The 110,787-nt window shown below is 64.9% G+C and carries 107 protein-coding genes, 1 other RNA gene and 1 riboswitch (2 of these 109 running past the window's edge); of the genes, 57 read left to right on the top strand and 51 right to left on the bottom strand.

Going from position 1 to position 110,787, the window contains the following annotated elements; genetic code table 11:
• The 6 genes from polA to AC6H0N_RS02170 all read left to right on the top strand — a co-directional run.
• A protein-coding gene (polA, locus tag AC6H0N_RS02195) for a DNA polymerase I (RefSeq protein WP_497572413.1) crosses the window boundary here: on the top strand, positions 1–1,389 show its 3' portion. Its footprint begins 1,320 nt before the window's first position; the window shows 1,389 of its 2,709 coding nt (coding positions 1,321–2,709); its start codon lies beyond the left edge, outside the window; the stop codon is at positions 1,387–1,389.
• Positions 1,390–1,486: 97 nt separating this feature from the next.
• Entirely contained in the window at positions 1,487–3,223 is a 1,737-nt protein-coding gene (locus tag AC6H0N_RS02190) for a carbamoyltransferase family protein (RefSeq protein WP_497572412.1), read from the top strand.
• 127 nt (positions 3,224–3,350) lie between these two features.
• Positions 3,351–4,346, top strand: a complete 996-nt coding sequence (locus tag AC6H0N_RS02185) for a hypothetical protein (protein WP_497572411.1) — start codon at positions 3,351–3,353, stop codon at positions 4,344–4,346.
• Positions 4,347–4,394: 48 nt separating this feature from the next.
• Positions 4,395–5,081: a hypothetical protein gene (locus tag AC6H0N_RS02180; protein WP_497572410.1), complete on the top strand. Its 687-nt coding sequence runs from the start codon at positions 4,395–4,397 to the stop codon at positions 5,079–5,081.
• Positions 5,074–6,168 (top strand): glycosyltransferase family 9 protein, encoded by a 1,095-nt coding sequence (locus AC6H0N_RS02175; protein ID WP_497572409.1) that lies wholly within the window; start codon positions 5,074–5,076, stop codon positions 6,166–6,168. The genes AC6H0N_RS02180 and AC6H0N_RS02175 overlap by 8 nt, the downstream gene beginning before the upstream one ends.
• Before the next feature lie 46 nt (positions 6,169–6,214).
• Entirely contained in the window at positions 6,215–7,249 is a 1,035-nt protein-coding gene (locus AC6H0N_RS02170) for an ATP-grasp fold amidoligase family protein (RefSeq protein WP_497572408.1), read from the top strand.
• Here AC6H0N_RS02170 and AC6H0N_RS02165 read toward each other — a convergent pair.
• Together AC6H0N_RS02165 and AC6H0N_RS02160 are read right to left on the bottom strand one after the other, a co-directional pair.
• Positions 7,208–8,188, bottom strand: coding sequence for a glycosyltransferase family protein (locus tag AC6H0N_RS02165; RefSeq protein WP_497572407.1), 981 nt, complete (start codon positions 8,186–8,188; stop codon positions 7,208–7,210). The two genes, AC6H0N_RS02170 and AC6H0N_RS02165, sit on opposite strands and share 42 nt — an antisense overlap.
• A 246-nt stretch (positions 8,189–8,434) precedes the next feature.
• On the bottom strand, positions 8,435–9,313 hold the full coding sequence (locus AC6H0N_RS02160) for a capsular polysaccharide synthesis protein (protein WP_497572406.1): 879 nt from the start codon (positions 9,311–9,313) through the stop codon (positions 8,435–8,437).
• A gap of 363 nt (positions 9,314–9,676) precedes the next feature.
• Here AC6H0N_RS02160 and AC6H0N_RS02155 point away from each other — a divergent pair, with 363 nt between their 5' ends.
• Both AC6H0N_RS02155 and AC6H0N_RS02150 read left to right on the top strand, forming a co-directional pair.
• On the top strand, positions 9,677–10,339 hold the full coding sequence (locus tag AC6H0N_RS02155) for a sulfotransferase (protein ID WP_497572405.1): 663 nt from the start codon (positions 9,677–9,679) through the stop codon (positions 10,337–10,339).
• A gap of 61 nt (positions 10,340–10,400) precedes the next feature.
• On the top strand, positions 10,401–11,336 hold the full coding sequence (locus AC6H0N_RS02150) for a glycosyltransferase family 2 protein (protein WP_497572404.1): 936 nt from the start codon (positions 10,401–10,403) through the stop codon (positions 11,334–11,336).
• A 202-nt stretch (positions 11,337–11,538) separates the two neighbouring features.
• Here AC6H0N_RS02150 and AC6H0N_RS02145 read toward each other — a convergent pair whose 3' ends face one another.
• The 4 genes from AC6H0N_RS02145 to AC6H0N_RS02130 all read right to left on the bottom strand — a co-directional run bounded on the left by AC6H0N_RS02145 (position 11,539) and on the right by AC6H0N_RS02130 (position 16,219).
• Positions 11,539–12,189, bottom strand: coding sequence for an acetyltransferase (locus AC6H0N_RS02145; RefSeq protein ID WP_497572403.1), 651 nt, complete (start codon positions 12,187–12,189; stop codon positions 11,539–11,541).
• Complete coding sequence (locus AC6H0N_RS02140; protein WP_497572402.1) at positions 12,186–13,328, bottom strand: DegT/DnrJ/EryC1/StrS family aminotransferase; 1,143 nt, start codon at positions 13,326–13,328, stop codon at positions 12,186–12,188. Before AC6H0N_RS02140 ends, AC6H0N_RS02145 begins: the two co-directional genes overlap by 4 nt.
• Positions 13,329–13,454: 126 nt before the next feature.
• On the bottom strand, positions 13,455–15,656 hold the full coding sequence (locus AC6H0N_RS02135; RefSeq protein ID WP_497572401.1) for a lipopolysaccharide kinase InaA family protein: 2,202 nt from the start codon (positions 15,654–15,656) through the stop codon (positions 13,455–13,457).
• A complete protein-coding gene (locus AC6H0N_RS02130) occupies positions 15,653–16,219 on the bottom strand; it encodes a lipopolysaccharide kinase InaA family protein (protein WP_497572400.1) in 567 nt (188 codons plus the stop codon). The genes AC6H0N_RS02135 and AC6H0N_RS02130 overlap by 4 nt, the downstream gene beginning before the upstream one ends.
• Before the next feature lie 195 nt (positions 16,220–16,414).
• Here AC6H0N_RS02130 and rpoH point away from each other — a divergent pair, with 195 nt between their 5' ends.
• The 3 genes from rpoH (at position 16,415) to AC6H0N_RS02115 (ending at position 20,184) form a co-directional block, all read left to right on the top strand.
• Positions 16,415–17,260 (top strand): RNA polymerase sigma factor RpoH, encoded by an 846-nt coding sequence (rpoH, locus tag AC6H0N_RS02125; RefSeq protein WP_497572399.1) that lies wholly within the window; start codon positions 16,415–16,417, stop codon positions 17,258–17,260.
• 59 nt (positions 17,261–17,319) lie between these two features.
• Positions 17,320–19,152 carry a lipid A export permease/ATP-binding protein MsbA gene (msbA, locus tag AC6H0N_RS02120; RefSeq protein ID WP_497572398.1) on the top strand — a complete coding sequence of 611 codons (1,833 nt, stop codon included), beginning with the start codon at positions 17,320–17,322 and terminating at the stop codon, positions 19,150–19,152.
• Between the two features lie 111 nt (positions 19,153–19,263).
• On the top strand, positions 19,264–20,184 hold the full coding sequence (locus tag AC6H0N_RS02115; RefSeq protein ID WP_497572397.1) for a glycosyltransferase family 2 protein: 921 nt from the start codon (positions 19,264–19,266) through the stop codon (positions 20,182–20,184).
• A 9-nt stretch (positions 20,185–20,193) separates the two neighbouring features.
• Here the strand turns inward: AC6H0N_RS02115 and AC6H0N_RS02110 are convergent, their stop codons facing one another.
• From AC6H0N_RS02110 to cobT, 16 genes are all read right to left on the bottom strand, one after another.
• The gene (locus tag AC6H0N_RS02110; protein WP_497572396.1) at positions 20,194–21,681 is read right to left on the bottom strand and encodes a hypothetical protein; all 1,488 of its coding nucleotides are present in this window, start codon (positions 21,679–21,681) and stop codon (positions 20,194–20,196) included.
• Positions 21,678–23,588, bottom strand: a complete 1,911-nt coding sequence (locus AC6H0N_RS02105) for a polysaccharide biosynthesis protein (protein WP_497572395.1) — start codon at positions 23,586–23,588, stop codon at positions 21,678–21,680. Before AC6H0N_RS02105 ends, AC6H0N_RS02110 begins: the two co-directional genes overlap by 4 nt.
• 76 nt (positions 23,589–23,664) lie before the next feature.
• On the bottom strand, positions 23,665–24,675 hold the full coding sequence (locus AC6H0N_RS02100; protein WP_497572394.1) for an MraY family glycosyltransferase: 1,011 nt from the start codon (positions 24,673–24,675) through the stop codon (positions 23,665–23,667).
• 31 nt (positions 24,676–24,706) lie between these two features.
• A complete protein-coding gene (locus AC6H0N_RS02095; protein ID WP_497572393.1) occupies positions 24,707–26,137 on the bottom strand; it encodes a lipopolysaccharide kinase InaA family protein in 1,431 nt (476 codons plus the stop codon).
• On the bottom strand, positions 26,134–26,883 hold the full coding sequence (locus AC6H0N_RS02090) for a lipopolysaccharide kinase InaA family protein (protein ID WP_497572392.1): 750 nt from the start codon (positions 26,881–26,883) through the stop codon (positions 26,134–26,136). The genes AC6H0N_RS02095 and AC6H0N_RS02090 overlap by 4 nt, the downstream gene beginning before the upstream one ends.
• Positions 26,880–27,698, bottom strand: a complete 819-nt coding sequence (gene rfaP / locus AC6H0N_RS02085; RefSeq protein WP_497572391.1) for a lipopolysaccharide core heptose(I) kinase RfaP — start codon at positions 27,696–27,698, stop codon at positions 26,880–26,882. Before rfaP ends, AC6H0N_RS02090 begins: the two co-directional genes overlap by 4 nt.
• Positions 27,695–28,822 (bottom strand): glycosyltransferase family 4 protein, encoded by a 1,128-nt coding sequence (locus AC6H0N_RS02080; protein ID WP_497572390.1) that lies wholly within the window; start codon positions 28,820–28,822, stop codon positions 27,695–27,697. Before AC6H0N_RS02080 ends, rfaP begins: the two co-directional genes overlap by 4 nt.
• Positions 28,819–29,904: a lipopolysaccharide heptosyltransferase I gene (gene waaC, locus AC6H0N_RS02075; protein ID WP_497572389.1), complete on the bottom strand. Its 1,086-nt coding sequence runs from the start codon at positions 29,902–29,904 to the stop codon at positions 28,819–28,821. The genes AC6H0N_RS02080 and waaC overlap by 4 nt, the downstream gene beginning before the upstream one ends.
• Positions 29,904–30,986, bottom strand: coding sequence for a lipopolysaccharide heptosyltransferase II (gene waaF / locus AC6H0N_RS02070; protein ID WP_497572388.1), 1,083 nt, complete (start codon positions 30,984–30,986; stop codon positions 29,904–29,906). Before waaF ends, waaC begins: the two co-directional genes overlap by 1 nt.
• Positions 30,983–31,933 (bottom strand): ADP-glyceromanno-heptose 6-epimerase, encoded by a 951-nt coding sequence (gene rfaD, locus AC6H0N_RS02065; protein ID WP_497572387.1) that lies wholly within the window; start codon positions 31,931–31,933, stop codon positions 30,983–30,985. The genes waaF and rfaD overlap by 4 nt, the downstream gene beginning before the upstream one ends.
• A complete protein-coding gene (gene rfaE1 / locus AC6H0N_RS02060) occupies positions 31,930–32,895 on the bottom strand; it encodes a D-glycero-beta-D-manno-heptose-7-phosphate kinase (protein ID WP_497572386.1) in 966 nt (321 codons plus the stop codon). Before rfaE1 ends, rfaD begins: the two co-directional genes overlap by 4 nt.
• An 81-nt stretch (positions 32,896–32,976) precedes the next feature.
• The gene (locus AC6H0N_RS02055; RefSeq protein ID WP_497572385.1) at positions 32,977–33,705 is read right to left on the bottom strand and encodes a diguanylate cyclase domain-containing protein; all 729 of its coding nucleotides are present in this window, start codon (positions 33,703–33,705) and stop codon (positions 32,977–32,979) included.
• Positions 33,706–33,771: 66 nt separating this feature from the next.
• Positions 33,772–34,791, bottom strand: coding sequence for a nicotinate-nucleotide--dimethylbenzimidazole phosphoribosyltransferase (locus AC6H0N_RS02050; protein ID WP_497572384.1), 1,020 nt, complete (start codon positions 34,789–34,791; stop codon positions 33,772–33,774).
• Between the two features lie 55 nt (positions 34,792–34,846).
• Positions 34,847–35,398 carry a histidine phosphatase family protein gene (locus AC6H0N_RS02045; protein WP_497572383.1) on the bottom strand — a complete coding sequence of 184 codons (552 nt, stop codon included), beginning with the start codon at positions 35,396–35,398 and terminating at the stop codon, positions 34,847–34,849.
• Positions 35,383–36,153 (bottom strand): adenosylcobinamide-GDP ribazoletransferase, encoded by a 771-nt coding sequence (locus AC6H0N_RS02040; protein WP_497573232.1) that lies wholly within the window; start codon positions 36,151–36,153, stop codon positions 35,383–35,385. Before AC6H0N_RS02040 ends, AC6H0N_RS02045 begins: the two co-directional genes overlap by 16 nt.
• Positions 36,154–36,167: 14 nt before the next feature.
• Positions 36,168–37,208: a nicotinate-nucleotide--dimethylbenzimidazole phosphoribosyltransferase gene (gene cobT / locus AC6H0N_RS02035; protein ID WP_497572382.1), complete on the bottom strand. Its 1,041-nt coding sequence runs from the start codon at positions 37,206–37,208 to the stop codon at positions 36,168–36,170.
• 136 nt (positions 37,209–37,344) lie between these two features.
• Here cobT and bluB point away from each other — a divergent pair, with 136 nt between their 5' ends.
• Positions 37,345–38,058 carry a 5,6-dimethylbenzimidazole synthase gene (gene bluB, locus AC6H0N_RS02030; RefSeq protein WP_497572381.1) on the top strand — a complete coding sequence of 238 codons (714 nt, stop codon included), beginning with the start codon at positions 37,345–37,347 and terminating at the stop codon, positions 38,056–38,058.
• Between the two features lie 3 nt (positions 38,059–38,061).
• On the opposite strand, the gene cobU is transcribed toward bluB, so the two are convergent.
• Positions 38,062–38,586, bottom strand: coding sequence for a bifunctional adenosylcobinamide kinase/adenosylcobinamide-phosphate guanylyltransferase (gene cobU, locus AC6H0N_RS02025; RefSeq protein ID WP_497572380.1), 525 nt, complete (start codon positions 38,584–38,586; stop codon positions 38,062–38,064).
• A 53-nt stretch (positions 38,587–38,639) separates the two neighbouring features.
• A riboswitch (cobalamin riboswitch) is annotated at positions 38,640–38,868 on the top strand.
• 114 nt (positions 38,869–38,982) lie between these two features.
• Between cobU and AC6H0N_RS02020 the strand changes: the two genes are divergently transcribed.
• The 4 genes from AC6H0N_RS02020 (at position 38,983) to cobO (ending at position 43,326) form a co-directional block, all read left to right on the top strand.
• Positions 38,983–40,821, top strand: a complete 1,839-nt coding sequence (locus tag AC6H0N_RS02020; protein WP_497572379.1) for a TonB-dependent receptor domain-containing protein — start codon at positions 38,983–38,985, stop codon at positions 40,819–40,821.
• A 111-nt stretch (positions 40,822–40,932) separates the two neighbouring features.
• Complete coding sequence (locus AC6H0N_RS02015; protein WP_497572378.1) at positions 40,933–41,913, top strand: FecCD family ABC transporter permease; 981 nt, start codon at positions 40,933–40,935, stop codon at positions 41,911–41,913.
• Positions 41,913–42,689 carry an ABC transporter ATP-binding protein gene (locus tag AC6H0N_RS02010; RefSeq protein ID WP_497572377.1) on the top strand — a complete coding sequence of 259 codons (777 nt, stop codon included), beginning with the start codon at positions 41,913–41,915 and terminating at the stop codon, positions 42,687–42,689. The genes AC6H0N_RS02015 and AC6H0N_RS02010 overlap by 1 nt, the downstream gene beginning before the upstream one ends.
• Before the next feature lie 28 nt (positions 42,690–42,717).
• Positions 42,718–43,326: a cob(I)yrinic acid a,c-diamide adenosyltransferase gene (gene cobO, locus AC6H0N_RS02005; protein WP_497572376.1), complete on the top strand. Its 609-nt coding sequence runs from the start codon at positions 42,718–42,720 to the stop codon at positions 43,324–43,326.
• Between the two features lie 16 nt (positions 43,327–43,342).
• Here the strand turns inward: cobO and AC6H0N_RS02000 are convergent, their stop codons facing one another.
• Genes AC6H0N_RS02000 through cbiB form a run of 4 tightly spaced genes read right to left on the bottom strand, consistent with a single transcriptional unit; the run spans position 43,343 to position 46,506 of the window.
• The gene (locus AC6H0N_RS02000; RefSeq protein ID WP_497572375.1) at positions 43,343–43,657 is read right to left on the bottom strand and encodes a hypothetical protein; all 315 of its coding nucleotides are present in this window, start codon (positions 43,655–43,657) and stop codon (positions 43,343–43,345) included.
• Between the two features lie 52 nt (positions 43,658–43,709).
• On the bottom strand, positions 43,710–44,591 hold the full coding sequence (locus AC6H0N_RS01995; protein ID WP_497572374.1) for a cobalamin-binding protein: 882 nt from the start codon (positions 44,589–44,591) through the stop codon (positions 43,710–43,712).
• On the bottom strand, positions 44,588–45,583 hold the full coding sequence (gene cobD, locus AC6H0N_RS01990; RefSeq protein WP_497572373.1) for a threonine-phosphate decarboxylase CobD: 996 nt from the start codon (positions 45,581–45,583) through the stop codon (positions 44,588–44,590). Before cobD ends, AC6H0N_RS01995 begins: the two co-directional genes overlap by 4 nt.
• The gene (gene cbiB / locus AC6H0N_RS01985; RefSeq protein WP_497572372.1) at positions 45,580–46,506 is read right to left on the bottom strand and encodes an adenosylcobinamide-phosphate synthase CbiB; all 927 of its coding nucleotides are present in this window, start codon (positions 46,504–46,506) and stop codon (positions 45,580–45,582) included. The genes cobD and cbiB overlap by 4 nt, the downstream gene beginning before the upstream one ends.
• A 54-nt stretch (positions 46,507–46,560) precedes the next feature.
• On the opposite strand from cbiB, the gene AC6H0N_RS01980 reads away from it, so the two are divergent.
• Positions 46,561–48,015: a cobyric acid synthase gene (locus tag AC6H0N_RS01980; RefSeq protein ID WP_497573231.1), complete on the top strand. Its 1,455-nt coding sequence runs from the start codon at positions 46,561–46,563 to the stop codon at positions 48,013–48,015.
• A gap of 169 nt (positions 48,016–48,184) precedes the next feature.
• Here the strand turns inward: AC6H0N_RS01980 and AC6H0N_RS01975 are convergent, their stop codons facing one another.
• Complete coding sequence (locus tag AC6H0N_RS01975; protein ID WP_497572371.1) at positions 48,185–48,553, bottom strand: endonuclease domain-containing protein; 369 nt, start codon at positions 48,551–48,553, stop codon at positions 48,185–48,187.
• 96 nt (positions 48,554–48,649) lie between these two features.
• Here AC6H0N_RS01975 and cobA point away from each other — a divergent pair, with 96 nt between their 5' ends.
• Entirely contained in the window at positions 48,650–49,501 is an 852-nt protein-coding gene (gene cobA, locus AC6H0N_RS01970) for a uroporphyrinogen-III C-methyltransferase (RefSeq protein WP_497572370.1), read from the top strand.
• A gap of 16 nt (positions 49,502–49,517) precedes the next feature.
• Here the strand turns inward: cobA and AC6H0N_RS01965 are convergent, their stop codons facing one another.
• The gene (locus tag AC6H0N_RS01965; RefSeq protein ID WP_497572369.1) at positions 49,518–49,787 is read right to left on the bottom strand and encodes a ComEA family DNA-binding protein; all 270 of its coding nucleotides are present in this window, start codon (positions 49,785–49,787) and stop codon (positions 49,518–49,520) included.
• A 385-nt stretch (positions 49,788–50,172) separates the two neighbouring features.
• Here AC6H0N_RS01965 and AC6H0N_RS01960 point away from each other — a divergent pair, with 385 nt between their 5' ends.
• Positions 50,173–51,309 carry a M48 family metallopeptidase gene (locus AC6H0N_RS01960; RefSeq protein WP_497572368.1) on the top strand — a complete coding sequence of 379 codons (1,137 nt, stop codon included), beginning with the start codon at positions 50,173–50,175 and terminating at the stop codon, positions 51,307–51,309.
• On the opposite strand, the gene AC6H0N_RS01955 is transcribed toward AC6H0N_RS01960, so the two are convergent.
• The 3 genes from AC6H0N_RS01955 to AC6H0N_RS01945 form a co-directional block, all read right to left on the bottom strand.
• Positions 51,298–52,182 carry a cobalamin-binding protein gene (locus tag AC6H0N_RS01955; protein ID WP_497572367.1) on the bottom strand — a complete coding sequence of 295 codons (885 nt, stop codon included), beginning with the start codon at positions 52,180–52,182 and terminating at the stop codon, positions 51,298–51,300. The two genes, AC6H0N_RS01960 and AC6H0N_RS01955, sit on opposite strands and share 12 nt — an antisense overlap.
• On the bottom strand, positions 52,179–53,336 hold the full coding sequence (gene dinB / locus AC6H0N_RS01950; RefSeq protein WP_497572366.1) for a DNA polymerase IV: 1,158 nt from the start codon (positions 53,334–53,336) through the stop codon (positions 52,179–52,181). Before dinB ends, AC6H0N_RS01955 begins: the two co-directional genes overlap by 4 nt.
• 97 nt (positions 53,337–53,433) lie before the next feature.
• Positions 53,434–54,942, bottom strand: coding sequence for a sensor domain-containing diguanylate cyclase (locus AC6H0N_RS01945; RefSeq protein WP_497572365.1), 1,509 nt, complete (start codon positions 54,940–54,942; stop codon positions 53,434–53,436).
• 231 nt (positions 54,943–55,173) lie between these two features.
• Here AC6H0N_RS01945 and AC6H0N_RS01940 point away from each other — a divergent pair, with 231 nt between their 5' ends.
• The 6 genes from AC6H0N_RS01940 (at position 55,174) to AC6H0N_RS01915 (ending at position 61,003) form a co-directional block, all read left to right on the top strand.
• Positions 55,174–55,578 (top strand): FKBP-type peptidyl-prolyl cis-trans isomerase, encoded by a 405-nt coding sequence (locus AC6H0N_RS01940; protein ID WP_497572364.1) that lies wholly within the window; start codon positions 55,174–55,176, stop codon positions 55,576–55,578.
• Between the two features lie 30 nt (positions 55,579–55,608).
• Positions 55,609–56,274, top strand: coding sequence for an alpha/beta hydrolase (locus AC6H0N_RS01935; protein ID WP_497572363.1), 666 nt, complete (start codon positions 55,609–55,611; stop codon positions 56,272–56,274).
• Complete coding sequence (locus AC6H0N_RS01930) at positions 56,271–57,416, top strand: methyltransferase (protein WP_497572362.1); 1,146 nt, start codon at positions 56,271–56,273, stop codon at positions 57,414–57,416. The genes AC6H0N_RS01935 and AC6H0N_RS01930 overlap by 4 nt, the downstream gene beginning before the upstream one ends.
• Before the next feature lie 45 nt (positions 57,417–57,461).
• A complete protein-coding gene (locus AC6H0N_RS01925; protein WP_497572361.1) occupies positions 57,462–59,300 on the top strand; it encodes an EAL domain-containing protein in 1,839 nt (612 codons plus the stop codon).
• 71 nt (positions 59,301–59,371) lie between these two features.
• Positions 59,372–59,695: a rhodanese-like domain-containing protein gene (locus AC6H0N_RS01920; protein ID WP_497572360.1), complete on the top strand. Its 324-nt coding sequence runs from the start codon at positions 59,372–59,374 to the stop codon at positions 59,693–59,695.
• 12 nt (positions 59,696–59,707) lie between these two features.
• Positions 59,708–61,003, top strand: coding sequence for a TolC family outer membrane protein (locus tag AC6H0N_RS01915; RefSeq protein WP_497572359.1), 1,296 nt, complete (start codon positions 59,708–59,710; stop codon positions 61,001–61,003).
• 118 nt (positions 61,004–61,121) lie between these two features.
• Here AC6H0N_RS01915 and waaA read toward each other — a convergent pair whose 3' ends face one another.
• Positions 61,122–62,393: a lipid IV(A) 3-deoxy-D-manno-octulosonic acid transferase gene (gene waaA, locus AC6H0N_RS01910; protein WP_497573230.1), complete on the bottom strand. Its 1,272-nt coding sequence runs from the start codon at positions 62,391–62,393 to the stop codon at positions 61,122–61,124.
• Between the two features lie 88 nt (positions 62,394–62,481).
• Between waaA and AC6H0N_RS01905 the strand changes: the two genes are divergently transcribed.
• Together AC6H0N_RS01905 and AC6H0N_RS01900 are read left to right on the top strand one after the other, a co-directional pair.
• Positions 62,482–63,489 carry an NAD-dependent epimerase gene (locus tag AC6H0N_RS01905; protein WP_497572358.1) on the top strand — a complete coding sequence of 336 codons (1,008 nt, stop codon included), beginning with the start codon at positions 62,482–62,484 and terminating at the stop codon, positions 63,487–63,489.
• A complete protein-coding gene (locus AC6H0N_RS01900; protein ID WP_497572357.1) occupies positions 63,489–64,286 on the top strand; it encodes a symmetrical bis(5'-nucleosyl)-tetraphosphatase in 798 nt (265 codons plus the stop codon). The genes AC6H0N_RS01905 and AC6H0N_RS01900 overlap by 1 nt, the downstream gene beginning before the upstream one ends.
• Before the next feature lie 10 nt (positions 64,287–64,296).
• Here AC6H0N_RS01900 and AC6H0N_RS01895 read toward each other — a convergent pair whose 3' ends face one another.
• A complete protein-coding gene (locus AC6H0N_RS01895) occupies positions 64,297–65,121 on the bottom strand; it encodes a lysophospholipid acyltransferase family protein (RefSeq protein WP_497572356.1) in 825 nt (274 codons plus the stop codon).
• Positions 65,022–65,780, bottom strand: a complete 759-nt coding sequence (locus AC6H0N_RS01890; protein WP_497573229.1) for a GNAT family N-acetyltransferase — start codon at positions 65,778–65,780, stop codon at positions 65,022–65,024. The genes AC6H0N_RS01895 and AC6H0N_RS01890 overlap by 100 nt, the downstream gene beginning before the upstream one ends.
• 140 nt (positions 65,781–65,920) lie before the next feature.
• Here AC6H0N_RS01890 and AC6H0N_RS01885 point away from each other — a divergent pair, with 140 nt between their 5' ends.
• The 4 genes from AC6H0N_RS01885 to AC6H0N_RS01870 all read left to right on the top strand — a co-directional run bounded on the left by AC6H0N_RS01885 (position 65,921) and on the right by AC6H0N_RS01870 (position 69,017).
• Positions 65,921–66,859, top strand: a complete 939-nt coding sequence (locus AC6H0N_RS01885) for a carbohydrate kinase family protein (protein WP_497572355.1) — start codon at positions 65,921–65,923, stop codon at positions 66,857–66,859.
• Entirely contained in the window at positions 66,856–67,323 is a 468-nt protein-coding gene (locus tag AC6H0N_RS01880; RefSeq protein WP_497572354.1) for an outer membrane lipoprotein, read from the top strand. Before AC6H0N_RS01885 ends, AC6H0N_RS01880 begins: the two co-directional genes overlap by 4 nt.
• Before the next feature lie 767 nt (positions 67,324–68,090).
• Positions 68,091–68,375 (top strand): hypothetical protein, encoded by a 285-nt coding sequence (locus AC6H0N_RS01875; protein WP_497572353.1) that lies wholly within the window; start codon positions 68,091–68,093, stop codon positions 68,373–68,375.
• A gap of 174 nt (positions 68,376–68,549) precedes the next feature.
• Positions 68,550–69,017: a hypothetical protein gene (locus tag AC6H0N_RS01870; protein ID WP_497572352.1), complete on the top strand. Its 468-nt coding sequence runs from the start codon at positions 68,550–68,552 to the stop codon at positions 69,015–69,017.
• Positions 69,018–69,032: 15 nt separating this feature from the next.
• Here AC6H0N_RS01870 and AC6H0N_RS01865 read toward each other — a convergent pair whose 3' ends face one another.
• The 7 genes from AC6H0N_RS01865 to AC6H0N_RS01835 all read right to left on the bottom strand — a co-directional run bounded on the left by AC6H0N_RS01865 (position 69,033) and on the right by AC6H0N_RS01835 (position 74,685).
• Positions 69,033–70,208, bottom strand: coding sequence for a zinc-ribbon and DUF3426 domain-containing protein (locus tag AC6H0N_RS01865; protein ID WP_497572351.1), 1,176 nt, complete (start codon positions 70,206–70,208; stop codon positions 69,033–69,035).
• Entirely contained in the window at positions 70,205–71,101 is an 897-nt protein-coding gene (prmA, locus tag AC6H0N_RS01860) for a 50S ribosomal protein L11 methyltransferase (RefSeq protein WP_497572350.1), read from the bottom strand. The genes AC6H0N_RS01865 and prmA overlap by 4 nt, the downstream gene beginning before the upstream one ends.
• A gap of 17 nt (positions 71,102–71,118) precedes the next feature.
• A complete protein-coding gene (gene accC, locus AC6H0N_RS01855) occupies positions 71,119–72,480 on the bottom strand; it encodes an acetyl-CoA carboxylase biotin carboxylase subunit (RefSeq protein WP_497572349.1) in 1,362 nt (453 codons plus the stop codon).
• An 8-nt stretch (positions 72,481–72,488) separates the two neighbouring features.
• The gene (gene accB / locus AC6H0N_RS01850) at positions 72,489–72,938 is read right to left on the bottom strand and encodes an acetyl-CoA carboxylase biotin carboxyl carrier protein (RefSeq protein ID WP_497572348.1); all 450 of its coding nucleotides are present in this window, start codon (positions 72,936–72,938) and stop codon (positions 72,489–72,491) included.
• A gap of 49 nt (positions 72,939–72,987) precedes the next feature.
• On the bottom strand, positions 72,988–73,476 hold the full coding sequence (aroQ, locus tag AC6H0N_RS01845; RefSeq protein ID WP_497572347.1) for a type II 3-dehydroquinate dehydratase: 489 nt from the start codon (positions 73,474–73,476) through the stop codon (positions 72,988–72,990).
• Positions 73,477–73,537: 61 nt separating this feature from the next.
• A complete protein-coding gene (locus AC6H0N_RS01840; RefSeq protein WP_497572346.1) occupies positions 73,538–74,083 on the bottom strand; it encodes a TlpA family protein disulfide reductase in 546 nt (181 codons plus the stop codon).
• Positions 74,080–74,685, bottom strand: coding sequence for a hypothetical protein (locus tag AC6H0N_RS01835; protein WP_497572345.1), 606 nt, complete (start codon positions 74,683–74,685; stop codon positions 74,080–74,082). Before AC6H0N_RS01835 ends, AC6H0N_RS01840 begins: the two co-directional genes overlap by 4 nt.
• Before the next feature lie 88 nt (positions 74,686–74,773).
• On the opposite strand from AC6H0N_RS01835, the gene mpl reads away from it, so the two are divergent.
• Entirely contained in the window at positions 74,774–76,120 is a 1,347-nt protein-coding gene (mpl, locus tag AC6H0N_RS01830; protein WP_497572344.1) for a UDP-N-acetylmuramate:L-alanyl-gamma-D-glutamyl-meso-diaminopimelate ligase, read from the top strand.
• 13 nt (positions 76,121–76,133) lie between these two features.
• Here mpl and AC6H0N_RS01825 read toward each other — a convergent pair whose 3' ends face one another.
• The 3 genes from AC6H0N_RS01825 to AC6H0N_RS01815 form a co-directional block, all read right to left on the bottom strand.
• Positions 76,134–76,781 carry a BON domain-containing protein gene (locus AC6H0N_RS01825; protein ID WP_497572343.1) on the bottom strand — a complete coding sequence of 216 codons (648 nt, stop codon included), beginning with the start codon at positions 76,779–76,781 and terminating at the stop codon, positions 76,134–76,136.
• The gene (locus tag AC6H0N_RS01820) at positions 76,778–77,371 is read right to left on the bottom strand and encodes a phosphoheptose isomerase (RefSeq protein ID WP_497572342.1); all 594 of its coding nucleotides are present in this window, start codon (positions 77,369–77,371) and stop codon (positions 76,778–76,780) included. Before AC6H0N_RS01820 ends, AC6H0N_RS01825 begins: the two co-directional genes overlap by 4 nt.
• Positions 77,372–77,496: 125 nt before the next feature.
• A complete protein-coding gene (locus AC6H0N_RS01815; protein WP_497572341.1) occupies positions 77,497–77,916 on the bottom strand; it encodes a YraN family protein in 420 nt (139 codons plus the stop codon).
• Between AC6H0N_RS01815 and rsmI the strand changes: the two genes are divergently transcribed.
• From rsmI to AC6H0N_RS01710, 21 genes are all read left to right on the top strand, one after another.
• A complete protein-coding gene (gene rsmI, locus AC6H0N_RS01810) occupies positions 77,915–78,781 on the top strand; it encodes a 16S rRNA (cytidine(1402)-2'-O)-methyltransferase (protein ID WP_497572340.1) in 867 nt (288 codons plus the stop codon). The genes AC6H0N_RS01815 and rsmI overlap by 2 nt on opposite strands.
• A gap of 26 nt (positions 78,782–78,807) precedes the next feature.
• Positions 78,808–79,848: a dihydroorotase gene (pyrC, locus tag AC6H0N_RS01805; RefSeq protein ID WP_497572339.1), complete on the top strand. Its 1,041-nt coding sequence runs from the start codon at positions 78,808–78,810 to the stop codon at positions 79,846–79,848.
• The gene (locus tag AC6H0N_RS01800) at positions 79,845–80,261 is read left to right on the top strand and encodes a hypothetical protein (RefSeq protein ID WP_497572338.1); all 417 of its coding nucleotides are present in this window, start codon (positions 79,845–79,847) and stop codon (positions 80,259–80,261) included. Before pyrC ends, AC6H0N_RS01800 begins: the two co-directional genes overlap by 4 nt.
• 22 nt (positions 80,262–80,283) lie before the next feature.
• An RNA gene (gene rnpB / locus AC6H0N_RS01795) (RNase P RNA component class A) lies at positions 80,284–80,800 on the top strand.
• Between the two features lie 302 nt (positions 80,801–81,102).
• The gene (gene mraZ, locus AC6H0N_RS01790; protein ID WP_497572337.1) at positions 81,103–81,546 is read left to right on the top strand and encodes a division/cell wall cluster transcriptional repressor MraZ; all 444 of its coding nucleotides are present in this window, start codon (positions 81,103–81,105) and stop codon (positions 81,544–81,546) included.
• Complete coding sequence (gene rsmH / locus AC6H0N_RS01785) at positions 81,543–82,481, top strand: 16S rRNA (cytosine(1402)-N(4))-methyltransferase RsmH (protein WP_497572336.1); 939 nt, start codon at positions 81,543–81,545, stop codon at positions 82,479–82,481. Before mraZ ends, rsmH begins: the two co-directional genes overlap by 4 nt.
• Positions 82,481–82,744, top strand: a complete 264-nt coding sequence (ftsL, locus tag AC6H0N_RS01780; protein WP_497573228.1) for a cell division protein FtsL — start codon at positions 82,481–82,483, stop codon at positions 82,742–82,744. Before rsmH ends, ftsL begins: the two co-directional genes overlap by 1 nt.
• Positions 82,741–84,480, top strand: a complete 1,740-nt coding sequence (locus AC6H0N_RS01775; protein WP_497572335.1) for a peptidoglycan D,D-transpeptidase FtsI family protein — start codon at positions 82,741–82,743, stop codon at positions 84,478–84,480. The genes ftsL and AC6H0N_RS01775 overlap by 4 nt, the downstream gene beginning before the upstream one ends.
• Positions 84,477–85,979 carry a UDP-N-acetylmuramoyl-L-alanyl-D-glutamate--2,6-diaminopimelate ligase gene (locus AC6H0N_RS01770; RefSeq protein ID WP_497572334.1) on the top strand — a complete coding sequence of 501 codons (1,503 nt, stop codon included), beginning with the start codon at positions 84,477–84,479 and terminating at the stop codon, positions 85,977–85,979. Before AC6H0N_RS01775 ends, AC6H0N_RS01770 begins: the two co-directional genes overlap by 4 nt.
• Positions 85,976–87,361: a UDP-N-acetylmuramoyl-tripeptide--D-alanyl-D-alanine ligase gene (locus tag AC6H0N_RS01765; protein WP_497572333.1), complete on the top strand. Its 1,386-nt coding sequence runs from the start codon at positions 85,976–85,978 to the stop codon at positions 87,359–87,361. The genes AC6H0N_RS01770 and AC6H0N_RS01765 overlap by 4 nt, the downstream gene beginning before the upstream one ends.
• Positions 87,351–88,439 carry a phospho-N-acetylmuramoyl-pentapeptide-transferase gene (mraY, locus tag AC6H0N_RS01760; protein WP_497572332.1) on the top strand — a complete coding sequence of 363 codons (1,089 nt, stop codon included), beginning with the start codon at positions 87,351–87,353 and terminating at the stop codon, positions 88,437–88,439. The genes AC6H0N_RS01765 and mraY overlap by 11 nt, the downstream gene beginning before the upstream one ends.
• Entirely contained in the window at positions 88,436–89,830 is a 1,395-nt protein-coding gene (murD, locus tag AC6H0N_RS01755) for a UDP-N-acetylmuramoyl-L-alanine--D-glutamate ligase (protein WP_497572331.1), read from the top strand. Before mraY ends, murD begins: the two co-directional genes overlap by 4 nt.
• Positions 89,831–89,886: 56 nt before the next feature.
• Positions 89,887–91,053, top strand: coding sequence for a putative lipid II flippase FtsW (gene ftsW / locus AC6H0N_RS01750; protein ID WP_497573227.1), 1,167 nt, complete (start codon positions 89,887–89,889; stop codon positions 91,051–91,053).
• A complete protein-coding gene (murG, locus tag AC6H0N_RS01745) occupies positions 91,050–92,129 on the top strand; it encodes an undecaprenyldiphospho-muramoylpentapeptide beta-N-acetylglucosaminyltransferase (protein WP_497572330.1) in 1,080 nt (359 codons plus the stop codon). The genes ftsW and murG overlap by 4 nt, the downstream gene beginning before the upstream one ends.
• Complete coding sequence (murC, locus tag AC6H0N_RS01740; RefSeq protein ID WP_497572329.1) at positions 92,126–93,529, top strand: UDP-N-acetylmuramate--L-alanine ligase; 1,404 nt, start codon at positions 92,126–92,128, stop codon at positions 93,527–93,529. The genes murG and murC overlap by 4 nt, the downstream gene beginning before the upstream one ends.
• Positions 93,526–94,440, top strand: coding sequence for a D-alanine--D-alanine ligase (locus AC6H0N_RS01735; RefSeq protein ID WP_497572328.1), 915 nt, complete (start codon positions 93,526–93,528; stop codon positions 94,438–94,440). Before murC ends, AC6H0N_RS01735 begins: the two co-directional genes overlap by 4 nt.
• Complete coding sequence (locus AC6H0N_RS01730; RefSeq protein ID WP_497572327.1) at positions 94,433–95,236, top strand: cell division protein FtsQ/DivIB; 804 nt, start codon at positions 94,433–94,435, stop codon at positions 95,234–95,236. Before AC6H0N_RS01735 ends, AC6H0N_RS01730 begins: the two co-directional genes overlap by 8 nt.
• Positions 95,233–96,462 (top strand): cell division protein FtsA, encoded by a 1,230-nt coding sequence (gene ftsA / locus AC6H0N_RS01725; protein WP_497572326.1) that lies wholly within the window; start codon positions 95,233–95,235, stop codon positions 96,460–96,462. The genes AC6H0N_RS01730 and ftsA overlap by 4 nt, the downstream gene beginning before the upstream one ends.
• A gap of 127 nt (positions 96,463–96,589) precedes the next feature.
• Entirely contained in the window at positions 96,590–97,726 is a 1,137-nt protein-coding gene (gene ftsZ, locus AC6H0N_RS01720; RefSeq protein ID WP_497572325.1) for a cell division protein FtsZ, read from the top strand.
• Positions 97,727–97,869: 143 nt separating this feature from the next.
• Complete coding sequence (lpxC, locus tag AC6H0N_RS01715; protein ID WP_497572324.1) at positions 97,870–98,793, top strand: UDP-3-O-acyl-N-acetylglucosamine deacetylase; 924 nt, start codon at positions 97,870–97,872, stop codon at positions 98,791–98,793.
• Between the two features lie 6 nt (positions 98,794–98,799).
• Positions 98,800–98,985: a hypothetical protein gene (locus tag AC6H0N_RS01710; RefSeq protein ID WP_497572323.1), complete on the top strand. Its 186-nt coding sequence runs from the start codon at positions 98,800–98,802 to the stop codon at positions 98,983–98,985.
• A 2-nt stretch (positions 98,986–98,987) separates the two neighbouring features.
• On the opposite strand, the gene AC6H0N_RS01705 is transcribed toward AC6H0N_RS01710, so the two are convergent.
• Complete coding sequence (locus AC6H0N_RS01705) at positions 98,988–99,422, bottom strand: DciA family protein (protein WP_497572322.1); 435 nt, start codon at positions 99,420–99,422, stop codon at positions 98,988–98,990.
• Between the two features lie 98 nt (positions 99,423–99,520).
• Here AC6H0N_RS01705 and secA point away from each other — a divergent pair, with 98 nt between their 5' ends.
• Both secA and argJ read left to right on the top strand, forming a co-directional pair.
• Positions 99,521–102,229, top strand: coding sequence for a preprotein translocase subunit SecA (secA, locus tag AC6H0N_RS01700; RefSeq protein ID WP_497572321.1), 2,709 nt, complete (start codon positions 99,521–99,523; stop codon positions 102,227–102,229).
• A gap of 140 nt (positions 102,230–102,369) precedes the next feature.
• Positions 102,370–103,608: a bifunctional glutamate N-acetyltransferase/amino-acid acetyltransferase ArgJ gene (gene argJ, locus AC6H0N_RS01695; RefSeq protein ID WP_497572320.1), complete on the top strand. Its 1,239-nt coding sequence runs from the start codon at positions 102,370–102,372 to the stop codon at positions 103,606–103,608.
• 66 nt (positions 103,609–103,674) lie between these two features.
• Here the strand turns inward: argJ and AC6H0N_RS01690 are convergent, their stop codons facing one another.
• The 5 genes from AC6H0N_RS01690 to AC6H0N_RS01670 form a co-directional block, all read right to left on the bottom strand.
• On the bottom strand, positions 103,675–104,202 hold the full coding sequence (locus tag AC6H0N_RS01690; protein ID WP_497572319.1) for a BPSL1445 family SYLF domain-containing lipoprotein: 528 nt from the start codon (positions 104,200–104,202) through the stop codon (positions 103,675–103,677).
• 117 nt (positions 104,203–104,319) lie between these two features.
• The gene (folE2, locus tag AC6H0N_RS01685) at positions 104,320–105,129 is read right to left on the bottom strand and encodes a GTP cyclohydrolase FolE2 (protein WP_497572318.1); all 810 of its coding nucleotides are present in this window, start codon (positions 105,127–105,129) and stop codon (positions 104,320–104,322) included.
• Positions 105,130–105,185: 56 nt separating this feature from the next.
• On the bottom strand, positions 105,186–107,048 hold the full coding sequence (gene dxs / locus AC6H0N_RS01680) for a 1-deoxy-D-xylulose-5-phosphate synthase (protein ID WP_497572317.1): 1,863 nt from the start codon (positions 107,046–107,048) through the stop codon (positions 105,186–105,188).
• Positions 107,049–107,068: 20 nt separating this feature from the next.
• Positions 107,069–107,935, bottom strand: a complete 867-nt coding sequence (locus AC6H0N_RS01675) for a polyprenyl synthetase family protein (RefSeq protein ID WP_497573226.1) — start codon at positions 107,933–107,935, stop codon at positions 107,069–107,071.
• Positions 107,936–107,958: 23 nt separating this feature from the next.
• Entirely contained in the window at positions 107,959–108,192 is a 234-nt protein-coding gene (locus tag AC6H0N_RS01670; RefSeq protein ID WP_497572316.1) for an exodeoxyribonuclease VII small subunit, read from the bottom strand.
• A 129-nt stretch (positions 108,193–108,321) separates the two neighbouring features.
• Here AC6H0N_RS01670 and AC6H0N_RS01665 point away from each other — a divergent pair, with 129 nt between their 5' ends.
• Positions 108,322–109,422, top strand: a complete 1,101-nt coding sequence (locus tag AC6H0N_RS01665) for an aromatic ring-hydroxylating oxygenase subunit alpha (RefSeq protein WP_497572315.1) — start codon at positions 108,322–108,324, stop codon at positions 109,420–109,422.
• 125 nt (positions 109,423–109,547) lie between these two features.
• Positions 109,548–110,787: the 5' portion of a DUF4153 domain-containing protein gene (locus AC6H0N_RS01660; protein ID WP_497572314.1), read on the top strand. The gene runs 542 nt beyond the window's last position; only the first 1,240 of its 1,782 coding nucleotides appear in the window; it begins with the start codon at positions 109,548–109,550; its stop codon lies beyond the right edge, outside the window.

The following is a 110,787-nucleotide window of genomic DNA, read 5'->3' as shown; positions in this document are numbered from 1 at the left end:
GGCATTACCACCATTCCCTATACCGACGTGTGCGGCAAAGGCGCCAAGCAGATCTGCTTTGATGAGGTGGCCATCGACCGCGCCACTGAGTACGCGGCAGAGGACGCCGACATCACGCTGCGCCTGCACCGCCGCCTTGGCGGTCAGCTTGCACGCGAAGCGCAGCTCGCCGCGCTGTACCGCGACATCGAACTGCCGACCATGCAGGTGCTGTTCGAAATGGAGCGCACCGGCGTGCTGATCGACCCGTTCCTGCTGTCGCAGCACTCGGAAGAACTCGGCCGCCGCCTGCACGATCTCGAGCTGGAAGCCCAGTCACTCGCCGGTCAGCCATTCAACCTCGGATCGCCCAAACAGCTCGGCGAAATCCTGTTTGGCAAGCTCGGCCTGCCGGTGGTCAAGAAGACCGCCACCGGCCAGCCCTCGACCGACGAAGACGTGCTCACGCAACTGGCCGAAGACTACCCGCTGCCCAAGCTGCTGCTCGAGCACCGCGGGTTCGCCAAACTCAAGAGCACCTATGCCGACAAGCTGCCGCGCATGGTCAACCCGAAAACCGGCCGCGTGCACACCAGCTTCGCGCAGGCGGTCGCCGTCACCGGCCGGCTGTCGAGCTCGGATCCCAACCTGCAGAACATCCCCATCCGCACGCCCGAAGGCCGCCGCATCCGCGCTGCTTTCATCGCGCCGCGCGATCACGTCATCGTGTCGGCCGACTACTCACAGATTGAGCTGCGCATCATGGCTCACCTGTCGAGCGACGAGCGTCTGCTCGAAGCCTTCGCCCAGGGCGAAGATGTGCACCGCGCCACCGCGTCCGAGGTGTTCGGCGCGCCCGCCGCCGAAGTCACCAACGAACAGCGCCGCTACGCCAAGGTCATCAACTTCGGCCTGATCTACGGCATGAGCGCGCACGGTCTGGCGAAGAACCTCGGCATCGAGCGCGGCGCCGCACAGGGCTGGATCGACCGTTACTTCGCCCGCTATCCCGGCGTCGCCGACTACATGGAGCGCACCAAGGCCGAGGCCAAGGACAAGGGCTACGTCGAAACCATCTTCGGCCGCCGCCTCTACCTGCCCGACATCCGTGCCCAGCAGGTCGGCCGTCGCCAGGGCGCCGAGCGCGCCGCCATCAACGCGCCGATGCAGGGTACGGCAGCCGATCTCATCAAGAAAGCCATGATCGCCACGCAGGGCTGGCTGCTGGCCGAGAAGCTGAAGTCGCGCCTGGTGCTGCAGGTGCACGACGAACTGGTGCTGGAAGTGCCCAGTTCCGAACTGGATGTCATTCGCGCCGAACTGCCGAAGCTGATGGGCGGTGTGGCGGAGTTGTCGGTGCCGCTGCTGGTTGAGGTTGGGGCGGGCGACAATTGGGATGAGGCGCACTGAGTCGCTCGCCGCGCTGCCCCCTGTATAATTCCGGCTGGTTTTTCATACATGTAGCCGGCCTCGCCTCGCGGCGATGCGGCGAAGAAAAGGATTGCCCTTGTCTCTGACCATTCTCGGCCTGTCCGGCGCGCTCAATCACGACCCGTCGGCGGCGCTGTACATCGACGGCAAGCTCATTGCAGCAGCCGAAGAAGAGCGCTTCGTACGCGATAAGCATGCGAAAGGGCGCATGCCATACGAATCCGCGAAGTTCTGCCTGGAATTCGCCGGCATCAAGCCATCGGACGTCGATGTGGTGGCTATTCCGTTTGCTCCGATCAGCCTGTTCGGCCCCGCACGCTGGCGCTACGCCCAGCGTTATTGGTATGCGCCGGATCGCGCGCTCGATGCCATTCTGATGGGCAATCGCCGCTTTCACCGCTACCGCCGGCGCATCGAATGGTGTCTGCAGCAGCTCGGCTTCGACCTGAAGAAGGTCGAACTGGTGCCGGTGGAACATCATCTCGCGCACGCCTCCAGCGCCTATCACTGCTCCGGCTTCCAGCAGAAGACGGCGATCATGGGCATCGACGGCAAGGGTGAGTACGCCACCACCTTTTTCGGCTGGGGCGAGAACGGCAAGATCCACAAGATCAAGGAATTCTTCGACCCGGATTCGCTCGGCGGCCTGTATGGCGCGATCACCGAATATCTCGGCTTCGAGATGCTCGACGGCGAGTACAAGGTGATGGGCATGGCGCCGTATGGCGATGCCGCACGCCACGATTTCTCGCGTCTGGCGAAGTTCGAGAACGGCGAGCTGGTGATCAATACCGAATACGCCAATGTGATCGGCTTCCGCCGCTACAAGGAAAAGGGCAAGGGCTTCTACTTCTCGCCCAAACTGATCGAGTGGCTCGGCCCGATGCGCCACGGCGACATCGCCGATGACCCCTACATCCATTACGCCGCGAGCATGCAGAAGCTGTTCGAAGACCTTGCGCTGCAGATGATGGAGTACTACCTCGGGGACATCCTGCGCGAGACCGGCCGCATCGCTTTCGCTGGAGGGTGCGCGCTCAACGTCAAGCTCAACCAGAAGATCATCTCCCGCCCCGAAGTGCGCGAGCTGTTCGTGCAGCCTGCCTCGGGCGACTCCGGTACGGCGGTGGGCGCAGCGTCCTACGTGTCGGTTGCGCGCGGCGTGCCGGTCGAGAAGATGGAGCACGTCTATCTCGGCCCGGCCTACAGCAACGAAGACGTCATCGCCGCCTGCGCTCGGCACCCGTCCAATCCGCAGTGGAAGCTGATCGACAAGGTGCCCGAGCGCATCGCACAGTTGCTGGCCGACGGTCACCCGGTGGCCTGGTTCCAGGGGCGCATGGAGTTTGGCCCGCGCGCCCTTGGCGGCCGTTCAATCATCGGTTGCCCCAGCGCCCCCGGCGTTGCCGACCGCATCAACGAACAGATCAAGTTCCGCGAACGCTGGCGCCCGTTCTGCCCGAGCATGCTCGACACCGTCGGCCCGCGCATGTTCGGCTCCGACCACCCCGCGCCCTTCATGACCTTCACCTTCGAGGTTGAGGAAGAATGGAAGACGCGCGTGCCCGAAGTCGTGCACGAAGACGGTACCGCCCGCGCTCAGGTCCTCAAGCGCGACTACAACCCGCGTTACTACGATCTGATGGTCGAGATGGAGAAACTCACCGGCAACGGCGTGGTGCTCAACACCTCGCTCAACCGCCGCGGCGAACCGATGATCTGCTCGCCAACCGATGCGCTGAACATGTTCTTCGGATCGGATCTGCAGTATCTGATCATGCAGGACGTGTTGGTGGTGAAAGTGCCGGCCTGATAGATCTGGCGCAAAAGCGATGCGCGATCGCTGTCTTGGGCAGGGGCTCTGATCGAGAACGGAGCTCCTGATCCTTACGACGTTAGCGCGCCGGCAGGGTAAAGCGTGACGGCATATGGATTAATGAATGCTCAACTTATTCTTTTGCAGGACGGAATTCGAGGCGATGGTCTGCGTCCAGATCATGGCGACCATTCCAGAGTCGGAGCCTTGCATTCTATACGCCAAGAAAAATGGCGCGTTCAACCTCGCATCCACATTGTCCAGGGCTCAGGTCAGATTTGTCGATGACGAGGGCGAGTACGCGACGTCCCTGATGACCACGCGAAAACTTGCGCGGCTCGTTTGTGATGACGCGCGAGAAATGTTGTCTATTACTATATTCGCAGCGGATTACAGCGCTAGTGTTTGCAGTGTGATCGGAGCGCTGCAGGCGCGAGGCGCAGCCGTGGCTGTCCGTCTCTATCCTCACGGCGTCGGTAGCGTTCGCTATCGCCCGTTCAGCTCGGCAGAGAAGCTGTTGATCAGGCTTAAGGCCGGTGCTCGCCGCCTGCTGGGTGATCGTCGTTACACGAATCTTGACGACGCAAGGGGTTATGGCGCGCCATTGACGACCGCCGTTTACGCTCTGTCCGGCCAAGAGACTGAAGTGGGGCGACTGCACGCAACGGTGCTTCAGGTGCCTGATGCTCCGTTGCCCTGCGCTGCCTGTGACCAGCTGAATCGTGCGTTGGTTGTCGGGCAATCAACCATTAGAAGCCACTTTGAAACGCCGGAAGTGGAGCGACGCATCGTTGAAAGGATCAAAAGTTTGGCCGAGAGCGCCGGCTTGGAAGGAATTGATTATCTTGAGCATCCTCGCCGGAAGCTCAACCGCTGTCTGTACGATGCGGACTTTGAAAATGTTCAGACGGACTTGAGCGCAGAAGTTCTTGCGATCACCAAGGGATATCGGATGATCATTTCGTTTTCAAGCTCAGCACTTATCTATTCTAGAGTCCTGATCAAAAATGCTGACGTGAGAGTGATTTCAGTGGGAATGAACGCGGTTGAATTGGTGCCAAAACTTGATGCGATCAAACGCACTTATACTCAGGTCGGCGTGGAGTTTCAGGATGTGTGATGTGTTTCGGGAGAATTTTATGAGGCTGTGCAGATGAGTTCAAGATTGGTGAAGGTCTTCATCGGCTACGATCCGGTTGAAAGCATTGCGTGGCATGCGATGGCCCATTCAATCATGGAGTTGTCTTCAGCGCCTGTCTCAATCGTGCCATTGAATATCCGGAACTTGCAGGGCATATACACGCGCGACCGCGATCCAAAGCAGTCAAACGAGTTCTCCTTTACACGCTTTCTCGTTCCCTACCTCTGCGAATATCAAGGATACGCCGTATTCTTTGACTGCGACATGATGCTGCGGTGCGATATTTCCGGGATATTCGAAGGATTGAGCGCCGATCCTGAGCTCGCTGTTTCGGTGGTGAAGCATGACTACACGCCACGCGACAGCATCAAGTTTCTCGATACGGTCCAATATCAATATCCGAGAAAGAACTGGTCTTCGGTTGTGGCATGGAATTGCGAGCATCCCGCCAACCGCATCGTGACTCCCCAGTTCGTGAACACCGCTTCGCCGATGGATCTGCATCGATTCACGTGGTTGCAGGATGAGCAAATCGGTGAGCTAGATGTCCGTTGGAACTGGCTGGTTGGAGAGTACGACGAGCCCCCTAGCGATGTCCGCAATGTGCACTGGACGATTGGTGGGCCGTATTTCACCGAGTATGCTTCCGCAGATTTTTCGGATGAATGGTTCGCCTTGCGCGAACGAATGACATTCTGCAAGCAACGTGGCTGAGTCTGACGTTTTTCCTGTTGCGGGCGTGCGCAAGCTTCCGCGTCTTGCTGTGGTCTTTCCCGACAAGATCGGGGATGCCCTGGTGTTTCTTCTGCTTGCCCAGAATATGCGCCTCAATGGCTTTGAAGTGGATTGCTATGGACATCTTCCGACGGCCATTGCGCCTTGGCTCATCGACCTAAATGCCTATCCCTTCAGGCTCGACAGCCTCGATTCGGTAGAAGGAGGGGTAGATATCTGCCTTCTCGATGACATGCTTGATCGTCTCGAAGCGTACGATTTCGTCATTAGCTACTGGGATGTACGACTCTGTAGAGGATTGCCTGAGGATCGCCTTGCATACTTGAGGTCTCGGTGGTTCCTGCTCAATTTCTCACCGGTGCCTCAGCAGGAGTTTGATTTCAAGGGATGGCGCACCAGAGCCCGTGGGCGCGAGTTGGCAGAATGGTGCGAAGCGATGGCATCGGGAGCCTCTGGGCTTGAGTATCGCAGTTTCAAAGGCTCAACATTTGCGGAGATTGTCGCGTCATACGTGTTGAACTCGATGAACTTTCCACGCTCGTCGAGCGTTATTCCGATACGGGCGCCTGAGGGTTTGATCAGGGGGCGCCATAAGAACCGAATTGTTTTCAGCCCCGATTCGGGAGGGGGGGTAGATCACTCTAAGAACTGGTCGGAACGGGGTTTCATTGCCGCTATGCGTCGATTGCAGGGGGCGGGGGCGCAGCCGGTTGTGGTTGTCCATCCGGATTTTCGCGGTCATTGGGAGTTTCTGCTGAATGGGGAGTTTCCAGTCGCGAAAACCGACAGCATCGCCGCGCTCGCGGCGTTCATCTACGAGTCTGGCGGAGTGATTGCCAACGATTCCGGCAACGGCCACATGGCATCGTTTCTTGGGGTTCCTGTGGTGACTATTACCAAGCGGCGCAAACCGAATTTTCGCTGGCGCCCATCGTGGGGTCCGCGCGCGGTAGTCTGCCCGCTTTTTTCCTTTCGCTTTTTCGGGCAGACCGTATGGAGACCTTTTGTTGGCGTAAGGCGCGTCTGCAGGGTCGCTCAAAAGTTGTTCGGTCAGGGCTCACTGTAGCTGAGTTATTGGGCACTTTGAGGCCTAGGGCGATGTTGAGGTTGCCATGTTGAAAAGGTTTATTCGCCGATTGAGGACCTTCCCCGCCTTCGCGGAGGTTGCGAGACAGCTTCGCGCGCTTAAGAATGCCGGGGCTTTTTTTGACTATCCGCGTTCCTTTCCAGGCTTCATGCGCGGAGTTGATTTCTATTCAAGATCAGATCTCTTCTTTGCCATTGCGAAGTCTTTCAGTGACTACAGGATTCGGTTCGGTGCCTACCCGTCTCTTTTGAACCCGCGCTCGTTTAACGAGAAGATTATTTGGCGCAAGTTCTTGTGGGGCTTCAAGGTTCCAGAGTCGGGGGATAAACTTCAAATCAACAGGATCGTAGGCGAAGCTGTGCTGCGCCGGGTCGGTGCTCCTCAAGTAGTGTGGTCGTCAGAAGAGCCACGGCTTCCAAGGAATGATCAGGTCCCTGCTGGGAATTATTATTTGAAGGCTAGTCATGGAAGTGACATGTATCGCCGGGTGTCTTTTCCGATGGCTGACACTGAAAGGGAGTGTTTAGAACGACTTGTCGGTGTATGGCTGGGTAAGCGCTACGGCATCGAGCACGGAGAGTGGTGGTACAACGCCTTTCAGGCTAGGGTGTTTCTGGAAGTCGACGTTTGCGGTGAGGAGAGGTCTGTCACCTACAATCTTTTTGTATTTCGCGGTCAGTTAGCGCTTGCAGCCGCAATCCGGAAGGGAGTTCCAGGTGTCAGGGGCGGGCTTGTACGGGTCATGTTGGACGGAGATTTCCAGGCGCTGTCAGGCTATGAGGAAGCTCTTGGCGGCCTTGACGGTGCGCAGTGCTCCATTGATCAGCAGCGGATCATGCGTGAGGCTGCGTGTGCTATTGGTAAGGGCTATGACTTTATCCGGGTTGATTTTCTGATCGGGTCCGATGGCGTGGTCTATCTAGGTGAGCTAACGTTTACTCCGGGAAACGGGCGCACGGTGCGCCCAGAGCATATCGAGAGAATGCTGAGCGATGGCTGGGTGCTCACGCCCAGTGATTCAATTTATGGCGTTTCTCAAGCGCTCGAAAAGCGAGGATAGCAACCTTGGGTGTTTTCCTGTAGACGGGAGAGCGCGCATTGGGGAGCGGATCGATTCTGCGATATCAATTCCCAACTTTGAGAAACCGTGATTGTTGTGTGCAAGGATAGTGCCGGCTTTAGAGATTCTGGTTGCTAGTTCCGGGTTAGATAGAAGCGTTTGATATTTGCTTACGGCTTCTTCCGCGTTTCGATAGAGCACGACGTTCTCCATATCTCTAAAACCGATTGCGCTGTTCTCGGTCGTCCCTTGATCTTGAACAAGCAGCAGGCAGCCTGCTGCCATGGCCTCGAAGTTCTTCAGCATGTATTCGCCCATGCCGGAATCAGCGCTAAGAAACACTTTTATCCTGTTCAAGGTAGATACATATTCTTCCCCGGATTCGGTGCGCCCAACGTGCAGGGGGATACTCTGCCCAATGCGCTCCAGCATTTCGACGCGACGTTTGTAGTCCCCATGAGTTGTGCTACCAAGGAAAGCAATGGGGATATCGCGCTCAATCATTCTGTCTGTGATGGCTCGATCGTCGAACCCTTTCGGAACGAAAGCACAGTCCACTCCCTCGCTACATAGCTTTTGAGTGGTCTGATAGCCAGAGGAAATGACGCGACACGCCGGGGTGGCCGCGTAGAGGGTCGAGTACGCGCCCTTGTACTCGCTGTCTTCTGCGTAATTCTGCCAAGCGTCGTACTCAAGAAAAACGACGCCCGGGATTTCTGCCAGCCAGCGTTTTTGGGGTGCCAAGCGCTTGATGCGCGAGGCGATGATGATTCGGTCGAAGCTTTCAAGGGGATATGCTTTGAGTGATCCGCGAAGGCGTGTCTGTTCATCTGATGACAGGCGCAAAATTTCAAAGTCTTCGAAGCGGCTTCCGATCGCCTCATAAAGGGTGTCGAGGATCGCTCGGCGCTCCTTCATTACTATCATTAATGATTTCATTCATACCTCTTTGCGTCGGGCTCTTTCGGTGAGGCCAATGTGGCTCAGCAACTTGTTGCTCGCATCCGGGCGGCCGGACCACAAAGGGACAAGTGTTGGATGTCGCGAAATACTGAAGGCCGGGCGCCGACCTTACGCTCGTGCGGACTGCAGACCGTAAGACAGTTAAAGTCATTGCTTGGACATCCGCTACAGAGTGAGAGCTATTGGTGCTTCCCCTGAGGCTCCCCAGCGCTATTGTAAAGACTAAGTTGGCGTTGCGTGCTCAAAGTAGCGGCCCGTCTTCAGTGCTGGAGTGCCGTAAGTTCGAATCATGAAGCTTAGAACAGATCCCGGGTCGCCGAGCGCTTGGCTATGGCGCCAGTTGAGCTTATGCATCCTGTGCGGGATTCCGCTCAGGGCCCGCTCAGATATATAGGAGAGTTTGTTGGAGAGCCCTTGTCGGCAGGCCTCAGAGTGAGGGTGGCAGAGGATGCCTGGTGTGCTATCCCAGATGGATCGCAGGTCACTGCGACTATGAACCAGGGCTGAGAACATGTAATGGAAGATAAAGTACGGGTATCCCTTAAGTATTTTTGTTACCGGCCGGTAAAGCCAAAAAACAGTAGTGTGGGTTGATCGGTTGAATAGCTTCGAGAGGCGCTGGACTGTTTTTCTTGATCTTTCAGAAATTTTCCCTATCTCTGGGCGCCCGAAAAACTCATAGTGATGCTCGAGCAGCGCAGCGACAAGGGGATTTCCGGGGCAGGCTACCAAAAACCAGTTTGCGAGCAACCGATCTGCGTGTGAATTTCGAAATGCGAAGAAGCCAGAGCTTGATAGGTCAGGTAACCACGCGTCTAGTGAGTCGCAGCAAAGCGTGGTGGCATCTGCCCACACTCCGCCATACTTTGTGAGTAACGCAAGCCGAATCAGGTTGGACTTCTTTGTGCGCCCCATCTCTTCAATCGCCCGGATGGGGAGCTCTATGGTGACAAAGTCGCCCACTGTTTCCGCGTCGAGTGTGATCAGCTCCCAGCTTGGGTTGTGTTCGCGCCACGATGCAATGCAAAGGCGCACTAGAGCGGGTGCATTGGCTTCCCCTTGATCCCAGTAAATCCAGATTTTACGTGGGATATCGGGCATCTTTCCACCTCTTTGTAATGTTTGGAGCCCGCCCCGTCCGGTGGGGAGTTGCTGGCAAACAGTGGGCGAAGTCACTAGGAGGGGCGGCACGAGGGAGGCTGTTGTGCGGCACCAGCTTTATGTTGGGCCGCCGATCAGTGTCGATTTTCGCTGCGGCATGTTTTCGGGGCGTACCAACTATGCGGATATAGTATCCTGGGGCTTCTTTGCAAAGGCAACTGTGATGCGCTCAGGGCGACGCCAAGCTTACATTATTGGGTGAGACGATGTCCTTCTGTTCCGAAGCCGCTTCAAATGGGGTTGTGCGGTTAGAGGCGGGGCTCAAGTTATTGGTATGGTGATCGTATGGGATTTTTAAAGTCAGTGCGCCGTCGCTACCGTTCAGCGTACGAGTCGATCCGAGTGAAAGGGCGGACAAAAATTTTCTGTATTGGCTGTAACAAGACCGGTACGACTTCACTTGGACTGGCTTTCCGTGATCACGGTTTCGTTGTTGGTCGGCAGCGTACGGCTGAATGGATTTGCGCACGCCACTACCGCCAAGGTAATTTCGACGCGCTCATATCGTATTGCGAAAGCGCGCAGGTTTTCCAGGATATCCCATTTAGCTTGCCCGGAACCTTCAAGTATTTGGATTTAGCCTATCCCGGGAGCAAGTTCATTTTGACCGTGCGCGACTCCCCAGAGCAGTGGTGCGACTCGGTCGTGCGCTTCCAGTCGAAGATGTTTGGTCAGAACGGGCGGGAGCCGACCGCTGAAGATCTGCGTGGCGCCACTTATTTGTTCCCCGGATGGGCATACGAGCGACACAAAATGTATGGGGTCAATGATGACAATCTGTTCGATCGTAGCACGCTCATTGCCCATTATGAACGGCACAACGCGGATGTCATTGATTATTTTCGTGAGCGTCCGGACGATTTGCTTGTTCTGAACCTTGCCAAAGCTGATGCGTTCGAGTCTTTCATTCGATTTGTTTCTGTCCCCCCTCGGTATAGCTGTTTTCCGTGGGAAAACCGCACTTGAGAGCGCGGAAGCAAGCGAATGGGTCGTGCGGAAGTGTCAACTTGGAAGTGACGGAAGGACTATGAGCGAATCGGATCGCGTGCTGGAAGTGCTCGTTGGCGATGCGGCCTTGTCGCCGCGGCGGACGTCTCCGGTGGTGAGCATTTGCTGTGTCAGCTACAACCATGCCCCGTATATCGCGGATGCGATTGAGGGCTTTCTCGCGCAGCGGACAGAGTTCCCTATTGAAGTTTTGATCTATGATGATGCGTCTAATGACGGCACCGCGAGTATTATTCGGAGCTATGCAGACCGTCATCCCGAGGTTATTTTTCCAATCTTTGCTCAGGTCAATCAGTACAGTTTGGGGGTTCGCACCTATCGCTTCAATCTAGAGCGTGTGCGAGGCGAGTTCGTCGCATTCTGTGACGGCGATGACTACTGGAGTTGCCCTGACAAGCTCGCTAGGCAGGTGGCGCTAGCTCGGGTTAGCGGTTGCGGATTGGTGTTTCACGCTGCCCGTAAGGTGCGCGACGGGGCCGACGATGGGCTGGTTGGAGTCTATGGTCAAGATACTCAGCGTGTGCCAGTCGAGACAGTGATTGCTCGTGATCGAGGAATGATTCCTACCGCTGCGTGCCTGATTTCGCGCCGTGCCGCACAACAGCTTGTCGAATTTATGGCATCTCGAAGCTATCTGGCTATGACGGATGTCTATCTGCAGATTTTTGGCGCGCTGAATGGCGGGGCACTCTACCAAAACGACACCATGTCGGTATATCGCTATCGTGTTCCTGGGTCCTGGAGTGCAAGAGTCAAGCAATCGGATGCGGCAGTCTTCAGTCATGCCAGTGCGCGAGTGCGCTCATTCGAGGAGCTGGACGTTCTGACCGGTCGTCGTTATCGAAGGCCGATCGTTCGCGCCAACAACAAGTGGATCTTCAAAGTTTGGAGGCGCGGTGAGGTGCGTTTTTCTGATCGCATACGACTGTTGCGTAAGCTGCGCTGGCCGTATTGAGCAGTGTCTTTTGCTGACGTGATGCATCACTGACTGGATCATCGAAAACTGCCGATTCTGTCTTGGTGGAGTCGACGCCCTCTCGGATTTAACGAATTGATCGTGCGGCTACTGCGGTGCGAGAAGTGCTGACCTCAGTCGTGCTAGGGCTTAAATGGGTTGCCCAGGGCCGACGAATGGATCGCTCGCGTGGCCACCGGTTCTAATTCTCAATTGACGAAGAGTTGGCTGGATGTCCGACATACGTCAGTCCGGCCGCGGCGTTTGATAACAATACGGAGCCAGCACCAAGTGTCACATCTGCGCCGATATGGAGATTGTCGCGGATAACGGCGCCAAGTCCCACGAACGATCCGTCGCAAATCGTTACGTTCCCCCCCGTCACGGCACTAGACGCAATGAAAACATGGTCTCCGATGTGGTTGTGATGGCCCACATTAGCGCCGGCGCGGATGATGGTGTTGTGTCCAACATGCGTGAACGCCTGGATGGTCACATTCTCGAAGACGAGGCAGTTCTCGCCGACTTCGGCTCCGCTCCAAAGTTTCGCACTGCTTGAGACGTAGCGGGCAAATGTGTACCCCCGGTCACGTGCCTGCTTGAATCTTTCTCGCCTCAAGGCGTTAAGTCTGGCCCCCCCGATTGGAAGTAGCAGTTCAACCCGATCCGGCGGAAGCACCGTGGCAAGGTCTTCAAAGGCGACAATTGGGAGCCCATCGCATTGCTGATCGTTCATGAAGCGGCGGTCCACGGTAAACGCCGAAATGCGACGTCCGGCGTCGTGCTCAAGGCAATGACGGACGAGCTTCGCAAAGGAGCCGGTGCCGAAGACCACGATAGGCAAGGCGGTCATGGGGTCACCGTACGCTCCGCACCGGCGTGTGAACGGATAGCGAGAAGCACTCGATCCACGTCGTCACTGGCCATGGTCGGGAAGATCGGAAGGCATAGAATTTGGTCCGCAGCTTTAGATGCGTGTGGGAGATTTTCGGCGCTGGCTGAGGGCAGTCCGCTGTACATCGGAAAGGTGCTTAGCAGCGGATAGAAGTAGCGTCTGGTGAAAATGTTCGCGGCACGTAGGCGCGAGTGGAGATCATCGCGCGTGAGCGGAAAATGCTCGGTCACCAGAACTGGAAAGTAGCCAGCATTGTTCTCGGCTGCGGTGTTCCAGTCGGGAACTTCAATTCCTCCAATGCCCTTGAGCGCCTCCGCATAACATTTAGCGATGCGACGGCGCGCTCCCAGTGCGGCGTCGATATGCTCTAGCTGCAGCAATCCGAAGGCAGCTGATATTTCGCACATCTTGCCGTTGATGCCGAGAGACGTTACCGATACTTCGTCCTCGATTCCGAAATTTTTAAGGTTGTTCAGGTGTTGGTACATCTTGTCTGAAGCGCAGATGATGGCTCCGCCCTCAAAGGTGCTGAACACCTTAGTGGCGTGAAAGCTAAGGACGCTCATGTCTCCATGGCGTAGTACGCTACCGCCGGCGTCTGTAATGTCGAAAGCGTGAGCTGCATCGTAGATGACCCGAAGGTTGTATCGATCAGCGATCGCTTGGATAGCGGCAGTGTCGCACGGTCTTCCATAGCAATGCACCGGTACGATCGCGGTAGTGCGCGGCGTTATAGCAGCCTCAATGCGCTTCGGGTCGATGTTGAAAGTGTGCGGGTCGATGTCAACGAAAACCGGTTTGATCCCATTCCAGAGCAGAGAGTGCGAAGTGGCTACGAATGAGTAGGGTGTCGTTATGACTTCGCCCGTGACCCGAAGCGCTTGTAAGGCAGTTACGAGCGCCAACGTCCCGTTCGCGAAAAGCGCCAGGCGGCCGATGCCGAGTCGGTCGCAGAGAGCAGCTTCCAGCCCCGCGTGCATGGGGCCGCAATTGGTCAGTGCGCCGCTTTGCCAGATTCGTTCGATGTAGGGGAGGAACTGCTCCAGTGGAGGTAGCAGTGGGCGTGTTACGAAGAGCGGGCGGGGGTCGGAAGTCATGCGCTCACAAAGCCGGAATGATGCGCTCGCCTCCAGCCCTTGAGTAGGTCCGGCGCGCGCGGGTCGAGTTGCGAGATTACTTGAGTTTTGATTGCTGCGGTATAAGCGAGGGGGTAGAAGGCATGCTTAGAACTTGAGCCGCTTATAAAGCGCGCTCTTGCGCAGTCTTCGCTTGAGCGAGGACTTGCGGTCATAGAGGAAAATGCCGGTCCGCAGACGCCAGCCGGGCTCGCCGCTACTGACCGAGAAATAATGGGATATGAAGCTCTCTCGTCCCCGTTCGTGCAATTTGTGGCAAACGCGGATCAGGTCCTGCAGGCGTTCGTGCTGAGGAGTGCGCCCTGGATGCAAGGTAATCCGGCCTGTATCGATGAGGTTGAAGCGCAATGTCTCGCCGTCCTGCTGGATCAGGATGTTGCCGCCGGATAGGTCGCGGAAGTACACGCCCCGGTCATGCATGTTGCACACAAAGCGGGCGAGTGCTGCGAACAGGAGTTCGGGCGCGATATCCAGAGCGGGCTTGCCACGTTTGATCGAGGCGAAGGCAAGGCTGACCGGGATGGAGCTTTCGACGTGCTCACAGATGTAACTGTTGCCGGTAAGACTTTGCAGTGGCCGCTGCTCAAACCAAGCCACGGGTGGTGCGGCGCGGATTCCGCGCCGCTGCAGTTCGATCGTGCCGTTCCAGCTGCGTAGCGCCTTGGACGGCTTGAGGCGGTCGAGCAGTTTCTTATGCAGATGATGCTTTACTGGCTGTTTGAGAACCAGTTTTCGTTCAGGCGAGCGGGGGTCCGGTACGCTCCAGATCACGTTGCGCGCAAAGCGCATTGCGCCCTGTTGGCGTCCGGCTGGAGGATGCGTTCGGGTGGGGTGCAGCGCTTCGATCAGGTGCTCAGCGTCGCTTGTGGAGTCGGCAAGCACCATGCCGTGCCACGCCGCATCACGCACATAGTGCAAGACCCTTGAGTCGTGTCGGTGGATGCGCACGTTTGGCAATGGAGCAGCCGAGGCGAGTATTGACACGTGGCGCGTTGCTGGCCAAGCAAGGTAGACCAGCTTTTCAGAGATCAGTGAAGGAGGGCGTAGCTGGGGTTCTCCGTCACGCGTGAGGGCACTTGCTGCGTCGAGGTCGTCAGCTGAGTACAGGTCGCAAGCCGCGGCGGCGAGGCCATTCGTTGTCCATGCTACGTGGATCAGCTTTTCCGAGTTGCGGAAGGCATGGACTTCGAGGCCGTCACTATTGCTCAAGCGGCCTTCATAGTGACAGCCGGGAATGGTGCGCGAGAACGTTGCAAAGGCTGCAAGAGCGGGCCGTGCCCGGAAGGCGTCAGGTTGGCCGTCGACGCTGGCGTAGTGCGTGATGCGTTCGAGCTTCGGGTACGCAAACTCTCCGTCATCTACCAGCCCCTCGCGATGGCATACCAACGGCCCCCACCAGGCGGCTTCGAGTGCGCCCGAGGCGGCGCACAGCACCATGTAGCGCGACAGGTAATCAGCCTGCTTTTGTTCGCTGTCGGGCAAGAAGCGTTCGATGCGCGGCAGGGTCCAGAACGCGGCGGGCGACATCAGGCGCGGCACGCCGAAGTCCGCGCCGATACGCTGCAGCAGGCGGGCCTTGCGGATCAGGTTGAAACGTATCAGCGGGGCGAGCGTGTGGCCGAGGATCTTGTGATCCCAGCGCTCGGGCTCGGTGCAGCGCTCGGAGAACAGGTTGTCGGTGTGGATGTCGGGTAGCAGCTTGCGGTCGCGCAGCAGGCGCAGCAGCCCGACGTTCCAGACCGGTTCGAAATCGGTCACGCTTGGGCCAGCCAGCGTGATGCCGCGCTTGCGCGTTTCCTCGTGGGCGACCTGCCAGGTCGCGAGGAAGCCTTCCAGCGAATAGCCGGCCCAGCGTCTGCGGTTGACCGTCGAGCAGGCTTCGAGCATCCCGATGCGAGAACCGAAGCGCTCCAGCGTTTCGGAAACGAAATTTCGCCATGCTTCGGCAGCGTCCGCCGCCGGCATGGCCCGCGCGGCCTCGGCAGGCTGCACCAGATGCAGCATTACATCGAAATCGGCGGCGATCAGCGCTTCGAGAAAGCGCGCGACGTAGTTGTCGCCATCTCCGTAGGTGAAGTCCAGCCGCACGCGGCGGATGCCGGCTTCACGCAGGATGCGGATGACGGCCTCATCGGTAGCCGGGTCGGCGTTGGTAGCGACGCCGACACCGGCGAAACCGTCTGGCACGCGATGTCCGGTCGGCGGCAGATGCCCCTTGCGCATGAAGAAGCGACCGCGCAGCAGGGCCGATAGGTTGGCCAGCAGAAAGTGTTTGAGCGTGGGTTTCACTTGAGGCGGCCGATCGGTGGCTTGTGGCTGGGGTCGAGAATGACGTTGCGGTCGAGCCATTCACGCTCTTCGGGCAAGCCTTCCATGCGGTTGAGGTTGCGCTTACGCCAGAACATGCTGAGTGGACGCCGATGCACGCGCAGGTCTGAGATGTCGATCAGGCCGAGTTCGCCGCTGGGCATCATCACGATGTTTCCTAGATGCAGCGAGCGGAAATAAATGCCCAGATCGTGCAGCCGGCGCACGAACAGATTGAGCGCGATGCGCAGATAAGCGCGATCGATGGCTTCCATCGGCTTCTGCAGCAGCTCGCGCAGCGTCTCGCCGGGCAGCGGGTGGTAATGCACGGCATCGCGAGCGATCTCGCCGATGCGATAAATTTCGATCACCTGGGGGCAGGGAATGTCCCGCCGTTGCAGCGCCCCCGAATTGTCGGCAAAGCGCTGCGCATAAGGGTTCCATGCGGCCGAGGAGAGCAGGCGCTTCCGACGGAAGAGCTTGATGTACGTGCCATCGGGCTGCAGCAGGACTTTTTCGCCGTGGCCGTCTTTTTCCACGGACACTGCGCCGCAGCGCAATTCCATCCATGCGTCTTGAGAGATATGTTTCAAGCTATTTTTCGAAGAGGTGTCGAAGCAGCGAGCAGTCTACCGTCTCGCGCGAACGGATGTGTGTCCGCAGAGGACGGGAACCTGACGGGGTCTTAGCACTCCTAAGTATCGAGTGCTAAAATGCCCCGCACAGGAGGTTGGACAAACATGACTCACGCCTTGTCTTTTCCCGTTCCGGCTGCCGCTGGCAGCATCGACCAGTACATTCAGTCGGTCAATCGCATTCCGCTGCTGAGCGAGCAGGAAGAGCGCGCGCTGGCGACCCGGTTGCGTGATGAGGGTGATGTGGATGCGGCGCGTCAGCTGGTGATGTCGCACCTGCGGCTGGTGGTGTCGATTGCGCGTGGCTATCTCGGTTACGGCCTGCCGCACGCGGATTTGATTCAGGAGGGCAGCATTGGCCTGATGAAGGCCGTCAAGCGCTTCGATCCAACGCGCGGCGTGCGGCTGGTGTCGTTTGCGATCCACTGGATCAAGGCCGAGATACACGAGTACATCATTCGCAACTGGCGTCTGGTCAAGATCGCGACGACCAAGGCGCAGCGCAAGCTGTTCTTCAACCTGCGCAGCATGAAGGCCGACAGCAATACCTTGAGCCGTGACGATGTGGATGCCATGGCGGCAAAGCTCGGCGTCAAGCCCGAGGAGGTGGTCGAGATGGAAACCCGTCTGACCGGGCGCGACATGCCGCTGGAGGGCTCCGGGGACGAAGATGATGCCTTTGCCCCGATCGCCTATTTGCCCGATCCGCATGCCGAGCCTTCCGAAGTGCTCGAGCAGGCCGAACAGGCACGCTTGTGCGACGAGGGCCTGCACGATGCGCTCGGCAGTCTGGATGAGCGCAGCCGCGACATCGTGCGCCGTCGCTGGCTGGTCGAGGACGGCGGCGCCACGCTGCATGAACTGGCCGCCGAGTACGGCGTTTCGGCCGAGCGTATCCGCCAGATCGAAGCCAAGGCCATGCAGAAGATGCGCGGTCTGATCGCGGCCTGACAGACCGTACGGACCTCCGCCCGCGCGCGACGGAGGTCCGTGTTAACATCCGGCGCACGATGAAATCCCTCAACGCGCCCAAGGCGCGCTCCGAATCTCCCCCGAACGCATCCTCCCTCAGGATCTACCTGCGGCTGCTTGGCTACGTGAAGCCCTTCATTGGGTGGTTCGCGCTGAGCTTGTTTGGTTTCCTGATCTTCGCTTCGTCGCAGCCCATGATGGCGGCGGTGCTGAAGTTCTTCGTGGACGGCCTGATGGACCCGGATGCCGCGGTGATGCCCGGCATTCCGCTGTTCTCCGGCATGCAGTTCCTGCATGCCGTGCCGCTGTTCCTGGTATTCATCGCGCTGTGGCAGGGCGTCGGTTCCTTTCTTGGTAGCTACTACATCGCGCGGGTCTCGCTGGGGCTGGTCGATTCATTGCGTCGTACGCTGTTCGACAACCTGCTGCGCTTGCCCAACGGGTATTTCGACCAGCACAACTCCGGCCACCTGATCTCGCGCATCACCTACAACGTGACGATGGTCACCGGTGCAGCCACCGACGCCATCAAGACGGTTGTTCGTGAAGGGCTGTCGGTGATTTTTCTGTTCGGCTTCCTGCTCTGGATGAACTGGAAGCTGACCCTTGTGATGGTGGCCATCCTGCCGCTGATCGGCGTCATGGTGACCAGCGCCAGCCGCAAGTTCCGCAAGCAGAGCCGCAAGATTCAGGAAGCCATGGGTGACGTTACGCATGTCGCCTCCGAAACGATTCAGGGCTACCGCGTGGTGCGCAGCTTCGGTGGCGAGGACTATGAGTCCGCGCGTTTCCGCGATGCCAGTGCCGACAACATGAAGAAGCAGCTGAAGATGGTGAAGCTCGGCGCCACCTTCACCCCTTCTTTGCAGTTCGTGACCTATAGCGCGATGGCGGTGCTGCTGTTTCTCGTGCTGCTGCTGCGCGGCGACTCATCGGCTGGCGATCTGGTCGCTTACATCACCGCGGCCGGCCTGCTGCCAAAGCCGATCCGTCAGCTGTCGGAAGTCAGCGCCACGATCCAGAAAGGGTTGGCCGGCGCCGAGAGTATCTTCGAGCAGCTCGACGAGCCGGTGGAGCCCGATACCGGCACGGTCGAGCGCGAGCGCGTCGAGGGTCGCGTCGAGGTACGCAAGCTGAGTTTCCGCTATCCAGGCCACGATACGCAGGTGCTCGACGATGTCAGCTTCACCATCGAGCCGGGCCAGATGGTCGCACTGGTCGGGCGTTCGGGCAGTGGCAAGACCACGCTGGCGAGCCTCATCCCGCGCTTCTATCACCACGATCAGGGCGAGATTCTGCTCGATGGCGTGGATGTGGAGGACTACACCTTGCAGAATCTGCGCCGTCACATCGCGCTGGTAACGCAACACGTCACCCTGTTCAACGACACCGTGACCAACAACATCGCTTACGGTGATCTCGATGACGAGCCGCGTGAAGCGGTCGAGCATGCCGCCGAAATGGCCTATGCGCGTGAATTCATCGACCGGCTGCCGCAGGGTTTCGATACGCTGGTTGGCGAGAACGGCGTCTTGCTCTCCGGCGGACAGCGTCAGCGTTTGGCCATTGCGCGCGCCATGCTCAAGGACGCTCCGGTGCTGATTCTCGACGAGGCGACTTCCGCGCTGGATACCGAGTCCGAGCGCCATATTCAGGCTGCGCTGGATCAGGTCATGCGCGGCCGCAGCACGCTGGTGATCGCGCACCGTCTATCGACCATCGAGAAGGCTGACCAGATCCTGGTGATGGACCAGGGGCGCATCGTTGAGCGCGGTACGCATGCCGAGCTGCTGGAGCGCGACGGCCACTACGCGCGGCTGCATGCGGTGCAGTTCCGCGAAGATGGGGAAGGCGGGCTGAGGGCGCAGTGATGGCGATGTGTCTTCGTGTAAAAATCGACATCCTACTGCGCAGCCCGTTTAGGCTCGGCTGAGCCGGACGCCCGTCCGCACCCCCGTTCACCTTCATTCAGCCGCCCTTAGATGCCGACAGACGTCCTGGTCCCCGAGCCACTCTTCAGCGTAGTCATTGCGACGTACAACTACGGGCGCTTCGTGCCCAGAGCGATTGATTCCGTGCTCGGCCAGACCCTGGACGACTACGAGATTGTCGTCGTCGATGACGGCTCGACTGACGATACGCCTGAGCGCTTGCGCGCCTATGCTGGACGCATCACCAGCATTCGCCGGGAGAACGGCGGGCAGGCAAGTGCCTATAACGATGGAATCGCACGCGCACGTGGGCGCTTCGTCTGCATCCTCGACGCCGATGACGAGTTGTTGCCCGGTGCGCTGGAAGCATTCGCACGTCACATCGACGCCGCCGGGCCTGAAGCTGAGTCGTGCATTTTTTATGGCGGATATGTGTCGGTCGGCCAGGATGACAGCGAACGGCGTCGCTTGGCGGTCGCTGCGCCGGCGGATGCCGAAGCGCGTCTGCGCTTGTTCCTGCTGCGCAAGCTGACCGGCCTGCAGCACTGCAGCAGCGTCATTCCGCGCGAGCTGCTGCAGCGTTTCCGCTACCCCGATGGGCTGCGCAACAACACCGATATCGTGATGATCGGAAAGGTCATCGCCCAGCACTGCGCGATCGCCATCGATGACCTCGTGTGCCGCATCCATGATCATGCTGCGCGCGTGCGCGAGCAGGCCGACAAGGTGCTCGCAACGGGCCTCAGGCCGGTCGACCTGCTGTTCGATGCGCAGCACATGCCGGAAGCCTTGCGGCACCTCGAACCCTTGTACCGCGCCGAGCGCTTGCGTTCGATTGCCGGCGTGCTGTTCAAGAGCGGGCGCTACCGCGAAAGTCGCCAGTACTACGCCGCAGCCTTCCACAGCCGCGCCGGCAGCGTACTCGACGCCAACACCCTCAAGCGCGTGGTTCTCACCTTCGTGCGCGGCTGACGGGGGCGTTTAGCCTCCCGTGCGGCGGTAGATACGGATCGCGCGGCCCCGCCGGTCCGGAAACTCCTTCATCAGCGTCAGTCCCTGCGAGGCGGCCCATTGCTGCTCGGCCACGTCGTCGGCTTTGCCGGACAACACCAGATGGTCCACGCGCCCTCGCGCAGCGGCCGCCCGGTCGCGATCGGCCAGGCCGGCGTTGGGTCGCTGGCTATAACCCATGCCGGCCAGGTAGGCCACGGTCGGCTGTTCAAAGTAGATCCGCTCGGCCGGCAGGGCCTGCGCGCGAATCCACTGAGCGCTGTCGGTGTAACGCGTCTTCGGAGGGCTGAGCGATACGACGTGGGAAATGGCGAACAGCGCGATGAGCGTGATGATGATCCGGCGCGTCCACCTACCTCGCGCCATCAGCGCGTGCAGGCCCAGCGCGGCGATCGGTAAGCTCAGCAAGCTCAGCAGGGCAACGTAGCGCGATGTCAGGAAGAAGCTGTTGAACAGAAAGACCAGCAGCACCAACGCATACAGCGCGAAGGCCCACGCAAAAAGCGCGGTCTGGCGCAGCAGCGCACGGGGCGGCTCGACGCGCAGGGTGTAGGCCACAGGAATGCAGAACAGGCCGAGATTGCCGATGAACTTCATCGGCAGGATCGACAGCAGCCCGAAGAACAGGATGGTGCCTGCCTCGTCCGCCGAATACTTGTTGAGCGTCGAACCCGCGAGGGCTTCGGCTCCCGCGCGAAGGTCCTGCAGGATGTGGGCGGGGTTGGCCGAAGCAATCTGTACTGCCAGGCGGCTGCCCGGCGCCAGTTCGCCCGCCACCCACAGCGCGATCAGCCCCGCTGCGCCCGCTGCCAGGCCTGCTGAAGACACTATTACGCGCATTGCCACGCGGCTTCCGCGGACGCGGGTCAACTCGAACAATGGCAGTGCGAGCAGGAAGATCAGGCATTCCGGTCGGAACAGCGCCGCCACGCAGATGGCTGCTTGCGCGCCGATCAGCGGCAGCAACGAGCTGCTGCGCGCCGCTCGCAAGACCAGCCAGAGCCCCAGCAGCACAAAGCACCATGCCCCCGGCTCGCGCATGATGTAGTCGCGGTAGGCATTGAGCGAGGGCAAGGCGATGGCGATGGCGAAAGCAGCCCAGCCCGCTTGCGGAAAGTGTTCCCGCGCGCACAGCACGACCATTGCGCAGGTGCCGGCCAGCAGCAGCGAGGACAGCACGTGGGCCGCTGCCTGGGCCTCCAGACCGCTCAACGAAGACAGCGTGGCGATCAGCACCGGCAGAGCCAGCCAATCGAAGATCGAGCGCGCGGCGGCCAGCCCGTCTTGCTGGAAGGCCACCGCAGCCTCGACGTACAGCATGCCGTCGTTGTTCGGTGCGACGCTGCCCGAGATTGCAATCACAGAAAGCAGCAGGCTGGCGCAGAACGCCATCCATGCCGGGTCCAGCCTGCTGGCCAGTGCGCGAAGACGAGTCGGGAGAGGTTTGTGTTCGTTCATGCGGTCTGGGCCGTCGCCGGAGTGTATTCGGGCACGAGCGCACGCAAGGCCTCGCGGACCTGTGCGGCGTCGCCGTTGAGGGCTGTCGCGGCGACTTCATCGAGCGCAATTTCGAGCTGCGCGAGTTGCGGGTGAGCTTCGTGCGCACGCAGGATGCGCGGGTGAGCGGTGGCTTCGGTGTCGTTGCCCAGCAGTAATTCCTCGAATAGCTTTTCGCCGGGGCGCAGGCCGGTATAGGTGATCTCGATGTCGCCGTCCGGATGCGCCGTGTCGCGCACGATCAGGCCGGACAGTTCGATCATGCGGCGGGCCAGGTCGGTGATGCGCACCGGCGTACCCATGTCGAGCACGAAGACGTCGCCACCGCGCGCCATCGCGCCGGCCTGGATCACCAGCTGGGCGGCTTCGTCGATGGTCATGAAATAGCGGGTTACGTCCGGGTGCGTGACGGTGACCGGGCCGCCGCCGTGAATCTGCCGACGGAACAGCGGAACAACCGAGCCGGATGAGTCGAGTACGTTGCCGAAACGCACCATGCTGAAGCGGGTGGAGGACTGCCCCTGGGCCAAGGCGTCGGCGGTGAACGCTTGCAGGATCATCTCGGCCAGCCGCTTGGACGCGCCCATCACGCTGCTCGGGCGGACGGCCTTATCGCTGCTGATCAGCACGAAGTCGGCAACACCATGGCGCATCGCGCTGCGCGCCAGCACCTGAGTGCCCAGGGCGTTGTTGCGCACTCCCTCGCCCGGGTTGTTCTCGACCAGCGGCACGTGTTTGTAGGCCGCGGCGTGGTAGATCGTGTCCGGTTGCCACGCCGCCAGCACTTCGTTGATGCGCATGGCGTCTGCGACATCGGCGAGCACCGGCACCAGCCTGGCGTGGCCGGCGAGTGCCGACAACGATTGCTCGACGCTGTACAGCGCGAACTCGGAGCGTTCGAGCAGTACCAGCGTGTGCGGCTCTGCGGCGAGAATCTGGCGGCACAGCTCGCTGCCGATCGATCCGCCGGCGCCGGTTACCAGCACCACCTTGGCGCGCGTATTGCGCTCCATCAGGGCCGGGTCAGGCGCGACCGGGTCGCGGCCGAGCAGATCCGCCACATCCGGTTCGCGCAGATCGCTGACGTGCACGCTGCCGTGCATGAGCTGATCCAGCGACGGCAGGGTGCGCACCGAGACCTGCGCGGCCAGCATGGCGTCGAGAATCTCGTTGCGCCGCTTGCGACTGATCGAGGGCAATGCCAGCAGGACGTCGCTGATCTCAAGTTTGCGCACCCGTGCCGCCAGTTCCTCCGGGCCATGGATGGGTTGGCCGTTGAGTACCTGGCCGTGCAGTCGCGGGTCGTCGTCGATGAACCCCAGCAACTGCATGTCGCGGTCGCTGGACAGCGCAGCGGCCAGTTGCCGGCCGGCCGAGCCTGCGCCGTAGATCAGCACCCGGCGGGCGGGCGCTGCGCGCAAGCGTGCGTGATACATGCCGCCGAGCCAGGCATAGGCAAGGCTGCGCGAGGCCGCGACGGCCAGGATCAGCAGTACAGGCTGGAGCACGCCGATCGAGCGAGGGATGCCGGGCACGCCGATGGCCGTAAACGTCGCGGCGTAGAGCAGTGCATAGACCGCACCGGCACGCAGCACCGTGAGCAGTGAGGCCGGGCCGGAATGGCGGAAGATTGCGCGATACAGGCCGAACACGATGAACACCGGCAGCGCCAGCGCCACCGAGCACAGGGCGGCGACAAGCGGGCGGAAGGCCGAGTGATCCGATAGTGCGATCCACTGGTCGAGTCGCAGATAGAACGCCAGCCAGACGGTGAGCACGCACAGGCTTGCGTCAACGGCCAGCACGATGATGCGTTTGAGCGCGCGGGGCAGGGTCAGTGTGCGTTCGGCGAGTTGTTGAAGGGCCATGAGTCAGTTGAGGAAGATTGGATGTCGCGAGAGTGTCGGTTGTCGATGTGCTGGCGCTTGCGGCTAGGCGCGGTGACTACGCTGCGCCGGCGTCAAAGCGCCTTGCCAGCAGCAACAGCGGAGCATAGGCGATGAGCAGCGCAACGCCACCGTCAAGCTTCGCCATCGCGACCAACAGTGCCAGTGGCAGCAGCCACAGCAGGTTGATCGCCGCCACGCCGGCGGTCACCGGAAGATGCGCCCCGAAGTGGCGCGCAGCGCGCTGATAGGCATGCGTTCGGTGCGCCTCGTGCACCGCCTCGCCGCGCAACAGGCGCCGCAGGAGTGTGCAACTGGCGTCTGTCACGAATACCCCGAGCAGGATCAGCCAGGCCCACAGCAACTGAGGGTCGAAGTGTGCCGCGTACAGCGACAGACCGCCCGCCACGATACCGATAAAGCCGCTGCCGACATCGCCCATGAAGATGCGTGCAGGGGGCAGATTCCAGGCCAGGAAACCGGCGGCAGCGGCGGCCAGGCACAGGGCCGCGATTGCAGCGCCAGGCTGGCCAGCGAGCAGGAGCAGCGCCGAGCCGCCAACGCCAATGCACACCGCTTCGACCCCGGCCAAGCCGTCGATACCGTCCATGAAGTTGTACAGGTTGAGCAGCCACACCAGATACAGCGTGAAGACAGCGGTGCTGATCAGCCCGGGCCCAAGTTCAAAGCCGAACAGGTCCACGGGCGGCGCGCCGTCAAGCCAGTACAGGGCCCAGGCGGCCGCCGCAAAATGCACCAGCAGACGCCAGCGCGCCGCAACGGGACGATGGTCGTCGGCGAAACCGATCAACGCAACCATCAGGCCGGCGCCGGCAAGCGCGACGAATGCGGCCGGCTCAAGCAAGTCCATGCCGTTCAGTACGCTCAGCGCAGCGACAAGGCTGGCGACCATCGCGACGCCGCCTCCGCGCGGCGTGGGCTGCGTATGGGAACTGCGCTCCCCCGGCATATCGAGCAGGCGGCGCGCCAAGGCATAGCGGCGCACCAGCCCGGTCAGCCCGAGCGCGGCCAGCAGCGTAGCGAGCGGAAGCCACAACAGCGTGCTCATGATTGGCCGGGCGTCCGGAACATGCACGCCCTCATTGCGCGGCGGGCGGCAGGTTGGCATCGAGCCAGCGCACGAGCGTGCTGTCCAGCGGCCAGTTGCGCAGCAACCGGGCCCGGTCGCGTGCCCACCCGCGGTTGAATGCCTCTGACGTGCGGTAGGCGGTCGTGGAATCCAGGTCGATCAGACTCAGGCGCCCGGCGTGCCACAACAGGTTGGTGGCCTTCAGGTCACCGTGCTGGATGCGTTCGCGCACCAGCGTCCCGAAGGTCGCGCGCAACGCCATCGCCAGATCGTCATCGGGCAGCTGATCCGCCTCCAGCACATGGTTCAGTTCAACACCGGGATTCCACTCCGTCACCAGCCAGGCCCTGCGCCGCAGCGGGCCGAAGCGCTCCTCGATCATGGCCAGAGCACGCGGCGTATCGATGCCGAAAAAGCGCAGCCGGATGGCTGCCAGCCACGATTGCCATGCCCGGCTCGGCCGCAACATGCGCGACAGGCCGTGCGTCGTTCCCTTGATGTTGTAGCGTTTGATGACCAGGTGGCGCTCACCGAGCTGCACTCGGGCAACCGTAACCGTCCGCCCGTCCTTGAGCAGCGCTCCGCGCTCCATTACACCGTCCAGATCAGCCAGCAGCGGTGACAGCGCAGCCGCCTCAGTGCGCACCACGGACGAAAACCGGGTGAAGCGCCGGGTCACGGAAAACAGCGTGCAGTCGCGCAGACCCTTGTCGAGCAGATCGTCGAGACGGCGTTGCCGTACGTCTTCGATTTGTGCCGTGAGTTGCACGACGCTGGGGAGGGCGCCGCCGCCACTCACATAGGGGCGCAGCAACTCGTCCACACAGCCATCCCACGCCGGCGGCAGCTGCGCCAGCAGGATGGCCAGATTGGCGCTTGCCAGCTCGGGGGCCAGCGGCGCGCTGTGGCGTTCGACCGTGTCGCCGTCGATGACCCAGGTGCGCCCCGCCTCGAACAGGAAGTTGCCGTAATGCAGATCGCTCTGCGTCAGGCCGCTGGCGTGCATGCGGCCGATCTGCGTGAAGATGGGGGCCAGCAGTGCAAGGCTGGCGGCGTCACCAGGCGGGCGCGCGGCAGTTTGCCAGAGGTCGGCGAGGCTGGTGGCGTCGGGCAGGAAGCGCGTCAGCAGCGCTTGGCCGGCGCTGGCGAGCGCGCCGCTCCAGAGCAGGGAGGGTGTGTCGATGCCGGCGGCGGCCAGGGCTTCAATGCCCTCGCGCTCGCGTTGCGCATGACGTTCCGCCGCGTCGGCGATGAACACTTTGGCGAGCACGCGCTCACCGTCGAGTACGGCTTCTGCCACAACGCGTTTGCCGGGCAGCACGCGCAAGGCGCGCTGCAACTCGAGCTCGCGCCCGTCGGCGAGCCGCAAGCGGCATGGCAGGGCCGGGTCGCGGCCTGCGGCGCGCAGCGTGGCGGCGTCGACCAAGGCGACGGTGCTCATTCGCGGCCCTCGAAGAAGCGCAGGATGTGACGGATGCGCTTGCGGTCGGCTGCGTTGAGCAGCGGCCGGCCGGTGTAATGGTGATAGAAGCGCAGCCGCTGGGTGCGCGTGAGCTGGTACTTGGCGACCTTGTCGAGGCAGGCCAGGTCCTTGACGATGCGATAGCCAAGAAACGGTTCGATCCAGCGCATGCCGCTCGGGCAGTCGATCAGATATACGGTGGGGGTTTCGCCCGAGGTCACCAGCAGGTTGCGCCACTTCAGGTCGTTATGCGTGAAGTGGTGGTCGTGCATGGTGCGCGTGATGTCGGCGATCTGGCGGGACACGGCATCTACCCACGCCGCATCGCGCAGCCTCGAATCCCGGTTGTTTGCCAGACGTGCCATGTCCATGGTGTCGCGAATTTCTTCGGTGATCAGGGCGCCGCGCACGAAACCGGCGTTGCGGCGCTCCAGACCATAGCCGACCAGCTTTGCCGTGGGAATGCCCCAGGCTGCGAAGGCGCGCAGGTTCTTCCATTCCAGTCGTACGCGCGGTCGCGCGAACCAGCGCCGCAGGGGGTTCTTTCCGGCACCGGTATAGCGCTTGATGTAGTAGCGGGTGCCAGCCACCTCGACGCGCGTGACGTCCGACAGCGGGTCGGAGGTGATGTGTTCGCCGTGCAACGCAAACACCGCATCGAGGCCCGGAAAGGCCTGTGCTGCCGGGGTGTCGGCGTAGGCGGCGGTGACCGTCCAGGTTCTCACTGGCCTGCCCCCGGCGCGAACTTGCGCTCCCAGCGCTCCATCAGGCGCTCGCCCTCACGCTGCAGGAAGCTCAGTGTGCTCGCCTCGTCGCGCGCGACCTGACGCAGCGGCTTGCCGAAATAGGCGCGCGCGAAGCGAAGGCGATCGCGGTTCGTGAGCCCGGCTTCGAGCGAGGCGAAGTACAGTGCCGCCAGATCCTTGTCGCGCCAGCGACGCGGCGTGGCCGCGCGGAGCTGGGCGCGGTGCAGGTCGATCAGCGAAAGGCGGAAATCGTCCGGTGTCGGCGCCGGGCCCAGATGCAGCAGGAAATGCACGAGGTAGAAATCCCGGTGGTTCACGCCGCCGGCGTGCATGCGGTGCGCCATGTCGGCGACACGCTCGATTACGGCGCGTCGCCAGCGTGGGTTGGGTGGGTTGTCGCGCCAGCTGCGGCAGTGCTCATCGAGCGCAATGGTCGGCGCCAGCGCCTCGGTGATGATGAAAGAGCGGCGCGTGGCCGGGTTGGCGCCGCGCTGGCCGAAGGCCACCGGCGTCATGGTGGCTACACCAAGCTCTTCCAGCCGGCGGATGGCCGAATATTCGTTTTCGGCGCCGAGCACCGGAATGCGTCCGCGTACGAGATTTTCGACGATCTCGAACCAGCCCACGCCCCGGTGCAGCTTGGCGAAATAGGCGCGGCCCTCGACCTCGAAGCGCAGTGTGCGGCGGGCTTCCAGTTCGCGAAAGGTCTCGCCCTGCAGGGCCTCGACGGCCTCGAAGGGGTCGCGATCCGCCCACAGGCGGTCGAAGGGCGGGGCGAGCCACAGCCAGTTCATGAGCGCCCCTCGTCGTCGAGGATGATGTCGGCCGCGCGCTCGGGCAGGCTGTAAATGTCGGCCGTGTCGGCCCACGCCAGCGCGCTGTGTGCCATTTCAGCGCGCGCGGCGTCGTTTGTGAGCAGGTCGGCCAGCGCGGCGTTCAGCGTCTCCTGCCGGAAAGGCTCGCTCAGCACGCGGCCGGCGCCGGCTTCCTCGACGTAGCGCGCGTAACCGCACACCGCAGTGGTCAGCACCGGCAGGCCGGCAACCACCGCTTCGAGCAGCACGGTGCCGGTGTTCTCTGCGTAGGCCGGGTGGATCAGCAGGTCGGCGCCGAGCAGGAAGCGCGGGACGTCGTTGCGCCCCGGCAGGATGGTGACGTTCTCTTCGATGCGCGCAGCCTTGGCCTGGATACGGAAGGGGCGCGGGTCATCCTGGCCGATGACGATGAAGCGCGTGCGTGCGCGCAACTCGTCCGACAGCGCTGCGAGTGCGGTGAGGCTGCGGTCCAGCCCTTTGGTGCGAAAGCCCGAGCCGATCTGCACGATCAGGCGCTGATGCTCGGCGATGCCGAATTCGCGGCGGAACTCCGCGCGGATTTCTGCGGCGTTGGCCGGCGCACGGCGATCCTGCGCGATGCCCGGCGGCAGCAGGTGGAAGCGCGACTTCGGCGTGCCGTAGTGTTTCTCGAACAATGGCTGCTGCACGGTCGAGATCATCAGGATTTCGGTGTGCGACTCAGGCGCGAACACCGCGCGCTCGTAGGCTGAAAAATGCCGGAAGCGGCCAGACAGTCGGTACAGCCAGCCGCGCCGCTCGGCGGCCTTCTCGGCGTAGCACGGGTCGGCGGCGTAATACACGTCCAGCCCCGGCATCTTGTTGAAGCCCACCACGCGGTCGACGGGCCGCGCCTGCAGTTCGAGCTGAAGCAGATCGCTGAACATGCGATAGCGCGCCGGGTTGGTCATCCCGCGCGCCGGCACGATGTTGATTTCCAGGTTTTCCGGCCGCTCGCCTTCCCATTCCAGTGTGTAGACGCGCACGGTGTGGCCGCGCGCCACGCAGGCCTGTGCGATGCGCAGGAAGTCGCGCTGCAGCCCGCCGAAGGGGAAGTACTTGTAGAGGCAGAAGGCGAGATTCACGCGACTGCCTCCGGCGCTGGGCGCCCGGTGTGCGCCACCAATACGTTCAACTCGGCAAACACGCGGTCGGGATGGAGACGTGTGAAGCACAGCGGCGTCTCGCGCGCGAGGTCGAAGCGCGCGGCTTCCTCTTCCGTCGGAGTGTGCAGGCAGCGTTGCGACAGGCACGGCGCGCACGGGAAGTCAGAGGCGAGGTGATGCTGACGCGGGCCCCAGGCGCCCGTCAGCCCCGGATTGGTGGGGCCGAACAGCGATATGGTCGGCACGTCGAGCGCGGCGGCGAGGTGGCCGAGGCCGGTGTCCACCGCCACGCAGGCCGAGGCGCCGGCCAGTTCGGCTGCGATGCCGGCGAGTTTCAGGCGTGGCAGCACGGCGGCTCCGCGCAGGCCCTCGGCGATGCGCTCGGCGCGCAGGCGCTCGGCCTCGTTGCCCCATGGCAGGCGCACCTGCCAGCCGGCGGCGGTGCACTGCCGGGCGAGTTCACGCCAGTACATTTCGGGCCAGTGTTTGGTCGCCCAGGTCGTGCCATGCAGGAACACCAGCGTCGGCAGCGAAGTCGGCGACACGTCCCGCAGCACGCGGGCGTGGTCCAGGCCGTAATCGCAGGCGGCGTCGGGCACCGAGTAACCCAGCGCAAGTCCGAACAAGGCGCGCACGCGCTCGACCGCGTGCCAGCCTTTGGCGACGGTGTGTGTCGTGTCGTAGAAACGCGCGGCAAAGGGCTCGCGTACGGAGGCGCGGTCCAGCCCGTGCACCGGCGCCGTGGCATAGCGCGTGAGCACGGCGCTCTTGATCAGGCCCTGGGCGTCGATGACCAGATCGGCCGGGCTGGCCGCGATGGCCTGCTTCATGGCGCGCCACTCGCCGCTGCGCCAGGCCGTGACCGGGCTGCGGCGCCAGCGTCGCAGCGCAACGGGGATCACGTTTTCCACAGCGGGGTGCCAGGCCGGAATCTCGGCGAAGTTCTCTTCCACCACCCAGTCGAAGCGTATGCCGGGAATCGCGCGGGCCGCATCCGTGAGCGCCGGCAGCGTATGGATTACGTCGCCGAGCGAAGAGGTCTTGATGACGAGAACCCGCATCAGCGTCCCGGTTGCGCCACGCCCAGACCGGCCAGCGAGTCGAGCACGCTGGCGGGCGTGATCTCGGTGAGGCACAGCAGGTGGCCGAGCGGGCAGGTGCGCTTGAAACAGGGGGAGCAGTCCAGCGCCAGATAGCGGATGGCCACGCGCTCGGGCGCGGCCAGCGGTGGCGTGTGCTCCGGCGTGGACGAGCCGAACAGCGCGACCAGCGGTACGTCCAGCGCGGCGGCCACGTGCATCAGCCCGGAGTCGTTGCTGACGGCGGCCTCGCACATCGCCAGCAGATCGACAGCGTCGCCCAGCGTGGTTTTGCCACACAGGTTGCGTACGCCGGCGCCGGCCGCCTGGGCGATTGCGTCGGCAGCCTCGGTATCCTTGCCGGAGCCGATCACCCACACCTCGATGCCGCGTGCCACTAGCTCGCGTGCCACGGCGGCGAAATGTTCCAGCGGCCATTGTTTGGCCGGGCCGTATTCGGCGCCGGGCATGAAAGCCACGGCACGTTGCCCTTCGGCCAGGCCGAAGCTGTTGCGCAGCTTGATCTGGTTCTGTGTGTCGGCCACCAGCTGCGGACGCAGCAGCGGATCAGGCAGCGACTGGTTCCACGCGCGCCCGAGCGCGACAAAGCGCTGCACCGTCAGCGGCAGGCGGCGCTTGCTCAGCATGCGCATGTCGTTGACGAACCAGTAGCGCATTTCGCCCCGGAAGCCGGTGCGTGTCGGTATGCCGGCGAAGGCCGGGATTAGCGCCGACTTGAAGGAGTTCGGCAGCACGATGGCCTGGCTGTAGCCGATCTGGCCGAGCTCGCGGCCCAGCGCCCAGCGCTTGCTCAGCTCGAACTTGCCATGGCCGACCGGCATGATTACGCCGCGGCGTACCTCGGGCATGCGTTCGAGAATGTGCAGCGACCACTCGGGTGCCAGCACGTCGATGATGCAATTGGGCTCTGCGGCCTTGAGCTGCTTGAACAGGCTCTGCGCCATCACCATGTCTCCGACCCATGACGGGCCGACAACGAGGATGCCGCGCACCGGACCGTCCGGCGCGTCGTCTCGGTCGTCGGAGCGTTCGACCTCGCTCACAGCCCCCGACCCTTGAGCCAGTCGAGGTAACGCGGCACACCTTCCTCGACGGGCAAAAAGCGGTGGTCGCAGCCTGCAGCGCGCAATGCGCCCATATCGGCCTGGGTGAAGCTCTGATAGCGGCCTTTCAAATTCTCAGGGAACGGGATGTACTCGATTTCGCCCGAGCCATGCCAGTCAATCACAGCCTGTGCGACCTCGTTGAAAGTCTGAGCCCGTCCGGTGCCGAGGTTGAAGATGCCCGAAACCTGCGGGTTGTCGAACAGCCACAGGTTCACGGCGACGACGTCGTCCACATGGATGAAGTCGCGCTGCTGGCCGCCCGAGGAATAGCCCTCAATGCCGTCGAACAGGCGTGCCCGGCCGTTCTCGCGGATCTGGTTGTAGAAGTGATAGGCCACGCTGGCCATGGAGCCCTTGTGCTGTTCGCGCGGGCCATACACGTTGAAGTAGCGCAGCCCGACGACCTGACCTTCCAGGCGGTGCTGCATGCGGCGCAGGTGGCAGTCGAACTGGAACTTCGAGTAGGCGTACATGTTGAGCGGCTGCTCGAACTCGCGCGCTTCGCGGAAGTTGGGGCCCATGCCGTACACCGAAGCCGACGAGGCGTAGATCAGCGGCACGCGGGTCGGCGCGCACCAGTCGAGCAGGGCCTTGGTGTAGTCGTAGTTCACGCCCATCACGAAGCGGCCGTCCCACTCGGTGGTGGAGGAACAGGCGCCTTCGTGGAAGATCGCTTCGACCGCGCCGAAATCCTGACCGCCACGGATGCGGGCGATGAAATCGTCCTTGTCCATGTAGTCGGCGATGTCGGCGTCGTTGAGGTTGAGGCACTTGCGGCCGTCGGACAGATCGTCGACGACCAGGATGTCGTCGATGCCACGGGCGTTGAGGCCCTGCACGATGTTGCTGCCGATGAAGCCGGCGCCGCCGGTAACGATGATCATGCTGATTCTCCGGAGGGTGCGTTTTCGAGGCCGCGTGCGAGTTCTTCAGGGCTGACGCTGGCCGTGCCGAGCTTGCCGACGACGACGCCGGCCGCGACGTTGGCCAGCATCATCGATTCGGCCAGTGACTGCCCGCTGGCCAGCCCAAGGCCGAGCAGGGCAACCACCGTGTCGCCGGCGCCGGTTACGTCGAACACGTCGCGTGCATGTGCCGGCAGGGTCAGCGCTTCGCGGCCGCGCTGCAAAAGCGTCATGCCGCGCTCGCTGCGCGTGACCAGCACCGCTTCGAGGTCCAGCGCTTCGCGCAGCGCCTCGCCGCGCGACACCAGGGTGCCGTCATCGGCGCAATGGCCTACGACGGCTTCGAACTCGGACAGATTCGGGGTGATCACGGTGGCGCCGCAATAGCGTCCGAAGTCAGTCCCCTTGGGGTCGACGACCACCGGCACGCCTTGTTCCCGCGCAGCGCGGATCAACGAGCCGACCTGCGCCAGCGTGCCCTTGCCGTAATCGGACAACACCACCGCGCCGGCGCCGGGCAGGGCCGCCTCAAAGGCGCCTTCGACGCCGGCTGAATCGAGCACCGCGAAGCTTTCCTCGAAGTCGAGGCGGATGAGTTGCTGATGGCGGCTGATGATGCGCAGCTTGGTGATGGTCGGGTGGCTCGGCGCTTCGATGAAGCGGCACTCCACGCCGGATTCGGTCAGCCGGCTCTTCAGCAGCGCGCCGGCTTCGTCGCGCCCGATCAGGCCGACCAGTTCGGCCTGGCCGCCGAGCGAGGCGATGTTGAGCGCCACGTTGCCGGCGCCACCGGCGCGGAATTCATCCTGTTCGACCTTGACGATGGGTACGGGCGCTTCGGGCGAGATGCGGTTGGTCGAACCGTGCCAGTAGCGGTCGAGCATCACGTCGCCAACGACGATGACGCGGCCGGAGCCGAAATCGGGAAGTGGAGCGGACATTGCGTGGCGCTTGCCTGTGCAGTGGGCAGAACCGGATTATTTCACGATAAGCGCATGGCGCGGCAGATGCGCCGCCGCGCCTCAGACGCTCTTCTTCTTGGGGGCTGGCGCGTGGGCCGCTTTGTGGTTCTTGCGCGCCTGCGACAGGCCGTGTTCCGCCGCGCGCAGCAGGGCTTCGGCATCGCTGCCGTCGGTCGGATACAGCGCGCTGCTGACGCGGACTTCAAGCTGGATGCTCTGATCGTCGAGCTCGAAGGGCTCGGAGAACACGCGTATGACCGATTCCTGCGCGCGCTCGATGTCCTCGCGCTCGAACACGCCTTCCAGCGCAATCGCGAAGCGGTCGCCCTTCAGGTGTGAAACGGTGTCTTCAGCGCGCATCCCCTCGCGCAGCTTGCGTGCCACGGCAATCAGCAGGCGGTCGCCGGCCTGACGGCCAAGCCGTTCGTTGAGCGCCCCGAACTCCTTCAGGTCGAGTACCAGCAGGCCCAGCCGAGAGTTGTGGCGCTGGCCGCGCACGATGGCATGGTCGATGCGTTCGGTCAGCAACACCCGGTTGGGGATGCCGGTGAGCGGGTCGCTCAGCGACAGGTCTTTTTCGAGCCGCTCCATTGAGGCCAGACGTGCACGCAGCACGTCGACTTCACGCGATCGCTCGGTCAGCCGGGCAGCCAGATCATCCTGGGTGGCCGTGGCGGAAACGCTCTGCGGCATGATCTGCCCGTGATCGCGCTTGCGCAGGCGGGCGAGGGCGAAGCCCGCGGCAATGCCGATCAGCAGACTCAGCAGCAGGGGGAGCAAATCAGGCACGGCCACCTCGGGGTGTCATTCGGGGAGAGCAGGAAATTATACGGGAGCACTCGGTATTGCCCGAAGCTAGTGCCCACTGCCCTGGCCTGCCGGTGCTACGCCGGCGCGCTCGTGCAGGCAGGCCGCGGCGGTACGTAGCAAGGGCACGCACAGCGCCGCGCCGACGCCTTCGCCGGGCGCCAGATCGCGGTCGAGCAGCGGGGCGGCGCCCAGCGCTTCGGCAAGGTGGATTTCGCCCTCGTTGGTGGCGCGCGTGGCGTGCACGCAGTAGTGCGTGACGGCCGGGGCAATGCGCCTTGCGGCCGCCAGTGCGGCGCTGGCCACAAAGCCATCGAGGATCACCGTGACGCGTTTCTCGGCCGCGCCGAGCAAGGCGCCGACCATCATCACCAGCTCAAACCCGCCGAACTCCTTGAGTGCGTCGAACGGGTCTTCGATGCGCCCGCTGCGCGACAGCGTGCGTGCCAGCAGGGCCCGCCGCCGCGCCTGGGCATCGGTGCCCGTGTCCGGTGCGGCGGCCGCGAGCAGTTCGATGTCGATGCCGGTCATGCAGTGGGCAAGCAATGCCGCCGAGGCTTCCGCGCCGACGCCGATCGAGCTCAGGCCGAGCACATTGCCGTCCTGCGCGGCGAAGTCGTGGGCGAGGTTGCGGCCGTGTTCCAGCGCGCGCTCGAGTTGCGAGCGCCACATCGCCGGTTCCAGCGCGTAGTTGGCGGTGCCGTGTTCGATCTTGGCATTCACCAGACCATGCCGGCTGCTGAAGTCATGCCCCACGCCGGCGTCGATCACCGACAGCGCCAGCGCCATTTCGCGGCACGCCGCATTGAGCAGCGAAGTGCCCGCCAGCATGCGCTCGACGCCTTGCCAGGTGAGCTTCTGCGGAAGCGATGACGCGCCGGCTGCGATCGCGCCCTGATCGCCGGCGAAGATCGCAATCATCGGGCGTCGCACGCGCGGCTGCAGCGTCTGCTGCACCAGCCCGAGCTGCAGCGCCAGCGTGGCGATGCGGCCGGGCGGTACGCCGTCGAGGCGGGAGCTGAGGGTGTCGTACAGGCTTGCGTCGGGCGGATCGATGCGGAACTGCATGCGGGAAGCCTCCGAGGGACGTCCGGGCCAGTCTAGCACCGTGCGCCGGGAGGTTTCAGCGGTTGAACCACTTCAAGGTGGTGCCCCAGTCGGCGATGTCGATGCGCGTGCTGTGGGCAAAACCGAAATCCAGCGCCAGCCAGCGCTCGCGCGGCAGCCCGAGCAGGTGGCCGGCGATTGCACGAAGGGGGCCGCCGTGGGCAACCACCACCACCGGCACGGCGGGCGCGGAGGACTGCAGATCGGTCAGCCAGGCCAGCGCGCGAGCGGCCATCTCGGCCGACGATTCCCCGCCCGGCGCGCGAAAGCCGAAGGGGTCGTCGACCCAGGCGTCGATGGCCGAACCCAGCGCGTCGTAGCGCTGCAGTTCCCACTCGCCGAAGTGCATTTCGGCCAAACGCGGGTCGATGCGCGGAGTTCCGATGGCCTCGGCCAGCAGGCGTGCGCGCTGCAAGGGGCTGGCGTGCAGCTCGAACTCCGCCGGCAGCAGCGGGGCGAGCCGGGCGGCGGCGATGGCGGCCGATTCGACTAGGCCGACATCGCTCGATCCGTAGCAGGTGCCGGGCGCCACGTCCGGGCGCGGGTGGCGGATCAGATGGAGTTCCATGTCGCCAGAATCGCCAGGTAGCAGGCCAGTTCGGTGAGTTGTTGCGCAGCGCCCAGGCAGTCGCCGGTGTAGCCGCCGAGGCGGCGCTGGAACAGGCGCGCGCAGTACAGCGTGACCAGCGCCACGACCGCCATCGTCAGCAGTGCAGCAGGCAAGCCGAGCAACAGCAAGGGGGCTGCGCCGGTAGCGGCGGCAATCATCAGCTCGCGGCGCGAGAGCTTGCGCGCCAGCGGTTTGGCCTTGGCGAGTTCGTCTTCGCGCACGTATTCGAGCGTGTGGATCAAGCTGGTCGAGGCCAAGCGCGAAAAGGCGTGCGCGACGATCAGCGCGGCGGCCAGCGCCCACGCGCCATGTTCGGCCAGCGCCACCAGCGCCGCGGCCTTGGCGAGCAACATCAGCACCAGCCCGACCGCGCCGTAGGTGCCGATGCGCGAGTCCTTCATGATGGCCAGCACCTGCAGGCGCTCCCAGCCACCGCCGAGGCCGTCGCAGGCATCGGCCCAGCCGTCTTCGTGGAAGGCGCCGGTCAGGCGGATGGTGACTGCGATCGACAGCACCACCGCCACGGTGGTCGGCAGCACCGTCAGCGCCAGCGCGGCGGCGACGGCGCCGGCCGCCCCCACCACCCAGCCGACCAGCGGAAAGTAACGCGCTGCGTGGTTGAGCCGCTCGGGTGACCAAGGCACCCAGGCCGGCACCGGAATGCGCGTGAAGAAGCCGAGCGCGGTGAAGAACAGCTCCAGCTCTTCGCGCAGTCGGGGCGGCAGCGTCATGCGGATTCACGCCCCGAGACGCCGGCCGATTCGAAACTCGCCATGTCGCTGAGAAAGGCGCTGGCAGCCTGCAGCAGCGGGAAAGCCAGCGCCGCGCCGGAGCCTTCACCCAGCCGCATGCCAAGCTGCAGCAGCGGCTCGACGCCAAGGTGGTCAAGCTGCAGCGCGTGGCCGGCCTCGTCGGAGCAGTGCGCGAACACGCAGTATTCGAGCACTTCGGGCACGATGGCCTGTGCGGCGAGCAGCGCGGCGGTGACGATGAAGCCGTCGACGACGATGAGCATGCGTTTCTCGGCCGCGCCAAGCATGGCGCCCGCCATCATGGCGATCTCGAAGCCGCCGTACTGCATCAGCGCGTCATACGGGTTGCTTGGACGGCCACCGCGCGTCAGCGCCTGTTCGAGCAGTGCGCGCTTGCGCAACAACCCGGCGTCGTCGAGTCCCGCGCCGCGGCCGGTGACCTCGGCCAGCGGCAGGCCGGTGAGGCAGTGTGTGAGCAGCGAGGCCGAAGCGGTATTGCCGATACCCATTTCGCCCAGACCCAGCGCATTGCTGCCGGCGGCGGCCGCAGCGTGTGCGAGCTGGCGGCCGCGCTCCAGTGCTTGTTCCAGCGCGTCCGGCTCGATGGCGCGGGTTTCCAGGTAGTTGGCCGTGCCGTGCGCGAGCTTGGCGTCGATCAGGCCTTCGCGCGGCCCGAAGTCGTGCGCCACGCCGGCGTCCACCACCGATAGCTGCAGCCCGGCGAGTCGCGAGAAGACGTTGATGGCCGCGCCTCCGGCGAGGAAGTTCTCGACCATCTGCCAGGTCACGTCCTGCGGATAGGCCGAGATGCCGGCCTTGACGGCGCCGTGGTCGCCGGCGAACACCAGCATGTGCGGGCTGCACAAACTCGGTTCGGTAGTGTTCTGGATCAACCCGAGTTGCAGCGCCAGCGCCTCGATGCGGCCCAGCGCGCCGAGCGGCTTGGTCTTGGCGTCGATGCGCGCCTGCAGGGCGGCGGTGAGGCGTCGGTCGAGCGGCAGGATCTCGAAGGGCATAGTGGTTGCTGTGGGAGTGAAGCGGCGGATGGTAGCACCGGCCGACGCCCGCTCACGATGCCGCGGGCCTTGTCCGCATGCCTGCAGGCAGAGTAAAAGACGTGCTCTTCGAACGGGCTGCGATACAGGCACACTTATGAACGACGACCAGGGCAACAGCCATCGCTTCAACGACGCCGAGCGGCATGGTGTGTATCGCGCCATCTTCGAGCGTCGCGACGTGCGTGCCCAGTTTCGCCCCGACGCGCTGCCCGACGCGGTGCTGGCCCGTCTGTTGCAGGCCGCGCATCACGCGCCGTCGGTGGGTTTCATGCAGCCCTGGGATTTCGTGCTGGTGACGGACCGCGAGGTGCGCGCAAAGGTGAAAGCCTGCTTCGACCGCGAGAACGCTCGCGCGGCGACGCTGCACGAAGGCGAGCGCGGCGTGTTGTACCGCCGCCTCAAGCTCGAAGGCATTCTCGAAACGCCGCTCAACCTGTGCATCACCTGCGATCGCAAACGCGGCGGCACCCATGTGCTCGGCCGCAGCAGCATGCTCGACACCGATCTGTTCAGCACCTGCCTGGCGGTGCAGAACCTGTGGCTCGCAGCGCGCGCCGAGGGCGTCGGCGTGGGTTGGGTCAGCATCATTGATCCGGCCGAGCTGGCGGAGCTGCTGGGACTGCCCGACGGCGTCTATCCGCTGGCCTATCTGTGCCTGGGCTATGTGGACGAGTTCCTCACCGAGCCGGAATTGGCACGTGCCGGCTGGCGCGAGCGGCTGGACCTGCATTCGCTGGTGCATCGCGACCGCTGGGGTGCCGGGCTGGCGCAGGACGATCCGCTGCGGCCGGCGCTGGATGCGCTGTGAAACTCAGCCCTTGAGCGCGAGCGGCAGCCCCGCCGCAACAAACGTCACCTTGTCGCAACGCTGCGCCACGGCCTGATTGAGCCAGCCGGCTTCGTCGCGAAAGCGCCGGCCGAGGGGTGTTTCGGGCACCAGGCCAAGGCCGGTTTCGTTGGCGACCAGCAGCACCGTTCCGGGCAGCGTCGGCACCAAGGTCAGCAGCGCGTCGCGTTCGCGAGTCAGCACCGGTTCGCGCGCTGCCGTGCCGTCACCGAGCAGGTTGGCCAGCCACAACGTCAGGCAGTCGACGATCACCACGCGCCCTGCGGCGGCTTCGCGTCGCAGCGCATCGGCCAGCGCCAGCGGCGCTTCCACGGTGCGCCAATCAGCGGGCCGATCAGCCTGGTGACGGCGGATGCGCTCCGCCATTTCCTCGTCCAGCGCCTCGGCCGTGACGATGACGCAGACCGGCCCGCCGTGCGCGCGGGCGAGCTGTTCGGCGTGGCGGCTCTTGCCCGAACGGGCGCCGCCGAGAATCAGGTGGGAACTCATGCAAGCTCAAGTGGTCGCGGGCGTTTCAGGCTATCATGCGCGCTCGCCCCACGAGGGGCGAACGTGTTTCAGGTGCCTGACAGCGGTTCACGCTCGAAGGGTAAACGGGAAACAGGTGAGCGACGGAAACCTCCGCGCGATGCCTGTGCTGCCCCCGCAACGGTAAGTGGAAGCAAGGCGCATCAAAAGCCACTGGACGAGAGTCCGGGAAGGCGATGCGTCGGACGATGCAGTGTCGTCCAGCCCATGAGCCCGGATACCGGCCTGCCACACATCGGCGAAGTTCCGCGGGGTGGCGGCGCGACCTGTTTGACCTGGTTTCTCACTCCCTGGATCTTCGAATTTGTTCTGGTTCGGCCGCGCGGGGACGCACGGCTGGCCGTCAGGGAGTTGTCCATGCAGTTCAAGATCAAGCTCGCCGCGCTCGCGGTGGCATCTGTATTTCCGTTCAACGTTTCTGCCCAGAGCGAGGATTCCGCGCTGGAGCCGATCATTGTCACGGCAACCCGTCAGGCGCAGTCGGCTGACGAGGTTCTGGCTTCGGTCGACGTCATTGATCGTGCAGAGATTGAGCGCGCCGGGCAATCCACTCTGGTGCAGATGCTGGCCGCCCGACCCGGTGTGCAGGTGACGTCCAATGGTGGCCGCGGCGCATCTTCTTCGGTCTTCATACGGGGCGCCAGTTCAGGTCACACCCTGTTGCTCATTGATGGCGTGCGCGTAGGCTCGGCAACGGCCGGTGCGCCCACCTTGGAGATGATCCCGCTGGCGCTGATCGAGCGCGTCGAGATACTGCGCGGGCCGGCCAGTGCGCTGTACGGCGCGGATGCCATCGGTGGCGTGATTCACATCATCACGCGCCGAGGCAACACCGAAGGTGTGACGCCGCGCCTGCGTATCGGTGCAGGCAGCCAAGACAGCTATTCCGCGAGCGCGGGCGTGTCCGGGGCAGCCGGACGTTTGCGTTACAACTTTGATGTCGGTCATGACCGCACCCGCGGTTTCGATTCCATGCCGGACGCCAACGGTGGGACGGACAGCGATCGTGACGGCTTCCGCAACGACTATGCAAACGGTTCGCTTACCCTGGGTTTTCGAGAGCGGGACGAGGTTGGTCTGTCGTTCTTCCATTCTGACGGGCGGAATCAGTTCGACGATGGGCAGTCCTACGATTCCCGCATCGACAAGCGGGTTGAGTCGGTCGGTGTGCACATGCGCAATCAGCTCACCGCCGATTGGATTAGCACCCTGCGTCTGAGTCAAAGCAAGGATCTGTCGCACACAAGGTCTTCGGCGTCGAGTTACTACGAGTACGACACGCGCCAGCGTCAGGTGAGCTGGCAGAACGACGTGGTCTTCGCCGGCGGCATGCTGATGGCTGCGATCGAGAGGCTGAAGCAGGACATCACCAGCACCGGTAGCTATGACCTTACCAGCCGTACGCTGGATTCCTTCCAGTTGGGCTGGGGTGGGCAGTTTGGCCAACATGACGTGCAATTCAACGCACGCCGGGACCGCAGCAGTCAGTTCGGCGGTGAAACCACGGGGTCGGCAGCCTGGGGGTATCGCCTCACTCCTGAATGGCGAGTGCGCGCCAGCGTCGGTACGGCTTTCCGGGTGCCGACCTTCAATGACCTGTACTTTCCGCTGGAGTGCTTTCCGCCTTTTGGCTGCTTCGGTGGGAACCCCGATCTGCAACCAGAAAAGGCCGTTAACCGCGAGGTCGGTGTAACGTACGAGCGTGGTGTGACAAGCGTCAGTGCGACCTATTTCAACAACCGCGTAAGCAATCTCATCGTCTGGGGTAACACTCCGGACAACGTCGGCAAGGCCAAGCTGGAAGGGTTGGAACTGGGCTTGTCCACGGTCGTGGCGGGGTTCAATCTGCGGGTCAGTTACGATTACCTCAATGCACGCGATCTTGATGTCGGCGACCGTCTGGCCCGCCGTGCTCGCCATTCTGGGTCGCTGGCAGTTGATCGTAATATCGGCGACTGGCTGTACGGCGTTGAATGGCGCGCGCAAGGCCCTCGCTACGATGCCGTGCCGAATACTTCGGCCAATCGACTCGGTGGTTATGGCGTGACGAACCTGTATGCGCACTACGCCCTGACGCCTGACTGGAAGCTCGAAATGCGGGTGAACAACGTGTTCGACAAGAGTTATCAGACGAGCCGAGGCTTTGCCACCGAAGGTCTGAGTGCATTTGTCGCGGTGCGCTACGCTCCGCGTTAATTCGAGGCTCATGACCACGTGCGGCTCACCCGAGATATTGCAACGACACCCGCTCGGGTGTCGCCGCGCCTTGCTTTGTCGTTCTGAGCCTGAGCAGGCGGTGCGCGTCTGATGTCGGGGCGCGTCCGTCTGCTGATCATTCTCGCCGCGCTCGCGCTGTCCGGCGTGGGCGCGTTGCTGTGGGCGCTCACCGCGGGTGAGTTCGCCGTCTCTCCTTTAGCGGCCCTGGCGGCCTTGTTCGGCTCGGCTGGCGGCATCGAATCCGACGTCGTGCGTCATCTGCGCCTGCCGCGTGCCGTTGCCGTGTTCGCCTGCGGTGGCCTGCTGGCGCTGGCCGGCGCGCTGATGCAGGTGCTGCTGCGCAATCCGCTGGCGGATCCCTACATTCTCGGCATCTCGGGCGGTGCGGCCGTCGGCGCGCTGTTCGCGATGATGATCGGGCTGGCGCCGTGGATGGTCGACGGCGCAGCCTTTGCCGGTGCGCTGGGCGCCATGTTGCTGGTGTTCGGGCTGGCGCACGGCGATGGCTCGTGGACGCAGACGCGCCTGCTGCTCACCGGTGTGGTCGTGGCCGCCGGCTGCGGTGCGCTGGTGTCGCTGATGCTCTCGCTGGCCACCGACAGCCGCGTGTATTCCATGCTGTTCTGGCTGATGGGTGACGCCAGCGGGGCAACGCAACCCTGGCCGGCGCTGGTGGTGCTGGGCCTGGCGCTGGTGGTGCTGGCGCCGTTCGCGCGCGACCTCAACGTACTCTCCCGCGGCGAAGATGGCGCACGCGCGTTGGGCGTGGATGTGCGCATGCTGCGCTACCTGCTGTATGCGCTGGCGTCCATGCTCACTGCCGTTTCGGTGACGCTGATCGGTTCGGTCGGCTTTGTCGGTCTGATCGTGCCGCACCTGGTGCGGCTCGTCATCGGCAACGACCAGCGCGTGCTGTTGCCAGCTGCCGCGCTGGCGGGCGGCACCTTGCTGACCATTGCCGACACCGCCGCGCGTACCGTGCTCTCGCCCATCCAGTTGCCGGTGGGCGTGCTCACCGCTCTGATCGGCGTGCCGCTGTTCCTGTTTCTGCTTTCGCGGCGGATGCGCTGATGGTCGCCGACGAGATCCTGCTCGACATCGATCAACTCGCGCTACGCATGGGTGAGCGCTGGTTGTGCTGCGCCTTCAGCCAGCAGCTGCGCGCTGGCGAGGTGCTGGTGCTGCTCGGCCCCAATGGCGCCGGCAAGACCACGCTGCTGCGCACGCTCGCCGGCCTCATGCCGCCCGCGGCGGGCAAGCTGTCGATTGCCGGTCGCGCCGTGGCCGACTGGCCGCCGCGCGAACTGGCGCGTCTGCGTGGCTACCTGCCGCAGCAGCAGCCGGATCTGTTTCCGTCCAGCGTGCTCGAAACCGTGCTGGTCGGCCGCCACCCGCATCTGGGGCGCTGGGGTTGGGAGGGCGAGCAGGATGTCGCGGTCGCCGAGGCCGCGCTGCGCGAGACCGGCATGCTGGATTTCGCCGCGCGCGACGTGCAGACCCTGTCCGGCGGCGAGCGCCAGCGCGTGGCCATCGCCGCGCTGCTGGCGCAGGCGCCGCGCCTGATGCTGCTCGACGAACCCACCAACCATCTCGACCTGCACCACCAGATCAGCACCCTCGAACTGCTGCGTGACCGCGCTGCGCAAGGCTGCGCGGTGGTCACCGTGCTGCACGACATCAACCTCGCCGCACGACTGGCCGACCACGTCGTGCTGTTCGATGGCCGCGGTCAGGTGCTGGCCGGCGCGCGCGACGAGGTCCTGCGCCCGGACGTGCTGGAGCAGGCTTTCTCGCAGCCCATGGACTGCATCGAACACGCCGGCCGGCGCATTTTCGTGCCGCGCTGACCCCGTTTCTTGTTTTACCGGAGTACCTATGACCGACGAAACCGCCCGCAACCAACGCCACGCCGAGCGCATGAAGCGCAAGAAGCAAGTCATCGACGCCAGCATCGCCAAAGCCACCGAGGAGCGCGGCCTGCTGCTGGTGAATACCGGCAACGGCAAGGGCAAATCCAGCGCCGCCTTCGGCGTGCTGGCGCGCGCGTTGGGCCACGGCATGCGCGCAGGCGTGGTGCAGTTCGTGAAAGGGCGCTCCGACACCGGCGAGGAAGCCTTCTTCCGCCAGCAACCCGGCGTCGAATGGCACGTCATGGGCGAAGGCTTCACCTGGGACACGCAGGATCGCGAGCGCGACATCGCCAAGGCCCAGGAGGGCTGGGCGCAGGCCCGCGCGCTGCTCGACAACCCCGACATCGGACTGATCGTGCTCGACGAACTCAACATCGCGCTGAAGTACGGCTATCTGGACGTCGCCACCGTGCTCACCGATCTGCAATCGCGCCCGGAAATGCAGCACGTCATCGTCACCGGGCGTGGTGCGCCGGACGAGTTGATCGAAGCGGCCGACACGGTGACCGAAATGGGCATGGTCAAGCACGCCTACAAGGCTGGTGTGCAGGCGATGCCGGGGGTGGAGTTCTGAAAGGTCAGGCTGGCCGCTAGCGCATTGGGATGCTGCGTTCGCTCAACACGATCTTGTTTCCATTGGCGTCGAAACGCACAAATTCCTGGCGGCCATTGCGGCACCGTGCGTAGATCGTGTTCAGGACGCCGCCGGATTCGGCGATGCATTCCTGCTTCGAGCGAGGTTCGATCGTGATCCATTGCGGCTGCAGCGAGCTGAAGCCCTGCGCGACCCCTGCGCTCACGCCCGCGCTGAATTCACCAATGGCTTTGCCGGCCTGATGCGTCGCTGATTGGGCGACCACGGAGCTAGACAGGGTTGCGGCAAGCGCGAAAAGAATGATCTTCATGCCAGTAGCTTAACCGCAGCCGGCGTTTCCCCTGTGCCGAGAATGCACGCCGTCAGAAACTTTTCCGCACTTGATCCAACTGCCCGCACAACTGCTCCGCCCCGTCCAGAATCCGCGGGCTATGCCGCTGGATCAGATCCGGCGGGATGTGGAACAGATGCCCGTTGCGCACGGCGGCCAGGTCACTCCAGCGCCGCCAGTCATCCAGCCATTCCGGCCGTGAGGCGTCCATGCCGCTGGCGACGATGGCCTGCGGGTTGGCGGCCAGCACGCTTTCCATGCCGATGCGTGGCGTGAGCACGGGCAGCGCGGCGAAGACGTTTTCGCCGCCGCACAGGCGGACAGCGGCCGAGATCAGGTGCTCGCCGTTTACGGTCATCAGCGGTGCGTGCCAGACCTGATAGAACACGCGTACGGGCGGCTGGCTTGCGTACTTTGCTTCGAGGGCTGCGCGGCGCTTGCGAAAGGACGCTGCGGCGGCGTCAGCGGTGGCCGATGTGCCGGCGAGCTGGCCGATGCGTTGCAGGCTGCGGGCGATGTCGTCGAGCGAATGCGGGTCGTTGACGAATACGGCAATGCCCAGCGCCTGCAGCCGGTCGCGTTCGGCCGGGCGGTTGCCTTCGCCCCAGCCGATGACCAGATCCGGGCGCAGCGCGAGCACCGCCTCGACATCCACCTTGTGATAGCCGCCCACCCGCGGCAGCGCCTTAGCGGCCTCGGGGTAGTCGCTGTACGACACCGCGCCGACCACGTACTCGCCCGCTCCGGCGGCATAGAGCAGTTCGGTGACGTGCGGCGCGAGGCTGACGATGCGTCGCGCTGGTTCGGACAGCCGTACTTCGCGGCCGAGGTCGTCGGTGACGGAGATGGCGTCGGCCTGCGCCAAGGCGGGCAGCAGGGCGATCACCAGCGTGGTGAGCAGTCGGCGGATCATCGTGAAATTCCGGTCAGGGCGTGGTCGAGTGCGGTAGCCAGTCGCGCCAGTTCAGCTGCGTTGGCGGGCAGACCGAAGCGCAATGCGGCGGGTTCGGCGAAGCGTCGCACGAGTACGCCCTGCGTAGCCAGGCGCTCGGCCAGCAGTTCGGCGTGCGGCGTGAGTACGCGCTGGAAAAGAGCTGTGCCGTGCGGGGCGAGGCCGTGGGCGCGCAGCACGGCGGCAAGCTCGGCTGACTCCTGCAAGAGGCGCGCCCGTGTCGCGCCTTGCCAGGCGTGGTCTGCGAGCGCCGCGCGCAGTGCGTGGCGGGCGGGGCCGCTGACGGCCCACGGGCCGAGGTGTTGGGCCAGCGCAGCGCGCAGTTCGGCGGGCGCAAAAACGAAGCCGCCACGTGCCCCGGCCAGCCCGAAGAACTTGCCGGGCGAGCGCAGCACGATCAGCCCCGGCGCGCCGGCCTGCGGCACGAGCGAATTCTCCGGTGTGTCGTCGATGAAGGCTTCGTCCACGATCAGCCAGCCGCTGCGTGCGGCGAGTCGCTGATGCCAGTCGATCAGCCGGGCGGGGGCAAAGCGTGTGCCGCAAGGGTTGTTGGGGTTCGACAGTACGACGATGTCGCTGTCGGCGACGGCCGCCTCCAACTCATGCGGCGCGCACGCTTGCGGATTGTGCGTGCCCCACGCCCACGCGTGTTCGCCGTAGCCGGGGCTGAGCAGGCTCACGCGCGAACCGGAGAGCACGGCGGGCAGGGCCTGGATGGCGGCCTGCGTGCCGGCTACCGGCAGCAGCGCTGCGCTGCCGTAATAGCGGGCGGCGGCGGCTTCGAGTCCGTCGTCGTCTTCCGGCAGGCGCTGCCACACTTCGGGCGGGATCGGCGGCACCGGGTAGGCCTGCGGATTGATGCCGGTCGACAGGTCCAGCCAGTCGCTCAAGGCGATGCCGTAGCGCTGTGCCGCTTCGCGCAGACGGCCGCCGTGTTCAGGGTGTGTGTTCATCTTGCGGCCAGCGCAAGCAGGTTGATGGCCAGCACGACCAGCAGCCACAGCCACACGCCCTTGCGTAGCAGCTTCACCGCAAGGCGGATGCTGCTGCCATCGGGAGCCCGCCCGCAGCCGAGCGCGGGGCGCGCTTCAATCTGCCCGTGGTAAGGTGCCGGGCCGCCAAGTTGCACCCCCAGCGAGCCCGCGCCCGCGGCCATTACCGGGCCGGCGTTCGGGCTGCTCCACTGCGGCGCCTGCGTGCGCCAGCAGGTGAATGCGTCGCGCGTGCGACCGAGCAGTGCGTAGGTCAGCGCCGTGAGCCGGGCCGGAATCCAGCCGAGCACGTCATCAATGCGCGCGGCGACGCGACCGAAGCGCAGGTAGCGCGGCGTGCGATAGCCCCACATGGCGTCCAGCGTGTTGGCCAGCCGCGCGAGCAGGGCACCGGCACTGCCGGCAATGCAGAACCAGAACAGCGTCGAGAAGACGGCGTCGTGGCCGTTTTCGAGCACCGATTCGGTGGCGGCGCGGGCCACGCCTGCGGTATCCAGCGCGGCTGCGTCACGGCTGACGATGCGGGCGACCTGTTCGCGCGCGGCATCCAGCTCGCCGGCTGCCAGCGGCGCGGCCACGGCCTCGGCGTGTTCGCTCAGGCTGCGGGCGCCAAGGGCGAACCACAGCAGGGCGATGTCGATCGGCCAGTGCGCCCACTCGGTCAGTCCGCGCAGCCACAGCGCGAGCGTGACCCACGGCAGCACGGCGAGACACCAGGCCACGAGGCCGGCGAAAATGCCGTCGCCGAGCCGGCGGCGCGCGAACGATTCGATGGCGCCGGCCCAGCGGCCGAAAGCCACGAGCGGATGCAGGCGGTTGGGCGGCTCGCCGGCAAGGCGGTCGAGCAGCAGGCCGAGAGCGAGTTTGAGGGCGAGTTCGGGCATGGCAGGCGGCGAACATAGCACGCAGTGCTGCGTAAGGAACGAGGAGTGAAGTACATGCAGGCCTTGATGGTGCAGGGAACGACGTCGGATGCGGGCAAGACCACGTTGGTGGCAGGGCTGGCGCGTGTGCTGGCGCGGCGCGGTGTGCACGTGGCGCCATTCAAGCCGCAGAACATGGCGCTCAATTCGGCGGTGACGGTGGATGGCGGCGAGATCGGTCGGGCGCAGGCGCTGCAGGCGCTGGCCGCGCGCGTCGAAGCACGCATCGATTTCAACCCGATCCTGCTCAAGCCCTCGAGTGACACCGGCGCGCAGGTGATCGTGCACGGCCGCGCCGTGGCGCAGCTTGATGCGCGGGCCTACCACGACTACAAGCGCATCGCGATGGCGGCGGTGATGGAGTCGTGGCAGCGCCTGAGCGACGAGTTCGACTATGTGTTGATCGAGGGTGCCGGCAGCCCGGCCGAGATCAATCTGCGCGAGCGCGACATCGCCAATATGGGCTTTGCCGAAGCGGCCGACGTGCCGGTGGTGCTGGTGGCTGACATCGACCGCGGCGGCGTGTTTGCGCATCTGGTCGGCACGCTGGAATTGCTGTCGGAGAGCGAGCAGGCGCGCGTGAAGGGCTTCGTCATCAACCGCTTTCGCGGCGACATCGGCCTGCTGCAGTCAGGGCTGGATTGGCTGGAGGAGCGCGCCGGCAAACCCGTGTTCGGCGTGCTGCCCTACCTGCACGGGCTGTTTCTGGACGCCGAGGATGCACTGTCGGCTGGTGTGGCCGACAAGAGCGAAGCCTTGCTGAAGGTGGCTGTGCCGGTCTTCCCGCGCATCTCCAACCACACCGATCTCGACGCGCTGCGCCTGCATCCGCAGGTGGATTTTCATTGGGTCGGGCCGGGGCAGGACATCCCCGCGGCCGACCTGATCGTGCTGCCCGGCTCGAAGAACGTGCGCGCCGATCTGGCGTGGCTTCGCGAGCAGGGTTTGGACACGGCGATCCTGCGTCATCTGCGCTACGGCGGGCGGGTGGTCGGCTTGTGCGGTGGCTTCCAGATGCTGGGCCGCAGTGTTGCCGATCCCCTCGGGCTGGAGGGGGCGGCGGGCGCCAGCGACGGCCTTGGTTTGCTGAATCTCGATACGGTGTTGGAAGCCGAGAAGCAGCTCACGAATGTCGAAGCCACCTGGCTGGGCGCCGAGGCGCCGGTGCGCGGCTACGAAATCCACATGGGCGTGAGTCGCGGCGCGGCGCTGGAGCGGCCTTTGCTGTGCATGGCCGATGGGCGATTTGAAGGCGCCTGCTCGGCCGATGGGCAAATTCTGGGCAGCTATGTGCATGGGCTGTTCGATACGCCGGAGGCGCTGGCAGCGTTGCTGGCGTGGGCTGGGGTGCGGGATGCGGTGAGGGTGGATCTGGCTGCGCGTCGGGAGGCGGATATTGAAAGGCTGGCGGATGCGGTGGAGGAGCATTGCGACGTGGAGGGGATGTTGGGACGTTGCGGGGCGAGTTGAAGTGTCTGGGTGTGCCGTAAACCCATCCCCACCCCAGCCCTCCCCTTGAAGGGGAGGGAGCGGACGGAGCTTCGATAACCGCTTGGGCCGATTATGGCTGAGCACCACCCGCGATACGCGTATGGTTTGCTCCTCCCCCTTCAAGGGGGAGGCTGGGAGGGGGATGGGTTCAAGGAGGGCGCCGGGATGTTCTCGCCCCCAACGTGTGCCATATCCTCTCCAGCACCGCCTCCATTTCCGTCAGCACCTCATTGTTCCAGAACCGCAACACGCAAAACCCGGCCTGCTCCAAGTCATGGGTACGCGCAGCATCGTGAATCGCTGCGTCGAAATGCTGAGACTCATCCACCTCAACGACCAGCCGCCGCTCCAGACAGACAAAATCGAGCATGTATTTCCCGAACGGATGTCGCCGACGAAACCTCACGCCGAGCTGCCCGCCGCGAAGCCGGCGCCACAAAGCCTGCTCGGCTTCGGTCATGGTCCGGCGCAGTTGCCTTGCGTGAGTGCGCCCCTTGGGGTTTGTCTGACCGTGCATGCCGAGTCGCTCCCGTCCTATGCTGTCAGTGTGCGGCGCTTGAACTGAGCTGCTGTTTGCGGGATGCTCCCGCGCCTGTTCATTCCGGAGTCATTCATGTCGTTTCCCGTCATCCGCAACGCCCGTCCCGGCCCGCAGCCGGGCTGCGTCTATCTGGTCGGTGCCGGGCCGGGCGATCCGGAACTGCTGACGCTGCGCGGCGCCACGCTGGTCGCGGGGGCGGACGTGGTGGTGTACGACAACCTCGTCAGCCCGCGCATTCTCGAGCTGGCGCCGGAGTCGGCCGAGCGGGTGTATGTCGGCAAGAAGGCGGCCGACCATGTGTTGCCGCAGGACGACATCAATGCGTTGCTGGTGCGTTACGCCCGCGAGGGGCGACGCGTGGTGCGGCTCAAGGGGGGCGACCCGTTCATCTTCGGGCGTGGCGGCGAGGAGATGGAGGTGCTGGTCGAGGCCGGGATCACCGTCGAAGTCATACCCGGCGTGACGGCCGCTGCCGGCGTGGCGGCGTATGCCGGCATACCGCTGACGCATCGTGAGCACGCCCAGTCGGTGGTGTTCGCCACCGGCTTCCTGAAGGACGGAGCGCTGGATCTGGATTGGCCGATGTTGGCGCGACCCGGTCAGACGCTGGTGGTGTACATGGCCATCTCGCGTCTCGCCGATATCTGCACCAAGCTGATCGAGCATGGTTTGCCGCCGAGTACGCCGGCCGGCGTGATTGAGCGCGGCACCACCGATGCGCAGAGGGTGTGCGTGGCGACTCTGGTCGATCTGCCGCAAAGGGTGCTCGAGGCGGGTATCCGTCCGCCGGCGCTGACGGTGGTTGGAGGCGTGGTGGGCTTGTATCCGAAGCTCGCCTGGTTCCAGCCGGAACCTGCGGCGGCCAGAGCCGATGTGCCGCACGCCGGCTGTGCCGGCGTGCATCGAGCGGCGGACCAGGGCTGATCCGCCGCTCGCCGGTTTACTTCTTGACGGCCGGTCCGACGCTGAGCTGACTGCGCAGCTGCTCGACCGACTTCTCGCCAATGCCCGGAACGTTCACGAGGTCGTCCACCGACTTGAACGGGCCGTTGTCGCTGCGGTACTTGACGATTGCGGCGGCCTTGGCCGGGCCGATTCCCTTGACCTGTTCCAGCGCGGCCGCGTCTGCGGTATTGAGGTCCACGCCGGCGAGCGCCGCAAACGGCGACAGCAGCAGCGCGAATGCCAGAATTCCGAACAGCTTCTTCATGTGATCACTCCTCTGTTTTGCCGGTTGGCAGAGCAGTGATAAATGCAATTCAAATAAATGACAAGAAAATACTTTGATGTCCGTGATGTTTTTCATGCATCTCGCATTCGTCCTTCTATGGAAAGGGCTCGTTTCAGAAACGAAGCATGATCATGGAATTTAAGTCGCAGGCGCTTGCACCGGCCCGGCGGCTTGGCTGCATGCGCGGGCGCGGCGCCTGAGGTTTGTGGCGGCGGAGTTCGGGCGGAAAGAAGCCTGAGTACGCTGCGCAACAGTCTCCGCCCGTCCTCCGGCAGTGTGAAATAATCCCGGCGCAGCGGGATGTATACACCCCCTCCGGATGGATGGGCCTATATTCCGCCCGACATCTCGCCGGGGGCTTGCCTTGGACGGATACACCCAGACAATTCAGCGCGCACGGCTCGCAAACCGTCTGACTCTGCGCGCCGCGTTCGGGTTGGGCATCCTGCTGCTGGTCTTTGCGCTTGCGGTGCTCTGCGTATTCCTCGCGTTGTGGTTGGCGCATGGCCAGGCGCTTACGAGCAGCTGGTTGCCGGCGGCGTCATGGTCGTTAGTCGCCGCTCTGGCTGGTTGGGTTGCGCTGCGGCTGGGGGCGTGCCTGTTTGCGTCCAACCCGCCGCCGGTCGGCGTGATGCTGTCGCGTGAGCTGGCGCCTTCGCTGTATGCGTTGGTGGAACGCGTTGGCAGCGACTTCGGCGATGTCCACGTCGACATCATCTGGATCACCGGCGACATCAACGCGGCGGTGCTGCAGCGTCCGCGTCATGGCCTGTATGGCCGCATGGAAACTCACCTTCTGATCGGGCTGCCGCTGGCACACAGCGTTTCCGAGCGTCAGCTCGGCGCGATCCTCGCTCATGAATTCGGACACCTTGCCTGTCAGCGTCGCGCGCTCGCGGCCTGGGCCTGCCATGTGCGCGCCTGGTGGTTTCGCGCCGTCGACAACTGCATCGAGCGGTTTCCGTGCATCGGTGTGATGCTCGACCGGCTGACCCTAGACGACGTGATGCAGGCGCAGGCACTTTCACGCATCGAGGAATTCGAGGCGGATCGCGTCGCGGCCGATGTGGTCGGTGCTGCGCTGCTCGCGCAGACCCTGCTTGAAGTCGCCGCACGTGAGCGTTTCCTGCGTTGCGACTACTGGGTCAAGGTCATGGCGCAGTGCGCCGAATTGCCGCGTCCGTCGGTGCGGCCGTATCGCGACATGGGGCTGGGCATGGTGGCCGGCTTTCTGCCGTCCGACCAGCGTGGCGGCTGTCTTGGTGATGATTGCGGCGCCGAGGATGGTCTGCATCCGACCTTGGTCGAACGTCTTGGCGCGCTGCGTGAAATGCCGGCACTCGACACACTGGTCGAAGACTCGGTGGCGGAGCGCCATCTCGGGCCGATGCTGCCGCGGCTGGCGTGGGAGCTTGATCGCGCTTGGTGGTTGGTCACCCGCGGCGAATGGCGCCAGATCTATCGCCGCTCGCGGGTGCGTCGGGTGCGCTCAGTCGTCTGATCTTTTCTGCCGCGCTCGATCGAGCGCGGCGCACATCGCCTCCACTCCGTCCAGAAAACGCGGCGTCGGCCGTTGCACGATGTCTGGCGGAATGGCGATCAGCTGGTCATCGCGTACGGCCGCAAGTTGCGGCCAGCGTCGCCAGTCTTCCAGCCAGGCCGGGCTGTTGGCGGTCGATCCGCTGGCGATGATCACTTCCGGGTCGGCCTTCAACACACTTTCAACGCCTACCGTTGGTGCGATGGATTGCAGCGCCGCGAAGACGTTCTGGCCACCGCATAGCGTCACGCCCTGCGAAATCAGGTGCTGACCATTCACGGTCATCAGCGGGCGGTGCCAGATCTGATAGAACACGCGCAGTTTCGGCCCGCGGTGCTTGCGTGCCGCCAGGGTGGCAATGCGTTGGCGCAGTTGCGCCGCAGCGTCGGCGGCGGACGGGCTGGCGGTGATGCGGCCGAAGGTCTCGATGCTTGCGGCAATGTCGTCGATGCTGCGGATTTCGTTCAGGTACAGCGGGATGCCCAGGTGTTCGAGGCGCTGCAGCTGTGGCATGCGGTTGCCGCTGGCCCAGCCGATCACCAAGTCCGGCCTGAGCGCCAGGATGGCCTCGAGATCGAGGCTGGAATGCCGGCCGATGCGCGGCAGGCTCTGGGCCGCAGCCGGATGGTCGCTGTACTCGTCGACGCCGACGATGCGCTCGCCCGCTCCGGCCGCAAACAGCAACTCGGTGATGTGCGGCGCGATGCTGACGATGCGGCGCGCCGGGCCGTCCAGCCTCAGTTCGCGGCCGGTGTCGTCGGTGAGGCGGATCTCCTGCGCGGCGAGCGGGAGTGCGACAAGGCAGGCGAGCAGGGCGCTGAGTGCACGTTTCATGCGGGCATGCTCAGAGGCAGCTCGCCTTGGGCCGACGGCGCTGGCGCAGCGTCGGCCGCTTGCAGCGAACCCACGCGCACACCGAGCAGGCGCAGGCGCTTGTCGAGCGGTACGCGCTTGAGGCATTCGCCGGCTGCCCGACGGATGGCAGCGGCGTCAGCCACTGCCGTCGGCAAGGTGTGGTCGCGCGTGACGGTGGTGAAGTCGGCATAGCGCAGCTTGATGCCGATGGTGCGTCCGGTGACGTTCTTGCGTTCGAGGTCGCCCGCCACGCGCTGACACAGCGCGGTGAAGATGCCCGACAGGGTTTCGCGGTCATGCCGCGGGTGCAGATCGCGCTCGAAGGTGGTTTCGCGGCTGATCGATTTCGGTTCGGATGAGGTCACCACCGGACGTTCGTCACGCCCGTGCGTGGCTTCGATCAGCCACTCGGCGTAGCTGCGGCCGAAGTGCTGGCGCAGCAGGGTCGGGTCGGCGCGGGCGATGTCACCCACCGTTTCGAGACCGAGTGCCGAAAGCTTTTCGGCGCTCTTCGGGCCGATGCCGTTGATCTTGCGTGCGGCCAGCGGCCAGATGCGCGGCTCCAGATCCGCCATGGTGAGCACGGTCAGGCCGTCGGGCTTGTCGAGCTCAGAACCGATCTTGGCCAGCAACTTGTTGGGCGCGACGGCAATCGAGCACGACAGGCCGGTGGCCTCGCGCACGGCCTGCTTGATGCGCTGCGCGAGCGGCAGGGTGTCTTCGGCCATGTCGCTCAGGTCGATATAGATCTCGTCGATGCCGCGGTTTTCGATGCACGGCGCGATGGCTGCGACGGCTTCCTTGAACAGGCGCGAGCAGTGGCGATAGGCGTCGAAATCGGCGGGCAGCAGCAATGCGTCGGGCGCTAGCTTTGCGGCCTTCATCATGCCCATTGCCGAAAACACGCCCAGCGCGCGCGCCTCGTAGGTCGAGGTGGTGACTACGCCGCGTCCGACGTAATCGGCCAAGCGCGTGAAGCGGCGCGTTCCGTCGGGCAGCGTTTCCGGCGCGTCGGCGCGGCGTCCGCCGACCACCACCGGGCGTCCCCGCAGTTCGGGGTAGCGCAGCAGTTCGACGGACGCGTAAAAGGCATCCATGTCGAGGTGGGCGATGCGGCGGGTGGAGAGGCTCATGTGCTGCGGGGCTGGAAACGACGGTCGCCACGGGCGTCCGACGCGGCGGCTGGGAATGGGGGCGAGGATACGCCGAAATGCGCCGGCGCTGCCCGGTTCAGATCTCCGGTTCGGCCGGATAGGTGGCGACGCGGTCGCGCCCACTTTCCTTGGCAGCGTAGAGGGCCTGGTCGGCGCACTGGATCAGCGTTTCGGCGGTGGTGATGTTGTCGCCGGGCAGCAGATCGGCAACGCCGATGCTGACGGTGAGCCAACCGTTCGGGCTGCCTTCGTGCGGAAACCGCAGTTCGGCGACGGCCGCGCGCAGACGCTCGGCAACACGCTGGGCGCCTGCTGCCGGAGTGTTGGGCAGCAAAACCGCGAATTCCTCGCCGCCGTATCGCGCGGCAAAGTCTCCGCCGCGATGGGCGGCAATCTGGCGAATCACGGCGCTGACGGCACGCAGACAGTCGTCGCCGGCCAGATGGCCATAGTGGTCGTTGTAGGGCTTGAAGTGATCGACGTCGATGAGCAGTAGCGACAGCGCCATGTTCTCGCGTCGTGTCCGGCTGATCTCGGTGGCGAGCCGCTCGTCGAAGGCGCGGCGGTTGGCCAGCCCGGTCAGGCCGTCTTCGGCGGCCAGCCGTTGCAGCGTGAGATTGGCCGCGTGCAGTGCGTCGCGCGCGCTGCGCAATTCGTCTTCGGTGCGCAGGCGCAGCGCCACAAGGCGCAATGCGAACAAGCCCAGCACGGCCAGCACGATCGACAGCAGTAGCACGCCCAGTGAGCGGACGCGCGACTCGCGGCTCCAGGCGGCCAACACCTCGTCGCGCGACTGCGTGACGACCACGGCCAGCGGATAACGGTCGAGGTGGCGGAACGCCACCATGTGTTCCTGCCCGTCGGCCAGCATTGTTCGCAGCACGCCGCGGCTGCGTACCAGGACCTGGTCGCGGTACAGCGGATCGTCGCCGAGCAAAGTGCCCATGACGTCTTCGGCGAAGGGGTGGCGGGCCAGCAGCGTACCGTTGGACTGCAGCAGGGTGATCGTGCCGTCCTCGCCGATGTCGTAACCGCTGTAGTGTTCGTTGAAATGGCTCATGGCCATGGTGGCGAGCACCACGCCGCCGAAGTTGCCATCCAGTTTGTCGACGCGGCGTGACACCGTGATGATCCAGTCGCCCGTCGAGCGGCTGCGGATCGGCGGGCCGACATACACGCGGTCGTCCGGGTGCTGGCGGTGGTGAATGAAGTAGTTACGATCGGAGTTGTTGAACTGGGTCAGCAGCACCGGTTGGGAATTGGCCACCCAGCGTCCGGTCTCGTCATACACGAACAGGCCGTGCAGTTGCGGCATGTCTTGCACCGCCCCCATCAGCAGCGCTTGCAGGCGTGCGGCGTGTTCCTCGCCCATGCCTTCGATCTGCACCCGTTCGACCAGCTGTTCGAGATAGCTGTCGGCTTCCTTGATCTTGTCTTCGGCGTGCTGCGCCAGCGAGCGTGTGAAGTTGGTCAGCACCGTTTCGCTCTGCGCCAGCCGCAATTCGCGCGCTTCGCGCGTGTGGCGACTGTCGAGCGCGACCAGCGAGACGCTCAGCAGCACGATCAGCGCGCTGGCCAACAGCATGGCCGCCCGGCGAGCACGCGGGGTGCGTGGGGCGGTTGCGCCGGGGCGCCCGCCTGGTTCGGGAGTAATGGGCAGATCAGGCATCGCGAACGCAGCTTAACGTCAATTGCGGAAATGCCGTCGGGCTTTGTATGAGCAGATATGACTTCAGTCAAGGCTGTGGCACATGCCGTTGCACGCGCTTGAGCAAGCAGGGATGATGGCGGCCCGACCCCTCGCCGAGCCACGCCAATGATCCGATTGATTTTTGTTCTGTCCGTAACCGCCCTGATGTTTGCCGCGCCGCTGGTTCAGGCCGAGCCGGTCGTGACCGCCAGCGGCCTGGTCTATGACGAACTGCGTGCCGGCGACGGCGCCAGCCCCGGCCCGCGCGACCGTGTGCGCGTGCACTACCGCGGCACCCTGGCCGACGGCCGCGAATTCGACAGTTCCTACAGCCGCAAGCAGCCCCTCGATTTCGGGCTCAACCAGGTCATTGCCTGCTGGACGGAAGGCCTGCAGCGCATGAAGGTCGGCGGCAAGGCGCGCCTGGTTTGCCCGCCGGCCATCGCCTACGGCCGCCGCGGCGCAGGGCGCGTGATTCCGCCCGATGCCACGCTGGTGTTCGAAGTCGAACTGCTCGACGTGCTGCGCTGATTTTCCCCAATACCGAACCGAGGTTTTCTCATGTCCCTAGACGCCATCGAACAAGAAACCGGCCCCAATCCGCAGGCCAGCATCATCGTCATGCACGGCCTGGGTGCCGACGGCAATGACTTCGTGCCGATCTGCGATCAGCTTGATCTGACCACCGTCGGCCCGGTGCGCTACGTGTTTCCGCACGCGCCGGTGCGCCCCGTCACCATCAACGGTGGCTACCGCATGCGTGCCTGGTTCGACATCCTCAGCTTCGAGCGCGGCAAGAATGAAGACGAAGCCGGGCTGCGCGAGTCGCAAGCCGCGGTCGCCGCGCTGATCGATGCCGAGATCGCGCGTGGTGTGCCGGCCGAGCGCATCGTGCTGATGGGCTTTTCGCAAGGCTGCGCGATGACGCTGATGACCGGCCTGCGCTACCCGCAGCGTTTGGCGGGGCTGGTCGGCCTGTCGGGCTACCTGCCGCTGCCCGATATGCTGGCGGCCGAACGCGCCGAAGCCAACGCCGACGTGCCGATTTTCCTGGCACATGGCGCGGCCGACCCGGTGATTCCGTTTGCCCGTGCCGAATTTTCGCGCGACGTGCTGACCGAGCAGGGCTACCCGGTTGAATGGCGTCCGTACAGCATGGTGCACACCGTCACGCCGCAAGAGCTGCGCGACATTCATGGGTTCCTGCTCAAAGTGCTGGCGCGATGAGTGAAGCGACGCCGCGCATTGCGTGGCGTGATGCCAGCGGGCAAGAGCGCTCTGCGCTGTGGCTGAGTGAGAGCGGCGCAAAGGCGCCGGCACGGGTGCAGCCTGCCGACGACACCATGCCTGCCGACACGGCCTATCGCCTGGTCTGCGAAGGCACAGCGCTGCTGTGGACGGGGGACTATCACAACGCTCGCCAGCTGCTGCAGGCCATGGGCCGGCGCTTCGACCGCAGCCGTGCCAAGCGTCAGGCCCCGGCCGACCCGACCGAGGCCTTCAACCTCTATCGCATGACGCAGGCTCAACGTGCGCGCACGCTGGGTTTGCTGCTGGTGCCGGTCGAGCCCGGCTGGCAGGTGCCGTTGGGCCGTGCGCCCGACGTCGCCGCAGCCTGCCTTGAGGCCTGGGGCGAACTGGCCGAGCCCGCTGCGCTGTCGCTGCGCGAGCTGCAGGGCGCGCTCGGCGCGTACCAATGGCAGCTCAATGGCGTCGAAGTGCCGGCGCTGAACGAGCGCATTCATGCGCGTTACGGTGTGTTCGCCCCGGTGCGTGGCGAGTACGTCGATCTTGTGGCTCAGGCGCCGCTGCCGGCGGGTGCGCGGCTGGCGTTCGATCTCGGTACCGGCACCGGCGTGCTTGCCGCGGTGCTGGCGCGGCGCGGCGTGCAACGTGTGGTCGCCACCGACAATTCGCCGCGGGCGCTTACCTGCGCGCGCCAGAACGTGGAGCGGCTGGGGTTGGCCGAGCGTGTTGAAGTGCTTGATGCCGATCTTTATCCAGACGGGCGCGCCAATCTCGTGGTGTGCAATCCGCCGTGGTTGCCGGCCAAGGCCAACTCCGCGCTCGATCGCGCGGTGTACGACCCGGACGGCGCGATGTTGAAGGGTTTCCTGGCTGGCCTGGCGGTGCATCTGGAAGCGGGCGGCGAGGGCTGGCTGATCCTGTCGGATCTGGCCGAGCGACTCGGTCTGCGTGCCCAGGGGGAACTGAGCGCGGCCTTCGCCGCCGCCGGGCTGCAGGTGCTCGGACGGCTCGATGCGCGCCCCCGTCACGGTCGCGCTGCCGATCCTGACGATCCGCTGCATGCGGCGCGCAAGGACGAAGTGACCACGCTGTGGCGCCTCGCTGCCGTCACGTCGCTGTAATCCGGCCGTCGAATAATGCGATCCCAAACCGACGGAGAAGCCAGCATGGGTCGCATGCATGCCGATGATGTCCTGCCGGCCAGCCCTGCCCGGCGTGGCCGCTCCTTGCTGCAGCGCTCGCCGCTGGCGGCGCTGATCGACGAAGAGCGCCTGCACTTCGTGTTTCAGCCGATTGCCGATCTGGCCAGTGGCGCGGTGTTCGGGTTCGAGGCGCTGATGCGCGGCCCCAAGGGCACGCCGCTGGAGTCGCCCGAGGTCATGCTGCGCTGTGCCGCAGAGGAAGGGCGTTTGCTGGAGCTGGAGATCGCTGCTGCGCTCGGAGCGATCGGCGCTTTCGGCCGGCTCGACCTGCCCGGCAAGCTGTTCATCAACCTGGGTGCGCCGACCATCGAGGCTTTTGCCGCCGATCGCGGTGCGCTGCTGTTCCGCGCAGCGGTCGATGCCGGTGTTGCGCCGGCACGCCTGATGATCGAGCTGACCGAGCACGAGCGCGTCGAACACCCCGAGCGCCTGCGTGAGGCGCTGACGGTGTTTGCGGCGCAGGACATCGGCCTCGCGCTGGACGATTTTGGCGATGGGCGCTCCAGTCTGCGACTGTGGTCGCAGCTCAAGCCAGCCATCGTCAAGCTCGACAAGTACTTCGTCCGCGAAGTGCATCGTGATCCGCGCAAGGTCGACGTCGTGCGCGCCTTGCTGACGCTGGCCGAGCGCTTCGGCACCCTGCTGGTGGCGGAGGGCATCGAAACGCCGGCCGAACTGGCGGTGCTGCGCGATCTGGGCTGCCGCTTCGCGCAGGGCTACCTGCTCGGGCGCCCGCAGGCCGTGCCGGCTTCGGTGCTGCCGGACGAGGTTGGTTTGCTACTGGCCTCGTCAAAGATCGCGGTGCTGCCCAATGCCATGCCCGATCCGCACCCCGATCACACCGTTTCGCGCCTGATCGTTACCGCGCCGACGGTGTCGGTGGCGGCCTGCAACGACGACGTCAGACGGGTCTTCGCGAAGTGGCCGGATCTGCACGCGGTGGCGGTGGTCGAGCGCGATTACCCGGTGGGTCTGATCGACCGCCGCACCTTTCTTGATCGCTACGCCCAGCCGTATTTCACCGAGCTGCACGGCCGTCGCCCCTGCACCGGGCTGATGAATGGCCAGCCGCTGCGTGTCGATCGCGCGGTGAATATCGATTCGATGGTGCGCATGCTGGCGGGCGACGATCAGCGCTATCTGTTCGAAGGCTTCATTGTCACCGACGGCGGGCGTTATGCCGGGCTGGCAACCGGCGAGAGTCTGGTGCGCGCCGTGACCGAACGCCGCATCGAGGCCGCGCGCCACGCCAACCCGCTCACGCTGCTGCCCGGCAACATCCCGATCACCGAACACATCCGCCGCCTGCTCGAAGCCGGCGCGAGCTTCACCGCATGCTATTTCGACCTCAACAACTTCAAGCCCTATAACGACCTCTACGGCTACTGGCGCGGCGACGAGATGATCAAGCTGGCGGCTCAGAGCATCCTCGATGCCTGCGATCAGGGGCAGGATTTCGTCGGCCACGTCGGTGGTGATGATTTCGTCGCGTTGTTCCAGAGCGAGGACTGGGAGTTGCGCTGCCGGCGTGCCCTGCACGAGTTCGGCAACCGCGCCCGCGTACTCTTCGATGACGCTGATCTGGCCCGCGGCGGTTTCGAGAGCGAAGATCGTCGCGGCTTCCGGGCTTTCTTCCCGCTCACCGCGCTGTCGGTCGGCGCGGTCGAGGTCACACGCGGCCAGTTTCGTTCCCCCGAGGACGTGGCTTCCGCAGCGGCCGGGGCCAAGAAAGTCGCCAAGGGATCCCCCGGCGGCTTTCATCTGCAGGCGCCTGTTGCCATGCAGCCGGGTGTGATTCGCTGATTCCGGCGGGCGGGCGCTACAATCGCGCCTGAACCCGAGGGCGCTCCCTCGCCCGTACTCACCGGAATTGCATGCAGATCCTTTCACCGACCGAACTCGCCGCCCGCCTGACCCGGGCCGAAACCCCCGCACCCTTGCTGCTCGACGTGCGCGAGCCGTGGGAATTTGCGCACTGCCACATCGCCGGGTCGCAGCCGATACCGATGGGCAGCGTTCCCGCGCGCATTGAAGAGCTCGATCCCGAGGCCGAAATCGTCGTCATCTGCCATCACGGCATGCGCAGCGCGCAGGTCTGCATGTTTCTCGAACGCCAGGGCTTTTCGCGTGTCTTCAACCTCGCTGGAGGCGTGGCTGCGTGGGCGGCCGACGTTGATCCGGCGATGCCCCAGTACTGACCGGAGTCCTTGATGAAGCGAACGCTGATTGTCTGCCTGGCCAGTCTTTTTCCGCTCGCCGCTTCTGCGGCAGACCTGCTTGAAACTTACCAGCGTGCGCTGGCCAATGACGCCGAGTTCGCGGCCGCCAGGGCCGAACTGCTGGCCGGGCAGGAGCGTGTGGTGCAGGGGCGTGCCGGGCTGTTGCCCGACATCGCGCTGACCGCCAGCGCCGCACGGAATACGGTCGATCCGTCCGGCGGGCCGTCCGACAGTTTCAGCAGCAATTCCTGGCGTGTGCAGCTGACCCAGCCGCTGTTCCGCATGCAGAATTTCATTGCCGCCAAACAGGGCGCGCTGCAGACCGACCTGGCCAGCGTGCGCTTTGGTCAGGCCCGGCAGGATCTGATCCTGCGCGTGGCGCAGGATTATTTCGGCGTGCTCAATGCGCTGGACGCGCTCGAAGCCGTTTCGCAGTTGCGCGCCGCGGCCCAGGAGCAGGTCGAGATCGCCAAGGCCAGCTTCGATGTCGGCACCGTCACGGTGACCGACGTGTATGAGGCGCAATCGCGCTACGACCTGGCGCAGGCGCAGGTCATTGCCGCCCAGGCCGCGCTGGATATCGCGCGCGATACGCTGGCGCGCACCGTGGGTGGCGAGCCGGGTGAGCTTGCCCGGCTGCGTGCCGGGGTGGCCTTTGCCGCGCCCGAGCCGGCCGACCCGATGACCTGGGCGGGCGCCGCCTCTGATTCGAGCCTGGAGGTTCAGGCACAGCAGCTGCTGCAGGAAATCGCGGCGCGCGAGGTCGACCGTGCCCGCGCCGGCCATCTGCCCACGCTCGATCTGGTGGCCAGTCACGGTGTCGGTACGCGCCAGAACAACGGCTTGTCGCCGCGTACCGAGAGCAGCAGCATTGGCGTGCAGTTCAACATGCCGTTGTTCGCCGGCGGGCGTATTTCGTCGGTGTCGCGTGAAACGGCGGCGCTCAAGGTGCGTGCCGATGCCGATCTGGAGTTCGCCCGCCGTGGATCGGCGCTGGCTGCGCGCGAGGCCTATCTTGGTGTGTCGAGCGGTCTGGCGCGCATCCGCGCACTCGAAGCGGCCGAAGTGTCGTCGCTGTCCGCGCTGGACGCCAACCGCCTGGGCTATGAAGTGGGGGTGCGCATCAACATCGACGTGCTCAACTCGCTGACCCAGCTTGCCGAGACACGTCAGGATCTGGCGCAGGCCCGTTACGACACGCTGATTGCGCAATTGCGCCTGAAGGCTGCTTCCGGCTTGCTCAGCGAGGCCGACCTCGACACCATCAACGCACTGCTGGCGCGCTGAAGCGGCGCTGTAGAGCCCGCGCACTTTCGTAGGGCGCAATAAGCGCAGCGCATTGCGCCGCATGGAGTGCTCACGGGGCGTGTGTGGCCCGAGGTTGGCGAATATGGCGCAGTGCCTTTCAGTTATTGCGCCCTGCGATCCGCGCTTCGATCATCCGCAGGGTGTGTTCGGTGGCGCCCCGATGTGCGTCAGTGAAGGCTAGTCCGGCGTGTGACGCACGCTGGCGGGCCGTCGGGTCGGCGATGAGCGCCAGCGCTGCCTGCATGCCTGCCGCAGCATCCCCCGCGCGCACTACCGCGCCGCATTCCACCGCCTGTTCGGCTACCTGCAGGAAGTTGTAGGTGTGCGGGCCGACGAGCGCCGGCGTGCCGACGGCGCAGGCCTCGATCAGGTTCTGTCCGCCGAAGGGCAGCCAACTGCCGCCGATCAGCGCGGCATCTGCTGCCGCGTAGTACGCAAACATCTCCCCCATCGAGTCGCCCAGCCATACCCGCGTATCGGCCGTGATGGCGTCGTCGCGGCTGCGGCGCGCGAGCTTCAGGCCGCGTGACTCAACCAGCGCGGCCACTTCGTCGAAACGCTGTGGGTGGCGCGGCACGATGACCAGCAGCGTGTCGGCCGGCGCTTGCCGGATGAAGGCGTCGAGGATCAGCACTTCCTCGCCGTCGCGCGTGCTGGCGGCGAGCAGGGCGGGGCGGCCGTTGAAACCGGCGCGAAAATCCGCGCCCAGCGCGAGTTGCGCGGGCGGCGGGTCGATGTCGAATTTCACGTTGCCGGTGATTTCCACCGTTTGCGCGCCAATGCCGCGCAGGCGCTCGGCGTCGCCGGGGGTTTGCGCGCCGATGGCGTCCAGCGCGCCGACGGTGAGTGCCGACAAGGCCGGCCAGCGCGCGTAGCGCCGTGCCGAGCGTTCCGACAGTCGGGCGTTGGCGAGCAGCACTGGCACGCCGGCCGCGCGCGCGGCGAGCAGCGTGTTGGGCCACAACTCGGTTTCCATGACGATGCCGATGCGCGGGCGAAAATGCGCAAAGAAGCGCCGCGCGAAGAACGGCAGGTCGTAGGGCAGCCACACCACGCGCACGCCTGCGTCGCCGCCGAACAGCGCTCGCGCGGTTTCACGCCCGGTTGGCGTCATCTGCGTGAGCACCACGGTGTACTCGGGCCAGCGTGAGCGCAATGCGCGCACCAGCGGTTCGGCGGCGCGGGTCTCGCCCACCGACACGGCGTGCAGCCAGATGGGCTTCTGCGGCGCAGGGCCGTCGAAGCGCGCCAGCCGCTGGCCGATGTCGTGCAGATAGCCCGGCTGGCGGCGCGCGCGCCACAGCAGGCGCAGCAGCACGAAGGGCAATGCGACAAGCCAAAGCAGCGAGTAAGCGAGGCGGGCGGGCATGCGTTGCGGGTGATTGGCGACGGGCGCCCAGTATAGCGAACGGGCCATGCGATAATCGGGCCTGTCGCCCGTTACGGATTCATCACGCATGAAAGTCCTCGTCACCGGCGCCGCCGGCTTCATCGGCATGCACGTGAGCTTGGTCTTGCTCGCGCGTGGCGATGAAGTGGTTGGCCTCGACAACCTCAACGACTACTACGACCCCACGCTGAAAGAGGCGCGGCTTGCCCGGCTCACGCCGCACGCGGGTTTTCGCTTTGTGCGCATGGACGTGGCCGACCGTGACGGCATGGCGCGGCTGTTCGTCGAAGAGCGCTTCGACCGCGTGGTGCATCTGGCCGCCCAGGCCGGCGTGCGCTATTCGCTGGAAAATCCGCTCGCCTACGTCGACAGCAACCTGGTGGGTTTCACCAACGTGCTCGAAGGCTGCCGCCACGGCGGCGTGCAGCACCTGGTGTATGCCAGCAGTTCCAGCGTGTATGGCGGCAACGAGAAGATGCCGTTCTCGGAGCACGACAGCGTCGACCACCCGGTCAGCCTGTATGCGGCGACCAAGAAGGCCAACGAGCTGATGGCGCACACCTACAGCCATCTGTTCGGTCTGCCGACCACCGGCCTGCGCTTCTTCACGGTGTATGGCCCGTGGGGGCGGCCGGACATGGCGCTGTTCCTGTTCGTGTCGGCCATGCTCGAAGGGCGGGCGATTGACGTCTTCAACCACGGCCGCATGCGGCGCGACTTCACCTACATCGACGACATCGTGGAAGGCGTGGTGCGCACGCTCGACCGCGTGCCGCAGGCCGATCCGGCCTACGACGCGGTGGCGGCCGACCCGGCACGCTCACGTGCGCCGTATCGCGTCTTCAACATCGGCAACAACGACCCGGTCCCGCTGATGGATTTCATCGCCGCCATCGAGACCTCGCTGGGCGTCGAAGCGCAGAAGAACTTCCTGCCGCTGCAGGCCGGCGACGTGCCGGCCACTGCTGCCGACACCGCCGAGCTGGCCGACTGGGTCGGCTTTGCCCCGGCTACGCCGGTGTCTGATGGCGTGGCGCGCTTTGTTTCCTGGTATCGCGACTACTACGGGCGCTGATGGCTACTTACGCAATCGGCGACATCCAGGGCTGCTACACGCCGTTCTCCCGCCTGCTCGAACGCATCCGCTTCGACCCCTCGGCTGACCAGCTGTGGATTGCCGGCGATCTGGTCAACCGCGGCCCGCATTCCGCCGAGGTCATGCGTGTGGTGCGCGGGCTGGGCAATTCGGCCATTACCGTGCTCGGCAACCATGATCTGTATCTGCTCATGGTCGCCAACCGCGCCGCGCCGCGCACGCGCGACGACACGCTAGACAACGTGCTCAAGGCGGTTGATCGGGACGAACTGCTCGACTGGCTGGCGCACCGGCCGATGGTGCACGCCGAGGGCAATCACCTGATGGTGCACGCCGGGCTGGTGCCGCAGTGGAGCGCGGCCGATGCACTGGCGCTCGGCGGCGAGGCCGAGGCTGTGCTGCGCGGGCCGCGCGCCAAGGATTTCCTCAAGCACCTGTTCGGCGACAAGCCGGCCAAGTGGAGCGCCGATCTGAAGGGTTGGGACCGTCTGCGCTTCATCGTCAACACCATGACGCGCATGCGCTTCTGCACCCCGGAAGGCCGTCTCGCGCTCGATGGCAAGGGGCCGCCGAGCAAGGGGCCGGCGGGCAGCGTGCCGTGGTTCCGCGCCGACAAGCCGGCCTGGAAAACCCACACCGTGGTGTTCGGCCACTGGTCTGCGCTGGGCTTTCACCGCGAGCCGGGTCTGATCGCGCTGGATTCCGGTTGTGTGTGGGGCGGCAAGCTCACCGCCGTGCGGCTGGAAGACGGCGAGGTGTTTCAGGAAGACGGCTGAGCCAACTGCCTCAGTCGGCCGTGACGCGTTCCGCGATGCGTGCCTGCAGCGTATTGGCGAGCGGGCGGCGGTCCAGCTCCGGCGCGTGGGTTTCGGCCGGCATGGCCTCCACCTCGGCCACGATGGCCGGTTCCGACACGATGTTGGTAATGCATTCGATCAGCGACATTTCGCCGTAATAGGCCGCGGCAAGCGTGAACTCGCCCTGCGCGTTGCGGTAGCGCACTGCCAGCGGCTGGATCGGGCTGTTGGTGTCGAGCGCCGGTTGCAGCAATGCGGCGTGGAAGTGCAGCACATGGCTGCCGTCGGTGGTCGTGCCTTCCGGGAACAGCGCCACCGTCGAGCCGGCCTGAAGCGCGCGGCCGATTTCGCCGCCGATGAGACGGGCGTGACCGCGGCTGCCGCGCTGCAAAAACACCGTTTCGTTCTTCGCCGCGAGCCAGCCGATGGCCGGCCACTTGCGCACCTCGGCCTTGGAAATGAAGGCCGCCGGTGCCACCGCGTTGATCACGAAGATGTCGATCCACGATACGTGGTTGGCCACCAGCATGGTGCCCGGCTCAATCGCCGCGCCGCCGATGCGCAATTCGATACCGAGGATGTTCAGCAGCCGCCGCGACCAGCGCTGGCGCAGGCTGCGCCGTTTCGGCAGCCCGGCGAAAGGGAAGATGGTGATGACGGTGGCGAGCCCCGCGAACAGGTGCAGCGTGAGGCGCGTCTTGCGCCAGAAGCGCTTCAGTCCGGACGGCCGACGTAGTGGCGGGCGTAGCGGTCCTGCAGCCGGTTCATCGGCAGCAGGATCGGCAGGTCGGCGGTGTTGAAATCCGGATCCCATGCAGGGTCCCCACAAATCCAGGCCCCTGCGCGCAGATAGCCCTTGATCAGCGGCGGGGTGTGCGTTTCGAGATCGCCGCGCAGTCGTGCCAGCGGCAGCGGGTGGCGCGGGAAAACGTGATATTCCAGCGGCGCCAGATGCTCAGTTTTGAGCTGATTGTACAGGCTGGCCGCGTTGTGCCCGCCGTCGGCCATGCTCACCGACGCGCAGCCCATCAGGTATTCGTAATTGTTCTCCAGCATGTAGCGCGCCAGCCCCGACCACAGCAGGGTGATCACCGCGCCGCTGCGATATTCCGGGTCGATGCACGAACGGCCGATCTCGACGACGCGGCTGCGCAGGTGTTGCAGGCGGGTGATGTCGAACTCGTTCTCGGAGTAGTAGCCGCCGACCTTGCGCGCCGCCGACGGCGACAGGATGCGGTAGGTGCCGACGATACGGCCGAGGTTCTCGTCACGCACGATCAGGTGCTCGCAGAACGGGTCATACACGTCGCGATCCACGCCCGGCGTGCGGCTGGAGAGGCGCGCGCCCATCTCGTCGTGGAACACCCGGTAGCGCAGCTTCTGCGCTTCGAGCACTTCGGTCTCGCAGGTGGCCATGGTCACGTGAAGGCTGCGCGGTTCGCGCAGGAAGGCACGGCGTTCGGTCTGCAGCATCGTCATCGTCTTTGTCCTCGTCTGTTCGCGGCCATTGTGGGAAGGCCGCGTTGCAGTCGAATGACGAAGGAGTTACGCCGCGGTTACGCAGGGGCGCGAGTCGGGGCGCCTATAATCGCGTTTTCGCAAGGAGCGGGACGATGACGATTCTGGTGTGCGGTTCGATGGCCTACGACACGATCATGGTGTTCCACGATCGTTTCAAAAATCACATCCTGCCGGACAAGATCCACGTGCTGAACGTCTCTTTCCTGGTGCCCGACATGCGCCGCGAATTCGGCGGCTGCGCCGGCAACATCGCCTACAGCCTCAAGCTGCTCGGTGCGGACGCGCGCATCATGGCCACCGTGGGTGACGACGCCGCGCCCTACATCAGCCGCCTCGATGCGCTCGGCCTGTCGCGCGCCAACCTGCGCCAGGTGCCCGGCACCTTCACTGCGCAGGCCTTCATCACCACCGACCTCGACGACAACCAGATCACCGCCTTCCACCCTGGCGCGATGACCCACGCGCATGAGAACGCCGTCACCGACGCACTCGGCATGAAGCTCGGCATCGTCGCCCCCGACGGGCGCGACGGCATGGTGCAGCATGCCGAGCAGTTCGCCGCCGCCGGCATCCCCTTCATCTTCGATCCGGGTCAGGGTCTGCCGATGTTCAATGGTGAGGATTTGTTGCGCTTCCTGAACCTCGCCACCTGGTGTGCCGTCAACGACTACGAAGCGCAGATGTTGTGCGATCGCACCGGCCTGTCGCTGGAAGAGGTCGCAGCCCGCGTCGAGGCGCTGATCGTCACGCGTGGCGCCGAAGGCTCGCAGATCTACACCGGCGGCAAGCGCATCGACATCCCCTGTGTGGCGGCCGAGCGTATCGAAGACCCCACCGGTTGCGGCGACGCCTACCGCTCCGGTCTGCTGTACGGCATTGCCAACGATCTCGGCTGGGAGCGCACCGGCCGGCTCGCCTCGGTCATGGGGGCGATCAAGATCGCACAGCGCGGCGGGCAGAATCACCGCCCCTCGCGTGAAGACATCGCGCGCATTTATCGTGAAGCGTTTGAAGAGGAATTGTGGTCATGAACATCAGCAAACAGTATTCCGGCTGGATCGTAATCGGCCTTGCCGCGCTGCTGCTCGGCGGCTGCGCCTCCGGCCTCGGGGGCGGCACTTATGAGCGAGGCGAAGCCCGCCGCACCATGGATATCGAAATGGGCACCATCGAATCCGTGCGCGGGGTGCGCCTCGAAGGCACCAAGACCCCGGTCGGCACCATCGCCGGCGGCGCCATCGGCGGTATCGCCGGCAGCGGCGTAGGCGGCGGCAGCGGCCGCAGCATCGCCATGGTGCTGGGCGCTGTCGCCGGCGGCCTCGCCGGCTCGGCAGTCGAAGAAGGCGTCACCCGCAGCAACGGCGTCGAAATCACCGTCCAACTCGACAGCGGCCGCCTCGTCGCCGTCGTGCAGGAAGACCAGGGCGAGAACTTTGCGCCGGGGCAACGGGTGAGGCTGGTGAAAGACGGACGAACAACGCGCGTGACGCGCTGAGCAAAACAAAGCGGCCTTCGGGCCGCTTTTCATTTGGGAGTGGCGCTTCGGTGAATGATGCGTTTATGCTTCGATGCACCCGGCATGCGCAGAATCGCGCTTCAGGTTGTGCGGCTTTTCACGTGTTTTTATTTGGGGACGGTATCGGTTGGTTGGTTTTAAGCGACTGATACGATTGGATTTGTGTGCGTGTTCTGACAGGAGTGCTTGAGCATGCGTGAACAAGTTATCCGGTAGTTTTGCTGCCTAAATCAAGGTTAGGACTCTCGTCAATGCCGCTCTACACATACATCGTCTCGTACAAAGGGGCTAATCGGGTAACACAAGGGAGCCACAGCAATTTCAAAGGCTTCATTTCTTCGTGGTGCTCAAACATTCCGGCTGGTTCGCTGCCGGGACTTACCCCTGCTCTCCATAAAGAACTTACGTCCAAGGCATACGGTGGCGAGTTCTTGGCCGTTGCAAATATCAAGAACGTTTGGAAGAAATCAATTGAGGTCGGCGGCAGTGAAGTTACGGTTATCGCAGTTCAAACGCAGCCTTAACCATCTTCCCCATTGCGCCCGCCCTAACCTGGCGGTCGAGAGGGACGCCTGCCGGCAAGCCGGCAGCCGCCCCTCACCTCTACGTTAGGCCTCACAAGGAAGCGCATGCGTATCGGTTGTCCTTCGTGGTCGCTAGAAGTGGGAGACGAGTGGACGGTTACCGACCACCCGGAGTGCCTCACGCTCGAGTTGTCGGGAGATGGAGCGCTTCAGGTTAGCTCCGTGCAGAAGAAGGCAGGTGACGTCACCGACGCTGACCTTCAGGAGTTCCTGCTGGAGCAAGCCAATGACTGGGGGCCAGTAACTGCCACGCAGTGCGGTGACTTCACCGGCGTGACCGTTTGCTACGCAATCGATGGCGCGTGCTGGTCGCGCTGGTTCTTGCGTAGCGGTGGCACTTTGCTACTGGTAACGTACAACGGTTCACCCGAGGCAGCTGATCGCGAAGCAATTGCAGTGCTGCAAGTACTCTCATCCGCCAGGGCCGAGTTTGTCAGTGAGGCCTAACCCTTCGTTCGAGGTGACTCGCACCCGCATGGCACCTGGCCCGCTTCCCGGAGAGGTCCATCATCCGTCCAGCCCACGTAGGCGCAATAACCGAAGGGCATTGCGCCGAATTGGCCGATGCATGAGTCGCTACATTAAGTTGTTCGATTCGGCTAAACACGCGAAGGCTCAATCATGCTGATTTCGACCGCTTCCGCTCATCTCCTCAAGGTCGCGCTGTGCATCGCGGTCATGGCATTTCCGACGACTGTCCTGGCGCAACAGCCTCCGCCCCAATGGCTGAGCGTCGACCTGCCGCACGGTGGTTGCCGTCTGATGGTCCGGCAAGGCGGGGCTGCTTTCTTGAGCTACGGCGCGCTGCCGCGCAGAGTGGAGGTGCAGGAAGGTGCGCTGGACTTCGAGCGCGTACGGCAAGCGCTGCTCGCAAGGGTGCTTCCGCAGGGCGAGCGAAAGAACCGGCCGGAGAGGCAGGTGTTCGGGGGGCTGGTGCTTTCAGCGGACGGAGTGGTATTGCTGATCGATGATCAGACGTTCGTGCGTGAGCTCATTGAGCGCGCCTGGGGTGGGCGGATGCCGCCGATGAGCGCGCGTGAGCTTGAGGACCATGCGTGGATTGCCAAGCTGTGTGCTTTGGCTCCCTGACTGAAGCCATCCCTCTCAGGGATAAAACGCCACCACCCTGAACCCCGTTACCCCCTTCACTTCACGCGCTGAGAACGGCAGCGTGAACTCCACGCGTGCGCCTGCCGCAATGCCGTCTTCTTGCACGAAATCCTTGGGCAGCCACTCTGCCGGCGTGAGCGCGCGGCGGATCAGCGGCTGGTCGGCGAGGTCGGTGAGGGTGAGTTCGATGTGTGGCACTTGCTGCGGGTGCGGCGCACGATTGTGCACCACGGCCTGCAGCTGATAGTAGGGGCTGCCGGGGGCGTTGAATTCGAGGTTGGAGCGCTCGATGGCCAGTTCGCTGACCACGCGCGGCAGCGGGATGGTGCAGCCGAGGCGGGCGCAGGCTTCGAGGTAGAGCGGGCGCAGTTGCGGCCATTCGCGGGTGATTGGCTCGCGCCAGATGTAGCTTGCCTGCGCGCCGAGGATGCCCAGCAGCGTGCCGATGCACAGCGCCCACAGCCAGCGATGGCGAACGGGCTTGGTAGGCGGGGCGTAGGTTTTGGTGCGCCAGTGGTCGACGTCATCCTCAATGGCCTGGGCGCGCGCTTCGACCGAGGCGGGCGCGGGTGGCGGCAGGCCGTCGTCGGAAGCGTCGAGCGGCGGGTCGATGCGGGTTTCGGTGCTGTGCCAGGGGTGGCCCATGGCTTCCAGCGTGGCAGCGCGCTCTTCGACCGGCTTCCATCTGAGCTCGGTACGCGGGTCGGTGTCGATCCAGGTATCCGGCTCGACGTACGGAATCTCCGGGAGCTGGAAGTCGAGGTCCGGCAGTTCGGAGAGCGGAGCAAGGTCCGGCTCAGGCTCGGGCTCGGGCTCCGGCTCCGGCTCCGGCGTTACAGGGGGTGGTGCTGCCGGCGGTTCCGGCGGCCGGACGAAAGGCGGCGGCTGCGGTGCAGGCGGAGCTTCAGGTGGCGGCGCGGCGTGTGCCGGTTGGGGCTCCGGCGTGGGAGCGGCCGGGGGTGTGTGCCCGGCTGCCCGTCGCGGCTGGATGACCGGCGGAATCTGCGATGGCGGTTCCGGGGCGAGGGCGGGCTCGTCCGGGATGCGGTGGGCGAGCGCGTCGAAGGGGCGGTAACAATGCCCGCAGCGCACGCGCCCGTTGCGCAGCGCAAGCTGCTCGGGGCTGACCCGGAACGCGGTCGAGCAAGCCGGGCAGCGTGTGATGGTCATGATGCGGGCGGTTTGCGGCCTTGCAGTCGCGCCCAGCCTTCGTGCGTGGCGCCGACTTCGAGCGGGATGAAGGGGGCGTAGGCGGCGATCACATCGTCGGCCTGCTCGGCCAGCACGCCGGACAGCGCAATGCGCCCGCCGGGCGCGACGCGCGCGGCCAGCAGCGGAGCGAGCACCTTGAGCGGGTTGGTCAGGATGTTGGCCACGACGATGTCGAACTGCTCGCCCAGCGGCTCGCCGGAATGCTGCAGGCGCATCTCGACGTGGTTGCGCTGGGCGTTGTCGCGGGCGGCCTCGACGGCTTTCTCGTCGATGTCGATACCAAGCACGTCACTGGCCCCCAGACGCACCGCGGCAATGCCGAGAATGCCCGAGCCGCAGCCGTAATCGAGCACCGAGCTGCCTGCCGTGACGGCTTCGCACAGCCACTCCAGGCACAGCCGGGTGGTGGGGTGCGAGCCGGTGCCGAAGGCCATGCCGGGGTCGAGTTCGATGTTGATGGCGTCGCTGTCGGGCGCGTCGTGCCACGACGGCACGATCCACATGCGCTCGGTGATGCGGATGGGGTCGAATTGGCTTTGCGTGAGCTGTACCCAGTTTTGCTCGGCCACGTGCTCGCAGGTGAACGGCGGCACGGCGGCCAGGCCGACGGCGTTGGACGCCTCGACCAAGGCGCGTTCCAGCGGGGTGGTGGTGTCGAACAGCGCGACTACGCGGCTGTGGTCCCACAGCGCGGTGGGTAGATGCCCCGGCTCGCCGAATTGGGGCTTCTCCGCGTCGGTGCCGGCGTCGGCGTCCTCGATGGACACCGACAGGGCGCCGGCGTCCATCAATGCTTCGGACAGGGATTCGGCCTGATTCGCCTCAGCCTGCAGCGTGACCGAAATCCACATCCGTGCCTCCGTGGCGTTCAGCCGTGCTTCAGATCGCCGCGTTCGGCGAGACGATGTTCGAGATAGTGGATGCTGGTGCCGCCTTCGACGAAGCGGTTGTCGAACATCAGTTCCTGGTGCAGCGGCACGTTGGTCTTGATGCCTTCGACCACCATCTCCGACAGCGCAATGCGCATGCGGCGGATGGCCTGCTCGCGCGTGTCACCGTAGGTGATGAGCTTGCCGATCATCGAGTCGTAGTGCGGCGGGATGGTGTAACCGCTGTACACGTGCGAATCGACGCGCACGCCGGGGCCACCCGGCATGTGCCAGTTGGTGACCTTGCCGGGGCTGGGGGTGAACTTGAACGGGTCTTCGGCGTTGATGCGGCACTCCACGGCATGGCCGTGGAACTTGATGTCGTTCTGGCCGAACCACAGCTTCTCGCCAGCGGCGACGCGGATCTGTGCCTGCACGATGTCGATGCCGGTGATCATCTCGGTGACCGGGTGCTCGACCTGCACACGGGTGTTCATCTCGATGAAGTAGAACTCGCCGTTCTCGTACAGGAACTCGAAGGTGCCGGCGCCACGGTAGCCGATGCGACGGCAGGCTTCGGCGCAGCGCTCGCCGACCTTGTTGATCAGCTCGCGCGGGATGCCGGGAGCGGGCGCTTCTTCGATGACCTTCTGGTGGCGGCGCTGCATCGAGCAGTCGCGCTCGCCCAGATGCACGGCGTTGCCGTGCTGGTCCGCCAGCACCTGAAACTCGACGTGACGCGGATTCTCGAGGAACTTCTCCATGTACACGGTCGGGTTGCCGAAGGCCGAGCCGGCTTCGGTCTGCGTCATGGTGACGGCGTTGAGCAGCGCAGCTTCGGTATGCACCACGCGCATGCCGCGTCCACCACCGCCGCCGGCGGCCTTGATGATCACCGGATAACCGACGTCGCGCCCGATGCGCAGGATCTCGGCCGGGTCTTCCGGCAGGGCGCCTTCGGAGCCGGGTACGCAGGGTACGCCGGCGACTTTCATGGCGTCCTTGGCGGAAACCTTGTCGCCCATGAGGCGAATGGTTTCAGCGCGCGGGCCGATGAAGGAAAAGCCGGATTGTTCGACGCGCTCGGCGAAATCGGCGTTTTCCGACAGGAAGCCGTAACCGGGGTGGATGGCTTCTGCGTCGGTGACTTCCGCGGCGGCGATGATGCTAGGGATGTGCAGGTAGCTCTGGCCGGACGGTGCCGGGCCGATGCACACGGATTCGTCGGCGAGCTTGACGTATTTGGCTTCGGTGTCGGCCTCGGAATGCACGGCAACCGTGCGGATGTCGAGCTCGCGGCAGGCGCGCAGCACGCGCAGGGCGATTTCCCCGCGGTTCGCGATCAGGATCTTTTCAAACATGCGCGCGCTCAACCGATGATGAAGAGCGGTTGGCCGTATTCGACCGGCTGGCCGTTCTCGACGAGGATGGCCTTGACCACGCCGTCGGCGTCGCACTCGATTTCGTTCATCAGCTTCATGGCTTCGATCAGGCACAGGCGGGCGCCGTTGGTGACGTTGTCGCCAACCTCGACAAAGGCCTTGGCGCCGGGTGACGGCGCGCGATAGAAGGTGCCGACCATCGGCGACTTGACGACGTGACCGCTCGGCAGCGAGTCGGCGTCATCCCCGCCCGTGGAGACGGCGACGCTCGGTGCGACGGTGGCCGGTGCTGCGGGCGCGGCGACGTAGCTGACCGCCGGGGCGGCCGGCAGATGCTTGGCAATGCGAACCTTCTCTTCGCCTTCGGTGACCTCCAGCTCGGAGATGCCCGATTCCTGAACGAGGTCGATGAGTTTCTTCAGCTTGCGCAAATCCATTCTTGTCTCCGTGGGTGGCGGACGCCGCGAGGCGTTGCCAGAGGTGGTTTCAGTTTTGGTCGAGCCGCGCCAGAGCGAAATCCAGCGCAGCCATGTAGCCGTCGGCACCCAGTCCGCAGATCACGCCGACGGCGCGGTCCGAGAAATACGAATGGTGGCGGAAGGCTTCGCGCGCATGGACATTCGACAGGTGCACTTCAATATAGGGAATGCTCACCGCCGCCAGGGCATCGCGCAGCGCGACGCTGGTGTGGGTGTAAGCGGCGGGGTTGATGATGATGAAATCAATGCCTTCGGCCGCGGCGGCTTGCACGCGGTCGACGAGCTGGCCTTCGTGGTTGCTCTGGAAGGACTCGACAACAACGCCTTGAGCTTGCGCGCGCGCTTCCATCGCGGTGTGGATGTCGGAGAGCGTGGTGCGGCCGTATACCTCGGGTTCGCGCGTGCCGAGCAGGTTCAGGTTGGGGCCATGCAGGGCAAGAATGCGGCCGCGAGGAGGCGGTGCTTCCGAGGATTTCTTGCGTTTTGATTGCATCATGTCGGCGAGTTTGCCGTAGATCGATGCATTTTGTCCAGTATCCGGAGATACGCTGGATGCATCAGGAGCGCAGCAGGGACTCGATTTTGCCCTTGAGTTCAGCTTCGCTCAAGGTGCCCAGTGTGACATCGTGAACTTGTCCGTCAAGGCCGAGAATGACCGTGAACGGCAGCGCGCGTGCGGTGTTGCCGAACTCGGCGGCGAGCTTCAGCGTGTCGCTCGTACCGACGAGCAGCGGGTAGGGTACGTCGAAACGCTCCCGGAAGTCGCGCACATTGTCGGCGGAATCGATCGACAGGCCGACGAACTGCACCGGCTGGTCGGCGTAGTGGCGGCTGACGGCCGAGAATTCGGGAATTTCCTTGACGCAGGGCGGGCACCAGGTGGCCCAGAAGTTCACCACCAGCACCTTGCCTTGCCAATCCGACAGCGTGTGCGCAACGCCGTCTGCATCGGGCAGGGCGGTGGCCATGAGGGCCGGCAGTGCCGCGGCGGTGACACCTTCCGGCGTGCGCGGCTTGTTGACGACCTGGCCGGCGTAGATGCCGGCGGCGCCGGCCGCAAGGGCGGCGATAACGATCAACAGGCTGCGCAGGCTTTTCTTCATTCTTCTCTCGGCTTCTCTTCTTCTTGCAGCAGGGCCTCGATGGCGGCCACACGGGCGCGCTCGGCGCCCCGGCGTGGCGCGCGCTCGGCCACCTGCTCGTGCACCGTCAGCCGCACCGGCACTTCGTCCCACTCGAAGCTGAGGATGACTTCGGGCATGTAGTTGGTGACGCGGCGCGACTCGCGGTGCTCGTACTGCACGTCCTGGTTGAGCAGGAAGATCTCGACGTCCTTGGCGCTCTCTGGATAGAGCTCGATCTCGACCTCCGAGTAACGCCCGGCCGTGCCTTCGAGCACGCCGCCGGTGAGGTAGGGGCGGAACTCGTCGAGCATGTGCATGATCTCGACGGCCGTTTCGCGCATCGCGCGAATGCGGTCTTCCTGCTCGTCGTCCTGGTAGATGGCGTGCCAGGCGCGCAGTTCCGCTTCGATCTCGGCGTTGTTGGGCAGTGCTTCGGTTTCGGATACGCCAAGCTGCTTTGCGGCTTTGCGCTTGGCGAATCCGAAGTCGCTGATGCCGTCCTCGGCCATCAGGCGGGCAGCTAGCGCGGCGATCTCGCGCCGGATGTAGCTGCTTCGCGGCGGTAAAGGGTGGTGGCGCATGCTGGCGGCTCGGAGCTCGTCGGCGTGGATGTAGAATGCCCCGATTCTACACGGCCCTCCTGACTCGGGGCCGCTTCCGGGAGCACGAATGCACATCCACATCCTTGGCATCTGCGGCACCTTCATGGGCGGGGTTGCTCTGCTGGCGCGGGCGGCCGGGCATACCGTGACGGGCTGTGACGCCAATGTCTATCCGCCGATGAGCACTCAGCTCGAAGAGCAGGGCATTCGGCTGGTCGAGGGCTATGACGCGGCGCAGGCTGGCAACGGCGCCGATCTGTTCGTGGTCGGCAATGCGGTGTCGCGCGGCAATCCGCTGCTGGAGGAAGTTCTCGACCGGGGCTTGCCGTATGTTTCCGGGCCGCAGTGGCTGGCCGAGCACGTGCTGGCCGGGCGCTGGGTGCTGGCGGTGGCGGGCACTCACGGCAAGACCACGACCAGCTCGATGCTGGCGTGGATGCTCGAATACGGCGGCCTCAAGCCGGGATTTCTGATTGGCGGCGTGCCGGGTAACTTCGGCATTTCGGCGCGGCTGGGTGAGACGCCGTTCTTCGTGATCGAAGCCGATGAGTACGACACGGCTTTCTGCGACAAACGTTCGAAGTTTGTGCACTACCGCCCGCGCACGGCGATTCTGAACAACCTTGAATTCGACCACGCCGACATTTTTGCCGACCTGGCCGCCATCGAAACGCAGTTCCATCACCTGGTGCGCACCGTGCCGCGCAGCGGACGCATCGTGTCGAATGCCGCCGAGGCCAGTCTTGATCGCGTACTGCAGCGTGGCTGCTGGTCGGAGGTCGAGCGCTTTGGCGATGAGGCCGAGTGGAGTGTCTCGGCTCCGGATGAGCTGGCCGCCGTGTTCTCGCATGCGGGCCAGGAGGTCGGGCGCGCGAAGATGCCGATGTCGGGGAGCCACAACCGCAGCAATGCGCTGGCGGCCGTGGCGGCGGCCCGCCATGTTGGCGTGCCGGCGGCGGTGGCGATCGAGGCGCTGGAAAGTTTCTCCGGCATACGTCGTCGCATGGAGGTGCGTGGGGTCGAGCGTGGCGTAACGGTGTACGACGATTTCGCCCATCACCCGACGGCGATTGCGCTCACCGTCGAAGGGCTGCGCAAGCGCGAGCCGGGTGGGCGCGTTCTGGCCGTGCTGGAGCCGCGCTCCAACACCATGAAGCTCGGCACCATGAAGTCACGCCTGGCCGACAGCCTGTTGCTGGCCGACGAGGTGTATTGCTACGGCAAGGGGCTGGGCTGGGATGCTGCCGAGGCGCTGGCGCCGCTGGGCGGGCGTCTGGGCGGGGTGTTCGAGGATCTGGATGCACTGGTCGCCGCCGTGGTGCGCGAAGCGCGGGACGGCGACCATGTGCTGGTGATGAGCAACGGCGGTTTCGGCGGCGTGCATGGCAAGCTGCTGACCGCCTTGGCGCGCTAGCGCGCGCCGTTGTTCAGTTGCCGTTGTCGGATTTCTTGCCGGCGTCGAACTTGGCGGCTTGTTCCGCGCTGACGATCTCGAATACACGTACGACCTTCGTCACGCCACGGGTCGTGCGAGCGACTTCGGTGGCGGCCTCGGCCTCAGGCTGGGTCACGATGCCCATCAGGTAGACCGTGGCGCCTTCGGTCACGACCTTGATGTGGTTGGCGGCGAGCCTCTTGTCGTCAACCAGGCGGGCCTTGACCATCGACGTCAGCATGGCGTCGTTGCTGCGCTCGGACAGCGTGCTCAGGCCGGAGATCTGCAGCTCGTTGACCATGCCTTGCACGTTCTCGACCTGCGCGGCGATCTGCTGGGCTTCGTCGCGCATGGTGGCGTAGGGCACCTGGCCGGTCAGCAGCACGGTGCGGTTGTACGAGGTGACGCTGATGTTCACGGCGTTGCCGAAGCGGTCGCGCAGGCGGCGACGGGTGCGCCACTCGATGCCTTCGTCCTCGACCATGGCGCCGGAGGTGCGGCGATCGTTGTAGGCGACTACGGCGCCGGCAGCGCCGCCGCCGACGAGCAGCGGGGCGCAGCCCTGAACCAGCGGCAGGCTCGCGCCGGCGGCAAGTCCGAGCAGGATCCGGCGGCGGTTGAGAGCGGGGGTGTGATTCATTCTTCGACTCCTAGCAGAAGACAATCGATTCCGTCGCACAGGCAATGCAGCACCACGAGGTGCACTTCCTGAATGCGGGCCGTGCGATCGGACGGTACACAGATGTGAATATCGTTCGGGCCGAGCAGTTCGGTCATCTTGCCGCCACCCTTGCCAGTCAGAGCGATCACTCGTACTTCACGTTCATGTGCAGCATGGATGGCGTCGATGACGTTGGGTGAATTGCCGCTGGTCGAAATTGCCAGCAGCACATCGCCGGGCTGCCCAAGCGCGCGCAGTTGCTTGGAGAAGACCTGCACATAGTCGTAATCGTTCGCGATCGAGGTCAGCGTCGAGCTGTCGGTGGTCAGCGCAATGGCTGCCAGCGGCGGGCGCTCCATCTCGAAACGGTTGAGCAGTTCGGCGGCGAAATGCTGCGCGTCGGCGGCCGAGCCGCCGTTGCCGCAGGCCATGATCTTGCCGTTGGCGAGCAGGCTCTGGGTCATCGCCTCGACGGCGCCGGCAATCGGCGCGGCGAGTTGCGCCTGGGCCTGCAGCTTGACGGCGGCGCTGTCTTCGAACTGACGGGAAATACGCTTGATGAGGTCCATGATGGCGGGGCAGAAAACGCCGTAATCCGGCGGGAGTCGCAGTCTAGCACGCGTGTTGCGGCGCAGAATCGATGCTCAAAGTATGCCTCTCGGCGCAGTCGGCCTGAGCCGCGCCTTACACGCAGTTACCAAGCGCCCGCATCGAAGGCGCCGCGCAGCCAGCGCGCCGAACTGACCTCGAGCCGATCGAGCAGCACGGCGTCGAAACGCATCGCCCGGCGCGCGTGAGCCTGCCCGGCGCCGGCCAGCCACCATTGCGCAGCGTGAATGATGCGTTGTTGTTTGGTGGCTGTGATGCTGTCGCCGGCGTCGCCGAAGCGCCCCGGTGCGCGCAGCCGCACTTCGACGAACACCAGCGTGGCGCCTTCCAGGCAGATCAGGTCGACTTCGCCGCCGCGGCAACGCAGGCGCCGTTCGAGGATTCGCAGGCCCTGGCGGGTGAGCAGACGCTCGGCCAGCGCCTCGGCCTGCAGGCCGAGCGCTTGCGCGCTGGTGCCGCCGGAGCCGACAATGCCTGCCTTTCCCGTTTCGGAACGTCCGCCCATGCGCGACTCCGCGAGTTTCCTCTCCAGTACGCCGTCATTGTATGTGGTGGCCACGCCGATCGGGCACCTGTCCGATATCAGCGCGCGCGCGCTCGGCGTGCTGCGGGAGGCCGATGTGGTGGCGGCCGAGGACACGCGCCACAGTCAGCGGCTGCTCGACGCCCATGGCATCCGCGCCAATCTGCTGGCGCTGCACGAGCACAACGAGCAGACGGCGGCGACCAAACTCATCGCGTTGCTCGGCGAGGGCAAGCACGTTGCGATGATCAGCGACGCCGGCACGCCCGCCGTATCGGACCCCGGCGCGCGTGCCGTGGCGCGGGTGCTGGAAGCCGGCTTTGCGGTGGTGCCGGTGCCGGGCGCGTGCGCCGCAGTTGCTGCGTTGTCGGCGTCAGGCATGGGCGAGTGGGGCTTTCGCTTTGTCGGTTTCCTGCCGCCGAAATCGGCGGCACGCCGAACGGCCCTGCAGGCGCTGGCCGATTCGCCGGTGCCGCTGGTGGTGTATGAGTCGCCGCACCGCATCGCCGAATGTTTGGCCGATCTGGCCGAAGTGCTGGGGACCGAGCGGGAAATTGTCATTGCGCGCGAGATCACCAAGCGCCACGAGCAGATCGTGCGCATGCCGCTGGCCGATGCGTCGACTTGGCTGGCGGCCGATTCGGATCGCGGGCGCGGCGAGTTCGTGCTGGTCGTATCGGCTTGTCCGCCGGTCGAAGGCATGCCCGCCGAGGCCGAACGGGTATTGAGTGTTTTGCTGCGTGACTTGCCGCTGAAAATGGCCGCGCAGCTGGCTGCAGAGATCACCGGAGCGCCACGCAAGCTGCTGTACGCGCGGGCGCTCGAACTGAAACAGGGATTAGAATGACGTCATCAAGCAAGGCTCAGGCAGACATGCAATCCATCACCCTCGTGCGGCCCGACGACTGGCACCTGCACGTACGCGACGGCGACGCGCTGGCGGCCGTTGTCCCCCACACCGCGGAGCGCTTCGGGCGCGCCATCATCATGCCCAATCTGCGTCCGCCGGTGACTACCGCCGAGGCGGCGGTGGCCTACCGTGAGCGCATTCTTGCGGCCGTGCCGGCCGGCATGAACTTCGATCCGCTGATGACGCTGTACCTCACCGACAACATGTCGCCGGACGAGATCGATCGCGCCAAGGATTGCGGTGTGGTGGTGGCGCTCAAGCTCTATCCGGCGGGGGCGACGACCAACTCGGATTCCGGTGTGACCGACATCACCAAGGTCTACCCGGTGCTCGAGCGCATGGAGCAGCGCGGACTGGTGCTGTGTGTACATGGTGAAGTCACCGACTCCGAGATCGACGTGTTCGATCGCGAGCACGTCTTCATCGAGCGCGTGCTGACGCCGCTGGTCGAGCGTTTCCCCGGCTTGCGCGTGGTGTTCGAGCACATCACCACTTCGGCGGCGGTCGATTTCGTGCGCTCGCGAGCAAGCAATGTCGGCGCCACCATTACGCCGCACCATCTGCTGATGAACCGCAACGCGATCTTCGCTGGCGGTATTCGCCCGCATCACTACTGCCTGCCGGTGCTCAAGCGCGAGCAGCACCGCCGTGCGCTGGTCGACGCCGCGACATCGGGTGACGCGCGCTTCTTCCTCGGCACCGATTCGGCCCCGCATGCCAAGGGCGATAAAGAGTCGGCTTGCGGATGTGCCGGCTGCTATGTTGCGCATGCCGGCATCGAGCTCTATGCAGAAGTATTCGAACGCGCGGGCGCGCTCGACAAGCTGGAGGCGTTCGCCAGCCTCAATGGCCCTGCGTTTTACGGACTCGCGCCGAACCGCGAGCACATCACGCTGGTGAGGGAATCATGGACTGTTCCGCAATCGTATCCGTGGATCAACGGACAGAGCGTCGTGCCGCTGCGAGCGGGCGAGAGCATCGGCTGGACGCTGGTCCAGGCATGAAACGCCGACTGCGTCTGGCGCTGCTGGCGTTGTGCGCACTGCTGCTGGTGGCATGCGAGAACAGCGCGACTTCATACACCATGGAGAGCAATCAGCACGCCGTGATCCTGGTGCGCGAACAGCCGTATTTTTGGGACAAGGAAGTTAACCAGTACCTCATCGTGTCGCGTCTGCCGTCGTGCCAGCGCAAGGTCGCCATCCACGGCGATGCCAAGACCATGACGCCGATCGATGTCTATGAGGCCGGCTATCTAATGTGGGCCTTGCACCAGGGTGACCGCTGGTATCTCGCCAGTACCGAGCGGTGTCTCGTGCAGGATTGGGCCAACCCGACCGGCGCCCAACCAGGTCCCGCCGTCGGCCAGTTCCGCCCCGGCTCGGACAAGCCTGTATTCGTCCCGACCCGGGGCTGAGGGCGGCGTATAATCCGCCCCGGAAGTTCGCTAGGCAATCGCTGCACACCTCGTTGTGTGTGGAGGAAAGTCCGGGCCCCGCAGAGCAGGATGCCGGCTAACGGCCGGGCGCCGTGAGGCGACGGAAAGTGCAACAGAGAGCAGACCGCCGATGGCTCGGACTTCGCCGCCGCAAGGCGGCAAAGTCTTTTAAGAAGAGTGAACCGAAAGGTTCGCGCTTCGAAATGAAGAGTGGGCCGAAAGGCCCGCTGTTCAGGGCACAGGTAAGGGTGAAACGGTGCGGGGTCGAGCGTGAGCGAGGCCCCGGGCGGTGCGAAAGCGCCGCCAGGTAAGAGCTCACCGCGGGACTGGTAACAGAACCGGCACGGCAAACCCCATCCGGGGCAAGGCCAAATAGGGGAGTAATGGCGTGGCTCGCGTCGCTCCCGGGTAGGCTGCTAGAGGGTCGTGGCAACGCGGCTCCCAGAGGAATGATTGCCCGGGTTCGCCGCTCACGCGGCGGGCCTCGACAGAACCCGGCTTACCGGCGAACTTCCACACCAATTCAGCGCCACCGTCGCAACTCGCGACGGTGGCGTTTTTCATTTCTCCCCACCGTTTCGCCATTTCCTTCCAGATGTTTCGCCGCTCCTCCGGTGAGGTCTCAAGACCCGCGCCCGGAGCATTGATTTATCGGGAAATCCTGATGTTTTTAGTTGCCCGGTAAGTCCTTGTGGTGCAACGAGAATCCCCTTGTTCGCAGCTTGACCGTGGAAATTCTTTACTCTAGAGTGGCAGCAAGTGGAAAAAAGTGGGGTTCGGTGGTGATTTAGCCGAGTCCAAGTCAAAAACAGGGGGTGCGATGTTCCAGGGTGCAGCCGCGCTCAGTGTCGATGCCAAGGGCCGCATAGCGGTCCCGGCGCGTCATCGCGAGGCCCTGGTGCCGGACGGTGCGCCGCTGGTCATCACTGCGCACCCCCATCGCTGTCTTCTCGTCTACCCGCAGAACGCCTGGGAGCCGATCAGCCGTCAGATCGCCGCCATGCCTGGTCTCGATCCCCGTACCGCCACCCTCAAGCGTCTGTTCATCGGTTACGCCCAGAGTGAAACGCTCGATGGCGCCGGCCGCACGGTGATCGCGCCTTCGCTGCGTCAATGGGCGGGGCTGGACAAGCAGGTCTGGCTGGTCGGGCAGGGCTCGCATTTCGAGCTGTGGTCCGACGCCGGCTGGCAGGCGCAGCAGGAGGCGATGCAGTCGCTCGATGGCGACGGCTTGCCGCCGGGGTTCGAGAGCCTGGCGCTATGAGTGCCGAGCGGACGCACGTCACGGTCCTGCTCACTGAGGCGGTCGAAGCGCTGGAGATCAAGCCCGACGGGCTGTATGTCGACGGCACTTTCGGGCGCGGTGGTCACAGCCGGGCGATTCTCGCGCGGCTTGGCGCGAAGGGGCGCCTGGTGGCCTTTGATCGCGATCCGCGTGCGATCGCGGCGGGCGGCGAGATCGATGACGCGCGCCTGACGCTGGTGCATGCGCCGTTCAGCGAACTGGCCGAATGCCTCGACGAGCTGGGCATTGAGCGTGTTGATGGTGTGTTGCTGGATCTTGGGGTTTCGTCCCCTCAGCTCGACGAAGCCGAGCGTGGCATGAGTTTCCGGTTCGATGCGCCGCTGGACATGCGCATGGATACGACTCGCGGGCCCACGGTGGCGGACTGGCTGGCGACAGCCAGCGTCGCCGAAATCACGGAGGTGTTGAGGGACTATGGAGAAGAACGGTTTGCTCATGCGATTGCAAAGGCGATTGCAACTGCTCGGACAGGGGGGGCTGTTGCGACCACTGGACAACTTGCCGCGCTCGTGGAAAAGGCGGTCCGCACACGCGAGCCGGGGCAGCACCCGGCGACGCGCAGCTTTCAGGCTTTACGGATTTTCATCAATCAAGAGCTCGAGGAGCTGAGCCGCGTGTTGCCCGCCGCGATGGCACGTCTGGTGCCGGGCGGGCGTCTCGTGGTGATCAGCTTCCACAGCCTCGAGGATCGCATCGTGAAACGCTTCATGCGTGACGAGGCCCGGCCGGACGCCGGACCTGCGCGTTTGCCGCTGCGGGCCAGCGAACTGCCGCAGCCGCGAATGCATCTGGTCGGCAAGGCGGTCAAGCCCTCGACCGATGAGGTGCGGACGAATCCGCGCTCGCGCAGTGCCGTCATGCGTGTGGCCGAACGTACCGAGGTGGCAGCGTGATGCGCCTCGAAATTCCGCTGGTGGCACTGGTCGTGGCCAGTTCGCTTGGCGTGGTGGCGGCGCAGCATCAGTCGCGCAAGCTGCATTCCGAATACGAACGTGAGCAGGCTCGCGCGCATCAGCTTGAGGTCGAGTGGGGCCAGCTGCAGCTGGAAGTGAGCACCGTGGCTGCACTGACCCGGATCGAGCCGATCGCGCGCGAGCGTCTTGGCTTGTCCGAGCCGGCTGCCGGCCGGGTGATCGTCGTCGGAGAAGGAAAATGAACAAGCGTCGCACGGCGCGTCCGCACAACCCCTTGCTTGAGAGCAGCTTGCAGATCTGGCGCGCGCGTCTGGTGCTGGTGTTGCTGCTCGCGGGTTCGGTTGTGCTGATGGCGCGTGCGGCGTGGCTGCAAGGCTTCAATCACGAAACCCTGCAGGCCCGTGGCGAACAGCGTTTTGCGCGGGTGGTGCCGCTGCCGGCTTCGCGCGGACGCATCACCGACCGTAACGGCGACATTCTGGCGGTGAGCACCCCGGTGCGCGCGATCTGGGCGGCGCCGCGTGAAGCGCAGTTCGCGCCGGCCGACGCACGCCGTCTGGCCGGCTTGCTCGGCATGGACGCGGAGGCGCTGAACCGCCTGCTCAGCAGCGCGCGCGATCGCGTTTATCTGAACCGTCAGGTTGCGCCGGACGTCGCGCGCCGCATCGCGGAGCTGCGTCTGCCCGGCATCGGTCAGGATCAGGCCTATCAGCGCTTCTACCCCGGCGGCGAAGTGTGGGCGCACGTGCTGGGCTTCACCAACATCGACGATCGCGGCCAGGAAGGCATGGAGCTGGCCTTCGAGGACCGCCTGCGCGGCGAGCCCGGCGCGCGCCGCGTAATCCGCGACCGGCGCGGCGAGATCATCGAGGAAGTCGGCACCATTCGCGCCCCGCGTGACGGCGAAGATGTTGCGCTGTCGATCGACAAGCAGATCCAGTTCATCGCCCATACCGCGCTGCGCCAGGCCATGGCAGAGCATCAGGCGGCTGCGGGCGCGGTGGCCGTGCTCGATGTGCGCACCGGCGAGTTGCTGGCGCTGGTCAATGCGCCGACCTTCAACCCCAACAACCGCAGCACCCTGTCCGGCGCCCAGCTGCGCAACCGCGCGGTGACTGACCTGTATGAGCCGGGTTCGACGATGAAGCCCTTCATCGGCGCGCTGGCCATGGAAATGCGCCGAGTCACGCCCGAGACGTTGATCGACACCGGCGGTGGCCGCATGACCATTGGTCGCGCCACCATCAGCGATGTGCGCAACCACGGGCAGCTGACGGTCTCGCAGGTGATCGAGAAGTCGTCGAACATCGGCACCGCCCGCATCGCACTCGAGATGGACCCGCAGGACATGTGGAACATGTTCTCGTCGCTTGGTCTGGGCGTGCCGCTGGAGCTTGGTTTCCCGGGCGCCGCGGGCGGCCTGCTGCGCCCCGCAAGCAGCTGGCGGCCGATCGAGCAGGCCACCATGTCCTACGGCCACGGCTTGTCGACGACCTTGCTGCACATGGCGAGGGCGTATCTCGTCTTTGCGCGCGATGGCGATCTCCTGCCGCTGTCGCTGGTGCGTACCGATACGCCGCCCGAGGGGCGGCGCGTGTTTTCCGCCGCTACCGCGCAGACCATGCGGGCCGTCCTCGAGAAAGCGGCCGGGCCGGGCGGCACCGCGCCGCGTGCGCGCGTCACCGGCTACCGCGTGGCCGGCAAGACCGGCACCGCACACAAGGTCGAAGCCGGCCGCTACACCGACAAGTACGTGTCGTCCTTTGTCGGCTTCGCGCCGGCCTCCGATCCGCGCATCGTGGTCGCAGTGATGATTGATGAGCCGACCGCCGGCCAGCATTACGGCGGGGCGGTTGCAGCGCCGGTGTTCTCGCGCGTGACCGAAGCCAGCCTGCGTGCGCTCGGCGTCGCGCCGGATGCGCCGCTGGTGCCGTTGCATCTGGCCGAAAACGAAGTGGCTCCGCGGGGCAAGATGTGAGCGCCGCCCAACAGGCCCGCGAACTGATCGAGCGTCTGCGCGCAGGCGGCGTCATGCCGTCCGGCCTGCAGTCGGATTCACGGCGTGTTGCACCGGGCGACCTGTTTCTGGCCATGCCGGGTGCACAGGCTGATGGGCGCGACCATATCGCTGCGGCTGTCGCTGCCGGCGCGGTCGCCGTGTTGTGCGAGAGCGCCGGCAGCGGCGTGCCGAGCAATGCCGTCGTGCCGTGCATCGGTGTGAGTGATCTGCGCGGGCTGTCGGGCTTCCTCGCGCATGAGTTCTATGGCTGCCCGTCGGACGACCTGTGGGTCGCTGGCGTTACCGGCACCAACGGCAAGACTACCTCCAGCCAGTGGCTGGCACAGGCGCTCGACGCCAGTGGCACCCACTGTGGCGTGATCGGCACGCTTGGCTGGGGCGTGCAGGGCGCGCTCGAACCATTGGTGAACACCACGCCTGACGCGCTCAACGTGCACCGCATGCTGGCGCAGTTCCGCGACCAGGGGGTGCGAGCGGTGGCCATGGAAGTGTCTTCCATCGGGCTCGACCAAGGACGCGTCAACGGTGTGCGCTTTGCGGTGGCGATGTTCACCAACCTCACCCGTGACCACCTCGAATACCACGGCAACATGGACGCGTATGCCGAAGCCAAGGCTAGGCTGTTCGACCTGCCCGGCGTCGGACATGCGGTCGTCAATATTGACGATGCCTTCGGCCTGGCGCTGGCGCGCGGGCTGCTGGCGCGCGATGTGCCGGTCGTCGCTTGCACCCGGCGGGGCGCAGACATTCAGGGTGCAGACGTGCTTGCGGCGAGCGCCATCACCAGCACGCCGACCGGCTTGCGCTTCAGCGTGCATTGGCAGGGCGAGCGCGCCGACGTGGCGCTGGGCATGGTCGGTGAATTCAATGTTTCCAACGCGCTCGGGGTGGTCGGTGCCTTGCTGGCACGCGGCATCGCTTTCGACGATGCGGTGCGCGCCGTGAGCCGCCTTGTGCCGCCCGCCGGGCGCATGCAGTTGTTTGGCGGTGTTGGCGAGCCGCTGGTGTTGGTGGATTACGCACATACGCCGGACGCCCTGACCAAGGTGCTGGAGGCTGCGCGCGACACGGCTCGCGGGCGCGGCGGTCGCGTGGTGTGCGTGTTCGGTTGCGGTGGTGATCGCGATCCGGGCAAGCGCCCGCTGATGGGTGAGGTCGCCGCAAAACTGGCTGATCAGGTGTTGGTGACCAGCGACAACCCGCGCAGCGAAGACCCTGCCGCAATTGCGGCGATGGTGCTGGCAGGTTGCGGTGCTGCAGCCGAATGCGAGATGGACCGTGCGCTGGCGATTGCTCGCGCCGTGGCTGCTGCGGCTGCCGACGACGTGGTGGTGGTTGCCGGCAAGGGGCACGAGCCCTATCAGGAAGTGCGCGGAGAGCGTCTGCCGTTCTCCGATGCGGAAGAGGTGGTTGCCGCGCTGCGCGCGCGCAGCGCAACAGGAGGCGCAGACGCATGATGCGAGTGGGCGAACTGCGCGACGTACTCGGAGCGGAGCTGCGCGGCAGCGACGACGCGTATTTCGAGCAGGTTGGCAGCGATAGCCGCGCGGTTGCGCCCGGCATGTTGTTTGTGGCCTTGCGCGGAGAGCACTTTGATGCGCACGACTTCGTCGCCGATGCATTTGCGTCCGGCGCCGTTGCCGCACTGGTCGAGCGCGCTGCGCTCGATCGCCTGGCCGACCTGCCCGGGCCGCTGCTAGTGGTCGAGGACACGCGCCAGGCGCTGGGGCGGATGGCGGCGCATTGGCGCGCGCGCTTCGACATTCCGCTGATCGGCGTGACTGGCAGCAACGGCAAGACCACCGTCAAGGACATGTGCAGTTCCATCCTGCGCGCGGCTTTCGGGGACGACGCGGTGTTGTCCACGCAGGGCAATCTGAACAATGACATCGGCTTGCCGCTGACGCTGTTGCGCCTGCGCGCCGGCCACCGTGCGGCGGTGATCGAGATGGGCATGAACCAACCCGGTGAAATTGCCGGCTTGGCCGCCATCGCGCGCCCGACCGTGGCTGTCGTTACCAACGCCCAGCGTGCGCATCTGCTGGGCATGGGTTCGCTGGAGGAAGTCGCTCGCGAGAAGGGCAACATCTATCTCGCCGGCAGCGCCGACACGGTTGCCGTAATCAATGCTGACGACGCGCATGCCGACTATTGGCGCGGCATCGTGGCCGGACATCGCGTGCTGGCCTTCGGCCTGGAACGCGACGCGGATGTTCGTGGCCGTGCAGTGCTGCATGGCCTGGGTGCCCGCCTGGAACTCGAATCCTTCGCCGGCCGCGCCAACGTGGCGCTCAGCGTGCCGGGCGAGCACAACGTGCGCAATGCGCTCGGCGCTGCTGCCGCCTGCCTCGCAGCGGGCGTGGCCTTGGCAGAGGTAGTCGCCGGCCTCGAGGCATACGGCGGCACCCGCGGACGTCTGCAGCGCAAGCGCGGGCCGCGCGGGGCGGTGGTCATCGACGACAGCTACAACGCAAACCCCGATTCCGTGCGCGCCGCCATCGACGTACTGGCCGCATTGCCGGGCCGGCGCGCGCTGGTGCTGGGCGACATGGGTGAGGTCGGTGAAATCAGCGCGCAGGTGCACGACGAGGTCGGTGGCTACGCCAAGAGCAAGGGCCTTGAGGCGCTGTATGCACTTGGCGACATGAGCGCGCTGGCAGCACGCAATTTCGGTGACGGCGCGCTGCACTTCGCTACACCGGAGGCGCTGATGGCCGCGCTGTTGCCGCGCCTGGATGCCGACAGCGTGGTGCTGGTAAAGGGTTCGCGCTTCATGCGCATGGAGCGGGTGGTCGACGCGCTGCTGGCGGCCGCCAAGGGAGAAGACGATGTTGCTTGAACTCGCGCTGTGGCTCGGGCAGGACATCCGGGCATTCAACGTATTCGGCTACATCACGCTGCGTACCGTGATGGCGGCGATGACGGCGCTGGGCATCTCCTTCATCTTCGGTCCTCCGGTGATCCGCTGGCTGGCCGCCAAGAAGATCGGTCAGGCGGTGCGCGACGACGGCCCGAAATCCCACCTCACCAAGGCCGGCACGCCGACCATGGGCGGTGCGCTGATCCTGATCGCCATCGCGGTCACGACGCTGCTGTGGGGCGACCTGTCGAATCAGTACGTGTGGGTGACCTTGTTTGTCACGCTGGGCTTCGGCGCGGTGGGCTGGGTGGATGACTGGCGCAAGGTCGTGCATCGCGACCCGCGCGGCCTGCCGAGCCGCTGGAAGTATCTGTGGACCTCGCTGATCGCTCTGGCCGCCGCGCTGTACCTGGGCCTGACGGCCACCGAGCCGGCGCAGACCGAGCTGATCGTGCCCTTCTTCAAGTCGGTGGCGCTGCCGCTGGGTCTGTTCGGCTTCGTGGCCCTGTCCTACTTCGTCATCAACGGCACCAGCCACGCGGTGAACCTGACGGACGGGCTCGACGGCCTGGCCATCATGCCGACGGTGATGGTTGCCGGCGCGCTGGCGATCTTCGCCTACGTGGCCGGTCACGCCGGATTCTCCAAATACCTGGGTGTGCCCTACATTCCCGGCGCGGGTGAGCTGGCCGTGGTGTGCGGCGCGATCTGCGGCGCGGGCCTAGGCTTTCTGTGGTTCAACGCCTATCCGGCGGAAGTGTTCATGGGCGACGTCGGCGCGCTGGCGCTGGGCGCGGCGCTCGGCGTGATTGCCGTGATCGTGCGACAGGAAATCGTGCTGTTCATCATGGGTGGCCTGTTCGTGGCCGAGACCCTGTCGGTGATGCTGCAGGTGGCGTACTTCCGCATGAGCGGGGGTAAACGCATCTTCCGCATGGCGCCGCTGCATCACCACTACGAACTCAGCGGCTGGAAGGAGACGCAAGTCGTCGTGCGCTTCTGGATCATCACCATCATGCTCGTGCTGTTCGGGCTGTCGACCTTGAAACTCAGATGAAGACGCTGCGCGATACCCTCGTGCTGGTTCTGGGGATCGGCGAGACCGGTCTGGCGATGGCGCGCTGGTGCGCCCGCGCCGGTGCACGCCTGCGCGTGGCCGACAGCCGTGCCGAACCGCCGATGCGTCGCGCTCTGAGCGAAGCGGTTCCCGCGGCAAAAATACGTGTCGGTGGCTTCCCGCTGGATCTGCTCGACGGCGTCGGTGTGCTGGCGCTCAGCCCAGGCATCGATCCGCAGGATCCGATTGTCGTCGCGGCGCGTGAGCGCGGCATCGAGGTGGTCGGCGAAATGGCCTTGTTCGCCGACGCGCTGGACGCACTCGGGGAACGTGGCGCGACGCGCATCGTGGCCATCACCGGTACCAACGGCAAGACCACCACTACCGCGATGGTCGCGCATGTGCTGTGCGGCGCCGGGCTGGACGCGGTCGCTGCCGGCAACATCAGCCCTGCCGCGCTGGCGGTGCTGGTCGATCGCCTCGAGGCGCAGCAGGCCTTGCCGCAGTGCTGGGCGATCGAGTTGTCGAGCTTCCAGCTCGAGACCGTCGGCAGTTTTACCGCAGATGCCGCAGTGGTACTCAACGTCACGGACGATCACCTTGACCGCCACGGCAGCCTTGAGGCCTACGCTGCCATCAAGGCCCAGATCTACGCCGGCCGCGGCGTGCAGGTCATCAACCGCGACGATCCGCTGGTCGCCGACATGGCGCAGGCGGGCCGTCGCTGTATCGCCTTTGGGTCGGCTGCGCCACGCATCGGCGAATTCGGTCTTGTCGAGCATGACGGCGACACCTGGCTGGCATGCGGCAGCCAGCGCCTGATGCGCCAATCCGATCTGCTGATCGCCGGCCGTCACAACGCACTCAACGCACTGGCGACGCTGGCGCTTGGGAGCGCAATCGGTACGCCGATGGACGCGATGCTGGCTGCGTTGCGCAGCTTTCGCGGCTTGCCGCACCGGGTTGAACCAGTTGCGCGCCGTGCCGATGGCGTCGTGTTCTATGACGACTCCAAGGGCACCAACGTGGGCTCGACGGTTGCCGCGTTGGAAGGCCTGGGCTGCCCGGTGGTGTTGATTGCCGGCGGCGACGGCAAGGGTCAGGATTTCCGTCCGCTCGCCGAAGTGGTTGCCCGCCACGCCCGCGCCGTCGTGCTGATCGGGCGCGACGCGCCGCGCATCGCTGCGGCGCTTGAGGCGGTCGGCACGAGCAGTGAGCGCGCCACCACGCTGGAATCCGCGGTGGGCCGCGCCAATACGCTGGCGCAGCCGGGCGACGCTGTGCTGCTTTCACCGGCGTGCGCGAGTCTCGACATGTTCCGCAACTACGTGCATCGCGCAGAGGTCTTTGTGGCGGCGGTGCGCGCCCTGCCGGAAGTGGAGGCCGCATGAGCATTCTGTCCGGTCTCTTCGGTGGTGGTCACAGCGATGCCGGCCGCATCCCGGCCATGCATGCCGTGCGCCGTGTGACGCCGGGTGAGCGACACGTCGGCGAGTTCGACCCGCTGGTCGTGTGGTCCGCTGCGGCCTTGATCCTGATGGGCCTGATCATGGTGTTCTCGGCCTCCATCGCGGTGGCAGAGGGCAGCACCTTCACTGGCAATCGCGCGCATTTCTTCCTGCAGCGCCACGCCATCTTCCTGTTCATCGGCATCAGCGTTGCCGCGGTTGCCTTCCGCATTCCGATGCGGCGCTGGCAGCAGCTTGCGCCGTGGCTGTTCTTTGCCGGCGTGGTGCTGCTGGTCGTGGTGCTGTTGCCGGGCATCGGCAAATCTGTGAACGGCGCGCAGCGCTGGATCGGTTTCGGGCCGATCAACCTGCAGCCGTCGGAACTGATGAAGGTTTTCGTGGCGCTGTATGCGGCCGACTACACGGTGCGCAAGCTGCCGGTGATGGGCACCGTCCGTCAGGGCTTCTTGCCGATGGCCGGCGTGATCCTGCTGGTCGGCAGCCTGCTGCTGCTGGAGCCCGACTTCGGCGCCTTCGTCGTGATCTGCGTGGTGGCCTTCGGCGTGCTGTTCCTCGGTGGCATGAACGTGCGCTTCTTCGCCCTGCTGTTCGTGGTGGCGGTGATCGGCTTCATCGTGCTGATCTGGATGTCGCCCTACCGTCGCGACCGCGTGTTCGGCTTCATGGACCCGTGGGAAGACCCGTTCGGTCGTGGCTATCAGTTGTCGCATGCGCTGATTGCCTTCGGCCGCGGCGAATGGTTTGGGGTCGGATTGGGCGGCAGCGTCGAGAAACTCTTCTACCTGCCCGAGGCGCATACCGACTTCCTGCTTGCCGTGATTGCCGAGGAACTCGGCTTCGTCGGCGTGCTGACGGTGGTCGTGCTATTCGCGATCCTCGTGCAGCGCGCTTTCGCCATCGGGCGCGAAGCGATCAACCTCGAGCGCTACTTCGCCGGGCTTGTCGCGATGGGCATCGGTCTTTGGCTGGGCGTGCAGTCCTTCATCAACATGGGCGTGAACATGGGCCTGCTGCCGACCAAGGGGCTGACGCTGCCGCTGATGAGTTTCGGCGGCTCGGCCATTGTCGGTGGCTGCCTGTTCATCGCCATCCTGCTGCGCGTCGACTGGGAAAACCGGCAGATGCGCAAGGGGGTGAGCCCGTGAGCAAGCAACCGACCATCCTCATCATGGCCGGCGGCACCGGCGGCCACATCTATCCGGGCATCGCCGTGGCCGAAGTGCTGCGCGCACGCGGCTGGCGCATCGTCTGGCTAGGCAACCCGGACGGCATGGAAGCGCGCATCGTGCCCGAGCATGGCTACGAGACCGCGTGGATTCGCTTTGGCGCGCTGCGCGGCAAGGGCATCGTGCGCAAACTGTTGTTGCCGCTGAATCTGCTCTCCGGCTTCTGGCAGGCGCTGGGCGCACTGCGCCGCGTAAAGCCTGATGTGGTGCTCGGCATGGGCGGCTACATCAGTTTCCCGGCCGGAATGATGGCCGCGCTGATCGGCCGGCCGCTGGTCCTGCATGAACAGAACTCGGTCGCCGGCCTGGCCAACAAGGTGTTGGCAGCGGTAGCCGACCGGGTGATGACCGGCTTCCCGAATGTACTCAACAAGGCCGTCTGGGTCGGCAACCCGGTGCGCGCCGATATCGCGGCCGTCGAAGCACCGCAGACCCGCCTGGCCGGTCGCGAGGGACGCCTGCGCGTGCTGGTGGTCGGCGGCAGTCTGGGCGCGGCGGCGCTCAACTCCATCGTGCCGCAGGCGCTGGCGCGCATTCCGGAAGCGGAGCGCCCGGTGGTGACACATCAGGCCGGACGCAAGCAGTTCGACGCCTTGAAGCAGTCGTATGCCGCCGCCGGCGTGGAGGGTGAGCTGGTGGACTTCATCGACGATATGGATGTGCGCTACGGCGCGGCCGACCTGGTGATCTGCCGCGCCGGCGCCACCACGGTGGCTGAACTCGCCGCGGCCGGCGCAGCCAGCCTGCTCGTGCCCTTCCCCCACGCGGTGGATGATCACCAGACCGCCAACGCCCGATTCCTCGCCGACCGTGGCGCCGCCATGCTGCTGCCGCAAACCGAACTCGAACCCGTCAGCCTTGCCGGAATCCTGCGCGGGCTCGATCGCGGTCGCCTCGCCGATATGGCGCAGCGCGCCCGCGATCTGGCCAAGGCCGATGCGGCCGAAGTGGTTGCCGACGCGTGCGCAGCGCTCGTCAAAGGACAAGAACAATGAAGCACAAGGTCAAACGCATTCACTTCGTCGGCGTCGGTGGTGCCGGCATGAGCGGCATTGCCGAGGTTCTGGCCAACCTCGGTTTCGGCGTGACCGGCTCGGACCTGCACGACAGCGCCACGACACGTCGCCTGCGTACGCTCGGCGTGACAGTGCTGATCGGACACGATGCGGCGAACGTTGATCGTGCAGACGCCGTGGTGATCTCCACCGCCGTGGCCGGCGACAACCCTGAAGTGATCGCGGCACGTGCGCGCGGCATTCCGGTGGTGCCGCGCGCCCAGATGCTGGCCGAGCTGATGCGCCTCAAGCAGGGCATTGCGATCGCCGGCACACACGGCAAGACCACGACGACTTCGCTGGTGGCGAGCATCCTCGCCGAGGGCGCGATGGACCCGACTTTCGTCATCGGTGGTCGTCTGACCGCGGCCGGCGCCAATGCGCGCCTGGGCAAGGGTGACTTCCTGGTGGCCGAGGCCGATGAGTCGGACGCCTCCTTCCTGCTGCTCAACCCGGTGATTTCGGTGATCACGAACATCGACGCCGATCATATGGAAACCTACGGCCACGACTTCGCGCGGCTCAAGCAGGCGTTTGTCGATTTCCTGCAGCGCCTGCCGTTCTACGGCGTGGCCGTGCTGTGCGAGGACGATCCCAACGTGCGCGAGATCGCGCCGCTGGTGTCCAAGCAGATCATGCGTTTCGGCTTCTCCGAGAGCGCCAACATCCGCGCCGAGAACGTGCGCGCCGACGGTCGTCGCATGCTCTTCGACGTGGTGCGCGTGAATGGCACGACCACGCGTCTGGCCATCGAGCTGAATCTGCCGGGTCGCCACAACGTGCTTAATGCGTTGGCCGCGATCGCCGTCGCCACCGAGGTACAGGTGCCGGACGAGGCCATCGTCAAGGCGCTGGCCGAGTTCCGCGGCGTGGGCCGCCGCTTCCAGGACTACGGTGAGATCGAGCTGCCGGCCGGCGGCACCTTCACGCTGATTGACGACTACGGACATCACCCGGTCGAGATGGCGGCGACCATCGCTGCGGCGCGCGGCGCCTATCCGGGGCGCCGCCTGGTGCTGGCCTTCCAGCCGCACCGCTACACGCGTACCCGCGACTGTTTCGAGGATTTCGTGAAGGTGCTGTCGTCGGTCGACGGCCTGGTGCTGGCCGAGGTCTATGCCGCCGGCGAACAGCCCATCGTTGCTGCCGACGGGCGCAGTCTGGCGCGCGCCCTGCGCGTCGCGGGCAAGGTCGAGCCGGTCTTCGTCGAAGCCATCGAAGAGTTTCCCGACGCCATCCTGAGTGCCGTGCAGGACGGCGATGTGGTGATCACCATGGGCGCAGGCTCGGTCGGGGCAGTGCCCGGCAAGCTCGCCGAATCGAACGGAGTGAAGTCGTGAGTCAGGCGTTCGGCAAGGTCGCGGTGTTGTTTGGTGGTAGCTCGGCAGAGCGGGAAGTCTCGCTGATGTCGGGCCAGGCCGTGCTCGAAGCGCTGCGGCAGCGCGGCGTCGACGCACATGCTTTTGATCCGGCCGAGCGCGACATCTGGACGCTGCGCGACGAGGGCTTCGAACGCGCCTTCATCGCGCTGCACGGCCGTGGCGGTGAGGACGGCACGCTGCAGGGCGCGCTCGAGACCTTGAACATTCCCTACACCGGCAGCGGGGTGATGGCCTCGGCTCTGGCCATGGACAAGTGGCGGACCAAGATGGTGTGGGCGGCCTGCGGCCTGCCGACGCCGCGCTATGCGCTGCTCGAAGAACACACCGATTTTGACGCCGTAGCACGCGAGCTCGGTCTGCCGATCTTCGTCAAGCCGGCACACGAAGGTTCCAGCATGGGCGCGACCAAGGTCATGCGCGCCGAAGATCTGCGCGCCGCCTGGGAGCTGGCCGCACGCTTCGACACCCTGGTGCTGGCCGAAGAGTTCATCGACGGGGCCGAGCTGACCGTGCCCTTCCTCGGCGAGCGTGCGCTGCCGGTGATCCGCATCGAAGCGCCGGGCGGCAACTACGACTACCAGAACAAGTACTTCAGCGACGACACGCGCTACCTGTGCCCGGCCGGTTTGCCCGACACGCTGGAGGCCGAACTGCGCGCGCTGGCGCTCAAGAGCGCAGCCGTGTTGGGCTGCCGCGGATGGGGCCGCGTCGACATCATGCTCGACCGCAACCAACGCCCGTGGCTGCTCGAAATGAACACCTCGCCGGGCATGACGGGCCACTCGCTGGTGCCGATGTCGGCCCGGGCAGAGGGCGTCGAGTTCGACGAACTGTGCATGAGCATTCTGGAGGGTGCGCGACTTGGCTGATCAGCGAACCACGTCGAAGCGCAACGGCGGGCGGGGCGAAGGCGGGCTGTGGCATCGCCCGGTCGCGCTCAATCTGCTGTCCGACATGCTGCTGCTGTTCGCAGCGGCGGCTTTCGGCTGGGCGCTGGTGGCGTGGTTCCTGAGTCGTCCGTTCTTCCCCTTGCGCGAGGTCGTGGTGGTGACCCAGCCGGGGCAGGTGACCGCGGCGCAGATCGAGTACGCGGCGCGCTCGGCGATCCACGGAAACTTCTTCACCGTCGGGCTGGGCGACGTGCGCGCGTCCTTCGAGAAGCTGCCGTGGGTGCGCCGCGCAGAAGTGCGGCGACGCTGGCCCGACAAGCTGGAGCTGCGCCTGGAAGAGCACCAGCCGGTGGCCTACTGGAATCCGCTGGGCAGCGACGAAGTGCATCTGGTCAATCTGCAGGGCGAGGTCTTTGTGGCGGCCAGCAACGCACGCCTGCCGTCGTACGCTGGTCCGCAGGGCGCGGCCGGCTATCTGCACGCGCGCTACGCCGAGTTTTCAAAAGTGCTCGAGCCGCTGGGCGTGCGCATGACGCGCCTGTGGCTGTCGGCGCGCGAGGCCTGGGAGATCGAGCTCGACAACGGCATGGTCGTGCTGCTTGGCCGCGACCGCGAACGTGCGCCGGTGGCCGAACGGTTGGCCGGTTTCGTCACCAACTGGCCGGCAGCGCGCGAACAGGTCGGAATAGATATTGCGGTAGCCGACGTGCGCTACCAGCGGGGATTTGCATTGACACCTGCGGCCAAACCGCGGGACGGGAAACAGGCGCGATGAGCAAGGAATACAAGGATCTCGTGGTGGGGCTGGACATCGGCACGTCGAAGGTGACGTGTCTGGTGGCCGAGGCGCTGCCGGATGGCCAGTTCGAGGTGATCGGCATCGGCACCCAGCCGATGAGCGGCCTCAAGCGCGGCGTGGTGGTGAATATCGAGGCCACTGTCGATGCCATCTCCCGCGTGGTGCAGGAAGTCGAGTTGATGGCAGAGTGCAAGGTGCACGACGTCTTCACCGGCATCGCCGGCAGCCACATCAAGAGCTTCAACTCCAGCGGCACCGTGGCCATCAAGGACAAGGAAGTGACCGCGATGGACGTCGAGCGCGTCATCGAGGTCGCCCGTGCGATGCCGATTCCGGCCGAGCAGCAGGTGCTCGACATCCTGACCCAGGAATTCATCATCGATGGCCAGGGCGGCGTGCGTGTGCCGATCGGCATGAGCGGTGTGCGCCTGGAAGTGAAGGTGCATATCGCCACCGGCGCAGTGTCGGCCGCGCAGAACGTCATCAAGTGCGTACGTCGCTGCGGCCTGGAAGTGGTCGGCCTGATCCTGCAGCCGCTGGCGTCGAGCTATGCGGTGCTCACTGAAGACGAGAAGGAACTTGGCGTTTGCCTGATCGACATCGGCGGCGGCACCACAGACATCGCCGTGTTCACGCAGGGCGCCATTCGCCACACCGCCGTGTTGCCGGTGGCTGGTGACCAGATCACCAACGACATTGCGATGGCCCTGCGCACGCCGACCTCGGAAGCCGAGGACCTGAAGCGCCACTACGGCATCGCCATGCACGCCATGGCCGACCCGGAGCAGATGATCGAGGTGCCGGGAGTGGGCGACCGCTCGCCGCGCCCGTTGTCGCGTCAGCGTCTGGCCGACGTCATCGAGCCGCGCGTATCCGAACTGTTCGAGCTGGTGCAGGCCGAGCTGCGTCGCAGCGGCTACGAAGAGTTGCTGTCGTCCGGCGTGGTGCTGACCGGCGGCGCGGCGGTCATGCCGGGCATGGTCGAGCTCGCCGAGGAAGTGTTCAACCTGCCGGCGCGCGCGGGTGCGCCGCAGTACGACGGCGCCCTGGCGGACGTGGTGTGCAAGCCCCATTTCGCGACGGCGATGGGCCTCGTTATGGAGGGCATGTCGCAGCGTCGCAAGGGCATGCTCGGACGCGATGCGCGCAACCTGCGGCAGTGGTTCGGGCGGGTCAAATCGTGGCTGGAGCGCAATTTCTGAAAATGACGCTGAAGACACACAATTTTTCGGAAAATCGCCTGTAAAAACAGGCTATTTAGTTATAGACTGCAAAATGCTTACTAAATGGCGGGTGTGCCATCAGTAGGCGGGTTAAAGGAGGCTGGCAATGACGTTCGAAATCGTTGAGAAGGACCAGGCCAATACCGTGATCAAGGTCATCGGTGTCGGCGGTGCAGGCGGAAATGCAGTGGATCACATGATCCGCGAGGGCGTGCAGGGCGTGGATTTCGTCGCGGCGAATACCGACGCGCAGGCGCTCAAGCGTTGCCTGGCAACGCACAAGGTGCAGCTCGGCACGACCGGCCTCGGCGCCGGTTCCAAGCCGGAAGCCGGGCGCGTGGCAGCGCAGGAATCGCGCGACGCCATCGCCGCAGCGCTGGAAGGCGCTCACATGTGCTTCATCACCGGCGGCATGGGTGGTGGCACGGGTACCGGTGCCGCTCCGGTGGTCGCCGAGATCGCCAAGGAAATGGGCATTCTGTGCGTCGGCGTGGTGACCAAGCCCTTCGACTTCGAGAACCGTCTGCGTGTGGCGGAAAGCGGTGTCGACGAGTTGTCGCGCCATGTCGATTCGCTGATCGTCGTGCTCAACGACAAGCTGCTCGATGTGTTCGGTGACGATGCCGGCTTCGAGGACTGCTTCCGTTCGGCCGACAACGTGCTGAAGAACGCCGTCGGCGGCATTGCCGAAATCATCAACGTGCCGGGTCTGGTTAACGTCGATTTTCAGGACGTGCGCACCGCCATGGGCGAGATGGGCCGCGCCATGATGGGCTCGGCCGAATCCTCCGGCCTGGACCGCGCGCGCATCGCCGCCGAGCAGGCTGCGGTGAGCCCGTTGCTGGAAGGCACCGAGCTGTCCGGCGCACGCTGCGTGCTGATCAACATCACGGCTGCCCGCGGTTCGCTGAAGATGGCCGAAGTCCGCGATGCGGTGAAGACCGTTCAGGCCTTTGCCGCACCGGAAGCCTTCGTCAAGTACGGCACGGTGTTCGACGACGCGATGGAAGACCGCGTGCGTGTCACCGTTGTCGCGACGGGCCTCGGCTCGCAGGGCGCCGCGCGTCAGCCGGTGATGGAAGTGGTGCGCGGCACCGGCACCTACGGTGACGGCGGCTATGCGCAGGATTCGGACGTGCCGGCAGTGATGCGCAACAACCGCCGCACCACGGTTGAGGCCATGAGCACCAATGGCATGGGTACCTACGACATTCCGGCCTTCCTGCGCCGTCAGGCCGACTGATCCGCTGCGTCCCAAGGGCGCACGCCGTGCAGACCTCCGCCTCCGGTCTGCGCGACGTGCGCTTTTTCCTTTTCGGAACATTGCAGTTGTGTGACGTGTCTGACCACGAAAGGTAGAATTGAGGCCTTCATGAGGAACGTCCGATGATCCGACAGCGCACGCTCAAATCCGTCGTTACCGCCACTGGCGTCGGCCTGCACGGCGGGCGCAAAGTGACGATGACGCTGCGCCCGGCTGCGCCCGATACCGGCATCGTCTTTCACCGCGTCGATCTCGATCCGGTCGTCACGCTGCCGGCCGACCCGTACTCGGTGTGCGACACGCGCATGTGCTCGGGACTGCAGCAGGGCGAAGCCAAGGTCGGCACGGTCGAACACCTGATGTCGGCGCTCGCCGGTCTGGGCGTCGACAACGCGCATGTGGATATCGACGCACCTGAAATCCCCATCCTGGACGGCAGTTCCAGCCCCTTTGTGTTCCTGCTGCGTTCCGCCGGAATCGAGGAGCAGTCCGCCGCCAAGAAATTCATTCGCGTGACGAAGGCGGTCGAGTTCCGTGACGGCGACAAGTGGGTCAAGCTGGAGCCGCATGACGGTTTCCGGCTGGATTTCTCCATCGTCTTCAACCACCCGGCCATCGACGGCACGGCCACCCGCGTATTGGTCGATTTTGCTGAGCACTCTTACGAACGTGACGTAGCGCGTGCGCGCACCTTCGGGTTCATGCAGGACGTGGAGTTCATGCGCTCGAACGGTCTGGCGCTGGGCGGCAGCCTGGCCAACGCCATCGTGCTTGACGAGTATCGGGTGCTTAATTCCGAGGGGCTTCGTTACGCCGACGAGTTCGTCAAGCACAAGGTGCTCGATGCCATCGGCGACCTCTACCTGTGCGGTCATCCGCTGCTGGCAGCGTATTCGGCGCACAAGTCCGGTCACGCGATGAACAACGAAGTGCTGCGCGCCTTGCTTGAGGACGAGACGGCTTGGGAGTACGCCAGCTTTGACGAAGCGGCCGGCGCACCGCAGTCGGTCAGTCGTCAGTTCGCGGCCGAGCCGGCGTTGGTCTAAGCCGGCGTGTTTGCTATCCGACTGCTCGCCCTGGCCGCGCTGCTGGCAATCGGCGGCGCCATGGTCGCGTGGCTGTTGACCGGCAACCCGCGCTACAAGCGCGTTGCCTGGAACATCGCTCTGGGCGGCCTGCTGGCTTTGCTGGCGGTCTTGCTGATCTTCGTTGCAGAACGTCTGGTCGGGCCGCTGTAGCGCTATTTGGGGCGGCTGCGATCAAGCAGGCGCTGCAGCGACTCCCGCAATGGCGCATCTTCCGGTAGTTCCGCAATCAGCTTGCAGAGGCTGTCGCGCCCGGCTTGCCCGAGGATGCGCGCTTCACGTGGCGGGGGCGGTTCGGCCTCCACGACGATACCCACCTTGACCTGAATGGCGCTGACGATCTGGCCGCGCGCGGCGAAGCCGTTGATGAGGCTTGGCACCATCTGGCGCAATCGCGAGGCGACGCTGCCATTGCGCGCGAACACCACCATGCTGCCGTCCCGGATGTTGGCCACCGAGCATGCCGCGCCCAGTGGTTGCGGAAGCATGCCGCGCAGCGACTCCTGGGCGCGGAGCAGGGCGCGAGCGTGATCCTGCAGGCGAGACAGCGTGTCGCCAGCGCCAAGAAAGCGGTGAAGTGGATTGCTCATGCTATGGGCATGGTCGCGGCAGGCCTTCGCCACAACACGGGAGGGGGATGGCTGCATGCTACACTAGCGCCCTTGCCGAATCGACCCATCACACACTCATGATCTCCGGCCTCATCAAGAAGATTTTTGGTAGTCGCAACGACCGCCTGATCCGCCAGTATTCCAACAAAGTCCGCGCCATCAATGCCCTGGAGCCCGAGATTTCGGCCCTCTCCGACGAGGCTCTGCGCGCCAAGACCGACGAGTTCCGTGAGCGACTGGCCAATGGCGCCAAGCTTGACGACTTGCTGGTCGAGGCCTTTGCGGTGGTGCGCGAGGCCGGCAAGCGCGTGCACGGCATGCGCCACTTCGATACCCAGCTGATTGGCGGCATGGTGTTGCACGACGGACGCATCGCCGAAATGAAGACGGGTGAGGGCAAGACCCTGGTCGCGACGCTGGCTGCGTATCTGAATGCGCTGGCCGGCAAGGGCGTGCATGTGGTTACGGTGAACGACTACCTCGCCAGCCGCGACGCCGACTGGATGGGCCGCATCTACGGCTTCCTCGGCATGACCACCGGTTGCAACCTGTCGCGCATGGCGCATGTCGAGAAGCAGGCTGCGTACAACGCCGACATCACCTACGGCACGAACAACGAGTTCGGTTTCGACTACCTGCGCGACAACATGGTGTATTCGACCGTGGAGCGCGTGCAGCGCGCCCTGTCGTTCGCCATCGTCGACGAGGTCGACTCGATCCTGATCGACGAGGCACGCACCCCGCTGATCATCTCCGGCCAGGCCGAGGATCACACCGAGCTGTACCTGCGGCTGAACGATCTGCCGCGCCAGCTCAGCGAGCAGAAGGGCGAAGGCGATGACATCACCGAGCCGGGCGACTACACGCTGGATCTGAAGGCTCGCCAGGTTCTGCTGACCGAGCAAGGGCACGAGAACGCCGAGAACATTCTGGTCAACATGGGCTTGCTGAAGGAAGGCGCGAGCCTCTACGACCCGGCCAACATCATGCTGGTGCATCACCTGTACGCCGCACTGCGCGCGCACACGATGTTCCACAAGGATCAGCATTACGTCGTGCAGGATGGTGAAGTCATCATCGTCGACGAGTTCACCGGCCGCCTGATGCCGGGCCGCCGCTGGTCTGACGGGCTGCATCAGGCCGTCGAGGCCAAGGAAGGTGCCAAGATCCAGGCCGAGAACCAGACGCTGGCGTCGATCACCTTCCAGAACTACTTCCGCATGTACGGCAAACTCGCCGGCATGACCGGTACGGCCGATACCGAGGCCTACGAATTCCACCAGATCTACACTCTGGAAACGGTGCTCGTGCCGACCAATCGTCCGATGCTGCGCAAGGACGAGAACGACAAGGTTTACCGCACGGCCAAGGAGAAGTGGGACGCCGTGGTGCAGGACATCCGCGACTGCGTCTCGCGGGGTCAGCCGGTGCTGGTGGGCACGACGTCCATCGAGGTCAACGAATTCCTGTCCGACATGCTCAAGCGCGAGAAGATCGCGCACCAGGTGCTCAACGCCAAGCAGCATGACAGCGAGGCCAACATCGTTGCGCAGGCCGGTCGTCCGGGCGTGGTCACGATCGCCACCAACATGGCCGGTCGCGGTACCGACATCGTGCTTGGCGGCAACATCGAGCGCGAACTGGAAGCCGTGCGCACGGACGAAAGTCTGGACGCCGCCGCCAAGGAAGCCAAGCTGGCCGCGATGCGCGCCGACTGGCAGCAGGTGCACGACGCCGTGATCGCGGCCGGTGGCCTGCACATCATCGGCACCGAGCGGCATGAGTCGCGCCGCATCGACAACCAGCTGCGTGGCCGTTCGGGCCGTCAGGGTGACCCGGGTTCGAGCCGGTTCTACCTGTCGCTCGATGACCCGCTGATGAAGATCTTCGCTGGCGACCGCCTCAACACCATCATGGTGCGTCTGAAGATGCCCGAAGGTGAGGCCATCGAGCACGGCATGGTCACGCGTTCGCTCGAATCCGCTCAGCGCAAGGTCGAACAACGCAACTTCGACATCCGCAAACAGCTGCTCGAGTACGACGACGTCGCCAACGATCAGCGCAAGGTCATCTACGAGCAGCGCAATGAACTGCTCGCCAACGAAGACATTTCCGAAACCATCACCGCCATGCGTCAGGGCGTGATGGCCGATACGTTGCGCATTTACGTGCCGAACGACAGTGTCGAAGAGCAGTGGGACATTTCTGCGCTCGAGACGGCGCTGGCGGCGGAGTTCCAGCTCAAGCTGCCCGTCGGCGAATGGCTCAAGGCTGAGCCTGAGCTCGACGACGAGACGATGCTCGCGCGCATCGTGGAGGCTGCCGACAAGGCTTATGTTGAAAAGGTCGCCATCGTCGATCCGGCCGCCTGGCATCAGTTCGAGCGCAACGTGATGCTGCAGAGCCTCGACAATCACTGGCGCGACCACCTCTCGGCGCTCGACCAGCTGCGTCAGGGCATCCACCTGCGCGGCTATGCGCAGAAGAACCCCAAGCAGGAATACAAGCGCGAGTCCTTCGAGTTGTTCGAGGCGCTGCTCGACACCGTGCGTCTGGATGTCACCAAGATCCTGATGACGGTGCAGGTACGCACCCGCGAGGCGCTGGAAGAGGCCGAGAAGCCGGCCGAGGTCGAGAACGTGCAATATCGCCATCCCGGCTCGGAAGATGCTGCGGGCACGACCGATGCCGAGGCCGAGCAGGGTGGTCCGCGCGTAGGCCGCAACGAGCCGTGCCCCTGCGGCTCGGGCAAGAAGTACAAGCATTGCCACGGCAAGCTGGCCTGAAGCGATACGACGCTCCCGAAAAAGCCCGCGCAAGCGGGCTTTTTCGTTTGGGGCGCCGGCTGTCTGCGGACGCCTTGAAGTAAACTGTGGCAGTTTGCGGCGCCCGGCGCCGTCCCCGCTGAATCCAAGGAGCTGCGTCAATGCCCGTGAATCTGGTCCCCCTTTCGTCCGACTCCCTCAAGCCGATTGATGGCGTGCAACTCGGTATTGCGCAGGCCGGCATCCGCAAGGCCGGGCGACGCGACCTGACTCTCATCGAGTTGGCGGAAGGCAGCCGGGTCGCGGGGGTATTCACGCAGAACCGCTTCTGCGCCGCGCCGGTGCAGCTGTGTCGCGCGCATCTGCGTAGTCCGAACGTCCGCGCACTGGTCATCAATACCGGCATCGCCAATGCCGGGACGGGCGAGCAGGGCATGCAGGCCGCGCTGACCACCTGCGAGGCGGTTGCGCAGTTGCTCGAGATCGCGCCGACCCAGGTGTTGCCGTTCTCGACCGGCGTGATCCTCGAACAGTTGCCGGTCGAGCGCCTCGTCGCCGGCCTGCCGGCCGCGCGCGCGGACCTGCGTGCCGAGGGCTGGCTGGACGCTGCCCACGCCATCATGACCACCGACACCATGGCCAAGGCCGCGTCGCGCACCGTCGAGATCGACGGCCGCAGGATCACGCTGACCGGCATGAGCAAGGGCGCCGGCATGATCAAGCCGAACATGGCGACCTTGCTCGGCTACGTCGCCACCGATGCCAATGTGTCGCAATCGCTGCTCGAGCAGCTGGTCGTGGATGCGGCCGATCAGTCGTTCAACAGCATCACCATCGACGGCGATACCTCGACGAACGACTCCTTCATCCTGATCGCCACCGGCAAGGCCGAAAACCCCGAGATCACCGACGCCGCATCGCCGGCCTACAGCGCGTTGCGTGAGGCGGTGGTCGGCATTTCGGTCGAACTGGCACAGGCCATCGTGCGTGACGGTGAAGGCGCGACCAAGTTCATCGCGATCATCGTCGAGGGCGGCAAGGATCGTGAGGAATGCCGCAAGATCGCGTATGCGATCGGGCATTCGCCGCTGGTGAAGACCGCTTTCTTCGCGTCCGACCCCAACCTGGGCCGCATTCTGGCTGCCATCGGTTACGCCGGCATCGATGATCTGGATGTTGCAGCGCTCAGCGTGAGGCTGGAGAGCGGCGGCGAATCGGTGCTGGTGGCCGAACACGGTGGCCGTGCCGCGGGCTACCGCGAGGAGGACGGCGCGCGCGTGATGAAGCGCGACGAGATCACGGTGCGCGTCGCGCTGGCGCGTGGCGAGGCGAATGCGACGGTGTGGACCTGCGATTTTTCGTACGACTACGTCAAGATCAATGCCGAGTATCGCAGCTGAGCGGCACCCGGAAAGAGCAAAACGGCCCGCCGGTTCCGGCGGGCCGTTTTGCTTCGTGTCGCAGATTCAGCGGTCGATCTTGGTCATCTTCGAGCCTTCGAAGGTCAGGTTGTACATCAAACCCTTGTTCGAGAAGATGAAGCCGATGATGGGTTGCTGCGCGGTTTCGGTGTCGATCGCGCCGCCCGCCCCCAGCGTAGCCAGCGCAACGCTGCCGTCCACACCGGCTTTCCAGCCTTCGCTGCTGCGAAATCCATCTAGTGCGGCCTGCGTCATGAACAGCACGATCTGCGAGCGCTTCTGCGCGCCAAGCTGAAAGCCGATGGAGGCCGACGCAAGGTTGTAATAGCCGACCGTTTCGCCGTTGATCAGCAGCGCACCCTCGCCGTACTCGCCGCCGATGCCCATGCCGGCCTTGATCACGTCCGGGAACACCAGCACGCCTACCGCTTTCTGCGACAGCTCGTAGCCCGCACTGGTGGCTTCGCGGAATTCCGTCAGCGCCTGGCGTACCTCCGCGTCGATCTGTTCCTTTGATGCCGCATTTGCCGTGACGGTGGCAAATAAGAGCAGGCTTGCAAGCAGCAGTCTCATCTCAGGTCTCCTTGGTGTGCGGTCGTGTCTCTGGATACTAGACCACTGCATCGATCCCTGGGGTGAACAAGAAACGGCGCCCGCGGGCGCCGTTGAAGAATCACCGGAGACCGTGCCTCAGGCTTCGATGCGCTTGTCGCGTTCGATGATGGCGTAGGCCGAGTGGTTGTGGATCGACTCGAAATTCTCGGACTCCAGCGCGTAGGCGACGATGCGCGGCTCGGCGTTAAGCTGGCCGGCGACGTCGCGAACCATGTCCTCGACGAACTTCGGGTTGTCGTAGGCGCGTTCGGTGACGTACTTCTCGTCCGGGCGCTTGAGCAGCGCGTAGACCTCGCAGGACGCCTGCTTCTCGACCAGCTCGACGATCTCCTCGATCCACAGGTGGTCGGCCAGCGTGGCCTTGACGGTGACGTGCGATCGCTGGTTGTGCGCGCCGTAGTCGGAAATCTTCTTCGAGCACGGGCACAGGCTGGTTACCGGCACCACGACCTTCATCGTGAACTCGTATGCCCCGCCCGCGCGGATCTCGCCGACGAAGGTGACCTCGTAATCCATCATGCTCTGCACGCCGGAAATCGGGGCAGTCTTGTTGATGAAGTACGGGAAGGTCATCTCGACATGGCCGGTCTCCGCTTCGAGGCGGGTGACCATCTCGCGCAACATGGGTTCGAAGGATTCGACCGAGATCTCGCGTTCGGAGCCGTTGAGCAGCTCGACAAAGCGCGACATGTGGGTGCCCTTGAAGTTGTGCGGCAGGCCCACGTACATGTTGAATACGGCAACGGTGTGCTGCACGCCGCCCTTCTTGTCGAGCACCTTCACCGGGTGACGGATGGATTTGATCCCGACCTTGTTGATCGCGAGCTGACGGCTGTCCTGCGAACTCTGGACGTCCGGAATGGTGTGAAGGTCTTGGGGGTTCATCTTGGAACTCTGGTGGGGGAGCAAGGCGCGGATCGTAGCAAATCCGACAAAAACGCTCAACTATTGGCTTGATTCGCTTTGTCAATCGCCGCAACGATGCCGGCGGCGTCCAGACCGAGGGGGGCGAGCAACTGAGCTTGCTCGCCGTGGTCTTCGAAACGGTCGGGCAGGCCCAGGCGCAGCATGCGCGGACGCTTTGCAAGCGCATCGAGCACGCGCGAGACTTCGCCGCCCGCGCCGCCGATCACGGTGTTCTCTTCGACGCTGACGATCAGGTCGTGGCTGGTCGCCATTTTACGGATGCAGTCCTCATCCAGCGGCTTGGCAAAGCGCATGTTCACCACCGTGGCGTCGATCTGTTCACCGGCGACCAGCGCCGGCGCGAGCATGGAGCCGAAGGCCAGAATGGCGACCTTGCTGCCGCTGCGCCGCACTTCGGCCTTGCCTAGCGGGAGCGCGCTCATCTGCGCTTCCGGCGTCACGCCCATGCCACCGCCGCGCGGGTAGCGCACTGCGCTGGGGCCGTTGTGGCAATACGCGGTGTACAACATCTGGCGGCATTCGTTTTCGTCGCTCGGCGTCATCACCAGCATGTTGGGGATGCACAGCAGATACGACAGATCAAAGGCGCCATGGTGGGTCGCGCCGTCGGCGCCGACCAGGCCCGCGCGGTCGATGGCGAACACCACTGGCAGGTTCTGCAGCGCCACGTCGTGAATGAGTTGATCGTAGGCGCGTTGCAGGAAGGTGGAGTAGATCGCCACCACCGGCTTGAGGCCTTCACAGGCCAGCCCCGCGGCGAAGGTCACGGCGTGCTGCTCGGCGATACCGACATCGTGATAGCGCTTCGGGTATTCCTCGGCGAAACGTACGAGGCCCGAGCCCTCGCGCATGGCTGGGGTGACCGCTACCAGGCGCTCGTCCTGCGCCGCCATGTCGCACAGCCAGTCGCCAAAGACCTTGGTGTAGGTCAGCTTGCCGCTGCCCTTGCTGGCCGGGATGCCGGCGGAAGGCTCGAACTGAGATACGCCGTGGTACAGGATGGGGTCGGCCTCGGCCAGCTTGTAGCCCTGGCCCTTGCGCGTGACGACGTGCAGGAACTGCAGGCCCGGCAGCTTGCGCAGGTTCTGCAGCATCGGGATCAGCGCGTCGAGGTCGTGCCCGTCGATCGGGCCGTAGTAGTGAAAGCCGAATTCCTCGAACAGCGTGCCCGGCGTCACCAGCCCGATGACGTGCTCTTCGACGCGGCGCGCGAACTGCAGCACCGGCGGGGCGATCGACAAGACCCGCTCGCCGGCCTTGCGGGCGGCGTTGTAGGTGCGCCCCGACAACATGCGGGCGAGGATGCGCGTCATTGCGCCGACCGGCGGCGAGATCGACATTTCGTTGTCGTTGAGGATTACCAGCAGGTTGATGCCGTCGAGCTCGCCGCCGTTGTTGAGTGCTTCGAAAGCCATGCCTGCGCTCATCGCACCGTCGCCAATCACCGCAATGCTCTGGCGCGATTCGCCTTTGTCGCGGGCGGCCACCGCCATGCCCATGGCGGCCGAGATCGACGTCGAGGAGTGCGCCGTGCCGAAGGTGTCGTATTCGCTCTCGCAGCGGCGCGGGAATCCCGAGATGCCGCCGTGGCGGCGCAAACCGCTCATGGCTTCACGCCGGCCGGTGAGGATCTTGTGGCCATAGGTCTGATGGCCGACGTCCCACACCACCCGGTCTTCCGGTGTGTCGTAGATGTAGTGCAGCGCGATGGAGAGTTCGACGGTGCCGAGGTTGGACGACAGGTGGCCGCCGGTTTTCGATACCGATTCGATCAGGAAGGCGCGCAGTTCGTCGGCCAGAGCCGGCAGTTCGCTGCGGTCGAGTTCACGCAGGTCGGCCGGGGAGTCGATACGTTCGAGCAGGGGATAGGGGGACATGATGTCGGCCGTGAATCGGGTCAGAACTTGCGGTGAACGATGAAATCGGCGAGCTCGCGCAAACGGCGCGCCGCATCGCCGAGGGGCGTGAGAGTGTCATGCGCTTCATGCAGCAGGCCGTCGGCTAGGGCGCGCGCCTCGCTCATGCCGAGCAGTGAAACATAGGTCGGTTTGTCGTGTTGGGCATCTTTGCCGGCGGTCTTGCCCAGCGTGGCGGTGTCGGATTCTGCGTCAAGGATGTCGTCGACCACTTGAAACAGCAGGCCGATCAGCTTGCCATAGCGGTCGAGCCGATCGAGCGCGTCGGGCGTGGTGGCGCCGCACATCGCGCCGAGCATGACCGAGGCGCGGATCAGTGCGCCGGTCTTGTGGATGTGCATGTATTCCAGTTCTTCGCGCGTCAGCTCCTTGCCCACCGCGGCGAGGTCAATCGCCTGCCCGCCGGCCATGCCGCGCGAGCCTGAAGCGCGGGCCAGCTGCGCCAGCATGTCGATGCGGATGGCGGCGTCCACGCCGGGCAGTGATTCGGTCAGGCACTGGAAAGCCAGCGTCTGCAGCGCGTCGCCGGTGAGCAGCGCGGTGGCTTCGCCGAATTCGATGTGCACGGTGGGCTTGCCGCGGCGCAGCACGTCGTTGTCCATGCACGGCAGGTCGTCATGCACCAGCGAATAGGCGTGGATCAGTTCCACCGCACAGGCGGCTGAGTCAACGGCTTCGGCTTCGGCACCGGCCAGCTCGCCTGCGGCGTGAGCCAGCAGCGCGCGCACGCGCTTGCCGCCACCGAGTGCTGCGTAGCGCATGGCGGCGTGCAGTTCGCCGGGCGCCAGTTCGGCCGCCGGCAGACAGGCGTCAAGTGCGCTCTCGGTGCGACGCTGGATGTCCGCCATCCAGCCGGTGAAGTCGTGCGTGCTCAAGCCTTGTTCTCCGACGCGATGTCGCTTAGTTGCTCACCCTCCAGCTGTCGGACGCGCTGCTCGGCATCGCGCAAGGTGCCCTGGCAGTAGCGCAGCAGGCCGACGCCGCGCTGGTAATGATCGAGCGCCTGTTCGAGGCTGATCTGCCCGGTTTCCATGGCGCGCACGATGTCCTCAAGCTCGGTGACGGCGGCCTCGAAGGACTTGGGGGATGCGGCGGATTTGGTCATGGCTGCGCAGATGGAGAAAAGTCCCTGAAAATAACCGATGGCACAACTGGCGGTCAAACGCCTTTTTGCCTAGAATTGCCGGTCCTTTTCCGCCGAATTTCTTTGGTTCTCGCTTTGGGGGGTTCGGGCATGTCCGACATCGCTTCCAGGACGCTGCTGGCACCGGGAGTTTCACAACTTCCGGTTTCGACGTATTTCGATGAGCAGGTTTTCGAGCAGGAGTTGAAGCTTCTCTTCGATGCCGGACCGGGCTATGTCGGCCACGAGTTGATGGTACCCGAAGTCGGAAACTACCGTTCCCTCGAATGGCTGGATCATTCCGCCTTGCTGTTCAATACGGCAGACGGCATCCATCGCATGTCCAACGTGTGTCGCCACCGCCAGGCCATCATGCTCGAGGGCAGCGGCTCGGCCGAGCGCGTGGTGTGTCCCGTTCATCGCTGGACCTACGACAACACCGGCGTCTTGCAAGGTGCTCCGCACTTCCCGCAGAACCCCTGCCTGAACCTGCGGCGTGAGCCGCTGGAGCGCTGGAACGGCCTGTTGTTCAAGGGGCCGCGTTCGGTCACGGCCGATCTGGCCGACATGCAGGTGGCGCCCGAGTTCGACTTTTCCGGCTACAAGCTCGATCGGGTGGAAATCCACGAGTGCAATTACAACTGGAAGACCTTCATCGAGGTCTATCTGGAGGACTACCACGTCGCGCCGTTCCACCCGGGGCTGGGCAGTTTTGTCACTTGCGATGACCTGACCTGGCAGTTTGGCGACTGGTATTCGGTGCAGCGCGTCGGCATCACCTCGCTGGCCAAACCCGGTACTTCCACCTACGCGCGCTGGCACGACGCCGTGAAGATGATCTACGGCGACCAGCAACCGCCGCACGGCGCACTGTGGCTGACCTACTTCCCGAACGTGATGGTCGAGTGGTATCCGCACGTACTGGTGGTCAGCTCGCTGATTCCGCGCGACGTGAACAAGACCACCAACGTGGTTGAGTTCTACTACCCGGAAGAGATCATGGAGTTCGAGCGCGACTTCGTCGAAGCCGAGCAGGCCGCCTACATGGAAACTGCCATCGAGGACGACGAGATCGCCGAGCGCATGGATCGCGGCCGCCTCGCGTTGTACCGCGAGGGCCGCAACGAGGTCGGGCCCTACCAATCACCGATGGAAGACGGCATGCAGCACTTCCATGAGTTCTATCGTCGCGTGATGGGTGCTGCTCGCTGAGGCGCATGCGAGCCACAATCAACACGGCCGCCATGGGCGGCCTTTTTCATTGCTGCCGAACATGCCTGGATGTTTCGGGATACATTCCGGATTCATAACGAGAGGGGTGTTCGGTGGAGCGTGAGTTGAGCAGGCAGGCCGCCAACAACATGCTGGTGGTGGGTGTCCTCCAGGGGCTGATGCTGCTGTGGCTGTGGAAATCCGGAGAGTGGAAGAGCTGGCCTGCGACCAGCCCGGCAGCCTTCGGGGCCTTGCTGTGGCCGGCGCTGATCACGCCGCTGGCGTGGTACTTGTCGGAGAACGCGGGAGCCTCATTGCGCTTCCGTCTGTGGATGATGGTTGTGGTCGCAAGCGGCTACGCCGCGCTGGGCGCCTACGCCGGCTGGTTGCAGGGGCCGCTCGATGCGGGGGCTGCAGTCGGATCATGGCGCAACGGGCTCGGCAGCTTTGCGCATGCATTGGCTTCGCTGGTGCTGGGCTTCGTGTCGCTCAGTCTGGTACTGCAACGCCGCAGCGGGAACTGGGACTACACCGAACTGTTCCAGCTCGCCTGGCGCAATGCCGGTCTGTGTCTGAGCGCCACGGCGCTGGCCGGGCTGTTCTGGATGGTCCTGTTCGCGGGCGCGTCACTGTTCAAGGTGATCGGTCTGGGCTTCATGCTCGACATGATCACCGAGCCGGTATTCGTGTTTCCGGTGACGGCCTTGGTGGTGGCGGAGGTGTTTGCGCAAGGGCACCAGCGTGCCGCAATGCTGGCCACCCTGCGCCGCTACTCCTTGAGCCTGATGGCGTGGCTGTTGCCGTTGTTGCTTGGATTCGGCGTGATCTGGGCAGTCGCGCTGCCCATAGTCGGCGTGACCAAGCTGTTTGCCACCGGCCATGCAGCGTTCCTCCTGTTGTGGTTCGTTGCGCTGGCGGTGCACTTTCTGAACTGTGCCTGGCAGGACGGCCGGGATGAGCTGGTGTATCCCGACGCCTTGAGCCGTGGTCTGAGCTTTGCCTGGCTGTCGCTGGTGCCGGTCGTCGTCGTCGCCGGGTGGGCGTTGTGGCTGCGCGTCGATCAGTACGGCCTGAGCGAGGCGCGCATCTGGGCCTTGTTCGTGTGGGCGCTGGCTCTGTTGTATGTCGTGGGATACGCGCTGTCGGTGCTGCGCAAGGGCGACTGGATGGCGACGGTCGGCAACACCAATATCGTGGTGGCGGGCGTGATGTGTTTGGGCCTGGCGTTGCTGGTGTCGCCGCTTGCCGATCCGCGACGGCTGGCGGTGCAGGATCAGCTTGGCCGCCTGCTGGCAGGGGAAATTGCGCCGGAGCGCTTCGACTACCGATATCTCGCGCAGGACTCGGCGCGCTGGGGTGTGCGTG

Source organism: Pseudazoarcus sp. NS34 (assembly GCF_059703725.1).
The sequence above is the reverse complement of the archived record's forward strand: the minus strand, read 5'-3'. Positions and strand labels throughout refer to the sequence as shown.

What these genes read in the sequence shown, in the direction of transcription:
- AC6H0N_RS02185 (WP_497572411.1), top strand. Translation starts at nt 3,351, where the DNA reads ATGCTCAACTTATTCTTTTGCAGGACGGAATTCGAGGCGATGGTCTGC.
- AC6H0N_RS02170 (WP_497572408.1), top strand. Translation starts at nt 6,215, where the DNA reads ATGTTGAAAAGGTTTATTCGCCGATTGAGGACCTTCCCCGCCTTCGCG.
- AC6H0N_RS02165 (WP_497572407.1), bottom strand. Translation starts at nt 8,188, where the DNA reads ATGAAATCATTAATGATAGTAATGAAGGAGCGCCGAGCGATCCTCGAC.
- AC6H0N_RS02160 (WP_497572406.1), bottom strand. Translation starts at nt 9,313, where the DNA reads ATGCCCGATATCCCACGTAAAATCTGGATTTACTGGGATCAAGGGGAA.
- AC6H0N_RS02150 (WP_497572404.1), top strand. Translation starts at nt 10,401, where the DNA reads ATGAGCGAATCGGATCGCGTGCTGGAAGTGCTCGTTGGCGATGCGGCC.
- AC6H0N_RS02145 (WP_497572403.1), bottom strand. Translation starts at nt 12,189, where the DNA reads ATGACCGCCTTGCCTATCGTGGTCTTCGGCACCGGCTCCTTTGCGAAG.
- AC6H0N_RS02140 (WP_497572402.1), bottom strand. Translation starts at nt 13,328, where the DNA reads ATGACTTCCGACCCCCGCCCGCTCTTCGTAACACGCCCACTGCTACCT.
- rpoH (WP_497572399.1), top strand. Translation starts at nt 16,415, where the DNA reads ATGACTCACGCCTTGTCTTTTCCCGTTCCGGCTGCCGCTGGCAGCATC.
- msbA (WP_497572398.1), top strand. Translation starts at nt 17,320, where the DNA reads ATGAAATCCCTCAACGCGCCCAAGGCGCGCTCCGAATCTCCCCCGAAC.
- AC6H0N_RS02115 (WP_497572397.1), top strand. Translation starts at nt 19,264, where the DNA reads ATGCCGACAGACGTCCTGGTCCCCGAGCCACTCTTCAGCGTAGTCATT.
- AC6H0N_RS02110 (WP_497572396.1), bottom strand. Translation starts at nt 21,681, where the DNA reads ATGAACGAACACAAACCTCTCCCGACTCGTCTTCGCGCACTGGCCAGC.
- AC6H0N_RS02105 (WP_497572395.1), bottom strand. Translation starts at nt 23,588, where the DNA reads ATGGCCCTTCAACAACTCGCCGAACGCACACTGACCCTGCCCCGCGCG.
- AC6H0N_RS02100 (WP_497572394.1), bottom strand. Translation starts at nt 24,675, where the DNA reads ATGAGCACGCTGTTGTGGCTTCCGCTCGCTACGCTGCTGGCCGCGCTC.
- AC6H0N_RS02095 (WP_497572393.1), bottom strand. Translation starts at nt 26,137, where the DNA reads ATGAGCACCGTCGCCTTGGTCGACGCCGCCACGCTGCGCGCCGCAGGC.
- rfaP (WP_497572391.1), bottom strand. Translation starts at nt 27,698, where the DNA reads ATGAACTGGCTGTGGCTCGCCCCGCCCTTCGACCGCCTGTGGGCGGAT.
- waaC (WP_497572389.1), bottom strand. Translation starts at nt 29,904, where the DNA reads ATGCGGGTTCTCGTCATCAAGACCTCTTCGCTCGGCGACGTAATCCAT.
- rfaD (WP_497572387.1), bottom strand. Translation starts at nt 31,933, where the DNA reads ATGATCATCGTTACCGGCGGCGCCGGCTTCATCGGCAGCAACATCGTG.
- rfaE1 (WP_497572386.1), bottom strand. Translation starts at nt 32,895, where the DNA reads ATGTCCGCTCCACTTCCCGATTTCGGCTCCGGCCGCGTCATCGTCGTT.
- AC6H0N_RS02050 (WP_497572384.1), bottom strand. Translation starts at nt 34,791, where the DNA reads ATGCAGTTCCGCATCGATCCGCCCGACGCAAGCCTGTACGACACCCTC.
- AC6H0N_RS02045 (WP_497572383.1), bottom strand. Translation starts at nt 35,398, where the DNA reads ATGGAACTCCATCTGATCCGCCACCCGCGCCCGGACGTGGCGCCCGGC.
- cobT (WP_497572382.1), bottom strand. Translation starts at nt 37,208, where the DNA reads ATGCCCTTCGAGATCCTGCCGCTCGACCGACGCCTCACCGCCGCCCTG.
- bluB (WP_497572381.1), top strand. Translation starts at nt 37,345, where the DNA reads ATGAACGACGACCAGGGCAACAGCCATCGCTTCAACGACGCCGAGCGG.
- cobU (WP_497572380.1), bottom strand. Translation starts at nt 38,586, where the DNA reads ATGAGTTCCCACCTGATTCTCGGCGGCGCCCGTTCGGGCAAGAGCCGC.
- AC6H0N_RS02020 (WP_497572379.1), top strand. Translation starts at nt 38,983, where the DNA reads ATGCAGTTCAAGATCAAGCTCGCCGCGCTCGCGGTGGCATCTGTATTT.
- AC6H0N_RS02015 (WP_497572378.1), top strand. Translation starts at nt 40,933, where the DNA reads ATGTCGGGGCGCGTCCGTCTGCTGATCATTCTCGCCGCGCTCGCGCTG.
- AC6H0N_RS02010 (WP_497572377.1), top strand. Translation starts at nt 41,913, where the DNA reads ATGGTCGCCGACGAGATCCTGCTCGACATCGATCAACTCGCGCTACGC.
- cobO (WP_497572376.1), top strand. Translation starts at nt 42,718, where the DNA reads ATGACCGACGAAACCGCCCGCAACCAACGCCACGCCGAGCGCATGAAG.
- AC6H0N_RS02000 (WP_497572375.1), bottom strand. Translation starts at nt 43,657, where the DNA reads ATGAAGATCATTCTTTTCGCGCTTGCCGCAACCCTGTCTAGCTCCGTG.
- AC6H0N_RS01995 (WP_497572374.1), bottom strand. Translation starts at nt 44,591, where the DNA reads ATGATCCGCCGACTGCTCACCACGCTGGTGATCGCCCTGCTGCCCGCC.
- cobD (WP_497572373.1), bottom strand. Translation starts at nt 45,583, where the DNA reads ATGAACACACACCCTGAACACGGCGGCCGTCTGCGCGAAGCGGCACAG.
- cbiB (WP_497572372.1), bottom strand. Translation starts at nt 46,506, where the DNA reads ATGCCCGAACTCGCCCTCAAACTCGCTCTCGGCCTGCTGCTCGACCGC.
- AC6H0N_RS01980 (WP_497573231.1), top strand. Translation starts at nt 46,561, where the DNA reads ATGCAGGCCTTGATGGTGCAGGGAACGACGTCGGATGCGGGCAAGACC.
- AC6H0N_RS01975 (WP_497572371.1), bottom strand. Translation starts at nt 48,553, where the DNA reads ATGCACGGTCAGACAAACCCCAAGGGGCGCACTCACGCAAGGCAACTG.
- cobA (WP_497572370.1), top strand. Translation starts at nt 48,650, where the DNA reads ATGTCGTTTCCCGTCATCCGCAACGCCCGTCCCGGCCCGCAGCCGGGC.
- AC6H0N_RS01965 (WP_497572369.1), bottom strand. Translation starts at nt 49,787, where the DNA reads ATGAAGAAGCTGTTCGGAATTCTGGCATTCGCGCTGCTGCTGTCGCCG.
- AC6H0N_RS01955 (WP_497572367.1), bottom strand. Translation starts at nt 52,182, where the DNA reads ATGAAACGTGCACTCAGCGCCCTGCTCGCCTGCCTTGTCGCACTCCCG.
- dinB (WP_497572366.1), bottom strand. Translation starts at nt 53,336, where the DNA reads ATGAGCCTCTCCACCCGCCGCATCGCCCACCTCGACATGGATGCCTTT.
- AC6H0N_RS01945 (WP_497572365.1), bottom strand. Translation starts at nt 54,942, where the DNA reads ATGCTGTTGGCCAGCGCGCTGATCGTGCTGCTGAGCGTCTCGCTGGTC.
- AC6H0N_RS01940 (WP_497572364.1), top strand. Translation starts at nt 55,174, where the DNA reads ATGATCCGATTGATTTTTGTTCTGTCCGTAACCGCCCTGATGTTTGCC.
- AC6H0N_RS01935 (WP_497572363.1), top strand. Translation starts at nt 55,609, where the DNA reads ATGTCCCTAGACGCCATCGAACAAGAAACCGGCCCCAATCCGCAGGCC.
- AC6H0N_RS01930 (WP_497572362.1), top strand. Translation starts at nt 56,271, where the DNA reads ATGAGTGAAGCGACGCCGCGCATTGCGTGGCGTGATGCCAGCGGGCAA.
- AC6H0N_RS01925 (WP_497572361.1), top strand. Translation starts at nt 57,462, where the DNA reads ATGGGTCGCATGCATGCCGATGATGTCCTGCCGGCCAGCCCTGCCCGG.
- AC6H0N_RS01920 (WP_497572360.1), top strand. Translation starts at nt 59,372, where the DNA reads ATGCAGATCCTTTCACCGACCGAACTCGCCGCCCGCCTGACCCGGGCC.
- AC6H0N_RS01915 (WP_497572359.1), top strand. Translation starts at nt 59,708, where the DNA reads ATGAAGCGAACGCTGATTGTCTGCCTGGCCAGTCTTTTTCCGCTCGCC.
- waaA (WP_497573230.1), bottom strand. Translation starts at nt 62,393, where the DNA reads ATGCCCGCCCGCCTCGCTTACTCGCTGCTTTGGCTTGTCGCATTGCCC.
- AC6H0N_RS01905 (WP_497572358.1), top strand. Translation starts at nt 62,482, where the DNA reads ATGAAAGTCCTCGTCACCGGCGCCGCCGGCTTCATCGGCATGCACGTG.
- AC6H0N_RS01900 (WP_497572357.1), top strand. Translation starts at nt 63,489, where the DNA reads ATGGCTACTTACGCAATCGGCGACATCCAGGGCTGCTACACGCCGTTC.
- AC6H0N_RS01895 (WP_497572356.1), bottom strand. Translation starts at nt 65,121, where the DNA reads ATGGGATCCGGATTTCAACACCGCCGACCTGCCGATCCTGCTGCCGAT.
- AC6H0N_RS01890 (WP_497573229.1), bottom strand. Translation starts at nt 65,780, where the DNA reads ATGCTGCAGACCGAACGCCGTGCCTTCCTGCGCGAACCGCGCAGCCTT.
- AC6H0N_RS01885 (WP_497572355.1), top strand. Translation starts at nt 65,921, where the DNA reads ATGACGATTCTGGTGTGCGGTTCGATGGCCTACGACACGATCATGGTG.
- AC6H0N_RS01880 (WP_497572354.1), top strand. Translation starts at nt 66,856, where the DNA reads ATGAACATCAGCAAACAGTATTCCGGCTGGATCGTAATCGGCCTTGCC.
- AC6H0N_RS01870 (WP_497572352.1), top strand. Translation starts at nt 68,550, where the DNA reads ATGCTGATTTCGACCGCTTCCGCTCATCTCCTCAAGGTCGCGCTGTGC.
- AC6H0N_RS01865 (WP_497572351.1), bottom strand. Translation starts at nt 70,208, where the DNA reads ATGACCATCACACGCTGCCCGGCTTGCTCGACCGCGTTCCGGGTCAGC.
- prmA (WP_497572350.1), bottom strand. Translation starts at nt 71,101, where the DNA reads ATGTGGATTTCGGTCACGCTGCAGGCTGAGGCGAATCAGGCCGAATCC.
- accC (WP_497572349.1), bottom strand. Translation starts at nt 72,480, where the DNA reads ATGTTTGAAAAGATCCTGATCGCGAACCGCGGGGAAATCGCCCTGCGC.
- accB (WP_497572348.1), bottom strand. Translation starts at nt 72,938, where the DNA reads ATGGATTTGCGCAAGCTGAAGAAACTCATCGACCTCGTTCAGGAATCG.
- aroQ (WP_497572347.1), bottom strand. Translation starts at nt 73,476, where the DNA reads ATGATGCAATCAAAACGCAAGAAATCCTCGGAAGCACCGCCTCCTCGC.
- AC6H0N_RS01840 (WP_497572346.1), bottom strand. Translation starts at nt 74,083, where the DNA reads ATGAAGAAAAGCCTGCGCAGCCTGTTGATCGTTATCGCCGCCCTTGCG.
- AC6H0N_RS01835 (WP_497572345.1), bottom strand. Translation starts at nt 74,685, where the DNA reads ATGCGCCACCACCCTTTACCGCCGCGAAGCAGCTACATCCGGCGCGAG.
- mpl (WP_497572344.1), top strand. Translation starts at nt 74,774, where the DNA reads ATGCACATCCACATCCTTGGCATCTGCGGCACCTTCATGGGCGGGGTT.
- AC6H0N_RS01825 (WP_497572343.1), bottom strand. Translation starts at nt 76,781, where the DNA reads ATGAATCACACCCCCGCTCTCAACCGCCGCCGGATCCTGCTCGGACTT.
- AC6H0N_RS01820 (WP_497572342.1), bottom strand. Translation starts at nt 77,371, where the DNA reads ATGGACCTCATCAAGCGTATTTCCCGTCAGTTCGAAGACAGCGCCGCC.
- rsmI (WP_497572340.1), top strand. Translation starts at nt 77,915, where the DNA reads ATGCGCGACTCCGCGAGTTTCCTCTCCAGTACGCCGTCATTGTATGTG.
- AC6H0N_RS01815 (WP_497572341.1), bottom strand. Translation starts at nt 77,916, where the DNA reads ATGGGCGGACGTTCCGAAACGGGAAAGGCAGGCATTGTCGGCTCCGGC.
- pyrC (WP_497572339.1), top strand. Translation starts at nt 78,808, where the DNA reads ATGCAATCCATCACCCTCGTGCGGCCCGACGACTGGCACCTGCACGTA.
- AC6H0N_RS01800 (WP_497572338.1), top strand. Translation starts at nt 79,845, where the DNA reads ATGAAACGCCGACTGCGTCTGGCGCTGCTGGCGTTGTGCGCACTGCTG.
- mraZ (WP_497572337.1), top strand. Translation starts at nt 81,103, where the DNA reads ATGTTCCAGGGTGCAGCCGCGCTCAGTGTCGATGCCAAGGGCCGCATA.
- rsmH (WP_497572336.1), top strand. Translation starts at nt 81,543, where the DNA reads ATGAGTGCCGAGCGGACGCACGTCACGGTCCTGCTCACTGAGGCGGTC.
- ftsL (WP_497573228.1), top strand. Translation starts at nt 82,481, where the DNA reads ATGCGCCTCGAAATTCCGCTGGTGGCACTGGTCGTGGCCAGTTCGCTT.
- AC6H0N_RS01775 (WP_497572335.1), top strand. Translation starts at nt 82,741, where the DNA reads ATGAACAAGCGTCGCACGGCGCGTCCGCACAACCCCTTGCTTGAGAGC.
- AC6H0N_RS01765 (WP_497572333.1), top strand. Translation starts at nt 85,976, where the DNA reads ATGATGCGAGTGGGCGAACTGCGCGACGTACTCGGAGCGGAGCTGCGC.
- mraY (WP_497572332.1), top strand. Translation starts at nt 87,351, where the DNA reads ATGTTGCTTGAACTCGCGCTGTGGCTCGGGCAGGACATCCGGGCATTC.
- murD (WP_497572331.1), top strand. Translation starts at nt 88,436, where the DNA reads ATGAAGACGCTGCGCGATACCCTCGTGCTGGTTCTGGGGATCGGCGAG.
- ftsW (WP_497573227.1), top strand. Translation starts at nt 89,887, where the DNA reads ATGCATGCCGTGCGCCGTGTGACGCCGGGTGAGCGACACGTCGGCGAG.
- murC (WP_497572329.1), top strand. Translation starts at nt 92,126, where the DNA reads ATGAAGCACAAGGTCAAACGCATTCACTTCGTCGGCGTCGGTGGTGCC.
- ftsA (WP_497572326.1), top strand. Translation starts at nt 95,233, where the DNA reads ATGAGCAAGGAATACAAGGATCTCGTGGTGGGGCTGGACATCGGCACG.
- ftsZ (WP_497572325.1), top strand. Translation starts at nt 96,590, where the DNA reads ATGACGTTCGAAATCGTTGAGAAGGACCAGGCCAATACCGTGATCAAG.
- lpxC (WP_497572324.1), top strand. Translation starts at nt 97,870, where the DNA reads ATGATCCGACAGCGCACGCTCAAATCCGTCGTTACCGCCACTGGCGTC.
- AC6H0N_RS01705 (WP_497572322.1), bottom strand. Translation starts at nt 99,422, where the DNA reads ATGAGCAATCCACTTCACCGCTTTCTTGGCGCTGGCGACACGCTGTCT.
- secA (WP_497572321.1), top strand. Translation starts at nt 99,521, where the DNA reads ATGATCTCCGGCCTCATCAAGAAGATTTTTGGTAGTCGCAACGACCGC.
- argJ (WP_497572320.1), top strand. Translation starts at nt 102,370, where the DNA reads ATGCCCGTGAATCTGGTCCCCCTTTCGTCCGACTCCCTCAAGCCGATT.
- AC6H0N_RS01690 (WP_497572319.1), bottom strand. Translation starts at nt 104,202, where the DNA reads ATGAGACTGCTGCTTGCAAGCCTGCTCTTATTTGCCACCGTCACGGCA.
- folE2 (WP_497572318.1), bottom strand. Translation starts at nt 105,129, where the DNA reads ATGAACCCCCAAGACCTTCACACCATTCCGGACGTCCAGAGTTCGCAG.
- dxs (WP_497572317.1), bottom strand. Translation starts at nt 107,048, where the DNA reads ATGTCCCCCTATCCCCTGCTCGAACGTATCGACTCCCCGGCCGACCTG.
- AC6H0N_RS01675 (WP_497573226.1), bottom strand. Translation starts at nt 107,935, where the DNA reads ATGGCGGACATCCAGCGTCGCACCGAGAGCGCACTTGACGCCTGTCTG.
- AC6H0N_RS01670 (WP_497572316.1), bottom strand. Translation starts at nt 108,192, where the DNA reads ATGACCAAATCCGCCGCATCCCCCAAGTCCTTCGAGGCCGCCGTCACC.
- AC6H0N_RS01665 (WP_497572315.1), top strand. Translation starts at nt 108,322, where the DNA reads ATGTCCGACATCGCTTCCAGGACGCTGCTGGCACCGGGAGTTTCACAA.